The sequence below is a fragment of the Microcoleus sp. ARI1-B5 genome, assembly GCF_036705795.1.
Taxonomy (GTDB): domain Bacteria; phylum Cyanobacteriota; class Cyanobacteriia; order Cyanobacteriales; family Microcoleaceae; genus Microcoleus.
The window spans coordinates 1-115343 of sequence record NZ_JAUBVK010000011.1 but is presented as its reverse complement, the minus strand read 5'-3'; the positions used below and the strand labels follow the sequence as shown (position 1 = coordinate 115343).

General features: G+C 44.6%; 95 protein-coding genes and 9 pseudogenes (1 of these 104 running past the window's edge). 51 read left to right on the top strand and 53 right to left on the bottom strand.

Translation table 11 applies throughout. From position 1 onward, the window contains the following. Positions 1 to 1521, top strand: the final stretch of a protein-coding gene (locus tag QUB63_RS17965) for an Eco57I restriction-modification methylase domain-containing protein (protein WP_332946627.1). Its footprint begins 2649 nt before the window's first position; 1521 of the gene's 4170 nt are visible here — the last part of the coding sequence; the start codon falls outside the window, past its left edge; it ends in the stop codon at positions 1519 to 1521. Positions 1522 to 1664: 143 nt separating this feature from the next. On the opposite strand, the gene QUB63_RS17960 is transcribed toward QUB63_RS17965, so the two are convergent. Both QUB63_RS17960 and QUB63_RS17955 read right to left on the bottom strand, forming a co-directional pair. Then, entirely contained in the window at positions 1665 to 2498 is an 834-nt protein-coding gene (locus tag QUB63_RS17960; RefSeq protein ID WP_332946626.1) for a DUF3037 domain-containing protein, read from the bottom strand. Between the two features lie 29 nt (positions 2499 to 2527). Beyond that, the gene (locus QUB63_RS17955; RefSeq protein WP_332946625.1) at positions 2528 to 3217 is read right to left on the bottom strand and encodes a HipA family kinase; all 690 of its coding nucleotides are present in this window, start codon (positions 3215 to 3217) and stop codon (positions 2528 to 2530) included. Between the two features lie 339 nt (positions 3218 to 3556). On the opposite strand from QUB63_RS17955, the gene QUB63_RS17950 reads away from it, so the two are divergent. The 3 genes from QUB63_RS17950 to QUB63_RS17940 all read left to right on the top strand — a co-directional run bounded on the left by QUB63_RS17950 (position 3557) and on the right by QUB63_RS17940 (position 9855). Further along, positions 3557 to 4261: a hypothetical protein gene (locus QUB63_RS17950; protein WP_332946624.1), complete on the top strand. Its 705-nt coding sequence runs from the start codon at positions 3557 to 3559 to the stop codon at positions 4259 to 4261. Between the two features lie 76 nt (positions 4262 to 4337). Further along, on the top strand, positions 4338 to 7769 hold the full coding sequence (gene drmA, locus QUB63_RS17945; RefSeq protein WP_332946622.1) for a DISARM system helicase DrmA: 3432 nt from the start codon (positions 4338 to 4340) through the stop codon (positions 7767 to 7769). 247 nt (positions 7770 to 8016) lie between these two features. Then, positions 8017 to 9855: a DUF1998 domain-containing protein gene (locus QUB63_RS17940; protein ID WP_332946621.1), complete on the top strand. Its 1839-nt coding sequence runs from the start codon at positions 8017 to 8019 to the stop codon at positions 9853 to 9855. Between the two features lie 336 nt (positions 9856 to 10191). Here QUB63_RS17940 and QUB63_RS17935 read toward each other — a convergent pair whose 3' ends face one another. Further along, positions 10192 to 10557, bottom strand: coding sequence for a hypothetical protein (locus QUB63_RS17935; protein ID WP_332946620.1), 366 nt, complete (start codon positions 10555 to 10557; stop codon positions 10192 to 10194). Positions 10558 to 10848: 291 nt separating this feature from the next. Between QUB63_RS17935 and QUB63_RS17930 the strand changes: the two genes are divergently transcribed. Together QUB63_RS17930 and QUB63_RS17925 are read left to right on the top strand one after the other, a co-directional pair. Further along, positions 10849 to 13836, top strand: a complete 2988-nt coding sequence (locus QUB63_RS17930; protein WP_332946619.1) for a DUF3987 domain-containing protein — start codon at positions 10849 to 10851, stop codon at positions 13834 to 13836. 312 nt (positions 13837 to 14148) lie between these two features. Then, positions 14149 to 14325 carry a hypothetical protein gene (locus QUB63_RS17925; protein ID WP_332946618.1) on the top strand — a complete coding sequence of 59 codons (177 nt, stop codon included), beginning with the start codon at positions 14149 to 14151 and terminating at the stop codon, positions 14323 to 14325. A gap of 683 nt (positions 14326 to 15008) precedes the next feature. Here QUB63_RS17925 and tnpA read toward each other — a convergent pair. After that, positions 15009 to 15400, bottom strand: a pseudogene (gene tnpA / locus QUB63_RS17920) (IS200/IS605 family transposase). 72 nt (positions 15401 to 15472) lie between these two features. Between tnpA and QUB63_RS17915 the strand changes: the two are divergent. From QUB63_RS17915 to QUB63_RS17895, 5 genes are all read left to right on the top strand, one after another. After that, positions 15473 to 16936, top strand: coding sequence for an RNA-guided endonuclease InsQ/TnpB family protein (locus tag QUB63_RS17915; protein WP_332946617.1), 1464 nt, complete (start codon positions 15473 to 15475; stop codon positions 16934 to 16936). Between the two features lie 649 nt (positions 16937 to 17585). Then, positions 17586 to 18560: a tyrosine-type recombinase/integrase gene (locus tag QUB63_RS17910; protein WP_332946616.1), complete on the top strand. Its 975-nt coding sequence runs from the start codon at positions 17586 to 17588 to the stop codon at positions 18558 to 18560. Between the two features lie 137 nt (positions 18561 to 18697). Next, positions 18698 to 19636 (top strand): hypothetical protein, encoded by a 939-nt coding sequence (locus tag QUB63_RS17905; protein WP_332946615.1) that lies wholly within the window; start codon positions 18698 to 18700, stop codon positions 19634 to 19636. Beyond that, positions 19605 to 20384: a hypothetical protein gene (locus QUB63_RS17900; RefSeq protein ID WP_332946614.1), complete on the top strand. Its 780-nt coding sequence runs from the start codon at positions 19605 to 19607 to the stop codon at positions 20382 to 20384. Before QUB63_RS17905 ends, QUB63_RS17900 begins: the two co-directional genes overlap by 32 nt. Positions 20385 to 20970: 586 nt before the next feature. Next, on the top strand, positions 20971 to 21417 hold the full coding sequence (locus tag QUB63_RS17895) for a papain fold toxin domain-containing protein (RefSeq protein ID WP_332946613.1): 447 nt from the start codon (positions 20971 to 20973) through the stop codon (positions 21415 to 21417). 218 nt (positions 21418 to 21635) lie between these two features. On the opposite strand, the pseudogene QUB63_RS17890 reads toward QUB63_RS17895, so the two are convergent. From QUB63_RS17890 to QUB63_RS17880, 3 genes and pseudogenes are all read right to left on the bottom strand, one after another. Continuing rightward, positions 21636 to 23071 (bottom strand): annotated as a pseudogene (locus tag QUB63_RS17890) (IS4 family transposase). 205 nt (positions 23072 to 23276) lie between these two features. Next, complete coding sequence (locus tag QUB63_RS17885) at positions 23277 to 24422, bottom strand: ParB/RepB/Spo0J family partition protein (protein WP_332946612.1); 1146 nt, start codon at positions 24420 to 24422, stop codon at positions 23277 to 23279. Between the two features lie 108 nt (positions 24423 to 24530). Then, complete coding sequence (locus QUB63_RS17880; protein ID WP_332946611.1) at positions 24531 to 25361, bottom strand: ParA family protein; 831 nt, start codon at positions 25359 to 25361, stop codon at positions 24531 to 24533. A 692-nt stretch (positions 25362 to 26053) separates the two neighbouring features. Here QUB63_RS17880 and QUB63_RS17875 point away from each other — a divergent pair. Further along, entirely contained in the window at positions 26054 to 27436 is a 1383-nt protein-coding gene (locus tag QUB63_RS17875; RefSeq protein WP_332946610.1) for an RNA-guided endonuclease InsQ/TnpB family protein, read from the top strand. Positions 27437 to 27648: 212 nt separating this feature from the next. Further along, positions 27649 to 28272: a hypothetical protein gene (locus QUB63_RS17870; protein ID WP_106331512.1), complete on the top strand. Its 624-nt coding sequence runs from the start codon at positions 27649 to 27651 to the stop codon at positions 28270 to 28272. 319 nt (positions 28273 to 28591) lie between these two features. On the opposite strand, the gene QUB63_RS17865 is transcribed toward QUB63_RS17870, so the two are convergent. The 10 genes from QUB63_RS17865 to QUB63_RS17820 form a co-directional block, all read right to left on the bottom strand. Beyond that, positions 28592 to 31006, bottom strand: a complete 2415-nt coding sequence (locus QUB63_RS17865; RefSeq protein ID WP_332946608.1) for an ATP-binding protein — start codon at positions 31004 to 31006, stop codon at positions 28592 to 28594. A gap of 635 nt (positions 31007 to 31641) precedes the next feature. Next, a complete protein-coding gene (locus QUB63_RS17860) occupies positions 31642 to 32391 on the bottom strand; it encodes a hypothetical protein (RefSeq protein WP_332946606.1) in 750 nt (249 codons plus the stop codon). A gap of 5 nt (positions 32392 to 32396) precedes the next feature. After that, positions 32397 to 34412, bottom strand: coding sequence for a hypothetical protein (locus tag QUB63_RS17855; RefSeq protein WP_332946605.1), 2016 nt, complete (start codon positions 34410 to 34412; stop codon positions 32397 to 32399). A 169-nt stretch (positions 34413 to 34581) separates the two neighbouring features. Beyond that, positions 34582 to 35286, bottom strand: coding sequence for a hypothetical protein (locus QUB63_RS17850; protein WP_332946604.1), 705 nt, complete (start codon positions 35284 to 35286; stop codon positions 34582 to 34584). Positions 35287 to 35419: 133 nt separating this feature from the next. Further along, a complete protein-coding gene (locus tag QUB63_RS17845) occupies positions 35420 to 36505 on the bottom strand; it encodes a hypothetical protein (RefSeq protein WP_332946603.1) in 1086 nt (361 codons plus the stop codon). A 23-nt stretch (positions 36506 to 36528) separates the two neighbouring features. After that, positions 36529 to 37524, bottom strand: coding sequence for a hypothetical protein (locus tag QUB63_RS17840; RefSeq protein ID WP_332946602.1), 996 nt, complete (start codon positions 37522 to 37524; stop codon positions 36529 to 36531). A 75-nt stretch (positions 37525 to 37599) separates the two neighbouring features. Next, on the bottom strand, positions 37600 to 40803 hold the full coding sequence (locus QUB63_RS17835; RefSeq protein WP_332946601.1) for a hypothetical protein: 3204 nt from the start codon (positions 40801 to 40803) through the stop codon (positions 37600 to 37602). Positions 40804 to 41129: 326 nt separating this feature from the next. After that, complete coding sequence (locus QUB63_RS17830; protein ID WP_332946600.1) at positions 41130 to 41558, bottom strand: hypothetical protein; 429 nt, start codon at positions 41556 to 41558, stop codon at positions 41130 to 41132. 322 nt (positions 41559 to 41880) lie between these two features. After that, complete coding sequence (locus QUB63_RS17825) at positions 41881 to 44280, bottom strand: hypothetical protein (RefSeq protein ID WP_332946599.1); 2400 nt, start codon at positions 44278 to 44280, stop codon at positions 41881 to 41883. Positions 44281 to 44540: 260 nt separating this feature from the next. Next, a complete protein-coding gene (locus tag QUB63_RS17820) occupies positions 44541 to 48149 on the bottom strand; it encodes a hypothetical protein (protein ID WP_332946598.1) in 3609 nt (1202 codons plus the stop codon). A 189-nt stretch (positions 48150 to 48338) separates the two neighbouring features. Between QUB63_RS17820 and QUB63_RS17815 the strand changes: the two genes are divergently transcribed. Beyond that, positions 48339 to 48563: a hypothetical protein gene (locus tag QUB63_RS17815; RefSeq protein WP_332946597.1), complete on the top strand. Its 225-nt coding sequence runs from the start codon at positions 48339 to 48341 to the stop codon at positions 48561 to 48563. Between the two features lie 148 nt (positions 48564 to 48711). On the opposite strand, the gene QUB63_RS17810 is transcribed toward QUB63_RS17815, so the two are convergent. After that, positions 48712 to 49335 carry a siphovirus Gp157 family protein gene (locus QUB63_RS17810; protein ID WP_332946596.1) on the bottom strand — a complete coding sequence of 208 codons (624 nt, stop codon included), beginning with the start codon at positions 49333 to 49335 and terminating at the stop codon, positions 48712 to 48714. 241 nt (positions 49336 to 49576) lie between these two features. Here QUB63_RS17810 and QUB63_RS17805 point away from each other — a divergent pair, with 241 nt between their 5' ends. Together QUB63_RS17805 and QUB63_RS17800 are read left to right on the top strand one after the other, a co-directional pair. Then, the gene (locus QUB63_RS17805) at positions 49577 to 50689 is read left to right on the top strand and encodes a hypothetical protein (protein WP_332946594.1); all 1113 of its coding nucleotides are present in this window, start codon (positions 49577 to 49579) and stop codon (positions 50687 to 50689) included. Positions 50690 to 50822: 133 nt separating this feature from the next. After that, positions 50823 to 51869 (top strand): Fic family protein, encoded by a 1047-nt coding sequence (locus QUB63_RS17800; RefSeq protein WP_332946593.1) that lies wholly within the window; start codon positions 50823 to 50825, stop codon positions 51867 to 51869. 149 nt (positions 51870 to 52018) lie between these two features. Here QUB63_RS17800 and QUB63_RS17795 read toward each other — a convergent pair whose 3' ends face one another. The 6 genes from QUB63_RS17795 to QUB63_RS17770 all read right to left on the bottom strand — a co-directional run bounded on the left by QUB63_RS17795 (position 52019) and on the right by QUB63_RS17770 (position 56307). After that, positions 52019 to 52351: a XisI protein gene (locus QUB63_RS17795; protein ID WP_332946592.1), complete on the bottom strand. Its 333-nt coding sequence runs from the start codon at positions 52349 to 52351 to the stop codon at positions 52019 to 52021. Then, entirely contained in the window at positions 52339 to 52755 is a 417-nt protein-coding gene (locus QUB63_RS17790; protein WP_332946591.1) for an element excision factor XisH family protein, read from the bottom strand. Before QUB63_RS17790 ends, QUB63_RS17795 begins: the two co-directional genes overlap by 13 nt. Positions 52756 to 53072: 317 nt before the next feature. Continuing rightward, positions 53073 to 53402: a hypothetical protein gene (locus QUB63_RS17785; RefSeq protein WP_332946590.1), complete on the bottom strand. Its 330-nt coding sequence runs from the start codon at positions 53400 to 53402 to the stop codon at positions 53073 to 53075. 381 nt (positions 53403 to 53783) lie between these two features. Continuing rightward, a complete protein-coding gene (locus QUB63_RS17780; protein ID WP_332946589.1) occupies positions 53784 to 55430 on the bottom strand; it encodes a relaxase/mobilization nuclease domain-containing protein in 1647 nt (548 codons plus the stop codon). Positions 55431 to 55494: 64 nt separating this feature from the next. Continuing rightward, entirely contained in the window at positions 55495 to 55896 is a 402-nt protein-coding gene (locus tag QUB63_RS17775) for a plasmid mobilization protein (RefSeq protein ID WP_332946588.1), read from the bottom strand. Between the two features lie 252 nt (positions 55897 to 56148). Beyond that, entirely contained in the window at positions 56149 to 56307 is a 159-nt protein-coding gene (locus QUB63_RS17770; protein WP_332946587.1) for a hypothetical protein, read from the bottom strand. Positions 56308 to 56341: 34 nt separating this feature from the next. Between QUB63_RS17770 and QUB63_RS17765 the strand changes: the two genes are divergently transcribed. Further along, entirely contained in the window at positions 56342 to 56614 is a 273-nt protein-coding gene (locus QUB63_RS17765) for a hypothetical protein (RefSeq protein ID WP_332946586.1), read from the top strand. A 294-nt stretch (positions 56615 to 56908) separates the two neighbouring features. Here QUB63_RS17765 and QUB63_RS17760 read toward each other — a convergent pair whose 3' ends face one another. The 4 genes from QUB63_RS17760 to QUB63_RS17745 form a co-directional block, all read right to left on the bottom strand. After that, complete coding sequence (locus tag QUB63_RS17760; protein ID WP_332946585.1) at positions 56909 to 57142, bottom strand: hypothetical protein; 234 nt, start codon at positions 57140 to 57142, stop codon at positions 56909 to 56911. Positions 57143 to 57700: 558 nt separating this feature from the next. Continuing rightward, positions 57701 to 58387, bottom strand: coding sequence for a hypothetical protein (locus QUB63_RS17755; protein WP_332946584.1), 687 nt, complete (start codon positions 58385 to 58387; stop codon positions 57701 to 57703). Then, a complete protein-coding gene (locus QUB63_RS17750) occupies positions 58384 to 58800 on the bottom strand; it encodes a hypothetical protein (protein ID WP_332946583.1) in 417 nt (138 codons plus the stop codon). Before QUB63_RS17750 ends, QUB63_RS17755 begins: the two co-directional genes overlap by 4 nt. A gap of 1569 nt (positions 58801 to 60369) precedes the next feature. Continuing rightward, positions 60370 to 60510 carry a hypothetical protein gene (locus tag QUB63_RS17745; protein ID WP_332946582.1) on the bottom strand — a complete coding sequence of 47 codons (141 nt, stop codon included), beginning with the start codon at positions 60508 to 60510 and terminating at the stop codon, positions 60370 to 60372. Between the two features lie 1542 nt (positions 60511 to 62052). Here QUB63_RS17745 and QUB63_RS17740 point away from each other — a divergent pair. The 4 genes and pseudogenes from QUB63_RS17740 to QUB63_RS17725 all read left to right on the top strand — a co-directional run. After that, positions 62053 to 62139 (top strand): annotated as a pseudogene (locus tag QUB63_RS17740) (transposase-like zinc-binding domain-containing protein); the annotation flags it as partial. A gap of 111 nt (positions 62140 to 62250) precedes the next feature. Next, positions 62251 to 62916, top strand: coding sequence for a transposase (locus QUB63_RS17735; RefSeq protein WP_332946581.1), 666 nt, complete (start codon positions 62251 to 62253; stop codon positions 62914 to 62916). Positions 62917 to 62995: 79 nt separating this feature from the next. After that, positions 62996 to 63394 (top strand): hypothetical protein, encoded by a 399-nt coding sequence (locus QUB63_RS17730; protein ID WP_332946580.1) that lies wholly within the window; start codon positions 62996 to 62998, stop codon positions 63392 to 63394. An 86-nt stretch (positions 63395 to 63480) separates the two neighbouring features. Then, complete coding sequence (locus QUB63_RS17725) at positions 63481 to 63666, top strand: hypothetical protein (protein WP_332946579.1); 186 nt, start codon at positions 63481 to 63483, stop codon at positions 63664 to 63666. Between the two features lie 524 nt (positions 63667 to 64190). Here QUB63_RS17725 and QUB63_RS17720 read toward each other — a convergent pair. The 4 genes and pseudogenes from QUB63_RS17720 to QUB63_RS17705 form a co-directional block, all read right to left on the bottom strand. After that, positions 64191 to 64506, bottom strand: a pseudogene (locus QUB63_RS17720) (IS1 family transposase); the annotation flags it as partial. A gap of 41 nt (positions 64507 to 64547) precedes the next feature. Beyond that, complete coding sequence (locus QUB63_RS17715; protein ID WP_332946698.1) at positions 64548 to 65168, bottom strand: transposase; 621 nt, start codon at positions 65166 to 65168, stop codon at positions 64548 to 64550. An 83-nt stretch (positions 65169 to 65251) separates the two neighbouring features. Continuing rightward, positions 65252 to 65752, bottom strand: coding sequence for a helix-turn-helix domain-containing protein (locus tag QUB63_RS17710; protein ID WP_332946578.1), 501 nt, complete (start codon positions 65750 to 65752; stop codon positions 65252 to 65254). Between the two features lie 41 nt (positions 65753 to 65793). Further along, positions 65794 to 66258, bottom strand: a complete 465-nt coding sequence (locus QUB63_RS17705) for an IS1 family transposase (RefSeq protein WP_332946577.1) — start codon at positions 66256 to 66258, stop codon at positions 65794 to 65796. A gap of 117 nt (positions 66259 to 66375) precedes the next feature. Here QUB63_RS17705 and QUB63_RS17700 point away from each other — a divergent pair, with 117 nt between their 5' ends. From QUB63_RS17700 to QUB63_RS17670, 7 genes and pseudogenes are all read left to right on the top strand, one after another. Next, positions 66376 to 66879: an ISAzo13-like element transposase-related protein gene (locus QUB63_RS17700; protein ID WP_332946576.1), complete on the top strand. Its 504-nt coding sequence runs from the start codon at positions 66376 to 66378 to the stop codon at positions 66877 to 66879. A 109-nt stretch (positions 66880 to 66988) separates the two neighbouring features. Then, positions 66989 to 67165 carry an ISAzo13-like element transposase-related protein gene (locus tag QUB63_RS17695; RefSeq protein ID WP_332946575.1) on the top strand — a complete coding sequence of 59 codons (177 nt, stop codon included), beginning with the start codon at positions 66989 to 66991 and terminating at the stop codon, positions 67163 to 67165. Positions 67166 to 67198: 33 nt separating this feature from the next. Then, the gene (locus QUB63_RS17690) at positions 67199 to 67438 is read left to right on the top strand and encodes an ISAzo13-like element transposase-related protein (protein ID WP_332946697.1); all 240 of its coding nucleotides are present in this window, start codon (positions 67199 to 67201) and stop codon (positions 67436 to 67438) included. Further along, positions 67348 to 67917, top strand: coding sequence for an ISAs1 family transposase (locus tag QUB63_RS17685; protein ID WP_332946574.1), 570 nt, complete (start codon positions 67348 to 67350; stop codon positions 67915 to 67917). The genes QUB63_RS17690 and QUB63_RS17685 overlap by 91 nt, the downstream gene beginning before the upstream one ends. A 233-nt stretch (positions 67918 to 68150) precedes the next feature. Beyond that, positions 68151 to 68450 (top strand): hypothetical protein, encoded by a 300-nt coding sequence (locus QUB63_RS17680; protein ID WP_332946573.1) that lies wholly within the window; start codon positions 68151 to 68153, stop codon positions 68448 to 68450. A 13-nt stretch (positions 68451 to 68463) separates the two neighbouring features. Continuing rightward, positions 68464 to 68724, top strand: a pseudogene (locus tag QUB63_RS17675) (ISAzo13-like element transposase-related protein); the annotation flags it as partial. Beyond that, positions 68694 to 69044 (top strand): annotated as a pseudogene (locus tag QUB63_RS17670) (tyrosine-type recombinase/integrase); the annotation flags it as partial. The pseudogenes QUB63_RS17675 and QUB63_RS17670, both read left to right, overlap by 31 nt. Before the next feature lie 45 nt (positions 69045 to 69089). On the opposite strand, the gene QUB63_RS17665 reads toward QUB63_RS17670, so the two are convergent. Beyond that, positions 69090 to 70967 (bottom strand): ABC transporter ATP-binding protein, encoded by a 1878-nt coding sequence (locus QUB63_RS17665; RefSeq protein ID WP_332946572.1) that lies wholly within the window; start codon positions 70965 to 70967, stop codon positions 69090 to 69092. A 715-nt stretch (positions 70968 to 71682) separates the two neighbouring features. Between QUB63_RS17665 and QUB63_RS17660 the strand changes: the two genes are divergently transcribed. The 5 genes from QUB63_RS17660 to QUB63_RS17640 all read left to right on the top strand — a co-directional run bounded on the left by QUB63_RS17660 (position 71683) and on the right by QUB63_RS17640 (position 76024). Beyond that, positions 71683 to 72021, top strand: a complete 339-nt coding sequence (locus QUB63_RS17660; protein ID WP_332946571.1) for a hypothetical protein — start codon at positions 71683 to 71685, stop codon at positions 72019 to 72021. Between the two features lie 421 nt (positions 72022 to 72442). Then, entirely contained in the window at positions 72443 to 72874 is a 432-nt protein-coding gene (locus QUB63_RS17655) for a pyridoxamine 5'-phosphate oxidase family protein (RefSeq protein WP_332946569.1), read from the top strand. A gap of 173 nt (positions 72875 to 73047) precedes the next feature. Further along, entirely contained in the window at positions 73048 to 74031 is a 984-nt protein-coding gene (locus QUB63_RS17650) for an aldo/keto reductase (RefSeq protein WP_332946568.1), read from the top strand. A 106-nt stretch (positions 74032 to 74137) separates the two neighbouring features. Continuing rightward, positions 74138 to 75142 (top strand): NADP-dependent oxidoreductase, encoded by a 1005-nt coding sequence (locus tag QUB63_RS17645; RefSeq protein ID WP_332946567.1) that lies wholly within the window; start codon positions 74138 to 74140, stop codon positions 75140 to 75142. Positions 75143 to 75229: 87 nt separating this feature from the next. Further along, on the top strand, positions 75230 to 76024 hold the full coding sequence (locus QUB63_RS17640) for an SDR family NAD(P)-dependent oxidoreductase (protein WP_332946566.1): 795 nt from the start codon (positions 75230 to 75232) through the stop codon (positions 76022 to 76024). 98 nt (positions 76025 to 76122) lie between these two features. Here QUB63_RS17640 and QUB63_RS35095 read toward each other — a convergent pair whose 3' ends face one another. After that, on the bottom strand, positions 76123 to 76347 hold the full coding sequence (locus tag QUB63_RS35095) for a transposase (RefSeq protein WP_442921786.1): 225 nt from the start codon (positions 76345 to 76347) through the stop codon (positions 76123 to 76125). 323 nt (positions 76348 to 76670) lie between these two features. Between QUB63_RS35095 and tnpC the strand changes: the two are divergent. Beyond that, positions 76671 to 78219: pseudogene (gene tnpC, locus QUB63_RS17635) on the top strand (IS66 family transposase). Positions 78220 to 78429: 210 nt separating this feature from the next. On the opposite strand, the gene QUB63_RS35090 reads toward tnpC, so the two are convergent. From QUB63_RS35090 to QUB63_RS17625, 3 genes are all read right to left on the bottom strand, one after another. Continuing rightward, entirely contained in the window at positions 78430 to 78672 is a 243-nt protein-coding gene (locus QUB63_RS35090) for a hypothetical protein (RefSeq protein ID WP_442921790.1), read from the bottom strand. A 12-nt stretch (positions 78673 to 78684) separates the two neighbouring features. Beyond that, complete coding sequence (locus QUB63_RS17630; protein WP_332946565.1) at positions 78685 to 78939, bottom strand: hypothetical protein; 255 nt, start codon at positions 78937 to 78939, stop codon at positions 78685 to 78687. Positions 78940 to 79040: 101 nt separating this feature from the next. Continuing rightward, a complete protein-coding gene (locus QUB63_RS17625) occupies positions 79041 to 79889 on the bottom strand; it encodes an arylamine N-acetyltransferase family protein (protein WP_332946564.1) in 849 nt (282 codons plus the stop codon). A gap of 839 nt (positions 79890 to 80728) precedes the next feature. On the opposite strand from QUB63_RS17625, the gene QUB63_RS17620 reads away from it, so the two are divergent. The 6 genes from QUB63_RS17620 to QUB63_RS17600 all read left to right on the top strand — a co-directional run bounded on the left by QUB63_RS17620 (position 80729) and on the right by QUB63_RS17600 (position 86195). Next, positions 80729 to 81997 carry an RNA-guided endonuclease InsQ/TnpB family protein gene (locus tag QUB63_RS17620; protein ID WP_332946563.1) on the top strand — a complete coding sequence of 423 codons (1269 nt, stop codon included), beginning with the start codon at positions 80729 to 80731 and terminating at the stop codon, positions 81995 to 81997. A 290-nt stretch (positions 81998 to 82287) separates the two neighbouring features. Further along, on the top strand, positions 82288 to 82467 hold the full coding sequence (locus QUB63_RS35085; protein WP_442921791.1) for a leucine-rich repeat domain-containing protein: 180 nt from the start codon (positions 82288 to 82290) through the stop codon (positions 82465 to 82467). 764 nt (positions 82468 to 83231) lie between these two features. After that, complete coding sequence (locus tag QUB63_RS17615; RefSeq protein WP_332946561.1) at positions 83232 to 83759, top strand: D-glycero-alpha-D-manno-heptose-1,7-bisphosphate 7-phosphatase; 528 nt, start codon at positions 83232 to 83234, stop codon at positions 83757 to 83759. Positions 83760 to 84400: 641 nt separating this feature from the next. Next, positions 84401 to 85156 (top strand): tyrosine-type recombinase/integrase, encoded by a 756-nt coding sequence (locus tag QUB63_RS17610; RefSeq protein WP_332946560.1) that lies wholly within the window; start codon positions 84401 to 84403, stop codon positions 85154 to 85156. A gap of 193 nt (positions 85157 to 85349) precedes the next feature. Beyond that, positions 85350 to 85574, top strand: a complete 225-nt coding sequence (locus tag QUB63_RS17605; protein ID WP_332946559.1) for an N-6 DNA methylase — start codon at positions 85350 to 85352, stop codon at positions 85572 to 85574. 135 nt (positions 85575 to 85709) lie between these two features. Continuing rightward, positions 85710 to 86195: a hypothetical protein gene (locus QUB63_RS17600; protein WP_332946558.1), complete on the top strand. Its 486-nt coding sequence runs from the start codon at positions 85710 to 85712 to the stop codon at positions 86193 to 86195. Between the two features lie 36 nt (positions 86196 to 86231). Here the strand turns inward: QUB63_RS17600 and QUB63_RS17595 are convergent, their stop codons facing one another. Next, the gene (locus QUB63_RS17595) at positions 86232 to 86630 is read right to left on the bottom strand and encodes a hypothetical protein (RefSeq protein ID WP_332946557.1); all 399 of its coding nucleotides are present in this window, start codon (positions 86628 to 86630) and stop codon (positions 86232 to 86234) included. A 77-nt stretch (positions 86631 to 86707) separates the two neighbouring features. Between QUB63_RS17595 and QUB63_RS17590 the strand changes: the two genes are divergently transcribed. From QUB63_RS17590 to QUB63_RS17575, 4 genes are all read left to right on the top strand, one after another. Next, positions 86708 to 87604 (top strand): GIY-YIG nuclease family protein, encoded by an 897-nt coding sequence (locus tag QUB63_RS17590; protein ID WP_332946556.1) that lies wholly within the window; start codon positions 86708 to 86710, stop codon positions 87602 to 87604. Between the two features lie 225 nt (positions 87605 to 87829). Further along, positions 87830 to 88246 (top strand): DUF3024 domain-containing protein, encoded by a 417-nt coding sequence (locus QUB63_RS17585; protein WP_332946555.1) that lies wholly within the window; start codon positions 87830 to 87832, stop codon positions 88244 to 88246. Between the two features lie 410 nt (positions 88247 to 88656). Further along, on the top strand, positions 88657 to 88905 hold the full coding sequence (locus tag QUB63_RS17580; protein ID WP_332946554.1) for a hypothetical protein: 249 nt from the start codon (positions 88657 to 88659) through the stop codon (positions 88903 to 88905). A gap of 83 nt (positions 88906 to 88988) precedes the next feature. Continuing rightward, on the top strand, positions 88989 to 89471 hold the full coding sequence (locus tag QUB63_RS17575) for an Hsp20/alpha crystallin family protein (protein ID WP_332946553.1): 483 nt from the start codon (positions 88989 to 88991) through the stop codon (positions 89469 to 89471). 590 nt (positions 89472 to 90061) lie between these two features. Here QUB63_RS17575 and QUB63_RS17570 read toward each other — a convergent pair. Beyond that, positions 90062 to 90706, bottom strand: a complete 645-nt coding sequence (locus tag QUB63_RS17570; protein ID WP_332946552.1) for a hypothetical protein — start codon at positions 90704 to 90706, stop codon at positions 90062 to 90064. Positions 90707 to 91131: 425 nt separating this feature from the next. Continuing rightward, positions 91132 to 93462 carry a penicillin-binding protein 1C gene (gene pbpC / locus QUB63_RS17565; RefSeq protein ID WP_332946551.1) on the bottom strand — a complete coding sequence of 777 codons (2331 nt, stop codon included), beginning with the start codon at positions 93460 to 93462 and terminating at the stop codon, positions 91132 to 91134. Positions 93463 to 94233: 771 nt separating this feature from the next. Between pbpC and QUB63_RS17560 the strand changes: the two genes are divergently transcribed. Further along, positions 94234 to 99969, top strand: coding sequence for an alpha-2-macroglobulin family protein (locus tag QUB63_RS17560; RefSeq protein WP_332946550.1), 5736 nt, complete (start codon positions 94234 to 94236; stop codon positions 99967 to 99969). A 407-nt stretch (positions 99970 to 100376) separates the two neighbouring features. Here the strand turns inward: QUB63_RS17560 and QUB63_RS17555 are convergent, their stop codons facing one another. From QUB63_RS17555 to QUB63_RS17540, 4 genes are all read right to left on the bottom strand, one after another. After that, a complete protein-coding gene (locus QUB63_RS17555; protein ID WP_332946548.1) occupies positions 100377 to 101228 on the bottom strand; it encodes a 3'-5' exonuclease in 852 nt (283 codons plus the stop codon). 516 nt (positions 101229 to 101744) lie between these two features. Beyond that, complete coding sequence (locus QUB63_RS17550; RefSeq protein ID WP_332946547.1) at positions 101745 to 101957, bottom strand: hypothetical protein; 213 nt, start codon at positions 101955 to 101957, stop codon at positions 101745 to 101747. 34 nt (positions 101958 to 101991) lie between these two features. Then, positions 101992 to 102234, bottom strand: a complete 243-nt coding sequence (locus QUB63_RS17545; protein ID WP_332946546.1) for a hypothetical protein — start codon at positions 102232 to 102234, stop codon at positions 101992 to 101994. Between the two features lie 588 nt (positions 102235 to 102822). After that, positions 102823 to 103416: a hypothetical protein gene (locus tag QUB63_RS17540; RefSeq protein ID WP_332946545.1), complete on the bottom strand. Its 594-nt coding sequence runs from the start codon at positions 103414 to 103416 to the stop codon at positions 102823 to 102825. A gap of 219 nt (positions 103417 to 103635) precedes the next feature. Between QUB63_RS17540 and QUB63_RS17535 the strand changes: the two genes are divergently transcribed. After that, the gene (locus QUB63_RS17535; protein WP_332946544.1) at positions 103636 to 103860 is read left to right on the top strand and encodes a hypothetical protein; all 225 of its coding nucleotides are present in this window, start codon (positions 103636 to 103638) and stop codon (positions 103858 to 103860) included. Between the two features lie 222 nt (positions 103861 to 104082). Here the strand turns inward: QUB63_RS17535 and QUB63_RS17530 are convergent, their stop codons facing one another. The 8 genes and pseudogenes from QUB63_RS17530 to QUB63_RS17495 form a co-directional block, all read right to left on the bottom strand. Then, positions 104083 to 104934 carry an RNA-guided endonuclease InsQ/TnpB family protein gene (locus tag QUB63_RS17530; protein WP_332946543.1) on the bottom strand — a complete coding sequence of 284 codons (852 nt, stop codon included), beginning with the start codon at positions 104932 to 104934 and terminating at the stop codon, positions 104083 to 104085. Further along, positions 104921 to 105637, bottom strand: a pseudogene (locus QUB63_RS17525) (IS630 family transposase); the annotation flags it as partial. The pseudogene QUB63_RS17525 and the gene QUB63_RS17530, both read right to left, overlap by 14 nt. 15 nt (positions 105638 to 105652) lie before the next feature. After that, positions 105653 to 105979 carry a helix-turn-helix domain-containing protein gene (locus QUB63_RS17520; protein ID WP_332946542.1) on the bottom strand — a complete coding sequence of 109 codons (327 nt, stop codon included), beginning with the start codon at positions 105977 to 105979 and terminating at the stop codon, positions 105653 to 105655. Positions 105980 to 106008: 29 nt separating this feature from the next. Next, a complete protein-coding gene (locus QUB63_RS17515) occupies positions 106009 to 106536 on the bottom strand; it encodes a helix-turn-helix domain-containing protein (protein ID WP_332946541.1) in 528 nt (175 codons plus the stop codon). 274 nt (positions 106537 to 106810) lie between these two features. Further along, positions 106811 to 107443, bottom strand: a complete 633-nt coding sequence (locus QUB63_RS17510) for a hypothetical protein (protein WP_332946540.1) — start codon at positions 107441 to 107443, stop codon at positions 106811 to 106813. A gap of 107 nt (positions 107444 to 107550) precedes the next feature. After that, entirely contained in the window at positions 107551 to 107871 is a 321-nt protein-coding gene (locus QUB63_RS17505) for a hypothetical protein (protein ID WP_015179762.1), read from the bottom strand. A 904-nt stretch (positions 107872 to 108775) separates the two neighbouring features. Further along, a complete protein-coding gene (locus QUB63_RS17500) occupies positions 108776 to 109240 on the bottom strand; it encodes a siphovirus Gp157 family protein (protein WP_332946539.1) in 465 nt (154 codons plus the stop codon). Positions 109241 to 109294: 54 nt separating this feature from the next. Continuing rightward, positions 109295 to 109480 (bottom strand): hypothetical protein, encoded by a 186-nt coding sequence (locus QUB63_RS17495; protein WP_332946538.1) that lies wholly within the window; start codon positions 109478 to 109480, stop codon positions 109295 to 109297. A gap of 476 nt (positions 109481 to 109956) precedes the next feature. Here QUB63_RS17495 and QUB63_RS17490 point away from each other — a divergent pair, with 476 nt between their 5' ends. The 5 genes from QUB63_RS17490 (at position 109957) to QUB63_RS17470 (ending at position 114534) form a co-directional block, all read left to right on the top strand. Then, positions 109957 to 111486, top strand: coding sequence for a hypothetical protein (locus QUB63_RS17490; protein WP_332946537.1), 1530 nt, complete (start codon positions 109957 to 109959; stop codon positions 111484 to 111486). Then, positions 111479 to 111991 (top strand): hypothetical protein, encoded by a 513-nt coding sequence (locus QUB63_RS17485; RefSeq protein ID WP_332946536.1) that lies wholly within the window; start codon positions 111479 to 111481, stop codon positions 111989 to 111991. Before QUB63_RS17490 ends, QUB63_RS17485 begins: the two co-directional genes overlap by 8 nt. A 43-nt stretch (positions 111992 to 112034) precedes the next feature. Next, entirely contained in the window at positions 112035 to 112829 is a 795-nt protein-coding gene (locus QUB63_RS17480; RefSeq protein WP_332946535.1) for a mobilization protein MobD-like protein, read from the top strand. A 108-nt stretch (positions 112830 to 112937) separates the two neighbouring features. Beyond that, positions 112938 to 114059 (top strand): DUF6753 family protein, encoded by a 1122-nt coding sequence (locus QUB63_RS17475; RefSeq protein ID WP_332946534.1) that lies wholly within the window; start codon positions 112938 to 112940, stop codon positions 114057 to 114059. A gap of 58 nt (positions 114060 to 114117) precedes the next feature. Beyond that, a complete protein-coding gene (locus QUB63_RS17470; protein WP_332946533.1) occupies positions 114118 to 114534 on the top strand; it encodes a hypothetical protein in 417 nt (138 codons plus the stop codon). Here QUB63_RS17470 and QUB63_RS17465 read toward each other — a convergent pair. Then, positions 114482 to 115343 (bottom strand): annotated as a pseudogene (locus tag QUB63_RS17465) (hypothetical protein); the annotation flags it as partial. The gene QUB63_RS17470 and the pseudogene QUB63_RS17465 sit on opposite strands and share 53 nt — an antisense overlap.

The following is a 115343-nucleotide window of genomic DNA, read 5'->3' as shown; positions in this document are numbered from 1 at the left end:
AATTCTGATTTAGTGGCGCACTTTTTTAGACGGGCTTTTACGATTCTTAGAAATGGCGGTGGTTTTGGTTTAATTGCTACGAATACGATTGCTCAAGGTGATACGCGGAGTACGGGGTTAAGATATATTTGTCAGAATGGCGGTATTATTTATAATGCGACGAAGCGGTGTAAATGGCCGGGTTGGGCGGCGGTGGTGGTGAGTGTGATTCACATTCAAAAAGTCGGGTGCGTCGCTACTAAAAATCTCGATTTATCCTCAATATCTCTCGCGGCGACGCACCCGACACAAGGCGATTTATCATCAATATCTCTGGCGGGGACGCTGCCGATTCTCGATGGGCGACAAGTCAATAAAATTTCTGCTTTTCTGTTTCATGCGGGGGGTAATGAAAATCCTCCAACTTTATTAGCAAATGCTAATAAAAGTTTTCAAGGTAGCACCGTATTAGGCATGGGGTTTACATTTGATGATACTAACCGGGAAGCAACAGCGATTGCAGAAATGCACCGCCTGATTGAACAAAATCCTAAAAATGCTGAGCGAATTTTTCCTTATATTGGCGGTGAGGAGGTTAATTCTAGTCCGACTCATGCTCATAATCGTTATGTGATTAATTTTGGTGAGATGAGTGAGGTCCAGGCGCGGGAATATCCAGATTTGATGCAAATTGTAGAAGAAAAAGTTAAGCCGGAGAGATTAGCGCAAAAAGATAAAGGCGCCAAAGAAAAATGGTGGCAGTTTACTCGACCTCGTACTGATCTACATAAAGCGATCGCCAAGTGCGATCGTGTGTTAGTTGTTGCCCGTCATCAACCACACTGGTCAACAGCATTCATGTCTGCAAATAATGTTTTTTCTGAAGCATTAGTAATATTTGCATACGAAAAAGATTCTTTTTTTTGTGTTATGCAATCCCGCATCCATGAAATTTGGGCAAGGTTTTTCGGTTCATCCATGAAAGATGACCTTCGCTACACACCCACAGACTGCTTTGAAACCTTCCCCTTCCCCTCAAACTGGGAAACCAACCCGCAATTAGAAGAAATAGGCAAAACCTACTATGAATATCGCGCTGATTTAATGGTACGCAATAACCAGGGACTCACCGACACCTACCACCGCTTCCACGATCCCGACGAACGCCACCCGGATATAATAAAACTGCGACAATTACATCAAGAATGCGATCAAGCCGTATTAAACGCCTACGGGTGGACAGACATCGCCATCGCCACCGACTGCGAATTCATCCTTGACTACGAAGAAGAAGAGGAAGAAAGCGAAGGAATTAGTAAACGCCAGAATAAAAAACCTTGGCGGTATAAATGGTCTGAAGAAATCCACGATGAAGTATTAGCGAGATTGCTTGAATTGAATCTGAAACGCTCTCAAGAGGAAATTCTGGGAGGGAAAGCGGCCGAGGCGAAGGCGAAAGGAGGTAAAAAGACAGCTTCTAAATCTCGCAAAAAAGTTTCAGATAATCCGCCTAGTATTCCTGGTTTTCCTGATAGTCTGTAATCTGTAGGGTGCGTCAGGGGAAGATTTATCGCAATTAGCAGAGAATTGATGACTGACGCACCCTACCAAGCTGTAATCTGTAGGGTGCGTCAGGCCTGCGAGCGATCGCAATTAGCAGAGAATTTACGACTGACGCACCCTACTCACACCATTGCAACTAACTTATCAATAGTCTGAGATGCCCAAGGTTGTACTTCATTTTCTTGCAAAACTTCCGCCCCCAAACTCCTGTAAGTTGAGATAGTTGTTTGATACACTTTGTTTAGTTTTTCATAATCCTGCCACTCTTGTTTTGGGGGAAGTGCAACAATTCCTATAGGCAATTTAGTGTCAGATTCTTTAACATCTAAAATCATCCAAGAAATAGAATCTTGCAAAGTTTCAGGCGGGTGAACTTCAAAGGATATCCCATGCGCGACTAAGTAAGGTTGACCGTTAGCAACAACCGCATCAAACCTGTGTTCTTTATGACTTCCTTTTACAGGAAAATTATCTTTTAGCATTTCTTTTAAAGCAGGTTTATCATCATAAGATGTAAGAGTTTTTCTAATTAGAGAAGTTGTAATTCTCGCAGCATCTTGGCGAGTTCGCTTAGTTGTTGCAGAAACTACATTAACCAGGTAAGTCTGCGCGATATCTTCTAATAAACTCTCGACATTTTCCAAAGATCCGCGAGGTTCTGTGAATTGAATACTGTTAATCCAACCCTGTGCAATTTTTTTTAATCGCTCATGTTTAGGAGTGCCATCTGGCTCATCTCCGGGGAAAAGCAAACCCTCACTGGCGGCGAAGTTCATTCGTTTCGCAAAGTCTCTGAGAAAATGAATATCTTCGCGACCAAAAGCCTGCACTCGACTCCAATTATTCAAAAATTGTACGCGCACATCATTGTCATCAAAAGCAACAACGCCAATATTAATCCGTTCGTCAGCGATGGGATTGGGGACGTATTGAACGATACTATATCTGCTTGCCATTGCTTTTGCCTCCCTCTATAAGAAAGTGCTTACAAAAAAGTTAATAATTGTTGTTGCTGTCTAGTTAAGTATTCTACTAGAGTAACACGCTCGTCAAGAGTTAGCCCCCACTCGTTAAGCGGAGCCGCCACTGCTTGAATGATTGTTTCTTCACTGACGCTTGAAAGCGCCCGGAGTGCCGAGCTAATCTCATCTGGGGTAAAGTTGCAATTTTCACACAAATAGGAGTTTAGTTCAGCTTTGGGTGCTTGTATCAGATCACGCTCTGTCCAATTGGGGCCACCGGGAAAGAAATGACCATGATCCACCGAGTAAACTAATCGCGGTGGATTCTTCTGGAAAATAAACTGGATGTCGTTAGCATAGACCCATCCGTACAACACAGCAAGCAAAACAAACCTGGATCTATTTTTAGGTTCGCTAGTTGCAATCAACTCCCAACTATCAAAGCAATCTGGTATAAAGAAAGTAGCGTGTGCTGTGCCTGAAGGAATATGAGAGAGACGAGGTTCAATCGCAATAAGTTCAGCCGACACTTCAACAATCTTAGGTTCGCCAACGGGTGCGCCTATTGCAAAGCCAAGCCTTGCAGTAATCTGGTCATTTACAATTTGTCTGCCTGCTTGCTGACCTTTCACCATATACTCTCTACCATCATTACACTTAAGCAAAACTGGTTCTGCTTTCGTCTTCCATCCTTTGCGATAAGTTGTTGCCATGATGGGTATCTCAGGTTGTGAAAGCGCATTGTTTAGCTTTTGCTTCCAGTGTTCCCTCGCGTTTTCTGTATTTTCGCTTTTGCCCACAAAAAAAAGTATAAAATTTAGGTATATCCTCCCAAATTATCCTATTGCTACCTGCTTTGTCAATTTATTTAACGAAAAAACTTGACGTAATACCCAGAGTTTAAGATAATAAAGAGTAACCTGCGTTATACAAACGATTGGCAAGGAAAGTGAAACTTTATAAATCCCCAGATTTTCGAGATGCTATCTGGGGGGCTGAGAACATTTTGCCAATCTCGGTAAATTAATTAAACTTCGATGAGGTATTACATAATGTTTGATGCTTTAAAATCGTGGCTATCATCTTTAACGCCGACTCAGCTCCAAACATACCAACCATTATTTTATATTCTTTTTGGATTAATTACTATATTTTTTGGAGTGGTTAATGTAAGTAAAATTATTTATGACTGGAATAAAGATAAAATAAAAATAACCATTAAACTTAAGCGAGATAGTGTTAGTTTACCAGCGATACAACAGCCATTAAGAAATTATTTATTAATTGAAGTTGTAAACAAAGGTTATAAGGATGTAATAATTAATGAAATAGGAATTGCAGTGCCAGGTAAGAACGATATTAATGTTGTAGATATGCCTTGGACATTTCCTATATTAAAAGGATATGAAAAGGAAATAATGGGAAGTCTGGAATGGGTAGCCCTTCCCGGTACAGTGAATCCACAATCTATAGGGATAGCTCAAATTTTATTTTCTAATTTAGAAGAAGCTTATAAAAATATAAAAAAAGAAAAAGAACTGTCGCTTGAAGAGCCAGGATACCTGCGAACACGTAATCTGATCAATGCGTATGAAGAATTGATGAAGTCGTATAACACCACCACTCAAGTGCTGACGGTCAAACCTTATACAGTGACTACTACAGGTCAGCGTTTTAATGGAAAAAAAACAAAGATTCAATTAGGAAACCTTCATACAGCCGTGCAAGCTACAACTCAAAAAAAAAGATTCCTTTGATACAAGTAAGGAATCATTTAGGGATTAAAGTTTGGACTAATTATTAAACAATCTAATTAAAGGTAAAGACATATTAATGAATATCAATGCAACCCCGACAACCCCCGCCCAAGTCCGCCAACACCTAATCGACGCTTTACAACTCGACCTGATCGGCCCCATTCCCGACGACGAAGCCCACGCCGCAGAAATCATCAACCAACCCCCTTCCCGCTGGTATCTCAGCGGTTTTCTCGTACCCTACGGGGCCGGCCTCGAACAACGTAGCGACGACACCAGCACCGACGAACTCGACGAACTCAGTCGCCCCAGTCCCGGCGACGACGAAAACCCCCCAGAAAAATCCTCCGCCCGCAGAGCATTTTTTCCCTCTTCAATGGGGCTGAGTTTCCTGGTTCCCAAAGAAGCAACTCACTTCCGGGCGATCGCATCTTGGGGCGACTACTCGCCCATTCCCACAGAAGAGGAAAAAGCAGAAACCAAACTGCAAAGTCTCGTCTCCGGTGATTGGCTGCGGAAACCTCAACAGGTAGAACTAGATGTTCCCATCAAAAGCAGCACCGCGCCCTACACCTTGGACATTCCCGACAGCGGCGGCTTAAAACTCGTCATTTCCGTTCGCCCCGTCTTGTCCCAGATTAAGTTACCCCCCGGTACCCGTTCCGTCTCCGCTTTCCTTGTCAACTACCGCACCCCCACCACCGACGACTCCTTGCGAGATACCACTTACATCTTCCAAGCAACTTTAACTATTCACACCCCCTACCCCCTCGTCGCCCGCCCGAATTTGCGGGGACAAACCGATGATGATTGGGATGAAAAGGTGGCAGACTTGCAGTATCGGGAAGACTGCGAATTTGCTGTTGGCCACAACATTTCGGCGATCGCCCTCGTCCACTCCGACTCGATTTGCAATGAAATTCGCACCGCCTGGATACCCACCGCTGACGTAGAAAAAGTCATCGCGGCCGTTGTACCCGGAACTGAACTGGAAATGGAAGCGATCGCCGCAGCACCCACTCCGGCAGCTTTGCGGTCAATGCTAGAGCCAATGGTAACAGCTTATGGCGATTGGATTGCAGGCCAGCGGGACAAATTCCCCCTCGAACCCAACCGAGCTCAAATTGCCCAAAATTTGCTCAACCGCGCCCAAGTCGCGCGTGATCGCATCGCTGCGGGCCTCGACGCTATGAATGACCCCGAAGTGTTCGAGGCCTTTAGAATTGCCAATTTCGCGATCGCCAGATCCATCCGTCAACGGGCCACCCATGACAGTGAGAAAACCCCCGCAGAAATCCACGCCCCCAAATGGCGGCCGTTTCAGCTAGCCTTCCTGCTGATGAACTTAACTGGAATTGCCGATCCAGAAATGGGCGATCGGGAAATCGTAGATTTGCTATTTTTTCCCACCGGCGGCGGCAAAACCGAAGCATATTTAGGGTTAGCCGCATTTACTTTAGTTCTGCGACGGTTACGAAATCCAGGGCTTAGCGGGGCCGGGGTTAGTGTCTTAATGCGCTACACTTTACGCCTGTTAACCTTAGACCAACTGAGTCGCGCCGCCACTCTGATCTGCGCTTTAGAGTTAGAACGGCAAAACGATGTTCAAAAACTCGGCACTTGGCCTTTTGAAATCGGGTTGTGGGTCGGACAAGCAGCCACACCAAACCGGATGGGACGCAAAGAGGACACCAACCCAGACAGTGCCCGTAAACGCACTATTGCCTATCAAAACGACGATCGTAATAAGCCCTCACCCATTCCCTTAGAAAACTGCCCTTGGTGCGGTGAAAAATTCACCCGCAACTCCTTTACCTTATTCCCCAATGCAGACAATCCCACGGATTTAAGAATTCTCTGCACCAACCGTAAACGCCTTGCCAATGGCCAACCGCAATGTACTTTTAAAGGAAATAATCCCTTGCCCATTGTTGCGGTTGATGACCCCATCTATCGCCGCGTCCCCTGTTTTATCATCGCCACAGTCGATAAATTTGCCAACCTACCTTGGGTCGGAGAAAGTGGGGCTTTATTCGGAAAAGTCGATCGCTATGATGACAACGGATTTTACGGCCCGGCTACTATTGGCATCGGTCGGACACTAGAAAAACCTCTCCTACCACCCGATTTAATTATACAAGATGAATTGCACCTAATTTCCGGGCCGTTAGGCACGATGGTCGGACTTTATGAAACGGCTATTGACGCCTTATCAGCTATTGACAAAGATGGCAAAAAAATCTATCCTAAAATAGTTGCTTCAACTGCAACCGTGCGGCGAGCAACAAAACAAATTCGCGCCTTATTTGGTCGCACAGAAGTCGATGTTTTTCCGCCTCCTGGTCCAGACCGCCGCGATTCATTCTTCGCCAAAACTGTCCCCGCCACGGAACAAAACCCCCGCACTTATATCGGCATTGCCGCTCAAGGTCGCAGCTTAAAAGTCATCTTGCTGCGGACTTATTTAGCTGTATTAGGGGCGGCTCAAAAACATTGGGATGCCAACGGCGGCGCGAAGAATAAAAATAATCCTGCTGACTCTTACATGACCTTATTGGGTTATTTTAATTCTCTGCGAGAACTGGGAGGAAGTCGGCGCATTGTTGAAGATGAAGTCAAATCTAGATTGTTAGGATATAGCCAGAGAAAACGGGAAAATGAGCAGTCAGGATGTTTTGCTAACCGCCGAATTAACGATGAACCTTTAGAATTAACTTCTCGCGTTAGCACTAGCCAAGTTTCGGAAGCAAAGCGCTGTTTAGCCTTAGCTTTTTCAGACGCACACCGGGTGGACGCTGCACTAGCAACTAATATGATTTCTGTGGGTTTAGATATTACTCGCCTCGGATTAATGGTCGTATTAGGACAGCCAAAAACAGCCGCCGAGTACATTCAAGCAACCTCGCGAGTAGGGCGAGACGAACAGCGACCGGGATTAGTGGTAACATTATTAAATGTACACAGACCGCGCGATCGCTCTCACTACGAACGTTTCGGCGTGTGGCACAACACTTTTTACCGGGCAGTCGAAGCAACCAGCGTTACGCCTTTTTCCCCCCGTGCCATTGACCGGGGGATTGCTGCTATTACCGTTGCTTTAGCGCGTCTAGGTAATCCAGAAATGACTGCACCTTTAAATGCAATTAAAATTACAGAACAGCGCTCAAACTTAGATTTTGTTGCTGATATCATTGCCCAGCGTTCTGAAATCCACGACCAAGACCGAGACGTTGAAGAAACCGAAGAATTGCGCCTAAAACTAAAAGAGCGAGTCAATAATTTGCTCGATACTTGGCAATATATAGCTTCGGAAAAAGGCAGTTTGCAATATCAGCAAGAAGTGGGAGTTGCACCGCCTTTATTATTTGACCCCCTTGACCCAGACTTGCAGAGGCAACCGCAACCCGCTAAAAAATTTAAAGCACAGCGTAGTTTGAGAGATGTGGAACCCGTTGTCAATTTGTGGGTGAAAAATCCAGATGGCTTAGAGATTGATGAGGAGGATTAATTCGCCCACGTCGCGTCAGATTGAGCATCAAGATTAACTCGCTTAGGGTGCGTCAGAAAAAAAGATTATTTAATTGCGAGCAAATTTCTCTCTGACGCAGCCTACAAATAAACTCAGTAGGGTGCATCAGAAAAAAAGATTATTTGCCGAGCGGAAGATTTCTTCCTGACGCACCCTACTAAGTAACTAATTGCGAACAAATTTCCGGCTGACTTACCCTACCAACTACAAACTAAATAAAATCAATATGAAAATCCCATCAGGACAAATTCGCCAAAGTCAAATTTTAACCACCTTCGGGCCAGGGGCAATGGTCGATTTGCCCAACTATTCGATTATTATCGGCGGGTTGAACCACTGGCGGGGCGATCGCTCGCGCATCCACGAAGAGCGCCTGGAAGAGCGAGTTGCCGAAATTCTCGGCCTGGGCCGCGTTTCCCTGTACGCTCCCCCTGTAGATGAACAAAACCCCAGCGGCCCTCGCACAGGGATCACCGCTTTCACATTTCCCGCTTGGTTTGTAGCGCAAGATGATAGCACTTGGAAAACTCCCAACGGCAAAGAATACCGCACCAGACCTTTAATTCGTTGGGGGAGTTTAGTTAAGGGAAAATATCTTAATGGTGAGAAGAAAAAAAAGCCTGTTGTTCCGGTACGCTTCGTGCAAGCTTGCGCCAACGGACATATCAGCGATATCAATTGGAATGCTTTCGCCCACAACAATTTGGACGCTCCATGCCGAGGGCAATTGTGGCTCGATGAAAGCGGTTCTGGCAATGATTTCGCTGAAATCTTCGTCCGGTGCGAAGCTTGCAAAGCCCGTCGCCCCCTTTCTGATGCCACTGTCCCGTATTCTAAAGTGCTCGGCAGGTGCTTGGGAGAGCGCCCTTGGCTCGGCCCTGTTGCAAAAGAACCCTGCCTTTCTAGAGAGGGCGATCGCCCGTTGTATAATCGACTGTTAGTGCGATCGGCGAGTAATGCTTATTTTGCTCAAGTGCTTAGCGTGATTTCTCTGCCGGACACAGACGCGAAACTCAGGGAAGCTGTCAATCAAGTTTATGAAGATTTCCTGCAATATGCTGAAGAGTTAAATGATATCAAAAAAGAGCGAAAAAAACAAAAAGTTCTTAATGCTTTAGAAGGTTTAAGCAACGAAGCGGTTTGGGCAGAAATACAGCGAAGGAAGGCAGGATTTTCTAATATAAAAAAGAGCATTAAGCAAGTAGAGATTGAAACTTTACTTGCTAGTCCTGATGAAGTTGGGGAAGATGTGTCCGAAGGAGATTTTTACGCTCGCGCTCGCAAGTTAGAGGGGTTAAATCCTCTCGCAACAGCTCGCATTGAACGCATTATTCTAGTGCATCGGCTCCGAGAAGTCGTGGCGCAAGTCGGATTTACTCGTTTTGAAGCAGCTATGCCGGATATTGAGGGTGAATTAGATATTAACGTGCGACGGGCAGCTCTTGACATCGATCCGACGTGGGTACCGGCGATTGAAAATAGGGGTGAAGGAGTATTTATAGCCTTTAAAAAACAGGCAATTGACCAATGGATCAAGCAAAAAGCTGTTCGAGAAAGAGGGGAAGAGTTGGATAGGGGTTTCCAGAAATGGTGTAACACTAGAGGGATTCCGCAGGACAAAGCCAAGTTTCCGGGATTGCCTTACATTATGTTGCACTCCCTCTCTCACTTATTAATTACTGCTGTTTCTCTGGAATGTGGCTACGCGGCTAGTGCCATCCGGGAACGCATTTATGCTGGGGATTCAGGCTACGGTATTTTGCTCTATACCGGCACCTCTGGTAATGATGGAACTTTGGGGGGACTGGTGCAAATTGGCAAGCGCATTGAATTACTGTTAATCAGCGCATTGGAGTTGGGAAGGCTTTGCTCTAACGACCCAGTGTGTGCTCAACACGAACCGGAAAATCATGCCGAAGACCGTTTCTTACATGGGGCTGCTTGTCATGGGTGTTTGCTGATTGCTGAGACTTCTTGCGAACGGCGCAACGATTTTCTCGATCGGGCTTTGGTCGTAAACACAGTTAGTGGTAACGGTGTTGCTTTTTTCCCCGATGAATGGTGATCTCTAAGGAATACAGCCAACGAAAATTTCCCCCGTGGGAAATTCCGTTTAATATTACCGGAGTTTATATATCTTCCGAAACCGACAGCATTATAACTCAGATTTTCGCACGCAAATAATTAGACCTACTACCAGAGACCTCAATAACAAATAAGCATCAACTAGGAACAAATCTAGTGAAGAAATGGTAGTTGTCATTGATAAATTACTACTTTTTGTTGCTATATTTGGGTTAAATAAGTAGTGAAATTAATTCCAGATCGCATTAAATGTGAATTTTGCAGGCATAAAATTATTAAAATTTCGGCACTACATTTATTTTAGATTGCTACCATTCTAGCGAGGGAGCTGCGTCAACGCACTTGTTACATAAATCGATGGATGGTCAACTGATTTCCAGCAACGCGCGATCGCCATCAACAATTCAGGAATCTCCTCAGCAGAAATCTCCTTAAGCACATTCTCCAAGCCCGCTGTCTCTATTGGCTCCCCAGCTACAAGCGAACAAAAATACCTGCGCGACCCAGGCGCAATCTTCTGTATCGCCAAGAGCAGGTTGTCGAGCATCTCGTCCGTTATGCCCTTTTTGCCCCATCGAAACTGCGACACGAGACTCTCGCTGACTCCAGCAACTTGAGCTAAAGCTTTGCCACTGATGTTATAGCGTTTCAAGGTATTGTTGAAGGCTTCGTAGATCAGCATTAAGATTTGTTACTTTAATTTACTCTAGGTGAATCTAGATTTACTCTGGGTGAATAGTTGAGGTAAAAAAAGAGGTTTGTTAATGAGAGATAACCTGCGCCAGCAGCAAAATAAAACTTTTTGGCTGGGGAGGTAAGAGTAAGTGCTACTTAACTCTAGCAAAATTAGGACGTTTGCCAACACAAATTGCCGAATTTTTAGCAAAGACTTCTCGGTAACCCGGAGCCGGCACTTGGAAGATGTCAAAACAGGCATCGCCCAATTCCTCTCATATCGCTTGGGGGTGCGCCGATGAGCGACATTAATCAGGCTCCCCAGACGATCGCCCAGACAATCGACTGGCTCCACAATTGCTTGGGCAGACCTGCGCTGCCGGAATGTCCCAAGGAATGCGAAAGGGACTGCGACGTTCCCGGAGGCAAAGCGCCTGCTTGGATAAACCAGAAAGGAAAAGCAGTCAAAGTCAGTTGGAAACCCTATCAAAACCAATTGCCAACTCAGGCAAACTTAGGGAAGTGGTTCGCCCGCACCACTGGCATCGGCACTCTCGGCGGCGGACCTAATGCACATGGTCACTACATCGCCTTTGTCGATCTAGATCGCAAAGAAAAAGTTTTCTCCTCGCCACAAGCTTTTGAGGTGCGCCTTGAACAGTGGTTCAACGACTACCCCCTCCTGAATGTCGCCCCTCGATTTCGTACCCCTTCGGGCGGATATCGAGTCATCCTGGCCTTCACAGAAGAACCAGATTGGACAGCCTTCAGCCTAGATCGAGACAGCTCCCGAATGGGCGAACTGCTTGCCCGAAACGGCGGTCACACCCTGCTGCCCCCTACTGTCGGCGCGAATGGCATCCCGTACCGCTGGGAATATTTTGTTGCATATCCACCTAGGGTTGGCAAACCGGAAGATGTTGGTATTTACCCGACACGGCAACAGCACCTGCCTGTTCCTGCCAACACCTCGCCCCGTTCTTTTGGAAGTTACGTTCCCGGCGCAATTCGTCTGGAAGACATCCTCTCCCCCCGCGCCAAAGACATTCTGACAGGCGGTGCCAAAACAGGCGATCGCTCCGATGCCCTGACCGCTCTCGCTTCCGAATGCTACGGCTGGGAAGAGTTCTGCCACCGCTACAGTATCTCCTACTCCGGCACCACTGAAATCTTAGCCGAGTACGCCTGGGGGCAAATGGAAGACAGCAGCCGAGATCCCTACAAATGGCAGCGCATCCTCAAAACCATTAGCCCTTCCGCTTGCCAAACCGCCGCCGAATATCGCAGCGGAGACTCTGAAAATTGCTGGAAAAAGATTTATCGGCTGGATCGAGAAACCTTCCAGGCTTCATGCCCCCCTCACATTAAAGACAGGATTTTAGGAGAATGGGGTATCGACAAGCGCCCCAGGGCATCACTGACAGCGAGCCAGCAGCAGCTCAACTCTCAAAAGTTACAAGCAGATCATGTAGCGTCAGAGAGCATCCCGCCAAACAACGGTCAGGTTACAGATAATTTTTACCGGCCGGATTCTGACAGTAAACAGAAAGAAAACCTGCTCCTCAAATATATCGATCGGCTCCTCGAACGGGGCAACATTCCCCTGTCAGAACGAAGATCCGAGTGCGCCCAAATCGCTCAAGCTTTGGAACTCGACCCCAAATACGTCGAACAAATCGTTTTAACCCGACTGCAAGAATGGCAGTTCGCAGAAGTCGAAAGCGAAAAAACCCTTATTGAAGATTTAGTTAGCAAGCGCAAGCAGAGTCTCGACTTGCACCAAATTTTACCGCCTGAAATTGCCTGCATCCTGGCACAAATCGCTGCTGCAATGCCCACCAGCGCCGAACACCTGATGACAGTAGGTTGGTCAACCTTCGGCTGCGCGATCGGCACGGCCGCTGAAATTGTTGCTTGGCCTGGATTCAGACAAAAGTCCTGCGTGCTGTGGACGATCAGCACCGCCCGGTCGGGGAAGCTCAAAAGTCAAACTCAAGAAGTTATGGTCAACCCCATCCGGCTCTTGCAGCAGGACGCCAACAGCGAATACTGCATTGCCCTCAAAAGCTACAAAGAAGCACAAAAAGCCTCCCAGCAAAATCGAGACCCTGACAGCCCGCCAGAAGAACTCCCGCCCCCACCCGTTCCCCGCGAGTATTGGGTCGAACACATCACCGTAGAAGCCCTGATCCGCACCATCAACGAAAATCCGCGCGGCTTCCTCGTCCATCGTGATGAAATCGACGGCTTCTTCAAAGCCCTCAACAAATATCGGGCTGGCAAGGGGGATGACGAAGCCTTTTACCTCACCCTCAACAACGGCGGCGGTCCCAAAGTCATCCTCATTGACCGCGATCGCCGAGTCGAGGTGGAGAGGTCGTGCGTCCCCATCACCGGCACCATCCAGCGCAAGACGCTTGACGAAGAAATGACACCTCGCAAAATTTCCAGCGGCTGGATGGCCCGGTGGGTAATCTGCTTGGCCCAGATGCCCAAACGGCGGCGGACGCGACTGCCCTACCCCGACATTGACGCCTTTCTCAAAGACATCTACCACAAACTTTCCGTCCTCAAAATGCACTATCGTCCCGTTCAAAATGAGGAGACAGGCGAAGTGCTCAAAGATGAAACGAACCGCACTGTTTACCAGGGTTTTCCGATTACTTACCACCTCAGCGACTCGGCAGCCGACTACTACGAACAGCACTTCTTCAACCCGATGGTCGAGCGCGAAGAAGCTGAACTGAATGAAGGCTTCCAGCTAGCCATGTCCAAGTGGAGCGGGTACTGCCTGCGGATTGCCCTCATCCTGCACTGCTTGCACGAAATCTGCAAGTTAAAAAACCCGGACGGCACTCTCAAAACTTACTTGCAGTTGAAAGAAGAGTGGAAGCTCTCAGGCGGGGAACGTTCCGACAAGCCTTTTGAGATTGAAATTCCTACCTCGATTGGGGCCGACATCATTCAAAAGGCGATCGCCACCAGCTACTTCTACATCAACCAGGCTGAAGTGCTTTACAAAGGGCAGCAGCAAGATGAGGACGATACAGTCCCGGTCATCCAGAAACTGATTCAGAAATCAGAAGAGTTGCGGGACACGGTTGCTGAAGGTTGGATCAGCACCCGTGAAGCATACCGCAACTGTCGCGAACTCGTTGCAGGAGCTAAACTGCGCCAGATGTCGAACACGGACTTTACGGCTGCGGTCTTCAACCAAATGGTTTCGATGAACCTCGGTGAAACGAAAAAGGTCGGCAAGTCTTTCAAGTGGCGGATTCTAAGATAATTGTTGCTCGGCCACGTTTTGGCGGTTATATCATTTCCGAAAAACCCTGCTACAAACACGAGCGTTGGGTTGAACGGAGTCAAAGCCAACAAAAAAGTTGCTACTATTGCAGAATTTTGTCGTGGTCAAAAATTTTGTAAAAAATCACCAATGATTCTTAAAAGCTGAAACCTTTGTGGCGATCGCAATTGTCACCGGATACCTAATTACGGCTAGCTTAAAAACTGCGTTGACGATTTGACGATAGTTTGAAACTCCCGCAGAACAAGCTGTTCCCTCGTCAATAGCAGTTTCGACGATTGAAAATCGTCATTGACGATTCCTCAGCACATCCCAAGAGATTTACGATCGCCCGCAGGTGAGCGTACTGGTAACAGCGGCAACCTACAAACTGCTAGTTTGCCAAGCTGGACTCGTCAAGCAATCGTCAGAATCGTAGAAAACTCCGAGTACACCAAATTTTTTGTTGACGATTTGACGATTCCCTAGAACTCTTACCCCATAAGCACTTCAGTCGTCAATAACAGCTTTGACGATTCAGAATCGTCATTGACGATTCACTGCTGACGTTACTCACGGTAATTACATCAAGCGCCATATAGCGCCATATATGGTGTGGTGTCCTATTTTTTTGTTGACGATTTGACGATTCCCTAAAACTCTTACCCCGTAAGCACTTTAATTGTCAGTAATAGCTTTGACGATTCAGAATCGTCATTGACGATTCATTGTTGACATTACTCGCGGGACTTACAAAAAACAGTATATATAGTGTTTTAGTACATTAATATCTACATTAAATACTATATATAGAGTAACTGCGTAAGTCCTGCTCATTCGCTTACATCGAGTTCATGTAATAGCAGTGGCAGTTCGCTTGTCCACCAGAGGTTGTCAAGCAATCGTCAGAATCGTCAAAAACTCGCAGTACATTCCCACAGCCCTTGCAGAGAAAGCGTTTATCGAGAATCGTCAAAAATAATGTCAATAATCGTCAATAAAAGCTAGAAGCTGAAAGCTTTATAAATAGGAGATTTTAGGAGAATCGTCAAATCGTCAAAGAAAATTTCTTTATTAGTCGCGCTCTGGTTCACGGCTTGACAGAGATTGACCGCGCTCGCCCGTGCCCACCCCTTCAGGGGTCGGGATAGGCGCTGCGGATGCAGCCGCCTTCAAGTATTTTGGTTTTCAATATATTTTTTAACAGTTTCCTCAGAAGCATTGCCGACCGTACCGCAAAAATAACTTCTAGTTCAAAGAGAAGGAATTTTTTTGAGATGCGGATATTCCTTCCTAAGCTGAAACGAAGTAAACCCTTTGAGCCTAAACATAATCTGGTCTGGAGCAAAATTAGGTGGGGCATCAACAAGTAAGTGTACATGATCTGGCATGATTTCCATTGCCACAATAGAACAACGAGCTAATTACACTTATCTGTCAGTAGCTGCTTTAATCGTTCGGGCACTCCACCAACCAACACCTTTTTGCGCCTAGCCGGAATCCAAACAAAATGATATCGAATAAGCGTTACTGATGTAATCTTGCGTCTGTATTTGTCTGGCAGATGCTTGTTGTTAAGTCACCAATATCTACAATAATACGATAAGATAACTTCAGGAGGTGATCGACATTGATTTTGAGTTACAAGTACAAGTTGCGCCCCAATAATCAACAGTTTAAAAAATTATCGGCATGGCTCGATATGTTACGAGCCAATTACAACTGGTGTTTGCGCGACCGTGTTGATGGCTGGCATCAGCAATTTATTTGCGGTAGCTATTCGGATTTGATAACACAAGTTGAAATCACACCTTTGACTTGCAGCTTAGTTAAGGGAACGCAATTAGCTAACCCCTGGAAAGACGGTGGTGGTAAAGCTAAGAAAGAAGGAGAGAAGGCTCGATCTCCTAAACGCACGGTAGTTTTAATGCAAGATGCAAATCTGCAAGAATTCAAAGATGCTAGACCCTGGTATCAAGAGATTGACATTGGGGTTTTACAGTTAATTACAGTTCGAGTTAACGAATCTTTTAATAAGTTTTTTAATGGCGCTGGGTTTCCCAAATTTAAACGCCGTCACGATTTTAAATCCTTTAGTTACAAACCAGGAAGAATCAAAATCAAGGGTAATAAAATCTATTTGCCCAAAATTGGATGGATGCGTTTTTATAACTCGCGTTCTATTCCCGATGGATTTGAAATCAAAACGGTTACAGTTAGACAGAAAGCTGATGGTTGGTATGTTTCAGTTAGGATTGAAAACAAGACAGTACCAGATTTGCCAGTAATCCCAGACAGTGAGATTAAAACCATTACTGGCTGTGATATGGGATTAGGAAAGTTGGTTTACTTGTCTGATGGAAGTAGTGTTGACAACCCGCGTTTTGCTACTAATAAAAAAACTAAGCGTTTAATGGGAATTAGACAAAGGCGGGTTAGTCGCAAGCAAAAGGGAAGCAAGAATCGCAGTAAAGCTCAACTTAGGGTGAGTAAATTACATAACAGGATTCAACAGCGACGAGAATCTTATCAATGGGATGTGGCTAATCGAATTGTCAAAAAAGCTGATGCTGTTACCGTTGAAGATTTACCAGTTAAAAACATGATGAAACGGTGCAAACCCGTCAAGTCTGATACTGGTAGATTTTTATCTAATGGTCAATCAGCTAAACGGGGGTTGAATCGTTCTATTGCTGATGCAAGTTGGTATAGCTTAACTCAAAAGCTTGAATATGTGGCTGCGAAGTCAGGCAAGAAACTTTATAGAGTTAATCCCAAATACACCAGTCAAACTTGTAGTAAATGTAGGCAGATTGATAAAAAGAGTCGCAATGGTGAAAAGTTTATTTGCACCAATTGCGGACATATTGATGAAGCTAATTTACAAGCTGCCCGGAATGTGAAAACTAAAGCAATAGAAACCTACGGATTAAATGTTGTTAAGAAAAAGGTACGGCGGGACTCGCCGAAACCAGTACAAACTACACTTTTTAATGTCGGAATGTACGAACGCTCGTCAGATAATACGCTGCCCCAAAAAGGCAAACGGCGTGTGGGCGAGAACCCAGAGTACAAGCAATTGTCTCTCTGGGATATTTAGGGCGAAATTCCTAAAGAATCCCATCCCCTTCAGGGGTGGGAGTGTCAAACTGAATCCCGACCTTTGTAGAAGCTGTGTTAGGAGAAGAGTGAAAAATTGTCTTGTGCAAGCTGGTTGTGGACGATCGCGGCGGACTATCCGGCATCTAATTACCGCTAATTTAAAAATTGCATTGACGATTTGACGATAGTTTGAAACTCTTACACAGCAAGCAGTTCCCCCGTCAATAGCAGCTTTGACGATTTTCAATCGTCATTGACGATTCCCCAGCCACATCCCAATAAATTCACGATCGCCCGCAGACGCGCGGAGCGGCGGTGACAACAAGGACAATCCGCTTCCCTACCAGCTTGATAGGGTGACGGGCGTCAAGCAATCGTCAAAATCGTCAAAAATTTGCAGTATATCCCCAAAATCCATGCTGAAAAAGCGTTTGGGGAGAATCGTCAAAAAGAATGTCAATAATCGTCAATGAAAGTTATAAGCTGAAAGCCTTATAACTACGAGAGTTTAGGAGAATCGTCAAATCGTCAAAGAAAATTTGTAATTGACGACTCTCCTCTTCTTTGACAGAGCAAGCAATTCCACCGTCAATTTGCACCTCTCGATCGGGTAATCTGGTCTGGAAAGCCAAATTATCAGACCGGCTATGGACTTAGAACACGCTGCTAATTCCTTTGGAGAAATAGCTTCGACGCGCGACCTAGTGGCAGAGCTGTTAGCTGCCAAGCGCTCTGTCAACACTAGGCGTGCTTATGAGAAAGACTTGTACGATTTTTTTACGACAATGACGGGACAGGAACCGCACCCGGCATTGGTGCGCGAGTTCCTACTGTTGAACCGCTTCGCCGCTGTCGCGGTGGTTCTCAAATATAAAGCCAAACTAATCGACAAGGGACTCAAGGAAGCGACGATTAATCGGCGGCTGGCGGCTATCAAAAGTTTGGTGAATTTTGCTCGGAAGGTGGGCGAGTGCGAGTGGAGTTTGGTAGATGTTGAAGGAGAGAAGGTGGTTCCTTACCGGGATACTACAGGGTTTGGCCGAGTTGCTTCTGAGAATGTGGTGGCGATGCAGTCGGTGTTGTCCATTCCTGACCGGAGTACGCCCCAGGGAAAGCGCGACTATGCAGTTCTCCGACTGCTGTGGGACAATGCGCTGCGCCGGGGGGAGATCGGCGGAGCCAATATAGGCGACTTTGACCCGCTGGCCCGAACTCTGAATATTTACGGCAAAGGTAGGGGAACTCAAGCGCAGCTAATTGACTTGCACAACGCGACGGCAGATGCGATTTCTGATTGGCTGAGCGTGCGGGGAGCTGCAATGCCCCAAGAGCCTTTATTTATCGCTTTGACAAAGCGGGAATACGGGTTGAGGTTGAGCGGGTATGCTATTTACAAGCTTGTTTTCTCAACTTGCTCCGCTGCGGGAATTCCTAAAAGAATCAGCCCGCACAGAATACGCCACGCTGCAATTACGACGCTGTTAGATGCAAGCAACGGCAATACGCGAATGGCGCAGAAGTTGAGCCGCCATACCAGCTCGAACGTCCTTAATTGCTACGATGATAATCGGCAGAGCTTGCAGCGGGAAGCGTCGGGGCTGCTGGCTGGTTTGGTACGCTAAGTTTAGATTTAATTGAGGAACCGGATGGCGGTGAAGGGATTACGCACAGTAAACAATTTAGGTATCCGCTCAATAAATCGGGGTAACAGCAAAAAAGAAGGTTCACAATCTAGGCACAGCATGATAAAATACAAAGCATGACGGAAAAAACATCTGCTGACAAATTAGTAGAGACCTTACTGCAAAGCATTGAGCCATCTGAGGTTGCAGACGAATCATTGCGTCGTACTGTCTCCATATTGCTGAACCTCATAGAAAAATTACAAGCAGAAACCAAAGAATTACGGTCAGAAAATCAAAGATTGAAAGACGAAAACAATCGTTTAAAAGGAGAACAAGGCAAACCAGAGGTTAAAGCTAATGGGCAGAAAAAGTCAAAAGAAAACTACTCATCCGAGAAAGAGCGAAAAATACCAAAAAAACATATTAAAAGTAGTAAAAATGCTCTCGTCAAAGTTGACCGAGAAAAAATCATCGAGTATCCCCAGGCAGAACTACCATTCGATGCAGAATTTAAAGGTTATGAAGAGGTAATAGTTCAAGACATTTTACTGAAAACAGATAACGTGTTATTCCGGAAACAGAAGTATTACTCACCTTCAGAAAAGAAAACATACATTTCACCGTTACCATCCGGCTATGATGGGGAGTTTGGTCCGGGAGTAAAAGCGTTAGTTATGAGCCTTTACTACGGAGGTAACATGACTCAAGGAAAGCTGTTAGATTTTTTAAGAAATATTGGGATTTCCATGTCAGCCGGTTATTTATCAAATCTACTGGTGAAAAAAGCATCAAATTTTGAATCAGAATTTAACGAAGTGTATGTATCCGGATTAGAAAGTAGCCCTTGGCAACACTTAGACCAAACAAGTGCGCGTGTTGGGGGAGTAAATCACACTACAAATATAATTTGCAATCCATTATATACAGTTTATTCTACAACTTTAAGAAAAGACCGATTAAGCGTACTTGGAGTATTACAGAACAACCAAGAACTTGAGTTTATTGTCTCTCCACTTACCTACGAACTCTTAGATAAGTTCAATGTCCCCCGCTCGGTGGAGCCATCAAATTAAAGGATTACCTCAAGAAATTCCGTTGAAGGGTGATGAGTTTAACTCCTTGCTGAATCAGCATCTAAGCTGTTTAGGCTCTCAACATCGTACCAGAATTTTTGAGGCAGCAGCGATTGCCTTTTATCATCAGCAATCCCAGATTCCGGTAATAAAAACTCTGGTGACTGATGATGCACCCCAGTTTAAATTACTCACAGATGATTTATCTTTATGTTGGGTGCATGAAGCAAGACATTATAAAAAGTTAAGTCCATTTGTTACTTGTCATCAAAAAAAGTTAGACAAGTTTCTTGATGATTTTTGGGATTACTACCGAGAATTATTAGCTTACAGAAAATCTCCATCTGAGCTAGAGAAGCTCAGGCTTAAATCCAAATTTGGGGAAATTTTCGGCAGTCAAACTGGTTATGAACAATTAGATGAACGAAAAAAATTAACTTCTTGTAAAATATCTGAGTTGCTTTTAGTTTTGGAGCATCCGGAATTACCATTACATAATAACCCGGCAGAATTAGCTGCCAGAACAATCGTGCAGCGACGAAATATTAGCTATGCGACTCAAACTTGTGAAGGAACGTCAGCGATGGACATTTTCATGTCTTTGGTGGCGACTACCCGCAAATTAGGAATTAGCTTTTTTGAATATATGCACGACCGTATTTCTTACCTGGGAAATATTCCATCTCTGGGGATGATTATTCGTGAACAATCTTCTCTTTGTTCTTTCGGTATGTCCTGGGATTATTGAAGAAATTTAAACAAATCTAACTGCTCTGAATTATCGGCGCTTGATTCCTTTATTAAGTGTCGTATAAACTCAGGGTTAATTGTGACTGTCTAAAAAAGGCTGTGGCATCCTTGATTTCCTGATTGATAATACATTATTTGAATCAAGATTTAGCCGCCAGCAAATTCGAGATTTTTGTGTCTGAATTAAGATATTTGTAGAATTAAATTAAAATTCTACAAATCCTAAAAATTCAGGCTTACCGCAACTTATTGAGCGGATACCAATTTAGTTATATTCAATATTGAAAGATGAAGTGCTGAATCTGCTGACCAAATTTTCGCCTCAGTTCAAAGTGCTTAAGTCGGTGGTGCATCAAAAGCAGGCGATCGCTTGAGCAATGTTAGCAGAAATAGCAGAGCAGCAGAACCTTAAACATAGGTTGCTAAAGTCCTGACATGAGCGGTTGCTGCTGACATTGCTCAAGCAGTTTATAGCCACCTCCATGAGAAGAGAGGACTGGGCATCCATATCTTTTGGCAAAATCCAAAGCAATTTCAGTTAATTTACAGACCATATTAAAACGGTAAGCACGTTCTACGAGACCTTGTTTCATACAGAATCAATCACTCTTAACGGGCAGCATTATGGCGTCGAAGTTCAAGGCTTAGTTTTCGATAATTTATCAGTTACAGGAATAACCCGCGAAGATTGGCTAAACGACTTTCAATCCATTAGTAGACCCGCCCTTTATCTCGGCAAGCGTTCTATCTTTAGTCTGCAAGCTTTTTTAGATGGTTACACTTTTGCCTGCCGCCAACTCGCAATTCCTGTTACTGAACAGGAACAAGAATTTACAGAATTTCAAGACTGGATAGAAAAGCAATTTAACCAGCACTCTACCCGGTCTTGGGCACGAATTATCCTTTTTTATTCAGAAGATGAATCCCAAGCGCTTGATACATTTTTTCAGCTCTTTGAAAATTTTTTACAGCGCGAATCCTCGCTTGATGCCGACACAATCTCTCGCCACCAGCAGCCCCGAAAATGGTAATAAAAAGCAGCTAAATTCAATGCTTGAAAACTTATCCGAAGAAGCGCTTGCCCAACTTCGTGAAGAAGCCGAATCTTTGCACCAACAAGAAAAAAGCCCAGTATAGAACCCATTTGAGATATCTTAGCGATCGCTGCTTGCGAGCGATCGGCTCACAGCAGTTGATCGCCCCCAAAAGCTCTTATACCAAATCCGGGTTAGCTACCCCCTTTATGATGCTATGCTTTACTCACATCTTTCTTAACAAAATTAGGATTGACATCCGGGGGGGAATGGGTAGAAACTAATTTCCATGTAGCAGCAATGTCATGCAAACGTTGCCAGCCTCGCCAGAGGGTCTTGACAACCGGTTCACCATCACATGAACGCCCCAAAAATCCACGCCCGTTTCGCAATCCAACTCAGACAATTACTTAAAGTTGGGGGTGATTCAGTAGGGATAGGAGTCTAGTGAATCGTGCAGTAAAGTGCTTGCCACTCATGGGTTTCCAGAATGGTGTCCCCTCCAATCTCAGGATGATGACGAGATTCGTACATCATCCACAATAAACGCGCTTGCCACAATTGTGTAGGTAGATATTGCTCGTTCGATGCGATCTGCAGTTTCCAATTGTAGCTGTTCTAAACCGCATCCACTTTTTTGAACGTAATGATAGCGTTCGATTAACCAACGGTAACTGTACCAACGTAAGCATTGGACAATATCATCAAAACCAGTAATCGGCAAGGTAGTTAATAACAACCCCACGAACAGGCTTCTCTGTGGCTGGCGGGTTTTCTTCATTAGCCAGAATTACTTGCTTGCAGCAGTGGCTGTAAATTCTGGTGTCCAGGGTGGCTTTGAGGAGGTAAAATTTCGACCGTTGTAGCCCGCAGGTTCAGAATCGCTTGACGAGCTGACCGCTGTGGATTAGCCTGCAATTCCAGGCTGAGCAAGTCCCGCCACGGCTATTTTGGCGATCGCACTTTGTATTCGCTCGACTTCTTTTGTACCATCAGAGTTCTTGACCTGACGGTTGTGATAGGCGCGAATTAACAACTGAGAATTCTCTGGCCGCCCAGTCGCTAAAAAGTCATAAATGTCGGCAACGCGCGCGGCTACCGTCAGTACAGTAATCGACTGTGGCATTACCTTCTTTCTTCGCATCAAGAGCTGTTAACCAACGCTGGCTTTCTTTGTCTTTGGTTTCTATTTGATTCCGAGAACGTTTCTTGCCTATAGTGGTAGGGTCTCGCGCCCATACTTGTTGGTGCAACACTCCTAATGGTACTCCAACAGCCGAGCTACAAAATACTGAGTGAACTTTCAGGCCCCGACTGGTGGCACTATCGAGCGTGTCCCATTCCTTTCTTGCTTTTATGGTGTGTGAAATTCAGTTCTGTGGTGTCCTGAATTGCTAGAACTATTGGGTGTGCTTTGACTCTAACCAAGGTACTTCTTTGGTGGGCACGGGCGATCGCCTCACTCTTTGACTCGTGGAGATGACCAAAAGTCATAAGCCCCTTGGGTGGCTGCCCAATCCCCTGATGCTTGTGGCACAGTAGCATGGGGTTGTGAGGCTAAGTCTGACACAATACGCACCAGTCTTTTCTGGCGACGGCGATCGCTATCAGAAGCAAATTGTAGTTCCGCTACTGCCCATTGTGCCGTCATAGTTCTTCACTCGCCTCTGTTACCGTAATTCTGGGATTACTTGATTCGGTTCATGTTGTCTATCCTACTCCCGGTGAGCGATCGCCCGCCGGGAGCTCCGGCTTCAGCCGGAGCGCCTTTGTTAAGAAAGATGTGAGTAAGGCATAGCTTTATGATGGGGAGAAAGAAACTCACGCTCGCGATCACCCCACGTGATAGTTTCCGATCATCCGTGAGCATTTTGTTTCAATACCGCCTCAATGAACGCTAGCTTTTGGCGCAAAACGTCCTGCAATTCCACCAGTTGGTCAACTTCAGCTTGCTCCAACATTTCTGGCGACAGCTTTTTCAAGTTCCCAGTTGCTAGCTTGACCTGCTTGAATTGGCGGACTGCCCCTGGGGAATTAGCGAGAGTAGAACTGATAATGGACTGTACCAATCTACGAGTTTGAACTGCCGACAATTTCTCGGCGATAACTTGGGTAGTCGCGTTAACTCTAATGGACTGCGCCTCTTCCTCAGACAATCCCAAATTTTTAGCAGAGAGTTTAGAAAGAGCCGTTGCATGAACCCCTTTAAGTCCTAATTTCCTAATAGCAGTCTTAAGGTCAGTAGCTAAAGACAGCATCGGGAAAATGTTGGCATCAATGGAAGCCGGATTGAGCTGCAAATCCAACAATCTCCCCAATACCGCCAGCTCTTTTTCATCTAAACCTAAAGCTGTTAAACCCTGCTGCTGCTGGTCAGGCATCGCCGTCACCAACTCGGAAACTGAGTTCATGCGCTTTTGCGCGTTCAACCGCCGCACGGCTGTAGAGAGAGTGCGAGGGATAGTTACAGCTTCCAAACCCGTATTACTGGACAACTCCCGCACAATAGCCTCCGCTTTGTCGAGAGGATTGAGGTCTTCACGGTGCAGGGAAGTCAACAGCGCTTTGCGGTGCAAAGACGCAGGCTCTGGAATGATGACAGCTTGCAAAGTTTGCCAGCCCATAGTTTTAGCGCTGCGCCAGCGCCGCTCTCCGTCGAATATCACGAGTTCTCCCCGTTGAATCAAGATAATGGGTTGCAGTTGTCCGTCACTAGCGAGGGAGCGGGACATGGACTCGATACTTTCCGGCAAAAATGTCTGTCTGGGTTGTTCAGGATTAGGCTGAATTTGGTCTAGTGAAATGGAGAGGATACCGCTGGCGGATTCTAGTTGTTCTCGCAGTGCAGTCAGTTGAGATTCCAATTCCGTTGAACCCGATTTTCGCAGTTCTTCAATTTCTGCTTTGAGTTCTTGAATCTCGGATTCAGCTTCAGAGAGGTGCATTGACTGCTTGGCGGATGAAAAATAATTTCCCAAGTCGGGAGCTTTACGGGTGGCCATAGCGATTTTAGATTTTAAATTGGGGATTGGAAGAAGTCAGTTCATGGCTATAAGCCAAAAACGAAGGATTCGTTTTCGCCGGCGCAAGTTGTGACTGTGAATCAAACACTATTTCTTTTTTTTTCCTTTTTTGGCAATAGCCGGAGCAACTCCATTTCCCATTAAAGTAGCCAGGTGCTTAACAATTTCTTTGAAGTCGCCTAAAGCTGGGTGAAGCGGGCGATAAAGGTGTAATGGCAACCCTTGACCGCTGGCATTGACAAATTCTGCACTGTCCCGAATAGGTGGAAAAACGCGGATATTCATCTGCTCTAGCTGGGCTGGCAAGGACTCTAAAAGTTGTCGGTGGACGGCTCGTTTCGTATCGTATTGGTTGGGTACAAACCCTAAGATTTCTGGTTGCGGCTTGAGGCGTAATTGTTTGCAATGGTGGTAGTACCACTCCAGCAGGTGAGCTGCTCCTTGAATTGATTTTGGTTCGAGCTGTACGGGCACTATTATATGAGTGCAAGCAGTTAGTGCCATCAAGGGCAAGGGGCCGAGGGTAGCGGGGCAGTCGAAGATAATTAGGTCGTGATCCATTGGATAGTCACTCAGGCAATCGCCCAGAAGATAAGCGCCACGCTTGTGCAGAACTAACTCGTCTGCTGTTTGCGTCAGCGTCATTCCGCCTTGACAAACGGTTATATTATTGGTGTGGGAACTCCAGCCTTGAGTAAGAGGCCAAGAGCCCTTGAAGCTTTCTCGCATTATGGCGGACAGTGTGTGTTCTGGCTCTGGCGGATTTAGACCGCAAAAAAGGGTCAGGGAGCCTTGGGGGTCGAGATCCATAATGGCTACTTTCAAACCCCTTAACCCCAGTTCGTAGGCGAGGTGAACTGAAAGTGTGGTTTTGCCAGTGCCGCCAGCATTGCTGATGACTGCTAGTCGAATTTGCATGGTTTTGAATTAAGTAGATGATTTAAGTATCATATATCGAGAGTCGGCATCAGATATCGATATATGAGAGCATCGCGGTAAACCACCGTTGGGCCCCACGTTGAAACAGCAAGTTAATATTTAGTCGGTCGAGCAGAATCTCGTCAAGTTTAGTACAAGAGAAGACAGTTGAAAAGGATGTTCGATCGCTCGATTGAAACCGAACTTCATATATCAATATCTGAGCTACGTTATAACCGCCGAGTTAACTTTGAAAACCATCTTGGGATGATGCTCGTACAATCTACCGAAATGCAATCAAACTTCATATATCAATATTTGAGCTAAGCGAGCGCGATCCAACTTTTTGGGAAGAGCTACGAAGAAACAAGAAGTAATCGCCAAAACTTCTAATGTCCAGTTAAGTCTAGAATTAGGTAGTCATGGGTAAGTATTACAGAACGGAACAAAGGTTATTATTGTTGTATCTGTTAGGATCATCCCAATTTAGCTAAACAGACGGGAATCCCCACACTATACCGATCGAAGGTTAGTGTGGGATGAAAGGCGCGTGAGGCGAGGATTCCACCCGTATACAATCTGATAATCGTAGATGTTAGATTGTATACGGGTGGATGACGACATCAAAGTACAATAAGTCTCCTTATTCAACGATAGAATAACACTAACTAAAGCGTAAAGGTCGTAACGCAATGAAGACAACGTATCAGTATCGATTCTATCCAGATACTAATCAAAAACTAGAACTAAACCACTGGTTGAGGATTTGCCGTTATTGGTATAATCGGCAGATAGGAGATAGATTTGATTGGTGGGAAATGAACCGCACTACTGCAAATGCTTGTCCATTGATTGCCAGTATTTCTGCGCCTAGGGAAAGACCAAACTACTACTCGCAAAAACAACAATTGCCCGTCATTAAAAAAGACTTAGTAAAAGTTTTTCATAGTGGCGAACTATTGGACTTTAAGCAAGTAGATTCAACTGTTTTGCAAGATGTTTCCAAACGAGCAGACAAAGCCTTTGAGCGATTTATTGTTGGTGATAGCAAGGGCGGGAAATCAGGCAAGCCCCGATTTAAGACCGAAGCGGATTATCGCACAATGACTTTTGCAACCGCTAGTAACGATTGGATTAAATTGGTTCGCAAGAATTGGATTTATATTCGATTGCCAAAACTAGGAGTTGTCAAAGTTCGGCTGCACCGCCCCATCCCAGATGGATTTACTGTCAAGCAAGCTAGTGTGACTAAAAAAGCTGATGGTTGGTTCATTCAATTGATGCTTGAAGATCCTTCTGTGCCTGAATTTACCCCTGACGAAATTACTCCGACTTGGGGTAACTCAATTGGATTGGATGCGGTACTTCATGAAGATGTCTATTTGGCAACATCTGAAGGTGATAAACTGCCTTCACTTAAGCCACTACGCAAAAATCAATCTAAACTGGATCGTATCTCAATCAAGCGAAATAAACGGAAGCGAGGAAGTAGGGCTAGGCGAAAACTAGCAAAAAGAGAGGCCAAGCAGCATCAACGTATTGCTCGTTCTCGCCAAGATATTCAATATAAAACTGCTCATAAACTTGTAAAAACAGGTGCTAAATTCTTCTTTTGTGAAGAGTTAAACCTTAAAGGTTTAACTAAGCGCAATAAGGTTAAGCAAGGTGATGATGGGACTTATCTTCCCAATGGTCAATCATCAAAATCGGGACTAAATAAGTCTTGGCTCGATGCTGCCTTTGGTCAATTTTTTAAGACGCTGGACTACATAGCCGCAAAAGCTGGAGCAGTTGTCATTTCAAAAAAACCTGCTTATACCTCAATGGTGCTAAGTTATCGGAATGAAATCATTTTCACCGATTGTAGTATTCGAGACTATTGGGATGAGCAGAACTCTCTGATGGTTGACCGCGATATTAATGCCGCGATTAATTTAAAGAGACTTGGGTTGGACATTTTCCCAAGTATAAAACGCCGTAGTGGGAATCTTTCTGTAGTTGGTTCTATAGATGATAGTACCATAAAGGAAATTTTGTATACCCTTGATCGGGCTGCAAAGATGCCCACGTCATAGCGTACTCGCTTGACGTGTGGAGTATGTCACTAAAAACAGGAGTGCGAGCCGGAGTTCTCTTTCGCGAGATAGAAATGCCAGCGAGCAGGATGCGTGTACTCCTAAAAAACGCTCTTAGGTTAAAGCATTGACTGAGAAAATTCAGGTAAATGTCAATGTGTTTATCTAAATCTAAGTAGAAAGTTAGAACGACGGAGTGAAAGGGTGCAACTATGTCTTATAGCGAATTTTCCCTAGATGATATTAAAAATAAACTCGGGTTGACAATTCGAGAAGTCTCTGAAGTTATTACGGCTGTAGAACCGATCGAACCCAGTCAGCTTTTAAAGGAAACCTTAGCAGAAAATATTCCCTTAGCCTTGGGAATCGACACGGAAAAAGCGCGCTCAGAGATGATTGTCGCTCCGGTATTGATTGAACTCCGCAGGCGCTGCGATCGTCAAATCAGCCTCTTTTCCGGTACGGAATTCAATATCGATCGAGTCAAAGGACTCAACGGTGTCTGTGACTTTATGATTAGCCATTCACCAGAACAATTATCTTTAAACGCCCCTGTGTTTACACTTGTCGAAGCCAAGAATGACAATATCAAATCTGGAATTGCCCAGTGCATTGCTGAAATGTTGGCAGCCCAGATGTTTAATCTTCAAAAAAACAACAGTATTTCTTGTGTTTATGGTGCCGTTACAACCGGCAGTATTTGGAAGTTTATGAAACTCGAAAAAAGTACGGTTTATATTGAAACAACAGAGCATTTTATTGAAAATATTCAACTAATTCTAGGTATTTTAATGCAAATTGTTCAGTTGACTCGCCCAACCCTTCCGTGTTTATGAACTCCTGAAATTTTACAGTCTATGACTTCCTGATTTTGATAAAATAAAAGTCTGGGAAACCACACTAAATTCCAGTGGTTCGTGCAGCCGGAATGTTCCGAGTGTTGGGATTTTGATTGTATTCCCAGCATCCAGTAAAACTTTTCCGTTTATCGCACAAGCGACGCTCTGTTGAACGGTTGACTGGCTTCAGTTTTCTTCATGCTCTCTGGCCGAAATGGACGGCCGAAATTCATATATCGATATCTGAGGTACTGGTTCTAAACAGGGAGGTGGATTAAATAAAAAATTCTCTGGACAATACCGGATAATACCTCAGTTAACTTTGAGAACTGTCTTGGGATTTGGCGCTCGTACAATCTGCCGAAATGCACTTCTGAGTTAAATCGCTGATAATATCTAAGCTCATATTATCAACTAATTTAGTCAGAGCCACAGCAAGAGGCTTCTGCGACAGGGGAATTCGCTCAATCAACAGCCTTACCGCTTGCTCATCTCCACAAGCGGCTGCTTTATAAAGCTTCTCAATCGACTCCCTCGGCAACACAGACAGCGACTCAGAAGTCAGTTGCACAAAAGGCTCATCCTGTTCGGACTTCCTAGACGACTCCTCTTCATAGATATAGCGAACTCCCAAATGAAGCGCCATCTTCTCAAAAATTACTGTTTCTCGGAACGGTTTGGCAACAAAGTCATCGAAGCCATTCGACAAAGCGAGTTTCTTAGTTTCAACAAACGCATTAGCGCTCAAAGCAATAATTTGTGTATTGGAGCCGTCAGGCAGAGAACGAATTTTTCGAGCAGCTTGAAAGCCGTCTAAAAGCGGCATTTTCAAATCCATCCAAATTAAATCCGGCTTGTACTTTTGCCACAATTTAACAGCCTCAGTTCCGTTATCCGCAAACCACAAAAGAAAGCCGACTGACTTCAATATCTGAGTTAGTAGCAACCGATTTGCAGACTCATCGTCCGCTACCAGAATGCGATAATTTTGTTGGTTGGGTGCCAGTCCATTCACTTGTTTTTGAGGCTGGATGTCACGGACTTCGCTCTGTGTTGCACGACTCACTTTAATGTAAAAACTGAAAACCGTTCCTTTCCCCACAGAACTTTTGACCTTGATATCGCCACCCATCAGCTTGACGAAAGAGCGGCTGATGGGCAATCCCAAGCCCGTTCCCGTTTGTGATTTTCTGCCAGTTGTTGTTTGCACGAACGGCTTGAACAAACTGCTAAGCTCGTCAGGCGCAATGCCGGGGCCTGTATCCTTCACAGAAAACTGGATAAAGAATTTGGATAGCGGTTTTTTAGCCAATAAATGGAGGCATTTTACTGTCAGCTTTATCCTACCAACTTTCGTAAATTTAACAGCATTCCCCAATAAATTAATCAAAACTTGACGCAGCTTGCTTTCATCAGTTCGGATGTATTGCGGCACATCAGAACTGCGTTCAAAAACAAGTTGCAAGCCCGACGACTGAGTTTTGAGCTGAAATAAAAGTTTTAAGTCATCGAGCAAACTGTACAAGTCAACAGCAGTTTCTTCGAGGGTGATTTGACCTGCTTCAATTTTGGACAGCGACAAAATATCGTTGATTAGTTTCAACAAATGCTCGCCGTTGCGATTGATAATATTTAAACTCGGCTGCTGTTCCGGGGCAGTTTGTTTGGAGCGGACAAGAAGGTGGGCAAAGCCGATAATAGCATTGAGAGGCGTTCTCAATTCGTGGCTCATGTTCGCCAGAAAGGTACTTTTAGCGCGATTGGCACTTTCGGCTGCAATTTTAGCTTGTTTTAGTTCCTTTGTTTTCTGTGCAACTTGCCACTTTAAATCGCCAGAATATTCTTCTAACCGCTTGCGAGATGCTTTTAACTGGCCATTCATGCGCTCGAAAGCACAGGCTAGGGCTTCGAGTTCGGCAACACCGCTACCTGAAACTGTTGAGTCGAAGTCGCCACCAGCTATCGCCTCTGTTGCCGAAATTAACCGCTGCAGCCGCTGTTCTATTCTTAGGGAAATGGACAGCAAAAGGCAGATAGAAAGAACCAAAGCCAGCAGCACGAGCAAAATAGTGTTGCGGGTGTTGGCCTGAACTTTGCTCGTGAAGTCGGTTTCGGGTACAACTGCCACAATTAGCCAGTTTAAGCCTTTCGAGTTTTCAAAAGGTCTGACTTGCAGCCAGTATAGTGAGTTGCTGGCAGTAAAGTTAAGATTTTGGCTGCTGTTAATAGCAGCGAGGCTGCCATAATGTTTAAGCAAATACTCTGTTGAAAGCTGGATTACTTTTTGTTGCAGAGCTTGGGTGCGAACTCGCTGCTGGGAGTCAACAGAAATAGACGGTTTTGGTTCAGTTACCTCGTTCCGAGCAACTAAATGTCCCGAACGGTCTAAGATAAAGGCTTGACAGTTAGGGCTGATGTGGAAATCGTGCAAGTTGAATGTTGAGGTTGGGGTGGGAAAAGCAGGATTTGTTTTTTGTTGACGGAATATTGTTTTTGGAGAGTCTGACCCATTTCTTTTCCCATTTGGTTTGATTGTGACTTTGGCTGTTTGACTTGGAGAAAGTTGATTTACCGAACCAGTTGGAATTTGACTGTAATTCTTTTCTCCTTTCCCAACCCCAACCCCTTCTTTTAAGTAGTTGTCAAGAACCCCTTCTTTTAAGTAGTTGTCAAGGCGGTCCCAGATGCGACTCGTTGCTTCTCCCAATAGCTGTGCAACCAAGTCGTTCATCGTCTGCCGCCCTATGTGAAAAGAAAGCCATCCCGTTAGAGCTAGTAAGATTGAAATCAAAAGAGCGTTGGGGACTGTAAGCACAACGCGCAGCGGGAGGGCAGACTTTTTTTGAACTGAGCTTTTTGGGCTGAACATTGGTTGAAAAAAGGAGTGGGGAATGAGGAAAAAAACGTTCTTCCGAGAAAGTATTACTGCCGAATTGTTCCACAAACAAATATTTGAAAGGTCAATTCACAACTCATAATCAAAGCTTCGCGTTGAGCAGGAAGTAGAAAAATTCTGCTATTTTCCCTTACCATCCCCGCTCGCTTTTGTTATGCTTTTTGACTAATCGCTATTTATAGCGCAGCTTCAAACCAACCTGAATCAGTCAAAAGCTATAAGTTCTCAGAGCGAGCGGTTAGCGACACAGGCTCCCGCCTGACTCAGCGCGGGCAGTATGGAGGAGATGATTTGCATCTCAACTAACCCAAGTTGCGTGCTTAAAACCGCTCTTGACTGGTAATGGGTAATGGGTAATTGGAACAATTTGAGACTTGAGATTTGAGATTTTAAATTGATGGATTGCCGTTGATCCCGCTCTGTGCTTGACCCCGGAACGAATGCACTTGCCTAACTCTGTCTAACATTGGTTAGATATGAATAGGTTTGTGTGAGCGGTAGTTTGATTCAAAAGCTATTTTGGCTAGCTCGACAATCACAGACAAGTCTACTCCGGCTCGTGCAGCAGCATCGGCCGCCGATAGATTCGGATTTCTTACCAGAGCTAAAAATTGTCGCACGCTGTAGACTACTGGGTCGTTGGCTGCTGTGTAGCCTTTTTGAATGGCAATTAGCAATCCTTTTTCAACATCTGATGCTGCGGGGGCGCGACTTCTATCAACGTTCACAGTCGGCTCCCTTCTTGGGTTTAGGGGAGCGATGCGAATTCCTAAGTGTTCTGGTTCTTTGTTGGTAGGAACGATGTTGAAGTTGTAAAGTCGCTGTTTCCCTTTTGAATCTACAGTTTTGATTGAAAGGTTAGTGATGGTAGCTGTGGTAGCTCCCGGAAAATTGAGCGCTTGAATGGGACGCAAGAAAACAGTTTTGGCAAGGCCGCTTGCCAACTGTGCATCGGTGCTGAAAACTATTTTTGAGGGGTCGGCAATTAAAACGTAGGCGAGAGCTTCGTCGGTTGAACTGAAGTCAATCGTACTCGCGCGACCGGGATAGACTAAAATATCGATCGCACTATTGACGGCAATATCTCGACCCACAGTTTGATAGCCTGTTACTCTTGATTGAGCAAAAGCACAGGAGGGGTAGCTCGCAGCAGCAAGCACTGCTGTGAATAAAAGCCCTCCGAGGGAAAGCATTCTTGGAGATTGGATGCGATTCGTCATGGCAGTTATCGGTAAATGTTGAGAAAGCTGTTAACAGTAATAGAAACGGGGGTTCCCTTGTTAACCACAGCTACATTAGGGCGGTTTAAAAGTTCTTGAGTTGCTCTATCTGAGCGGCTTTCCATCCGTTTTGCTAGGGGGCTGAAGAAGCCATCGAGGACGGCTGACCAAATTTGCGGGTCTCGACTTTCAACGGTGGTTGTACTGCGGACATACCTACCGCTAATACTGCTAGAGCTTCTGACTTTAGGCTCTGCGAACACTTGACCGACTCGTCCAACTCCCGACAGCACTGCGGTGAGGATATCCTGTCCGGCAATATCGGAACCTGGGTCGAAGTAGCCTGAAGCAATCAGTGGCTGTCCGCCCTCTCCTGCAATCAAAATTGCGCCTTCTGGAATGGGCTGCTGTTTAATCTGACCGTTTCTATCAGAGTAGACGAGCGCCACAGCAGTAGCTTGTACCATGCGATTGGTTTTGCTGACGGTGCTGGCTTTGGCAATGACAACCGTGCCTGCTGGAAAAGCAATAGAGCCGTCAGTTGCCGTGAAGTCGGCTGTGAGAGTGACAGCAAATTTGTCGTAAAGCTGTTTGCCTGAGCCCTCATCCCACAGCAGGGGAACCGAAACTACGCCGTTGACTGTGGTTCCAAGGGGAACCTGAGCTGTTTGGGGCGTGCGGTTGAGAATGCCTTTTGCCCCTGGGGAGTTTACTTGTTCCAGGGTTGGAGAATTTGTTAAGGCAGAAGCCTCTGGAGCAGTTTCTGGGGAAAGGGTTTGAAATTCTGTATCGGCGGGCAAGGACGTTGGACGAGCGCTCAGTCGAGCCTCTGTCTCGATTGGGTTATCGGTAGAATCGGAACTTGTTTGGGGGGAAAGGGGAGCCGGAGTTAATTGGTTAGTGGGGTTTTGGGAGTTGTCGGTGGTTTCGAGGCTGTCCTCTCCATAAGGAAACTCCGGGTGTAGCCTTTCCCCGCTGGCGTTATTTGGGTGGCTATATAGTTTTTCTGGGATTTGCTCGAAAGAAACGTATGAGGGTTGCGACTTTTGGTTGCCGATATTGACTGTTAGGAATTCAGTTGTTGGAGCTGGCTTTGTCAGAGCGGCGGCGGTAGCGCTTGTTGCCGCTGGAGTGCTTGGTGTTGCACTCACGGCATTCGCTATTCGGTTAGGGTCAAAATTTCCCCTAATTTGTCCGAGTTGGGCGAGTTGGTTCCACCGCTCAAACGGGTCGATTTTTTCTTCGGTTGGAGTTGGAATTAAAGCTGGTGGTACTAACGGTTTGGGTATGGGGGCTGGTGGGGGCGCGGATGTTCTTGAGGGTACTCTTTGAGGTATGGGTGCGGGTAGTGTTACCGTCCGCACTACTGTTCGGGGTGCGGGTAGGGGTTCGCGTAGAGGAGTAGGTGGCGGTGCAGCGCTCCGGATAGCGACTAGACGCGGAGTTCGCGGAGTTCGTGGGGTTCTTGACGGTTTGGGCGACGGTTCTGTTTTGGGTTTTGCGGTTTTTTGCGGTTTTTCGGCTAACAGTTTTTGTTGGTCTTGGTAAGCTAATTTAGCCAGCAACTCCGGTTTTTCATCTTTAATGGTGCCAGAAGAGCTTTCTTTTGGTGTTGATTGTGCGATCGACTCGCGAGGTGATTTAGGCTTGATAAATTGCCAAATCAGCAGTCCTAGCAATAGTATTCCACCAGTCAATAGCAGTATTGTCACTGCTCTAGGAACGCCTCTTTCGGAAACAGGCGGGGGCAGTGGTCTTTCCTCATCTTGAGCAAGTTGATATTGAGTTTCAAGTGTTAGGGGTGCATTGGGGTCGAAATTAGCAATGAAGTTTTCATCAATATCATCGTCAGAAGGGGAAGGGTTTGGAGAAGGGGAAATAGGGGAATTGATGTTATCGTCATCATTATTAGGGGTATATTCACTTGATGCAGTTGTATGATTCATATTGGCTGTAGTGGTACTATTATCAGGAGTGGTATTAATTGGATTTTCGGTTAATCCATTTCTTTTGTTAGTCATGGCTTTAGAGTTGAATGTGTTGTGTTTAACTGTACATAAAAAAGCAAAGAGAGAAGACTTAAAGCAAAGGGATGAAACATACTAAATGTTTAAATTCTTTAGTTGTTACGGTAGGTTTTTAAATTTACCCACTTGCCGGTTCGTCCCCTTTCCATGTCTCTTTCCTCTTCTATGGTTTGAATTCGACAATTCGGGAAATTTCTAATCCGGCTGCTCTCAAAGAGTGAATAGTCTTCTCTAATTCATTAGCGTTTTCTTTGAGAGGGGATTTGGGAATTTCTACGGCTTTGACGGTGAAGGTTCGATTAAACTGTTCTCGGCTTTCTCCAATGCCTTGCTCTAGCACTACGCGAGTAGCAATTACATCTATTTCCCAAACTCCTCTTTTTATTTCTCTGGGTTCTGAGATGTGAGAGATATAGACTCCAGAGCGGGTTTTTCCTGAATAGATGGTGTTGGGAACGAGTTTGGCAAGTTCAACAAGAGAAGCTTTACCAAACTCTGATTCCATCATCAAGGAACCCATCCAAGCAGTTGTAGGAACTTGGGAACCTTTAACTTTAATGCCGGGGTCTGGGTCATTTGTGCCGGGAATTTTGCCTGACCAAGCCCAGGTTAAATTTACCCAACTGGATACAAAATTTTGGATAATTTTCGGCTCTCTGTACAGTTCATCTTGTTCTGCAATTCGTGCTGCGGTTCCGTCTTTTAACTGGACAAAAGTAACTTTTCTTTGAGATAAGGCTCTCAAGCTAACTGTGTTAACTAAAACAGCAATTGTCAGGAGGCAAACAAAGCTTGTTAGCAGGACAAAGCACAAGGCTAAGGTGTTTTTAGATTCAGGGAGTAAGGGTTGAGACTGTGGAAATTTCATAGTTTTATTGAAGGGGATGAGAAATGGAGAGGTGAGGAGATAGGGAGGGAATGGATTGGGAAACTGGGTTTGAGTAGTGAGTAACAACCCGGTGCGGTGCAGAAAAAGCTATCGGAATTTCTTTCCCCTTCCCCTAGATCAGTTTTCCAGCAATAACGCCGATCGCGTTACTGGCAATATCTGTAAGCTGTTTGGTGCTATTGGCGATCGCACTGTACAAAGCAGTTCCTCCACCCTTGGCTATTAACACGGCTAGAACGGGAGAAAACACAGCTAAAAAGAATAAAAAGGCGATATCTGTAACTAACTCTGCATCGGATTTGACAATCACTACAGCCACTAATCCAACAACAATGTTGTAGCCCAATTGCACTCCAAATAAGGACATAAATCCTATAAGCCAAGCCCAGATTGGTTTTCCTTGCAACGGCAGCAGCGACAAGCCCATTGCCAGAGGCCCGAACAGAGCTGTTAGTAATAACGCTGCTTCTAAAATGTTGACAAATGCCCACTGTACCGATCTAAGAATTAAGCGAATGATCGGCAAAACAGTAGACCTAAAAACTTGCCCTGCAAAATCGCCATTTCCTATGTCTTGAAGATTGGTTGCATTGCCTAAGTTTTCGACAAATCGCTGCAAGCTTTTGAGAGTGCCTCCATTTTGCTGTTCGGCTGCCTGAAGGATTTGTTGAGCTGGCTGTTTTTTGCTGTTCCAACATTCTACTAAAGCTTCTCCAACTTTGCCCTGACATTCGCTGTAGAGTTTTTCAATTTCTTCTTTGCCAGCACTGGTGAGGTTAACGTCGCTCAGGGCAGTTCTGAAGGTCATTTCTCCTACTTGAATTTTCATGATTTCTTGAACTTGAGTGCTGCCTACAAATTTGATGAATTTGACGCTTTCAGCTAAGACTTTACCGTTGTTGCTGAGAAATACTACAATTACGAGCGGCCAGATAAACATGGCTACTAGCTCTGACCAAGACTGTTTTTCGATGATTTCTTTGCCACTGGTGACAGCGAGGTAAGTAACAGATATTCCCGCCAGAATTAGTCCTAGTTTGACTAAGGCAATCCAGAGAGAGGATTCTTGAGTGTTAAAGGTGTTAAACCAAACTAAATTCCACGATTCGACGGTTTTTTGAGAGACTTCTATGGCGTCAGATAGAGTGTCCAGGGCTTGTCCTGCTGTGCTAGTTTGGGCGATTAGTTGTGTCAGCATCGCGGTGTCTCCTTGTTGTGATTTCAGTCTTCGCTTGCCCCCAGAGTGATGCCTCCCGGCATTTGAAACAGTCCGGCTTGAGTAGAAGAAGCTGTAGCAGCCGCAGCATCCTGCCGTCTCTGGGCTGTGTTAATTTCGTTGAGTTCTTCAGCTTGTTGAGCGTTGAGAATGTTGGCAAAACTGCGATCGATTTGAGCTTGCTGGCCCTGCATGACTAAAGCACTTTGATTTTCTGCTGATAAGGCTGCTTGTTTAGCTGCGATCGCACTTTGTTGAGATATATTTCTCATAATGTTCTGAGTGACATCTTGACCTTCTGAATCAGCACCCAATTCCATTGAATTTTGGCTCTCGCGATTAGTTTGCTCTACGTTTTGTTGGACAACTTCTTTCATCTGAGCTTGCTTTTGTTGAGCTTCTTTACTGAGAGTGGCTTTATTGGCAACACTTACAGCACTTTCTCTTTCTGCGAGTTCTGCGGTATTCTCTTTGAGGCTGTAAGAATCTTGCGGTCTCTTCTCTAAAGCAGCGGATAGTTTTGTCCCTTCACTTTCGGAGGTGTTGCCGTCCATTATGCTTTTAACTGCTTCTTGTAGGTCTGGAACTTTCAGTTCTCCCAGGAATGAAGAGAGGGTTGACTCTATTTCACTGCTGAATTTTTCGACTTTATTTAACAAATTGTCCCAGATGCATGAAATGCTGTCAGAGATGGTGGAGATGGTATCGGAAATTTCGCCTGTTATGCCGCTAATTGTGTTTTCTCTACCTCCTATTTCTTTCTGGTTGCTCAAGAAGTTATTAGCTGATTGTTGGATTTGGCTTTCTATTTGTTGATTGGGAACTGTGAAGCTGGAGCGGTTGAAAGTGCTGCTGTTAGAATTGTTTAAGGTGGGAAGCTGTGTTGCAGTCGGATTGTTGTCAGAGGTTTGAGCTTTTGCTTCAACAGAATTTAGTATTAAACTCAGCCCAATTGCAGGAATACTGAGGGCAATTTTTACAAGCAATTTCGATGATTTCATGTGTTTCTCCCTTATGTGTGCAGTAATTCGAGGAGTGGTAATTAGTAATTGGCTTTTCTCAGTCTCTCAAGTGTTCTAGCTAGCCATCAGGTCTTGATGGGATTTGTGTTCCTTGATTTCGGTGACTGAATTCTTGCCAATATTGGCTAATGAACGGCCTTCTTTAATGGCTTGTACATATTCAGATGCAAATTGTTTGAGTGCTAGCAATTGCCCTTTTAATGTATTGGGATATTGAGCCATCACTCGCGCACGAGCCATTAATTCAGCTTGATTGTTAGCCACACTTGCTAAAATCATTTCACCTGGGTAGTATCGGCTTTGCCAGAAACGACCTCCTTTTTCAATTAGCCAATTGGAATAAAGCTCAGCCGCTCTAGGGAGGAAAGCTTCTGTAGCATTTTGACTGATAATTTCAGCCGGATATCCCAAACGTTTAACCCAAGAATTAGCTCCATTTGATGTCAATCTTCCGGTAATTCGATACACCATGTTTTGCATAATCATGCTTCCCGCACTACAGTCGCAAATACTGTCGATATCTTGAGATAGCAAGAGCACTGAAATGCCATTCTTTCTACCCACTGCACAGAGTTCGCCTACTACTTCAGCAAATCCGTCTTTCTTAAACAAAATCGAAAGTTCGTCTCCGATAAACAAGCTTTTAGGGTGAGAAAGTGCGTTGCGGATGCAAGCAGCGTGGGCGTTAATTGCCATTAAATACTGGTCTTGTTCGTTGCCCAGGTTGCTGAGGGCAAAAAACTTAACAGCGGGTTCGGGTGAAAATGTACTGGGCCTGCCAATTGCTTTCCCTAAAGGTGAGGCTAGTAATGCGTTACATTGAGTGATAATTTGGTTGATGGCAATGCGGTCGAAGTCGGTAAAATTTTGCAGGTTTAGTTGCTCTTTTGTGCAGAATTTTAGGAGGTTTTTGAGGGTTGGCATTTCTTGCCAAGCGGTCGATTTCCAGCCTTTTTCAAAGGCAGTATTGTAGCGCTCGATAATTTCCGGCTCTTCCAGAAATTTTTTCAGAGTTAGCAGCAAAATGGCATCGACTCGCTGCGCTAGTTTGGGGTCGCGGACTTTGCCCATGCTGATAATAGTCAGCGCTTTTCTGATAAACTCTTTCCATTGGTCTAGTCTGCGCGATCGCTCTTCTCTGTCAAAACGCCTCAAATCGGGTATTTCGAGTAGATTCGAGCTGCCAGAGGTGATGTCGTAGTACGCACCGTCGTCGCCTAACAGTTTCACTGCTGTCTCAAAGGTACTGCCGCTTCCTGCTGAGATGTCCATACCGACTACTGGAATATTAGCGGCTAAAGCATCGACCGCAAATCGCCATCCTACAACGCTTTTACCGCAACCGGATTCACCTGTTATAACGGCGCGGCTAGTTTGGTTGTGCATGAGGTCAACGTACACGGGTTTGCCGCCTTTGGTGATGAATTCAACTCCTTTTGAGTCGATGTCCCTTACAGCAGTTAAGGGCAAAATACCGGGGACAGTTTCGGTGTCTAAGGTGAGGCGGCGTTCGTTAATTAGCGAACTGCTGTGCAACAGCCAGCTTACAGTAATGGGCAAAGTTTCTAGCCACAGTTGCCAAGCAATGTTGCGCTCTCTTAATACCTTGGCAGAGCCGAAGCTGTGGGAGAGCATTTGGCAAGCGTGTGTTAGTTGCTCCGGCGTTGGTCGGTAGACTAAGAAGGTGACAGCAGCGTGAATTGCTCTTGCACCTTTGTACATTTTTTTCTGGGCTTCAAAGGATTCTTCCTGTTTGACTTCTGCTCCTACATCGCGACCTTGACCTTTTTCTAAAGCGCGTTTTTTGGCACTTTTAGATTGTTTAGCTTGCCTGGCTAAGTTGTCTTGAATAATAAAGTTGGGAGCGGCGCTAATTTCGACAACGGCTTCAGTATCGCGGACGTAGCTGTTGCTCATAATTTTCCAGAGCCATTGCAATTGCTCTCTAGTATTGAGCCAGCCACCGGGGCCCTCTTCCATTGTTAGCACGCCGCATTCTGCGTTTCTGCCGGGGAGCAAAATGCGTGAGCTAGCTTTTCTGTGTTCTGGGCAGCTCGAACGGCCGCTCATACCTTCAATTAAAATGGTGCAGGCGTGTTTGTGACTGTTGATGGTTTCGGTTAGTTTGTAGTCGGACGCGGTTTCTTTTAAGGTGAGAAGTTGGGGGATAAGGGGTACGGGTGCGCTGTTGAATTTTTGCCACAGCCATCCCCACAATGCTTGGGCATTCATGGGTTGAATTTCCAGTCCGATTTTGGTGTTTAGCAAGAGTTCCCACCGGATGTAGCCTTGCTCGAAAGCATCGAGCAGCAGTTGTTTGTAAAAGCGTTCAGAGTAGATGCGCTGGTTGCCTGTAAATTGTGCAGCAATGCTGTTGGCTGTATTGACAATTCCATTGATGAATTTACTCAGAGGGTCGTTGGATTTGGAGCCAGATTGAGCGTTGAATGTCCAAGTGCAGAAAATAGTTTGGTTCCACAGTTGTCTGGTACCCGCTAAGTTGAGTTCTTGAATGCGTTTCTGTTCGTTACGAACGAGTACAGAAATGGGTTTGAGGTGACAGTTGTCAGCCAATTCAGTTAACTGTTGCTGACGAACGCAATCGCTGCTGTAGCAGCCGGTGTGAAAGGTCATTTTTTCGCCTGGGGGAATGTCTTTTAGCCCTTCTTCTAAGGCGGTGGCTGCATTGTTTACTTCATGGCGGTAGAGAATGTTGTGAAAGCCAGCCGTCTCGAATCCGAATACAATTTGGTATTGACTGCCTTCATTCAGTAAGTAACCAGAAACTTCTCGACCATCCTTTTTGATAGTGACTAAACACAGGAGGTTTTGGTAGTTTTGGAAGGGCATAAGTCGGCTGTTACCTCCTTGTTGAGTGGGAGCAACTTTGGGTTTAAGTTTGACTCGGACTTGTGAATCGCTGATTCGGTGGCGAATCGGGTTTGGTCGGTGTTGGGGAACGGGAGAAAGGTATAAAAGATTACCGTTGTACCACTCATTCCCCGGCGGAGGTCTAAACCTGTCTACAAAAAGGTGAGGTTTGTTACCTGTCAGGAGCCACCAGCTTACAATTAGCCAGAAAGTAGTGGTGAAAAACCAAGGCATTCCTAAGCTGAATAAGCCGTTGGTGAGGATGTATGAAATTACGGTGATTAGCATCCAGGGAATTAGCTGTTCCGCTGGAATAATGCCGATGCTGGCTTGTTTGCCAAGAATTTTATTGACTGAAATAAAGTCTTTATCTGGGTCTTTGAGCATGGTAGTAAGGGGAAGGGGAAGGGAAAAAGGAGGGGGAAGGGGAAGGGAAAACCTGGTTTTTAATAGCTTTTGTTGCTACTATCTTGTGCGATTTTCGGAGTTAAAGCAGGGAAACGGAAAGAAAAACAGAGTGCGATATTATTACCTGTTAATCCCCACTATTCAGTATGTTGGTTTTGTTCCATAAATAAAAGTAGGGGGGGAAACAGTTGCTTAAAATAACCTCATTATCAAATCGGTCTTTGATTTTTACAATTTGACAAATCCGAGAATAAGGTTCAACTCAAAACTCGAAAAATTATCCTTCCTTCCCCTTCCCCTCTTCCCTAAGCTCCACCTCCGCCACCGCCATTGCCAACGAATAAAAAAGTTATTACGTCAACGGCAATTACAATGGCAAAGGCTAAAGCAACTTGGGTAACAATTGGTCTCCAGTCGTTACCTTGTTGTGCTTGGTTGTAGGCGAAAAGAGAAGCGGCTGCTACTAACAAAAGAAATGCTCCGCGAATTAAGTTGAAAATCAGTTCGATGACTTCGGCATCAATAGCTTCGCCTCCCGCTGAAGAGGCTCCTTCTGCTAGCTCTTTCATAAATTCTTCTAAGCCGGAGAGGAAGATGGCGTTAGCTGGGGAATCGAGTACGGAGCAGAGTGCAGTAGAGGTGATGATGGCAGTGGCAATGTGCCAAAATCGAATTTTGCAGCCGATATATCGCTCTACAATTGGGATTGCTTTAGCGGTGTGCCACAAACTCAAAAAGACTATGCTGGAGCAGCCTAAAGTTGTTATTAGGAGAGGGTCATGAAGGCTGAAGTAAATGAGTGAGGCTAGGCAAATGCCGAGGAATGGAAGGTCGCCCAGTGTGATTTTCTGTTGTTTTAACCAGCGTGATAATGAGTTGCGGTTTCGTTCATTTCTTGTTTGGTCTAAGTAAGTAGCCATGTCACTATCTCGATAAAATTAGTGCTTTAATGCTAATTTAAGTTGCATCTAATCCCTGCAAAATCGCCAAAAAAGGTGATTCTATACAGTGAGAGTGACCCCCTCCAAATGGAGGGTGCAAGTGAAAAAAGTTATTTCAAATTTCCATTTCGGTCTCAGTTTTTCTCGCTTCCTGCTTGTTGGAGTTCTGGTTTTGAACAAGTTGCTGTTGGGATAGGAGATTTTCTACTACTTCTGGTGGAATATCGCACAAAAGTACCTCAAGATTACCTTTTTGGAGGCTAGCCTCAAAAACTATCTCGCTGTGAGAGTTAAAGCCTTTGACAGTACCCTTCGACTTGGATTTATCGCTGAATTCGACTTCAAAGTCGAGGCGCGAGCCCTGGGAATCGGTAAAGCTCACTTCATCCTGACCGCTTCTCTTTACCATTTCAGCTAGACGTTCTTGGTTGAGAGCTTGTTGAAAAATCTTTAAACGGTCGAGTTCTTCTTTTTCTTCAGGTTTCAGGAAGTCGTTTGTAACTTCCCATTCTCCAGTTTTATCCTGTACTGCTGAAAACAGTTCCTCGCCTTCCTTAGTTTTTAAGCTGACAGCGGTAGAGGAGTCAAAATTTGTTACATAAAGTTTGGCTTCTCCCAAATCAACCCCATCTTCTAATCCAATGCCTTCCGCACTTGCTTCTTCTTCAGCTAGGCTGTAAATTTTTGCCAGTGTTGCTGCAAGTTGGGCGTCCTGAGTAATATTTTGGGCGGTCACAGTGATTTTTTTAGCAGTAGCGTTAGCGCTGCTAGCTGGGATTGTTGATTCTAATGAAATTGTTTCACCTATTTCTGTTGCGTTTTGTACGAATTGGTCGCTGAGGGATGGAGTTGAGCTGTCGGGCGGTTCTACTTTTGCATCCGCAGCTTGAACGCCTGTCTCGCTTTGAAGAGAAAGTTTGTTCTCTAAAGCTTCTATTCGTTGTTCTAGGGTATCGAGTCGCTTTTCAAGTCGGTTGAGTGCTTCATTTATTTGTACGAGTTGTTCTTCAAAACTCGCCTCTGTGTCAATCTTAATAGCAACTATTTTTTCAGAATTGTTGTCTCTGACACTGCCGGAAATTTTATCAACTTTTCCGTGGACTTTGCTAACAGCTTTAGCTAAGAGCATACCGGGTGTTGACACAAATTCGGCATCCGGTTCAGGTAAGATGTTTTGTTCCGGTTCTGGCTCCGGTTCAGCTACTGGTAAAGCTTCGGATTCAACGGTTGCATTTACAATTGAATCCGCTTCAGCCAAGTTGGTAACCCGCTGCGAGAGCGAGTCAGCCCGCTGGCTTTGAGCTTTGAGCCTTTTGACAATATCGGCAACTTGGCGCTCTTTTCCAGCCCCAAGAGCAGCTTCTATAATTTGAGAAGCTGCTTTTTTCCCCATCAGAGTAGCGAGAACCGCAACTTGACCGCTCAGGCCGCTGACAGTTGTACCTTCTACCTCATTTCCAGAAATGGCTGTTCTACCACTAACTTGTACAGCAGCATCGAGGATACTATCGATGTTCTGGTCGTTGGAATTTTTGCCTTGAGGTCGCTGTGGGCTAGTTCTGCTTTTTGAAGGTGTGGCTGCTAAAGATTCCGCAGCTTCTACCGCTTCATCTGTCTGAAGTTTTCTTTTGGTTTGGGATTTGGATGATATTTCTGTCTCTTCTAAATCTTCTCGATCCGAGTTTTGAATGTGGCTTTTTGTTGGTGATTTAGCTTGAGGTTGAGGTGCTTCGATTTCAAATTCATCTAGCTCACTTAGTTCATTGCTTAGAGAGCGGTTTAAGGCTTTAGATTTAAGCGGTCTTTCTTCCGGTTCCAACTTCTGTAAGTCATCGATCCGAGGTCGGTTTTTGGTTTGAGACTTAGGTGATGGTTCGTCATCATCCTCAAATTCTATTTCATCTTTTTTAGATTTAGTATGGGATTTAGATTTCGCACGTCGTGAGGGTTGCTCATCCTCTAACTCATCTAACAAATCGTCTTTTTTTGACTGGTTTGCAGCTTTATGTTTAGACTTAGAGGAGGGTTCATCATCCTCTAACTCATCTAGTAAATCGTCTTTTTTTGACTTGCTGGCAGCTTGAGCTTTGGGCTTTGGGGAGGGTTCATCATCCAATTCATCTAGTAAATCGTCTTTTTTAGACCTGTTTTTAGTTCTAGTGGAGTCGAGTAATGCCTCAATTCCTGTTTTAGTAAATCGGTTGTCGTCCGGTTCCCCCAAGTGTTCCATCATGTACTTTCCTGTGGTAGAGCCGTACTCGGGTCGATCGCTCAAACTGAGGACGAGTCCGTTGTGCTTGACCTCCACGCTAATGCCAGGTTTGCCGTCGGCTTCCGTTAGTTCTTCAATTGCATCGGCAAAATCTTCTACGCTGGTGAGTCCATTTTCCTGGCAGTAATCTAAAGCTTTCTCGCAGCGATTTCTTAGGTAGTTGAGGATTTTCTTGCCCTCGGCTGTGTTAGGGGTGATGTAGTTTCCCTGGCTTCGGCTTCGGGATGCTGTTTTTGTAGCCATAATTTTTGTGACAGAGTGAGTGGATATTTCCCATGAAATTCGAGTAGTGTGTCTAGTGACTTCACTCGGAAGAGCGGTTTTAGGGACTGAAAACTACCCCCTCCAATCGGAGGGGGTAGGTATTTCTGATATCTGGAGCAAAAGAAGTGTCATATTATGTCCGTCAAAATACTCATAAAAGCGTAGGCTTCAATGTGTGTTGTACGAATCTCCTCAAGGAAGGTCAAAATACCGGACATAATATCACTTCAGAATTCATGTTAAAGTTGTGCGTCGGCAACTCTATTTTTCGAGGAGGTTGAAGCTAACTCAGCATCGATTGTTAAGAGGTATTTGAGAAACTGAGCGCTGCTGTTTTCGGAAAGTTTCTTACTAATTTGACCTGTTTTCAAGTCAGCAGCTAATACCGGATTATCAGCTTCATCTCGGACTAAACATCTAAGATTATTGCGATTATTGCTAATAAAAGCTGTCCAGTTTCCCACAGGGATTTTAGTTGCTCCAGTTTGGTTATATGCTTCAGAAATTGCATCCTTCAGCAGTTGTGAGAGGTGGACGGGGCTTGCAGCAATGTCTCCAGGTTGAGACGGCGGTTTGTTTTGAGCAGGGGTTGGGGATACGGATTGCGATCGCCCTTGACGAGGGGTTGGGGATACAGATTGCGATCGCCCTTGACAAGGAGTTGGGGATACGGATTGCGATCGCTCTTGACAAGGAGTTGGGGATACGGATGGCGATCGCTCTTGACAAGGAGTTGGCGCGACTTCTGAAAGTTCCTCAACTGATTCAATTAGTCGCACAGAGCTAGGGTTGATGTTTAAGATCAGAGCACTACCTTTAGGCGAGGGTTCAATAGTGGCCTCAAAGGTAGTGCAGATCGGCAATTTAGGTGAATTAGCAGAGAACATGGCTAATTCTTGTCCGTCAAGGAGGACAATAGGGCTACCGTCGCGCCTCGAACCGCTACCGCTAACAGAGCCAACCTCAAAAGTCAATGTTTTCTGCCTCCATTTTGGACTGCTAAAGTCAACATCTTTCAAGTCATTGTACTTTTGCCCAATCAGTTCAGCTCTATCAAACTGAAAGGTTTGCAATTGCTGGCAAATTTCATCCGTAAACAAATTGAGAACCAATGCTGCTTTAGGTGTTTGGTTTTGGGAATCAAGCCAAGTATAATCAGCAGGAGCTACAATGCGGGAACTGACATCTTTGGTGCGGCCAAGACCATCGCGGTAGGTTAAGTCTAAACCGTCGATGTCGTTGACATTTTCGCAAAACTTCTTCTCAAGAATTCCCACCAGTTTGTCGCTGGGTTCAATTAAAGCAAAATTGACCATTGGCAGGCTCGGATGCAAAGTTGCTTCATATTTAATGCCTTTGCTGTCTAACAATTCTTTCCAATGTCCAGCTAAGTCTTTGCCAACTGGGTGTCGCTTCTTATCCCTGACAGTCTTATTGCTACCGTCCCGTTCAAATTCCTCGAAAGGGACGCTCAGAATGTAAGTGTCTTTTGGCATTGCTTCGTGCAGTCGCTCGTACTCAGGTTCAAGGTTGAATTCAATCAGCAGTTGGCGAGAAAGTTCCTTACAAGCTTTGCGAGGAACTTCTAAGTTGGGATTTGCGGTTTCGACGTGCCACATAGCACTAGCAGCTAAAAACCGTTCTTCAGGGTCAGTCCAAGCTTCGGTCACATCGGCTCTTAAGCTCTCGTATAACTTGCTGACTGCTTCTTTAATTGCCTTAGAATCGTCGCCGCACTCCAAGTGAATTTCACCCATCCTTTCTCGATAGCGTTCCTTAATATCTTGCGCCCACCTGACATAATGTTTCTCCCATTTTTCTCGTTCATCCAAGTCGGAAGGAGACTCAAAAAGATAGCGAAATTCGTCGCGGTGGCGGCTTTTTAGACGAGTTGGTTCCCATTCTGGGTTAACAGCCTCTCTAGCAATGCAATTGATAGCGGTGCCGTCTCCTATAGGTAATGGCACGGTTTTGTAAAGCCTGGGGTCGTCTTTGTAGTCAAATAGGTAGCTTGGGTGCTGTTCTGACCACTGCTTAGCCTTGGACAACAAGGTGGGGTGGTGGTCTTCGGTGCGAGTAGCACTTTTGGGACTGTCCACTTCAATTTGCAGGGCATCAAATAGCTTTCCAAGAAGCTGCCGCTTCTGTTGATTGAATAAACTTTCTGGCTGTCCCGGTTCTGCTGCTGACGATTGCACTCTCCCGATTAAGGTAGCCACCCAGCCGATTTTATTTTGGGCGATCGCTACGGCAATTTGCCGCAATTTGGTATACTTGCGATCGCCATCACTATCGGTAGCTTTAGTGTAGTCAACTTTCTCTCGCTTCTCAACAGCATCGTACTCATTCTCTTGATTAGCGTGCCTGGTTTCAGAGGCGATATTCGGCATTCGGGAAGCAGGCGTAACTACCAGTTGGTCGCCGTCAAAATCACATTGATGGTGCTGCATAGCTTGGTCTGGGCGAATGAAAACGCACCCTTTGTACTGCGTTAATTCAGGATGGCTTTTGTTGTCTACTGTGTAGCGACGGATGTTATCTTTACTGACAATTGGGTATCGGGTAACGATAACTTGTGTGCCGTGTCGCAAGTGGGGGGCAACAATTGTACCGGGTTTGAGGTTTTCACAAGGTTGAGCCATTGCTGAACCGTGATGAATTGCTCCCTTAATTGCTAAATCTTTCCACTTTTTAGCCAGTTGTTCTTGCATGAAATCGACTACTTTGGGAAAGTCGAGGAGTTGACCGAGTTTGTCGTTCCTCAAAATTGAAATTAGCCGGGATTCGTGGCGCTGGGCTTTTTCATCTGCTTCATCTTCTAATCCGCTGCTGTCTTCGTGAAGGCTAGATTGAAAAGCAGCTTTTTTGTCATGCTGTTCCACTAAGTATTTGGCAAGTTGCAGTCGATTGTTTTGCAAGTCAGCTAGCTTTTGGGCTTCAATTTTGGTCGGTGTGGCGATGTCAGCCTGAATAGCTGCTTCGGAATACCAAATCGAAAATTGCCAGGAATTTTCGTATTCAGTTACTTTGGCGTTGCCTCGATTTCCTAATATAGCTTTCGGAAATTCGTAGTCGCCACAGGGGATAAGTTCAGCTAATTCCTCTTTAGCCACTCCTTTGATAGAGGAGCGATCCATGATGATATCATAACCTAAGTCTGAGGTTAAATTAGAATCAGGCAACAGCGTTCCTTTGGCAAGAAAGCTAATTTCTGGAGTGTGGCAGTCTTCTTGTCCCCATTCCTGCATCCAGGCAAATCTGAATTGAAAAGGTCGGTTGTCATTACCTCCCAATTGTTGGGCTAGTGCCGGTGAAATTTTACCGTGACAGTCTCCGGTTTGCCACTTATGAGCTTTCGCTTTTTCACTCGGGTCATCGCTTTGAGAATCAACAATTTTGAGTCGCAAGGTTTCGCCTTCTTGGGAGCTATCTAACAATTTGGCTCCTTGGTTGCAACTGCTAACTAGCAGTGAGCCGTAGCGACAGGCGTGGTCGGGTTGAGTTTTGAATACGCTCAATAGTTTGGTTGAGAGTTCAATGTCTGCAAAGTACACATTTTTGCCGGAGCTGAAAGCAACTCTTCTGGTAATACCATCTCCGAAGTCGATGTTTTTGAGAGGGTCGAAGCTGCTATCATTTGGGTCTGGTTTAACGATGCTTAGGGATGCTAATTCTTCAGGTTCAAAAAGCAGTTCAAGCAGGGAGTTACGCAGCACTTCTGATTCAGCTTGGTACCGCCCTTTTGCTCTACCGTCAGCCAAGGACATATCAAAGACTGGGATTTTTAGTCCTTCCCCAGCTACCCATTCTGTGGAGCGATGTTCTGGGGTAAGTTTTCTTCTGCTCATTGATTAGCTCCTGAATCCTAGTTTTTACATTTTTAGGACTTACGCACAGTAATAGTCCAGATTTTGACAAGGTTGTTCCTTCACAAATTCCTGCTACTGAGTGATATTCACCCCCTCCAATTGGAGGGGTTTAGAAGAAAGAAGTAGCGTGTTACAATCAGAATGACAATCCCAATGTGGAGAAAAAAAATGAAAGTAGTTCGCACAACTACGGCTATGGAAAGCCAACGGGATTATTTCTCTGATAGCGATAGCGATGCACTTGCTCGCGTTGCTTTGGGAGAAGGTGAAAACAGTCAGCAATTGGGAGGTTTGAACCTCGCTGCTAACGGGGTTATTAAAGGTAGAGCATCAAAGTTGTTCAACGTCACCGAAGAACAAGTTGAAAACCCTCAATACTGGATTGATTTGTAAGATATCCCGACCCAAATTAAGTTGTCGCTCTTACAAAACAAGCGTTTTCTACTCTAATTCGGAAATTTTTAATTCGGAGGTGTCTAATTCGGAGATATTTAACAATTCAGGTGTCAGACCAAGGTATTCGTGACACCTGAAAAGATGGCTAACGCCGTTTTTTGGGCTGCGTTTTATCCGAAGAACGACTTTCAAGCGTCTGGTTGGCTTGAAGAGAGTGCAAATTGTTACCTGGAAGCAAGCTGTAGACCACTTTGCGCTTGCGGAAAACCCTAGTACCATCTACAGGCATTCCTTGTTTCCAAGCGTCTGCAATCGCCTTTTTGTCGGCAGAAATTACGGTTTTGGTTTCGACTCGACGATAGGGTTCTGATAGTTGAGATGGGTCAATCAAAACTTCACAAGTAGGCGGATTTTCCTTGACAGCAATGCGGCGGTGTTTGCCAATAATTTCGGAAGTTAACACGCCGCACTCGTTGAAGTAGAGAACGGTTTTGTCTAAGCGCTCTCTCCACCCCTGGAGTTTGTTGATAGCTTTTGAATGCAGTTCTATCAAATACTGCATCCTGGCTGTAATTCCTGCAATTTCGGCATCAATTTGGTCGGCTAAGTCGGCATGGGCATCAACAGCGAGTTCCTGGGTTTCTTGGGTTTGCCAAAGGGATTGCAGCAGTTGATCGATTTCTTCTGAGCTTTCTGCAGATTCTAGTTGATGCCAAACTTGAGCCGCAGTTATTGAACTTTGAGCAAGCGTCGCTGTGGCTAAATTCATGCTTAGTATCCTCCGTTGATGCAGGTGTGATAATAATCGTGGCGTTCTTCGAGTTGAGTAAGCGCCGCCCTTGTTTCCGGGTCGGATTTAAGAGAGATTTGTTTGTCCTTTTGAATCTTGCTAACTGGTTGAGAATGAATTATTTTGTGTAACCTTGACTGGGGAATTTTTTGCATACAATTCAAAAAACTTTCTTAAAAATAGCGCGACCGCGCTCTTAAAAAAAGGAGTATTTAAAGATATGAATTATCCTATAGTTTTTTACCCAAAAGTGGTAATGCAGTTCTGCCATCAATATCCTTTGCCAGAGGCAACTTCTAGTTGTGCCACCTCATCCCAACTTCAAGAAACTCAACAATTCGAGCAACCTGTTGTTTTGCTGACTCCGCCTCAACCACCTGTGGTGTTACCTGTCAAGTTGCTGTGGTTAATTTGGGTGTTTTGGCTCTATGGTGCGATCGCACTTGGGCTGTTAGCTATTTCTTGGGGTTGGCTGTGGTGGGAAATGCTGTTGATAGTAGCTGCTTATTCATGTTTAATCGCGGCTGCTTATAGTTATGTGTTTGGTTGCCGTCAAAAACTGCTATCCAGATATAAGCAGCAAGTTTTTGAGTACAAAGAACAAGAAATGTTATCCCAACAAGAGATATTATCCCAACAAAAAAGATTATCCCAACAAGAGACGTTATCCAACAAACAGCAGAAATTTTCTAGTTGTAAGCTAGGAAAAGAAGGGTTGGAGACAGTTTTTAAAAGTGTAAGAATTGACTTACATCACAGAAATCTCTCGCTCAAGGATTTGATGTCACTTCGGGTTAGTTCCACCGGCATATCTCACGCTCAGCAAGGAGTGAGCGAAGAGCGCTTTCTGCAATACTTGCAGCGGTATTTCGAGGGAGTTGTACAAGCAGCAGAGTTTAAAATTCCGTCATCTCGGAGGAGCTATTCAGCAGATTTTATTGTAATTCACACTTTATCTGGGCTCGGAATTGATGTCGAGATTGATGAACCTTATGCTGGCAAATCTAAGAAGCCAACTCATTGCTGCGATGCTGACAGCGATATGCGCCGCAATCAATTATTCTTAGAGTGGAATTGGATTGTGGTTAGGTTTACTGAAAAGCAGGTGGTTCAGGCTCCTTTAAGCTGCTGCAAATTTGTGGCTCAGGTAATTGCTGAAGTGACGGGCGATCGCTCTTATTTAAGGCAACTGGAAACTCAACCCGATTTGCTGAGTGTCAAACCTTGGACAACAAGAGAGGCAAGGGCTATGGCTAAAAGCAACTATCGCCTTACTTATTTATCTGGATTTGGCGTCGGTTCTGCTTGCGATCGGCTTTCATCACAACCGTAACCGTTAATCATTATGGTAATAACTGTAATTTTTGATTTTCCAGCTAAAATCCAGAGTGAATGACAGATTTTTTCGGTTGTACCAAGGCAATTTTAGATGTTAACGGATTCATTAAAAGGGATAAAAAATAGATATGCTGTCATTTGAAGAGGGGTTCATTGAAAGTCAACAACTCAACCAAAGACTTTTGCAAACGATTCGCTTAGTTGGAGAATACAAGGGAAAGCAGGAGTTATTCAAGCAACAAGCCCCACAAGTTTTAGGCACTTTGCGTCAAGCTGCGGTTATTCAGAGTACCGAATCTTCTAACCGCATTGAAGGCATTACTGTGCCGCTAGAACGGATTAAGAAATTAGTAACAGAAAAAACAACGCCGCGCGATCGTTCAGAACAAGAAATTGCGGGTTATCGGGACGTGCTAACTACAATTCACACCAGTTATAACCACATTCCTTTTAGTACAGGTGTCATTTTACAACTGCACCGCGACCTTTACCAATTTGCTGTTAATACAGGCGGGCGCTGGAAAACAGTGGATAATGAAATTAGCGCTACTTATCCTGATGGAACTAAAGTGGTGAGGTTTCAACCTACTCCCGCTTATGCTACTCCCGCGGCAAGGGAACGCCTGCAAGAACGGTTTAATCGCCTCTGGGAATCGGGCGAGATAGAACCTTTATTGCTGATTCCCACTTATATTTTAGATTTCTTGTGCATTCATCCCTTTTTAGATGGAAACGGGCGGATGGCAAGGTTGCTCACTTTGCTGCTGCTATACAAAGCCGGTTATGAGGTGGGGCGATTTATTAGTTTGGAACGGATTGTGGAGAGAACTAAGGAAAGCTATTATGATACGCTTTACCAATCTTCCCAAGGATGGCATGAAGGGCAGCACAACCTGTTACCTTGGTGGGAGTATTTCTTGGGAGTCATGCTGCTATCAGCTTATCGGGAGTTTGAACAGCGGGTGGGATATGTTACATCCGCAAAAGGAACTAAAACGGCGATCGTATTGGATGCAATTAACAATTTGCCTCAAGAATTCTCCATTAGGGAATTGCAGGAACGGTGTCCGACAGTCGGAATTGATTTGATTCGCCGTCTATTGCGCCGGGAAAGAGATGCTGGGCATTTGCAATGTCGGGGACGAGGGGTGGAGGCGCATTGGCGAAAGCAATAGATGCAGGAATTACGCACAAGCAACCGGATGTTAAGTTCAAGTACGAAATCTAACACCAAGTTGCGAAAATTATGCAAGCTGATGAAAGCGGTTAAGTATTAAAAAAGTAGCCTTCAAAAAAGCTAAGTTTTTTAACCATTAAGCGTAATTTATCCAATAGCAAAGTCACTTAATTGTCGCATATTAGGAGGGTCAAAACCAAGTATAATGTCTTGTTTAGGAACTCCTAATTCTACGAGTTCGTTAGCAATACCCACCTCAGTTCCATCCTGCTGAATCCAAATTTTATTGTCAACAATATCCAGGTGCAAAACAGGGCCATAAATTCGCTGCTGATTGCGCCAGCCCACATATACTAATTGATAATGATCGCGCTCGGTATCAAAGATAGTTTGAGCCTGAATTCGCTCATCCCACACAAGACTAGCGTGTTGGGAGAGCAGATTTTGGATGTGCTGCCTATAAAGGTCTACATTTGCCATTGTGCGATCGCCTCCTGCTCTATATCGTAAACAATTAAATGAATTTGGTTTTGTTGAATTAAAGACTGAATAAACCCCATTGTAAAAAAACTATCGTAGACATTGCTGGGTACTGCCAGGTATAAAATGCGGTCAGTTTCTTGTTGTTGTAAAGCTGCCCGATAACTAATAAATTGTCCTAAAGCTGTGTAAAATTGGGAAATTTTGGACGGGCCAATAAAGCTTTTGATTTCAACGGCAATTTTCTCTCCGTCTTTTTCTGCCGCAACCACCCTTTCGGCACCCAAGTCGATGTAAAGTTCTAGAGTTCCTGCTTGTAAAGTATAGGGATCGTGAGTAATCTGCCATCCATCTTTCTGGAGAGCGATTTTAACGACTTCGTGAAAGACATCTTTAGCAGACATAGCTGTACTGACTCGTTGTGTTTAATATCTTCGAGAGTTTTATTTCAAGTATATACGCTATTCATCTGAAAGCGATGTTATCGGGCAGCGCCACAAAACTTGGCCCCTCGGCCTTTTTTAGATCAGAACAAGCCTTTCGTCCAAATATGATTGTGCAGCGGACGTAGTGTTGCGGCCGACGAGTCGAGCATATCGGCTTGCTCTTAGTGCAGAAGATACACCTATGGTGCTATGAGAGGAAGCCATTTTTGGATGTGGCGAAAAATGTTTGCTATTGGCTGCCGGAGAAACAAACTTGTCTCTCCGGCATAATTGAATTACCAGTCGATTTTTAGCTCGCAGTTTTGCTTGCTGCTACCATTGCTGCTACCATTGTTGGTGTCGTTGTTGCTACGGTTGCTGCTTTCGAGAGGGAATTGGAAGTTTAAGGCCAGCAGCTCTTGCTCGATAATTGACTTTCTGTCTAGGACTTTTTTGTCTCTCAAAAGTCGCAGAGCGTGGATTATTTGGTCGATTGTTTGATAGCTTGTTTGTTGAAAATTCAGTACAAGAGTTGTTTGCCTACCCATGATGTAGAGTTGGTTTTCTGTTTGGTGGACGCAGGTTAAATTATTGAAGTAATAGATGTTGGTCTGTGATAGTTCCATTTTTTTTTCGATGCTTTATTTGGGGGCGCGATAGCGCTCATAAATTGGTTTTTTTGGAAATATTAGTGAGTAATAGAAAATGTATAAATATTTTTTTACCCAGGTTGACTTATAAATTGTTTAAGCAAGCACCGTCTCAATTTACTTAAAAGTTCCGCTAAAATAGTTGATAAATACGTTAAAAAAACTGTAAAATTTAGGAGCAGGAATATCAGTAAGTGGTAGTCCTGCCTGGTAAGGATAATTGGGGGGATAAAACGGTTGACCCACCGTTATCCAAACCCTGATATGGCCGAACTACCCAGTAATTTATGTCGCAACCATGAAATTTGTTAGCTAGCGCTTTTATTTAATAAAAGTCAATTTTTTAAGTGGCAATAACTAATCCAGTTCGATGTCTTGGATGCGCTGTTTATAAGGTTGGTTATTTGGTTGAATATTTTGCTCTTCTTGCTCAATTAATTGTATCCAGATATCATTCCAACTTGACTGTGGATTGACAAGTTCTGCATCCGGTAGTAGCGCGAGCGCATTTCGAGCGAGCATAGAATCTTCTGCAATCGCTATAATAACGCTATCGAGTTCTTGTAAGAATTGTATAGGCAGTTGTGAAGCTCGTTCAATTCCTAGGTAAATTGTCGCAGGTGCAGTTGCAGAGTTTTCCTGTTCAATAAGCAAAATTGAAAGGGCTTCTATTGGGTTACAAGCAATCACAGCTAGCTCGATTTCTCCAGTAGTGGCTACCCAGAAAGCAGCTTCAGATGATAGGGGATGGGTTGTAATAAAGTTGCCCAATTCATCTAGAACAAAAGCGAACCTGGCTTCCCCCTCAAGCGTCCGTCCTGTAAAGACAGCCTTTTCTGAGTTGGCATACAGCCAAGAATGAGAGTGCAATTTTTCAAGCAATTCTAAAGGTAAACTGTACTCGACTGCTAGATGCGATCGCACTCTGGCCCACTGATTTTCATCAGGTTCCGGCAGGATTGATAATTGTAATTCTAACTCATTTGCTGTTGCAGGAGTTGCAGGTGCAGTTGCTGCTAGCTCAAATTGTGACAGCTCTAACTCATTTGCTGTTCCAGGAGTTCCAGGTGCAGTTGTTTCTAGCTCAGATTGTGACAACTCTAATTTATTTGCTGTTGCAGATAGAGTTGCTACTAACTCGGATTGTGACGACTCTAGCTCATTTTCCTCTGCCTCGCTGGGGGCGAGAGCTAAGTGTTGTGGCTGCATTAAAGCCTCAATTAGCGCATTATCTCGCCCTTTGTCATAGCTAACGCCTCGATGCTTCTGCAATCCAAAAAAAGTGTAGGCTTTACCCAACTGAGTGCCACTTAAAGCGACTCCATCTAAATTGTAAGAAATGCCTTTACTCAAGCCGATTCCAGTTAGTGTGACTTGCACCTCTACGGCTTGTTGCTGCAACCGCTCAACGAATTCTGGCATACTTGGGTTGTCTTGGGTAACTTCATCAATTAGGTCTTGCAATTGCACCCTGACGCTCTTGTTTCCCTTGCTTTTTAATTGCCTGTGTTCTCCTGTAGTCTGAGCTCGCTTGTCTGTTTCCCAACTGGGTGCAACAGTTTCCAGGCTGTAGTTCCGTTCGAGCTGGCGAATAGTTTCTTGGCTTTTGTAATAGTCCCAGCTATCGTCAACAACGCCTCCATCTAGGCAAATGCGACTGGCGACGATGTGGATGTGGTCGTGTTCTGTATCGCTGTGCTTGACAACTGCGTACTGGTTGTTGTCAAATTCCATCGCTTTCATGTAGTTGGCTGCGATAGCCAGCCAGCGTTGGTCATTTTCTTCAGAATCTTCTAGTCTCTCCGTGCTTGCGACAGATAAAGTGGCGTGAAAAACTGCTACTTTCAGGTTAGGTCTTAGTTGTCGGGCGATGGCAAATTCAGCAGCGAGTTCTTCAGGAGTTTGTCCGCACATAGTACCGCCAATTAGAGTGGCGTCTTTTTTGCCCAGCACGTAGTTTAGACAGCCCCGAAAGCCTGTACCTTTGATTTGTTTGCCAATCATAACCGAAAAGCCGTCAGTTTACTGCATTGATTGCTCAGGCGGTAAAGCCCAGGCTGGTTAATAGTTAGCGTACTGTAGATTTGGCGAGGTTTGCAACTATTGCTTTAATTGTACCTCCGTTTTCTCGAATGAGTTGCTGTACGCTTTCTAAGAGCCCTGTATTGACAACCACGGGTTCTCCCAATGCCACAGCACTATTGCAAGCTTTAGTAAGTTGATTGAGGTTGTTTCCGGCAATTCTAAAGTGGGCATCAATCTTGCATAACACTTGATAGGCTTTCAAGTCAAATGCAGCTAGAGGGCGTGGCATTGCTCTCTTCAATGCGGCACGGCGCATGAAGTCGCTCATGCTCAAATTGACTTGCTCTGCTCTTGCTTTAATTTGATTGTAGTCTGAGTCAGTGAGGCGAATGTGAATATGGTTGGATAGCAGCTCTCTAGGTTTGACGGAGGGTAAAGTTTTCATAGTTTTTAATCAGTAAAAACCTCTTGCCAAGATACAAGTTAACAACTGTAATTAAAAACCGCTAATCAGGTGATTTTATCCCCTCCAATTGGAGAGGGCTATTAGAGGGTTTATCAAAGTAGAGACTGACCCCTACGCAACTCTCAGTTTATTTAATTTGTTTGTATAAATTATAGCGAGTGAGGCGAGCGCACTGGAAGGACGATTAAACGTCTGACAGCGATGGCTGGTTAACAAGAGAGCGAGGGCTGGTTAACAAGAGAGCGAACAATGCGATCGATCGCTACCCAAGTGCGATGGGAAAGTTGTGGCAATTGATGCCTGTGCTGCCACAAAAGCCGCCACAACAGCAGGAGCAATGTGAGCAATCGGCACAGTCGAATATCGGGTAAAAATCAAGCGCCTTGACACCTAGGATTCCCCATTCATAAGGGAGCATTATTTTTTGCCAGCACTAATTAGTCACGGTTTGCGATCGCAAAAACATTGCTTGCTACCGATTGAGAACAGCCATAACCAGCCTCAACAAGCAAAGGCACGAACAGCACAAAAAAGCAGTAATTTGACCGAAAAAGTCAGGCGGAAAGCAGGATATTTTCCGGTAAATACAGGTAAAGTGCAGCCCCTGCAAATACCTGCTTTCCGCCTGACTTTATACTGCAAACCCCTGACTTTATACTGCAAACCCCTGACTTTAGCTGACGCAACAATTAGCTAATTTTTTAGCGTTTTTAACAAAGACTGGATTGAATTAATAGTCAAGTTGCTGCATCTGAATTGAATTAATAGTCAAGTTGCTGCATCTAAATTGAATTAATAGTCAAGTTGCTGCATCTGGATTGAATTAATAGTCAAGTTGTTGCATCTGGATTGAATTACAGCAAGCGTATCTTTTCGCTTGGTCACTCAACTCAAAACCTTGACGCACCTTTGCTTTCAATCTGCTTGTCACCCCGTCAACACCCCCCTGGTGGATTCCACCTGATTATTGATTCGGTACTGAGACTCAGAATCACGCCTTCAACGAATTCTTTGACTTGCTCGCTCGCAGCAGCCGCTTCTCGCGTTTAGAGGGTGTAATTTCAGGAAGTTGATAGGCGGCCACCAGTCGCTGATTTAGGCGGCCAATTCCTCCCGCAACTCCCGTTTGCAAGCGAAGCAGCCGGCTGATGTCGATGATCGCGAGGAAATCGTTCGTCCGATAGCCAGCAAGAGCGCGATCGCCATGACACCTAGGATTCCCCATTCATAAGGGTGCATTGTTTTTATTTAAAAGTAATAAATAAAGCTTTGTACGGACAAAACCATTGCTTGCTACCGAGAGAGAACAGCCATAACCAGCCTCAACAGGGAAATGTACGCTCGACACAAAAAAGCAGCAATTTGACCGAAAAAGTCAGACGGAAAGCAGGATATTTTCAGGTAAATACAGGTAAAGTGCAGTTCCTGCAAATACCTGTAATCTCCCTGATTTTATACTGCACTTGCCTGACTTTATACTGCAAATGCCTGACTTTAGCTGACGCAACAATTAGCTAATTTTTTACCGTTTTTAACAACAAGTGGATTGATTTAATAGTCAAGTTACGATACCTAAGTTGAATTAAAAATCAAGTTGAGCAAGTGCGAGAAAATTGGCAGGCAGTTAAAATTTATGAAGCGATTTTGTAGCATAGCAGCCGTTATGCCAGCAATAAAGTTGAGGCTGGACTATCTGGTTTTTGCGTTCCGAGCCGGGCTGTTTGCGAGTGTAAGGCTTACCTCGATCGAGTGTCCGCTGCCGTCTATTGCTAACAGTCAACTACTAAACTACCATCGCGAGCCTTTCAATTCTTTCCAATAGCAAGCGAGTGCGACCTGAATTTTTAGCAGCGGACGAGAGGAAAGCAGGCGCGATGGAGCACAGATTTTCCAGCTCGGCTCGAAACCATTCTGATAAAAATGCTTTCACTTCTTCGTCAGCTTGCTGCACTTCCTCGAACAAACTAGAACGCCCGTCCAGCAATGCCACAATGTCTTCAATATCAGAACTAAAATAAAAGTTACCCCCACCTCTACCAATGAAAGCTTCTATTTTGGAAGCGAGGAGATAAGGCGTTGAAAAAATTAGGATTTGCCTACCACTTGGAAGTTGGTAGCGAATAGAGTTAGCAATGCCCGGCCTGTACCAGCGATTGGAAAACCCTAATACAGAGGAGTCGCACGGCATGACATCAATTGAAATGCCCTCATACTGCCAGCGACACAGCGGTGCGCCTGATTCTGTACTCTCTTGAAGCCCAAGGGTTCGCAACAAGTTCGAGAAATTGTAATATTCAGCTCTGGACGTGATTTCGACAACACAATCAACATCATCGGTAGGTCGAATATCAGGAGCCGCCACTTCGTCTAGATACAGGAATATCGTTGCTCCTCCTGTGAAGACGATGGTAGTGCGTACTTGAGAGAGTACCCGGGCGACTGTTTCCAGCATGAATATCTGCTGATTCATAGAGCGACGATCCTTTTTTCAAGTTCGCTAGCGGCTAAACGTTGCTCCCGCACCCGACCAACTCGAATAGCGTCAATCAAGCTGAGCAAGGCGTAGAGTTTTGGATCGTTACTGGCAGCTTGGGGGACTGAACGGTACAGAGGCGCGATTGCCTGCCCTCTCACGGCACCTTGAGGGTCAGGCCAGACGTAAACCTCAGATGGTGAGGCAACCAGCTTGCTTTTCAATGGCTCAGCAGAATGTGCAGTTGGCAATCCCCGCGAGAGGGGGCCTGGTTGGGCGTAGAATACATAGCGCAACCCGTGAACCAAGAATTCCAACACCGCTTGCTTCAAAATTTTCCGCTCGGAGCCATAATACAGACCGGCAGCTTCAGAACGCTCGAGGGCAGCATGAACCTCTGATGCGCTCATGCCCAAGCTTTGAGCGAGAGAACTGTACGTCCAGTTCGTTGAATCCCAACTGTGGACTTTGAGTATTGCAAGGATATCTTGGGGTTTTAGCATAGCGGATGAGCGAGCGCATTGTTTCCTTTATTCTAGATTCGCGAATAGCGAATAATTAAGGTGTGGCGACTTTAATTTACCGCAAGGCTTAAGTTGAAGGGTGTGAGCCATGTAGCGAATACAGCGATCGCCCCGGTTGCTTGAAACCGTTGTAGGTAGGAGCGTGAGCACTATAAGTTTCAGAAAACTTAGCCACAACTTTTCTTTACCGATATAAATATATCGCCCAACATTGCTATTGCTACCATCTTTCCCTGCTTTTTTCCAGTTCTTCCCAGCTTGCATAAATTTGCATAAATTTGAGTTTTTTGTTGCTAATACCGCCCAAAATTGGGTTAACAATTCAAGCTGAGCTTACACAATTTTACTCATAAAAACTCAAAAACCACAGCAATAACTCAGAAAAACTCATCGTCGAGCGGTCCCAAAAAGTTAATTTTGAGGTGTTTTCCTGTCCCGGTACGCTTAAGATTTATTTAACAACTAAACAGCTTGCCTCTGCATTCCCCAATAGTCGCAATTGTAGAAAAAGCAAGCGACTAACTGGTAGCAATTATGCTGTACTTTCTTGATCAAGCAAGCCGAACTAATCGAATAGACTGTTAAAGTTGCCTAAAAGATTGCCGCCTTGTGATAGCCATTTAGCTATTGCATATCAACCTATCGGACGAAGGTGGTAGCATTTTTTTAGCAAGAGTTGCAGTACAGGGAGCCGAGTTTGATTGAATGCAGTGCTAACGCACTTTTGTACAAAAAAAGCGAGATGTCTCAGTAATTTTTTGGGGTACCAGAATATTCAAAGGAGCGATCGCTATCTTAATCCGCTCTGTTGCCTCGCTGGTTCAGGTACTAACCCCACTGATATTACGACAAAGGTCAGGTTCTTCTAAGAAATAGCACCTGCTAACAAAAAGCATGAGTTGCATCCTCCACACAGAAGGTGCAACTTTTTGTGAGAAAGAACAGCTCACGATTGTTACTGAAAGCCACAAAAAGCTTTATATTTTAACCCTTCTGTTTCCTAATATTTCCTAATATTCCCTAATATCTCCTACCTCTCCCTAAAAATTCCTAATATTTCCTCTAAATTTCATAAATCTTAATTAACTTAAATTAAGTTTCGCTGCTTTTTAATTGAGTTTTTGTACTCCAACACCTCTTAAATCCTCCTAGTTAGTGTGCTAGTCGCATAGCAAGCCATGTCAAATAGACGTACAAAAGTCGAATTTGAGCACTTTTTACCAATTTAGGGTTTTTGCAAGACTGCAATGAGAACAGTTAGAAATTGAAGTTAGCTCACGCACACTCTGTGAAGCCTTGAAGAGAAAGTTTGACTCGCTCGCTGTTTGGATTTTGACGCCCGCTGTACACTCGCTCTTGGCTTCAATATCGACTCAAAGAGCGAGTGTACAGGTTTGCCTTGGATACGATAAAGCGTCGCCAGGTACGACGCAAGCCAGTTGGTGCAGTTCGGCATTAGCGGCGGATGCCCGACGCGATCGCGCCTTGCCCTCCTGTTTGCAAGCGAAGCAACCGGCTGATGTCGATGATGGCGAGGGAATCGTTCGTCCGATAGCCAGCAAGAGCGCGATCGCCTTGACACCTAGGATTCCCCATTCATAAGGGTGCATCGTTTTTGTTTCTGCACGTAAAAGTCAGGTTTGTGATCACAAAAACATTGCTTGCTACCGAGAGAGAACAGCCATAACCGACCTCAATAGCCAAATGCACGCTCGACACAAAAAAGCAGCAATTTGACCGAAAAATTCAGGCATTTGCAGGATATTTTCGGGTAAATACAGGTAAAGTGCAGCCCCTGCAAATGCCTGTAATCTCACTGATTTTATACTGCTTTCCGTTTGACTTTATACTGCAAATCCCTGATTTTAACGCCCCACAAAATTTAGCTATTTTTTAGCCTTTTTAACAACAAGTGAATTGACTTAATAGTCAAGTTAGAGTATGGTAAGTTGAATAAAAAATCAAATTTAAGAGTATGAGAAAATTGGCAACACAGTAGCCGTTATCTAAATTGAATAAAAAATCAAATTTAAGGAGTATGAGAAAATTGGTAACACAGTAGCCGTTATACCAGCCTTGGCACTCGCGTAAATTGCTGTTGTCGGACTCGCGCTTTGCAATGGGCTAAACTGTTGTTGTCTGATAAAGCTTGACAGTCGGCTAAAGATTTATTCCCTGACTTGGTTTACAGCAGTCGCTCGACTCCTAGCTATTAATGGCGGTTATAATTCTCCACCCTATTAGTCCAGGTAGTAATCTCTAAGTAAATAGGCGGGATTAAACCGAATAATGTAACCGTATGTAAATAGGCTTAAGTCAGCCAGTAGAGAGCATTTGGAGACTTTACATCGTTTACATAGTTGCGTTTTAAAGCGCCGACTTACTTAGGCGTAAAGAGCGAGCGCTAATATATTGCAACAAAAAAATAGTTCGCAGTGCCTGTCCCATACCTTACCGCTCTTATTGATGTATTTGGGCTTCAGTAGCGATCATCGCCGTCGTTCCTTATTCTATATCAATAAGGTTTGAACTGCGGGTAAGCAGTATGCTCAATATTCATGGGGAGTGGATATTTTTCGTCTGCACGCATTAGTCACGGTTTGCGATCACAAAACCATTGCTTGCTACCGAGACAGAACAGCCATAACCAGCCTCAACAGACAAGTACACTCTCGGCACAAAAAAGCAGTAAAGGGACATGAAATTGCAGGCGTTTCCCGGATATTTTCGGATAAAAACAGGTAGAGGGCAGTCCCTGCAAATGTCTGTATTCTCACTGATTGTGTACAGAACACACCTGATTTTGTACAGCAAATGACTGACTTTAGCGCTCCCCAAAAATTAGCGGGACTTAAACAACTTTCAAGCCCAAACAAAACCAAAACTGGCTTTATATGCAGCTTGAGCGTCCATATTTTGTTGTAGCCAGCGCACAAATTTATAAGATATAGCGGTTCTCAAAGCTTCTAAGGCTTCAGTAAGTGGACTAAATTTTTATTCCATTAGGGCTTCAGGCTTGTTGTCACCCCTAGCGCATTGTCCCTTCCATCAGGTTCAATTTATGGCGTTGCTGAACTGAGGTATGGTTGAACTATCGAGTGAAAGAGCCAGAGAATAATGAAGATTTAATCAGAATCAATGGAATGTCCTGAATGTAAGTCAAGTCATGTCAATAAAAATGGGCATAAAAGAGGTAAACAGAATTATATAAGTGTTGACTCTGGCCTGGGGGGGTGACAACCCGCCTGAAACCCATAGTTAGTAAGGATTGAGCCAACTTGTGGTAAAAAAAGATAGGCAGCAGAATTGTTACACGCTTGCCTATCAAAAAAAATAATGATACCAACATTCTACCTCATTCATTTAAAAAAACAACTAAGTTCAGCTCAATTGAAACTGATTGAAATCTTGCTACCCTTGATACAATCAGAAAAACAAGTGAGATTAGAACGGCTCTCCCGGGTATTTCCCTATCCAATTACAACAGAAAGTCGGCGGAGAAAACTACAAAGGTTTCTCGATTTGCCTCACTTAACTATCTCACTAATTTGGTTCCCATTAATTACTTATTGGTTGATGACTTATTGCCGTGTGGGTAGTCGTTTATCAATCGCAATCGACCGCAGTCAATGGGGGTGCATTAATCTCTTTATGGTGACGCTGATCTGGGAGCGAAGAGCAATTCCATTATACTGGTCACTGTTGCCCAATTTGGGCAACAGTAGCTTCGAGTCACAGACTACCAATTTACAGCAAGTTTTACCATTATTTTCAGAATATAAAGTCATCGTTTTAGGAGACCGTGAATTTTGTTCTGTTGATTTGGGAAACTGGCTAAGGGAAAAGGGTGTATCTTTTTGTTTAAGACTGAAAAAGAATCATTGTATCGAAACGGAACATTTAGTTTGGCAACGGTTAGATGAATTAGGAATAAGACCAGGAACCTCTTTGTATTTTCAAGGTAAAAGAGTGAGGAAAACACGGGCCTCTAACCGGATTTGATATTGCTTGTAAGTGGAAAAGGAACTACGGGGGATGGAAGGTTGATGAAGCGTGGTTTATACTCACAGATTTAGGGTCATTGCCGGCAGCTATAGATGCTTACAAGCAACGGATGGGTATTGAAGAAATGTTCCGAGACTGTAAAACGGGAGGCTACGATCTTGAAGGAACTAGCTTAAAAGGAGACCGACTTATTAAGATGATTTTGCTCATGACGCTCGCCTACAGTTCGGGAATATTTCAAGGCAATGAAATAAGGAAAAAGCAGGTGCAAAAATATGTATCTCGCCGCAAAGAACCTAAAAAAAGATATCGAAGACGGAGTACATTTGGTGTAGGTTTAGATGGAGAAAAGTGGGTGAATTATCTCGAACAATATTCTGACGAGGTAGAACAGTTAATGAAGTTAACTCCTTCTAAACGCCGCTTTTACCAACAAGGTATGCGGGCTGCAACCCTTATACAGTCTATCTCGTAGACCTCTTTGTCACCCCCCCAGGACTCTGGCAGGCAATTTATAGACTGCTATCAATCGCGTGATTATGCACAATAAATTAAACGTAAATGTCTCTGAATGTATGTAAATGGCCTGGTTTTTTAGCCATTGAGAGGATTAAAGGAGTACATCACGTCAGCATTATAAATTGGGTCAAGAAAGTAGGAGAATTGCTCCCTGATGCTTACGAAGCAGACACAACTCCCCCAGTGGGAGAACTTGATGAACTACAAACTTTGTTGGTAAAAAAATAAGATGGGGCGAGCGACGACGGTAAATTACTTTCAGCCAGGGAGTTTAGGATGGGTATTGGGAGTTCGTACGTGCTACAACTTTTCGACCACTATGGGAGTTAGTGGGCAATTAGAAAGGGAGCATCCCGCTTTTTAACTAAGCATACCTACCCATTTTAATCTCATTATTTAAATATGCACATCTGAGTCTTAAAATTTGAGGCACATTTTTTTCGTTCCACTGGAATGAAAATTTAATAACATTAGCGATGTATAATAAATAACTGAGTGAATATGAATAGGTTTATGTTTCGGTAGAGATGTCAAATATTATACCTACTTGGTTCTTCTTATGTCGCCCATGATTTTTTGATTTAAATCATTTCTTACTAACTTAATTTATGTGTTACTCAGACGAAATTACTGATTTAATGCGAAAACATCATCAGTCTTTATCTGAAAAAGATCAAAGAAAATATGGGTAGTGCCCTGAAGGAAAGGATCAAGATGATAAAACAAAACCGAATTCAAAAAAAAGTAGGTATCTAGAGTTGTAAAGTCGCATTATAATGATGTACAAAACTCCAAATTGCAGCAATATGATTTTCCAATTTTTTAGAGAAGGATAAGCTCTTTCTCACCAACCCTTGATACTCGTTGTCGAATGGTGCAGTTAAATCGCTCGATATAGCTGGTACAACCACTATCTTTGTCTACACTATAATGACGTTTACTGGGCAATACAGAATCATAAGCACTCCAATGGTCAGTATAAATTACAGCACATTGACGGTAAACAGGTGGCATGGAATTCCATAAGGCAAGAGCTGATACTGCGCTACGATCTCCAATATGTACACCAACAATTTCCCTAGTACAGCTCGGCGTAAATACACAGACTATTAAACAGCCAAGACTTTACCCTTATATGTCCACTTAAAAGGTTTGGCCATTGTTTGATTAAAGTAGTTAATAAAATTGAGGATGCGATTTTTCAGATCGTACTGACTGGTGAAACTTGCTCTTTTTAGTAATTTACGCACCAAAATACTGAACCAAATCTCTATTTGATTAAGCCACGAAGAATGTTTGGGTGTGTAATGGAAAACAATTTGATGTGTTGGGTCACTTAAAAAAACAGCACGGGATTTCATGGATTGAAGTATGCCACTTTTTCCCTTAATACCGAGGTCGATATCTAAGCCTTCTTTTTCGGCGACCAAACGCACCAATGATTCAGATTGGTGAGTATTCAGACAATCCATAATTAGATGCCTTTTTTTGGCAGTAGGGTCAGTTTCAATAAGGTGACGAATATTCAGTAAAAAATCCGATTCTGTTCTCGAATCTCCGCAAGTTGGCTCGATTATCTTACCCGTAGCAATATTGAAATTCGCTATCAAGGTCTGCGTACCATGACGAATATATTCAAACTCTCGAATTGCAACTTTCCCGGGTCGCATTGGCAAGTCTTTTTCGAGACGTTCAATAGCTTGAATCCCTGTCATCTCATCAACCGATATAGTATGTTCTCCATTTTGACTGCGTTCAATCGCCGTCAGATATAAGCCTGTAATATCTTTAACTTTTGCATCAAATTCTTCATCTACAGGGGGGGGGTTAACCAGTAGCGCGAGGCGTGTGGTTTAAGTTCTGCTTCTTCTAATAATCTGCCAACATGGCGGACTGATATACTTTCAATAATGCCTTGTTTCATGATTTCCTCCGCTAGCTCTCTAGCCGTCCACTGACTTATTGGTCGTCCATAATCGGACGGTGAGGAACAGGCAAGTGCAAATAACTCAGTTACTTGTTCCATGGTAAATTTTACTGGTGCGCCAACACGCTCTCGATCTTGCAATCTTTGCAAAATCGATAAGTCTTTTCCCTCGCTCTCCAACCATCGCTTTCGCCATAAGCGAGCCATCTGTCGATTAATCTCTAAACTTCGGGCTATTTCACGATGGTTTTGACCATCCGATGCCATCAGAATGATTTTGGCTCGTAGCACGATCTGTTGTGGCGTGTTGTGTCTCTTGAGCAACTGGTTAAGTTGATGACGCGATCCATCGCTTAACTTTAATATTTTAGGCATTAATAAGGCCATATCTGACTCCTCGAGCGCCTACCGAAACTGGTGTAAACTAACTATGTTATTCTACCACAAGTATAGTCTGTGTATTTAAGCCGAGCTGTACTAGTCTGGGCATCCAATGCAAGCCAGACCCACTGCTGATTGCCTTTATTGTCAACAAACGACCATAACTCATCCATCTGAACATTCAGGCGCTTTTTTGGCTTGGAACTCACCTCCACTTGCTTCTTAACAACAAAAGCTCGGGCATTTACATACCGCTGCACTGTATCTTCTGACACTTGTAATACCCGAGCAATTCCGGCTTGAGAAATACGTTCCAGTAGCATCCGCTCCATTAACTCCTGTTGTTCTTTCGTAATAGCTTTCCACGCGGGATTTAGAACAAATTGACGACCACATTCTCGACATTTGTAGTTTTGTTTACCATGCCGAGTCTGACCGTTACGACTAACTTCTTCGGAGCCACAATTGGGGCAAGAATTAATTTCTACTGTCCTATCACCAATGGCAAACACTTCTCTCTAATAGTAGCTTAAGTTTACTCCATCCTTTCCTTCAGGGCACTACCAAAATATGCAGCGATAGAAGCCGTAAAACAGGGTCGTGGTGGAATTATTTACATAGCCCGAGTTTTGGGAGTAGACAGGAATACAATAGCCAAGGGAATTAAGGAGTTAAAAAGTGAATCAGACACTACTTGTAATCAACAGAGGATTCGCCGACGTGGAGGAGGAAGAAAAACTAGGGAGTCTGAGATACCTGATTTAAATGAGCGTTTTTTAGAAGTCTTAAAAAACCACACAGCCGGAGAGCCAATGTCGGAAAAAATTAAATGGACAAATCTTACCCAGCAACAAATAGTTGCAGGTCTGAAGGCTCAGGAAACAATAGTCAGTACAACAGTTGTTAAAAAACTGTTAAAAAAACATGGATATGTGAAACGTCAAGCTCAAAAAAAACAAACAACCGGAGTAACCAAGAATCGTAATGAACAATTTGAAAATTTGGTCCGAATTACGGCAGAGTATGAGTTACAGGGAAATCCGATTGTTAGTATGGACACAAAAAAGAAGGAATTTATTGGAAATCTATATCGAGCAGGAAGTCTATATATAGCAAAACCATTTGATTTGTAAACAATCGATTCAAGGATCGCAAGCGTTTCAGGTGGTTCTACATTCATGACTCAAATAGACTTGCTATACTACGGAAGCTATTACTCTATTTTTCCATGATTTTTGGAGTTTGGCTGACGGAAAAGTAGTACCTCATGGAATTTATGATCTGCAACATAACCGAGGATATTTAAACCTGGGAATCAGTAAAGACACGAGTGAATTTGCTTGTAAATCGATAAAATTCTGGTGGCTCAATTACGGAAAATTTATCTACCCTCAAGCCAATTCAAATTTAATAAAATGATCTGGCGGTGGCAGTAATAATTCCAATCATCATATCTTTAAATCGGATTTACAAAAATTAGTGGACGAGCTAGGAATAGAAATTAGGATCGCACACTATCCTCCCTATACATCCAGGGCTATTTCATTCTATTTGACGTGCTGGTATGGTAGTAGGACACTTACTGATACCCGCCCAAGTCTATGTCTCAAATTGCCATTGTTGAAGCGTTCGCAGACTTGCCAGATCCTCGTCGCACGGCCGGACAACGTCATCATCAAGCCCTCTGTTTAGCCTTGTTCACCCTGGCGGTGACGGCTGTTAATCGAGGATTTCTGGCGATTGGCGATTGGTTGAAAGCCCATCAAAAGGAACTCGTGGAGTTATTTCATACGCCCTTAGGGCGTATCCCTTCCTACAGCACCCTGCGTCGGATCTTACTCCAATTGGACTATCAGACCTACAGCGCCTGCTTGGCGAAATTCTTCGGGATTGAGCCCCAAAGCGGCGAAACGATTGCCATGGATGGCAAAGTCCTTCGTGGCTCCTATGAGTGCCCCAGCGATGACCCGAACGTCGAGTCTCATCCCGCCATTATGCTGGTGACAGCCTACATTGTGGAGCGGGGGTTGATTCTTGAGCCGTATGAGGTTTCCTCCAAAACCAATGAAATTACGGCACTCCCGGCCTTGATCAAACAGATGGCACTCACAGGAGTCGTCTTTGCCTTTGATGCGATTAGCACCCAAAAAAACAGTCGAGACGATTATTGAGAGCCCAAATGACTACTTAGGGGCGCTCAAAGGGAATCAATCGGGATTATTGACGGAGGTCCAAGCCAACTTTCAAGCCCAAGAGACGATATTTCAACTGCAAAAAGGACATGGTCGGATTGAAAAACCGACGCTCGGCATCAGCCGTGATTTGACCGGAATTCCGGATTTCCCCGGATTAAAAACGTTGATTCGAGTCGAATCCGAGCGTCAAGTGCATCGCTCCACCATCATTGAAATCTCGACCGAAACTCGCGCTTTACGTCACCTCCTTGCTGGAATCCGTCCAACCACTAGCAGACCGAGTTCGCGGCTATTGGGGCGTAGAAAACAAAGTCCATCATGTTCGCGATGTCACCCAAGGCGAGGATGCCGGACGCATTCGCACCACGCCACTCGTGCAGATTTGGGCGGTTGCCCGTAACTTTGCCTTGAACACGTATCGCGAGCATGGATTTCAAAATATGGCTCAGGCGCAACGTCTCGCTGGCTTCACGCTTAACACACTCAAAAAACTATTTAGAATGAAATAGCCCTGCCTATACATCGAAGTATAATCCGATTGAACATCGTTTGTTTCCTCACGTAACCAGAGCCTGTCAAGGAGTAATTTTTACTTCTCTTGAGTTAGTGAAAAAACTCATGGCAAAAACTCATACTAAAACCGGGCTTTCTGTAGTAGTAAATGTGAGCGATAAAATTTATGAAACTGGTCGAAAAGTAGCTAAGGGATTTAAAGAAACAATGAAAATTATTTTTGATGAATATCTACCAAAATGGAATTATCGTGCAGTTCCGACTATTTAGCAGACGCTAAAGTTATTAAATTTTCATTCCTTACGCAAGAGGAAATCGAACTTTTGTTCAACGAAGGTTTACAGACTCCTCGCCATCGCGCCATCTTCGGAATTTGCCTTTACTCCGCCTGTCGAGTAGCGGAAGCGTGCAGCTTGAAAGTCATCGATGTTTTCACCCCGGCGGGTGTCATCCGCTCAGAAATGATCATCCGCAAGGGCTACACCAGCGGCAAGCTCGGCACCCGCACCATCCCAATAATTCAAGATTTGAAACTGCTGCTAGAGACTTACGCTCATCCCGATCATCCATACTTGTTTCCTAGTCGCCACCTGAATCACCGCTGGAAGCACATGAACCCAGAAGCTAGTCCCTATTCACCTGACTGGCTTGTAGCCCAACATTCGGTAGTAGAGTCCCTGTTTGGTAAGAAGTTCGGCGTGAGTACCAGACTCCTTAATCTCGCCCGACTGCATCACAAAAATCAGATCGCAGTCTACGGCAGTTTCGAGGCGGTGCGTCACCAAGATGATAGTTCTGTTGCGGCGTAGACGTTGCAGAGTCTCTAGTACCCACTGCTCGTGCTTCAAGTCCAGCGCATTCGTGGGTTCGTCGAGGATGAGTATGGGAGCCTTAGTGACGATCGCTCGCGCAATAGCAAGGCGCTGTCGCTGTCCGCCCGATAGGTTTTGACCGCCCTCAGTGATTAAAGTATCGTACTGCTGGGGCAAGGTTTCGATGAACTCGGCTGCCCCAGATTCAGCCGCCGCTTCCCGAATATCACAGAGTAGAGCATCCGGGCGACCGTAGGCGATATTCTCGGAGATCGTTCCGGGGAAAAGTGGGCTGCCTTGCGAGACGAGCGCCATGTGGTTGCGAACATCGGCAATCTTAAGGGTGCGGAGGTCGAAGCCGTCGAGAAGGACGCTGCCTACGGTCGGGTCATAGAAGCGCGGCAAAAGATTGAGTAGCGTACTCTTTCCCGTTCCGCTAGGACCCAGAAACGCCACCATCTGACCGGGCTCGATACTAGCATTGATGTTCCGCAAGACGGGTTGCCCCAAGTTGTACTCGAAACTTACGTTGGCAAATGCTAGTGTGCGGGGATAGAGGGGAAGCGATCGCGCGTCAGGCTCATCTTTTATGGCGGGCGGCTCGTCAATGACTGTAAACACGCGATCGCATGAAGCTACAAACGTCTGGATCTTGGTCGTGAAACCCAACACCCAACCTATCGGGTCCCAGAACTGATTGAGGTACGCCATGAATACGAGCAAATCGCCGATGGTCACGCCGCCGGGTACCGGACGCAAGAACTGGTCGCGATAAACTAGGTATCCGCCGTAGCCTAAGATTACCCCGCTTCCCAAAGCAAAGACTACCTGAACCGCCAGCGGATAGAGGTTTTCTTGCCAATTGAGCCGCATGGAGGCCTTGACGCTGCGTTCGACCGCCTGCTTGAAGCGCCGCGACTCCGTTGCTTCTCGACCGAAGGACTGGATTAGCCTGATCGACTCTATAGCTTGCTGCATGGTTGAGGTCATCACCGCATCGGTCTGCTTCGACTCAAGGGCTCGACTCCTAATCCTTCCCTCGAAGTACCAATTCGCCAGTATTAAAAGCGGAGTGAACGAAAGGGCAAACACGGTGAGAAGGACATGGCGCGACAGCATGATCCAGATCATCGCCGTCAGCGTCACCGATGCGGCAGTGGAGCCGATGAGCGTATCGATTACCCCCCAGGGGCCGAGACTGTCGTAGCTCAACCGATAGATTGCATCACCCTGGGAGCGCTCGCCGTGCCAACCGAGACTCAGGGCCTGCATTTTGTCGTAGAGTTCGGTGCGAACGCGCAAAGTTCCGTTGTACTGGATACGGTAGTTCAACATCCTGCGAAGCATGAAGACGGTATCGCTAAGGATCCTGATAATCATCGCCACGAACGCCATTCCGAAAATTCGGTTCAGCGTGCTTTCACCGAACGGAGCAAGAAACAGCGTATGAATCCAGTTGGATGGAGGAGTTGGTGATAAAACCGTATCGACTAGAATTGCTATGGGCCAGGCGTTGAGAAGGTTGAAAAGCACCGATACCCCGATTAAAAGCAAGAGCGTGACGATGAGCCATAAGTCTTGGCGGAAGTAGGAAATGGAGCGCAGGACGATCCGCACCAACCAATGTTGGTTAATTAACGGCATCACCATTTTTGGTGAGTTCTGTTGGCTCTTTAAACGTGCTTTGAATGGAAAAGTCATGATGTGCTGGATGCCTCTAAATAAGACAATGCACCAATTAGGAAGTTTCGCCCCAGTCAGAGAAGCCAGAAATTAACTTTGGGTTATAACTTTTGTTGTCCAGTAGGGCAGATGCCATGTAGTAGTAGTATTCTACGCGTGCAAAATGTAAGTATAGTTTCGTGGTTCAAGGGTAGCTTTGGGGAAAGCGAGAGCGCTGTGCTTCCGAGTGTGATGCACATGGCGAAACTTTTTGCCAAGCGGTCGCTTTTGTTGAGATAGCCTCAACTTTTTTATCGGAACTTCCCCCTGTGGTTTTAAGCATCCAACCAAAACCCCTATCTGTCCAACAGTAGGACTAACACCCCCACCCAATAGATGACTACAATATTAGGGAAACATAAGAGTAAATCCAAAGCTCTCTACGTTGCAAAGGAGCTGGCATTGTCAGCTTATCGAAACTAACTGAAACCAGACGCACTTTAGGCTAGACTTGATTTTTAGCGATTGTCGATAAATTTGTTATTAACGTCCGAAAACTTAAAACTGGAAAACCCTCAGAAGTACATTTTGTTGAAGCTTTCCCTTTTGCGGGAGTGGATGATTTAACCGGAACAACCACCCACCCCGAATCAGAAGCATTCAACCGCTCCTCATCCTCGACCAACGACGAAGCACGGTAATCGTTGACACATACTCCCTTCTAAGTAATAAGCTAACACACATAAAAACAGTTGTGCAAGCACCACCCCACGTTGTATCTTTAGAAACAACACTCACAGCATCACTAAGAGCGATAATACCACCCACACCACCACTACCAGAAGGTGCATTGCCCACCGCAACACCACCGAAGTCGGAAGCATTAGCACCACACCCCGTACCCATTCAATCAAAGGAGCCTAGTTTAATGAGCAAACTGCAAGCACCCGATAAAGAAGCCACTGTCAGGTTTACCGTTGATATGTCTGAAACTCTGCACCGTAAACTGTCGATGTTAGCAGCAAAGACAGGGCGCAAGAAAGTGGATATTGTGCGGATGTTACTGGAAGATGGGTTGAAAGAAGAGGTGTAAGGGTAAGGGTTCTCTTCATATTGATGGCGATCGCTGTACTCGGAAAGTGGCGATTGCTTTTTTATCGAGCGGGACTTAAACAACAAGTTTTAGGCAAAACGAAGCTTTCCTTAATCTTTGACAGGTAGGGGTTTCAGGTGATTTCGCCCCTTGAAGATATTTTCTTTCTCTAGCAAGGGTTTTAAATCGCCCTAGTCATGGCCTGTTTGGTTGTTGCTAGCGGAGCTGTGGGTAAAAAAGCATCAATTAAGCGGACAGAAGATTTGTGAGGCGCTCGTTTTCTCAACAGGCTATTGACTCGGATCATTGACTTTCACATATCGACTCCATCTAACGACAGATGTAAAGCCGGGATTATTTCTGTTCAATACTACCAATTAACTGAATTTTTAAGAGAATAGTAATGTTAGATATTGATGAAATGAGTTCACAAGAAATACAGGAGCTGCTACACCAAGTAGGATACGGTCATCTGGGCTGCATACACGAAGGCAAACCCTACGTGATGCCAATGAATTATTATCTCGAAGATTCGGACATTTACCTGTTTACAACCGAAGGCATGAAGACTCATGACCTAGACGCAAATCCCGAAATCTGTCTACAGGTTGAAGAAATAAATGATGCGCTTCATTGGCGCAGCGCGATCGTGAATGGTCGAGCCTCCCGCCTCACAGTTCAGGAAGACATTGATCGGGCAATGCACTCGCTCAAAGAGCGCAATCCAACGCTCTTACCGGCTATCAATCGAACCTGGATTGATGCTCAGGGACGTTCAGAAGCGATCGCAATCTACCGCATCGACGCGAGTGAAATGAGCGGACGCACGACTGATGGAGTCAGCAGCCGATAAGAACCAAGATACCTCACACCTTCTAGCATGAATGAACTTTATGCGAGATCCATTGATGCAGATGCCATTGACCGTGCGCTCGCCTATGTCATTTAGCAGCCCGGTGATTTTGATGTGAATGAAATCCTCATTCGTGCGACAGGTCAAGAACTTTAGACTAATAGGAAAAAAGCATGAAACAGCGAAAACTCGGCAATCAAGGATTAGTAGTTTCAGAGTTAGGACTGGGCTGTATGGGGATGTCCGAGTTCTACGGGACAACCGATAAGTCAGAATCGATCGCCACCATTTATCGCGCCTTAGAGCTAGGCGTGACGTTGCTCGACACGGCTGATATGTATGGTGTCGGTCACAATGAAGAGTTGGTCGGCAAAGCAATTAAAGACTGTCGAGATCGAGTCATCATCGCCACGAAGTTTGGGAATGTACGCGGTAGTGACGGCAGCTTTAAGGGCGTGAACGGCACACCCGAATATGTCCGCTCTGCCTGTGATGCCAGTCTCAAGCGTCTGGGTGTAGATGCGATCGACCTTTACTATCAGCACCGAGTCGATCCAAACACTCCCATCGAAGAAACCGTAGGCGCAATGGCGCAGCTTGTCCAAGCCGGGAAAGTTCGCTACCTTGGCCTTTCCGAAGCGGCGAGCGCCACGATCCGCCGTGCAATGGCAGTGCATCCTATTTCCGCACTCCAAACTGAATATTCGCTCTGGAGTCGGGAGCCAGAATCTGAGATTTTGCCCACCTGCCGAGAGCTAGGGATTGGATTTGTGCCTTATAGCCCTCTGGGGCGCGGGTTTCTCACAGGCAAAATCAAGAGCCTCGACACGTTATCTGAGGGAGACTATCGGGCCGAGCGATATCCTCGCTTTCAAGGCGATAATCTCCAGCAAAATCTGGAATTAGTCGAGCAGATAGAGCAGATAGCCGCTGCTAAGGGCATCAAAGCTGGACAGTTGGCGCTGGCATGGGTATTAGCCCAAGGCGAAGACATTGTGCCAATTCCAGGCACCAAACGTCGCACTTATTTAGAAGAAAACATTGCGGCAGCCGCCGTGACACTGACTCCAGCAGAACTAGACCAAATCGCCAAAGCCCTGCCATTAGGAATTGCGGTGGGCGATCGCTACCCCGATATGAGTACGGTCAATCGTTAGGATTTGGCGCGAGTGATGTTTGGCATCCATGCCTTTAGTAAATAAAAACAACCGCTAAAACTTAAGTCGATCGAGTTCTGAAAATCTACCCAATAAGGAGAAAATTATGACAGAGATCGTGAGCCGCGAGATTCGGCTAGTCTCTCGCCCCAAGGGGATTCCTACCGCAGATAACTTTGCGATCGCCGAGACCAAACTAGAGCCACTTCAAGATGGGCAAGTGCTCGTTCGCAATCTCTACATTTCGGTAGATCCATATATGCGCGGTCGCATGAACGAGGGGAAATCTTATGTTCCATCCTTCGCGTTAGGAAAAGCACTCGAAGGCGGCGCAGTCGGCCTTGTAATCAAGTCTCGTGCCCAGGAATTCAAGCCGGGTGATGTTGTGACTTCCAACTATGGCTGGCGGGAATACTTCATAGCTGCACCAAAAGATTTGCACCAGGTTAGCCGCGATATTCAACCGCCCTCAGTTTACCTCGGTGCCCTCGGCATGACAGGTATGACTGCTTGGGTTGGGTTAAATTTGGTAGAGGTCAAAGCCGGCGATGTTATTTTTGTTTCCGCAGCCGCAGGTGCGGTGGGAAATGTCGCCGGACAACTAGCTTCATTGCGCGGATGCCATGTCATCGGGTCTGCTGGGTCAATGGAAAAAATCAAGTTTCTGCTGGAAGAATGCGGATTTGATAGCGCCTTCGATTACAAGGTCGGCCCTGTCCTCGAACAACTCAACCGGGCTGCACCGGACGGAATAGATGTCTATTTCGATAATGTAGGAGGCGAAACCCTCGAAGCGGCGCTCTCGGCGTTGCGCGTGCATGGCCGAATTATCGCTTGTGGCAGCATCTCCGGTTACAACGAGGAAAAGCCCCAGCCCGGCCCTTCCAATCTATTTAATATGATTGGCAAACGGTTGACCATGAAAGGGCTAATCGTTAGGGATTGGCTGGATCGCCAGAGTGAATTTGAACAGGAAGTGGGCGGCTATTTCCAAGCTGGCAAACTGAGGAACAAGGAAACAGTGGTGGTAGGAATCGAGCGAGCGGTGGGTGCATTTATCGGTCTTTTTGAAGGCAACAATGTGGGTAAAATGGTGGTAAAGTTGGATTAGGTGGCGACTAATTAAGTCGGCACTTGTTTCATGATTTGAGCAAGTTGAAACCCTAAAGCGCTTAGACATTATTTGGTTTAAAAAAGTATGGATCTCCAACTCTCCGATAAAGTTGCACTCGTCAGCGGTTCAACCGCCGGAATTGGACTAGCGATCGCTACGACACTTGCCGAAGAAGGAGCAACTGTCATTGTCAGTGGCAGAACGCAAGAGCGCGTAAACCAGGCTCTTGAGATCCTTCAGCAAAATGTCCCGAATGCCAAACTTCAGGGAATTGCTGCGGATTTGGGAACGCAAGCAGGAGTTGAATTGTTGCTTCAACAAGTGCCCGAAGTCAACATTTTGGTCAACAACTTGGGAATTTATGGCTCTCAACCATTTGAAGATATCTCCGATGAAGAATGGATGAACATCCTGGAAGTAAACGTTATGAGCGGTGTTCGGCTCTCGCGTCATTACTTACCGCTGATGCTAAAAAAAGATTGGGGACGAATTATTTTCATCTCTAGTGAATCTGGCTTGAATATTCCCGCCGAAATGATTCACTATGGCGTTACCAAGACAGCACAAGTGGCGTTGAGTCGTGGTTTAGCTGAAACAACAGCAGGCAGTCATGTCACGGTTAATACAGTATTACCAGGGCCAACCCGTTCTGAAGGAGTGGAAACTTTTATCGAGGGACTTGCTAAGGGGCAAAATATTTCACCCGAACAAGTTGAGAAAGAATTTTTTACGAAGACTCGTCCATCTTCACTGATTCAGCGATTTGCTACAACGTCTGAAGTTGCTGCATTAGTTGCATTTGTTGCTAGTCCTGTAGCTTCTGCAATTAATGGGGCCGCCTTGCGAGTCGAGGGTGGAGTGGTGCGCTCGATTGTTTAATAACAGGACTTATGTAACTGGCACATACAGCGGATTCCAGGTTTATGAAGTACAGTAACAGCAGCTTGTAAACGAACCAGTTTTTAAAGTGCTGTGGATTAACCCGCGTCAAACGCCGTAGCTAGTAAAATGTCAACCATCTTGGTAGTAGTGGGCGAAAACTTACGTAAAAAAGCTTTGAGTTGTGACCACCATAATTCGATCGGATTAAAGTCACGAGAATAGGGTGATAAATTCAAGATACTGGCACCAGCCGCTTGAATCAGTGGTTCAATCACCGCCAACTTATGGGCTGGTAGATTATCAATTGACTTCGACTGCACCCTCCCATAAGTTTGGCACTAAGCAGTGTTCAACAAAAACTGCAAATGCCTGACTATCCATCGACCCGTTGAGCGTCATTAATCCTACTACTTTTTTTAAGCTAATTGCTCCAATAACTGTTACTTTTGCACCTCAATAAAAGGGTTTTAAACCCTAGACTCTACTACCATATCTCGAACGTGCGTGGGTTCGTGTCAACCCCAATAAAACGCCCATTTCATCCAAAAACACCAGGTTTTCAGGGTCGATGTTTTGTAACCGTTCAGGGGGGGTAGAAGAGAAATAGCCCAACAACGGGAGAAAATCTGATAAATTAAGTGACATGGAAGAAAAGCGCGTCAACCACTTAGAGCAGATACCCCCTGAAGATTGGGGAAAGACTCCAACCAGTGTCAAAAAGCTGGTGGAGGCAATGGCGCTGCAAATAGAACAACACGAAAAGAAACTAACCGAAGTCCTGGCAGTTCAAGAACAGCTCCACCAAAAAAATTAATCGCACATCAGAAAACTCATCATCACCACCATCTTGCGACCCACCGGGATTTGGAAAAAAGCCGCAAAAGACAAAAAGCGGTAAAAAGCGAGGGGGGCAGCCTGGTCATCAAGGAAATAGCCGGGACTTATACCCAATAGAAGAATGTAGCTCAGTAATCGAGCATCATCCAGAAGAATGCAGTAATTGTGGAGCCACCGTGACTGGAGTTGATACAAACCCCTATCGTCACCAGATAGTAGAAATTCCACCCATCAGTCCCATAGTCATCGAGCATCGTTTGCATCAATTGACCTGTAGCGGATGTGGCACGTCTTGCCGTGCCAGATTACCAGAAGACGTGCATCCAAGTGGTTACGGAGTCAGAGTAGTAGCTAAGCGTAGCACTACTGAGTGGAGTGTACCGCAACAGTCACAGAATGGTACAAAGTGCCATGCAAGAAGTATTTGGGATTTCAATATCATTGGGAACCGCCAACAGACTGCGACTCGAAGCAAGTAACGCCGTGGCAATCTGTGTAGATGAAGCCAAAGATTATCTTCAAAACGCCAACGTCGTCGGAGCCGATGAAACCAGCTTTAATCAAGGAAATATTGATGGTAGTAATCCTGAACAAAGAAAAGCACAGGTTATGGGTTGCAGTCACCCCCCGGCGTCACATTTTTTGAAATCGCCCTCACCCATTGTACTCAAGAGGCAAAGAATTTATTGGGTGAAAACTTCCGGGGAATTTTGAACTCTGACCGTCACGGTGCTTACAACTGGGTAGACCTGGAACGTCGTCAATTGTGTTGGGCGCATCTGCGACGGGAATTTATCAAAATATCGGAACGTCATGGAGTTTCGGCAGAATTGGGAACTGCACTGGTCAAACAACAAGAAAAGTTGTTTGAACTTTGGCATCTCCGTCAGAGATGGTACTTTATCTAGTGGTGATTTTGGTGAGTTGGTTCAGGAGATTCGCTCATCCATTACAGCCACTTTACGTCAAGCTGACACATACCAAATCACATCGCGGGAAAAAACTCCCGAGTGCAAAAACAGTTCGTACTTGTCGTCAACTGCTCTTTCGTTGAGCTGGCAATGTGGTTGTTTGTTACCACTGCTGGTGTCGAACCCACTAATAATGCCGCCGAACGCGCCCCAAGTCCTGCCGTGCTCTGGCGACGTACCAGTTTTGGTTCTCAAACTCAATCTGGTAGTGTTTTTGTAGCTCGGATGCTGACTGTGGTGACAACCCTGAAGTCTCAAAAGCGGAATGTTTTGGAGTTTATGACTCAGGCTGTTGTTGCGAATCGTGGTGGTACAGCCACTCCTTCTTTGCTTCCTGACGCTAATAATTGTTCTGATGATTCTGACTTGTTGACTGCTGCCTAATTTTATTCTTTGATGTTGGGGGTATTTTTTCGTCTTCTTTCTACCCCCTGAACGCTTACGATGTTTTTCACTTTTTCCCAATACTCACACTTCAAAATTTGCACTCGGTCGGTGGCAGATTGACTACTCCGTATTGTCTTTTTTTTCGCGTCATATTTTGTTTGATTAATTCGCGACACATCATACGCTTAGCTGACAGATTGCTTGTAGCTATAAGCGCCAATATTCACAATATTCTGAGCAGGTGCTATCGGGATATTTTTCCACCATCTCGATCAATTTAGTTGTGGACGAGTGTAACACACTTTTAAGGCTTCCACCCTGTTTTTTGGGTTGAACGTGACCAGTCGTTTGTTTTTGTTTTAAGATTTTTTGAACAAACGCTTTACTCACATCAAAACGTTGGGCTACTTTCCTGACTGATGTATCACCTTGTTCATAGGCTTTAACTATTTTTTTACGAAACTAGATCGAATAAGCTTTCATTTTTTCTGCTGATGTACTGAATTTACTGTACCACATATACATGGAATCTGCTGTATGTACAGGACTTACGCAACTGACGCATAGCCCCAAGTTTGACTCCACAAGCGGATGGGCGCTCCCCGATTCAGTGCGTTTAGCAGCTTCCTTAACCAAGTGCGTTACAGAAATCCTGTGCAAGCACCCGCCGTTAGTTGCTTTCCGACTTCTGAAAATCGGCGAGCGAATTTCCCGCATCCCCTCTGCTGTTCAAAATTGTTAGATACAGAGACGAAGGAAGTAGAACCACGCGAGTCTTGTCGCCCTTGCCATAAATCGAGAGTTGCCCACTTTCACCGTTAGGTCATCGCACAAGATCGCTCAATTAATTGTTGTAACATCCGATCGAGATCGGCGCTCGCTCCCAGGTTGAGACAAAAAACATTCTCAAGGGTAGCGCGTAACTCTGCAACCGTTGAAAGGACGCGGTGTTCTGTTCGACCATCCAAATAATGCACCGTAAACTGATTGTTCCACAAGGCATAACGACAGTTGGAATCTGGTTTCGCCACCATCAAATTAGTAACAAAAATCGAGTTGGGATGAGTTGAAACGTACCAATTGCTCACCTCATAATCGGGTAATTCTTGCTCCTCTTGATCGAATCTGTAAAGGGATTTCCACTCCTGCTTGATATATGCTTGCATAATGTAGCTGCGCTCCGTTGCAATCAATCGAAATGGTTCATGGGATGTAGGTTGTTCAATATTCGGTGTCAAAGCAAGCGGCGTGGTAAGCGTTAATCCTCCGAATCCCGCATCTGCAATGTATGGCTCTCCATCAATATTGACCCCCAGCACCATATGGCTGCGGGGTGCAATCGTCCCGGACGGCAAATTCCACAGCACGCGAGCTGCTAGATTCGTTACCTGAAAGCCGAGAGCAAGCAACACAGCCCGCAACAGTGAATTTTGCTCAAAACAATAGCCGCCCCGTCCCTCGTGGATTAGTTTTTGTTGCAAGGATGCTAAATCCAGCAAAACCGGTTGTTTCAGGAGCGAATTGAGGTTTTCAAAGGCGATCGTGTGGGAATGTCGCTGATGAATTGCCTGTAACGTTGTCAGCCTGGGCGAGCAGTCACCGCTATAGCCAATTCGTTGAAAATAGGCATTCCTGTCGATTTCAGTCAGTCGTTGTTGCAATTGCATATTTTATTATCAAAGTCAATGCTGAGTTTCTTCATGGGGAGTAATTAATTATTACGCATCCAACGTTCCTTCATGTTTAGCATCGGAGAGATCTATGATTTCGCTCGCTCCTTCACGTCGAATCATCCACTTCCCCTGCAGATCGCTCCTTTCATCCCATCCAGTAAATCGGTAATGTCTCTTTGGTCGCGGCCGCGATTATCGCATACACCATCAAGGTATTTAAATTTTTGTGTTTGCTGAGTTTCTGCACTTTTCTTACATTCCCCTCTGTTGCGTCCAGTGCCGCCGTGATAACACTGTGTCTGATGCGGTGAGGGAACATCTGCTACTGGCGTTGCTCGATCGGGGTATGAAAAAAATAACTTGAAAATCCCGAAGCTTTGTGGATACTGGTTTCTCTGACTTGCATATTGAGCCAGTCATACCCTGGCATCAGCAACGCCCTTTACCTTTGGCTTCAAATCAATTCTACAGTTTCACGCTTGCATCGCCCACTGTCTCGGGCTATACCTGTGCTGACATAACGCATCTCAAGAGCTAATCTCAAAGTTAGTTCTTTACCGCAATTGCTCATGGGTAGCCAATCTACAGCCAAAACTATCTTTCTGGTCGCCTCTATGGCGGGCTGGCTTATCGTTGGTGCATCTTTGATGTATCTTGTTCCGGTCGTCGCAGATTGGTTAATATCCTCCGATCGCACCCATCTATGGATGCGACAAGGGGACTCCTGTTATATACGAAGTATTAACGGGAGGGGAATTGTCGCCAAACGAATAAAAGCGTAGCAACGTTTCAAGTGATTAATGTTATAATGATAGCAGGTTTATCGATGAAAAATGCGCCTAAGTTACCAGTACCGAATTCAGCCAACGCCAAAGCAGCAAGCAGTTATGTTTGACTGGCTGGAATTGCTGCGTCGGCATCGAAACTGGGTACTAGGTAATCGCTTTGACTGGCTACATCGTACACGTTGTAAGATTGATAGATGCTCTATAGTATCAGAACCTATTGGAGAGATACCAGAGTTAAAACCAACCTTTGAGAACGAATCAGCACAATTAAAGGAAACTAAAAAGTTATTTCCTGAGTACAAAGAATTTTACCACGAGGTACAACAGGAGAATCTTAAACGGGTTGATAAAGCTTGGTCACGCTGGCTAATACCTGACAAGAATGGGAACCGAGGTGGACGCCCTAAATTCAAGAAAAAAGGGGAATTGCGATCGTTTACATTCTCCAGGGTTAACAATCCTAAAAGCGTGTGTTTTCTCGAAGGCACTAACCTGAGAATTCCCAAGCTGGGACTAATACCAGTAATCGTGCATCGCCCTATACCACAAAGGTTTGAAATAAAGACGGCAACAATTGTTTATAAAGCAGATGGCTGGTACGTAAGCTTGAGTTTGCTTGATGATTCAGTACCAGAACCATTAGCTATAGATGCGGTTAAAAGTGTTGTTGGTGTAGATGTTGGCTTGAAGGAATTTCTCACTACATCAGACGGTGAGACTGTACCAATTCAGCAACATTACCGCCGAACTCAAAAACACCTGGCAGGTCAACAAAGACAGTTATCACGGAAAAAACCAGGCTCGAATCGGCACAAGAAACAACAGAACAAAGTAGCCCGGATTCACCAAAGGATAGCTAGGAATCGTAAAGATTTCCACTACAAAACGGCTTATCAGTTAACGAGGAAGTATGACTTAATCGCTGTAGAAGATTTAAAAGTGCGGAACCTTGCTCGGAATTCAAGACTGGCAAAGTCGATTCTTGATGCAGGTTGGAGCGCATTCATTAACATACTGGAATCAGTGGCAGTAAAATGCGGTTCTCTAGTTGTTAAGGTTGCGCCACATAACACATCACAGAATTGCTCAGGGTGCCAGGTGTTGGTTCCCAAAACGTTATCAGTTAGGACTCATGAGTGTCCTAACTGTGGGTTAATCCTAGACCGTGATGAAAATGCGGCGGTCAACATCCTAAATAAAGCATTACAGGCGGTGGGTCACATCGTTTCTGCGCGTGGAGGTCAAGGGGATACCCAACCCGTGAAGCGCGAAACTTCGACAGGCTGGGATGAAGTACAACTCTCATTATTCTAGTCTTAGAAGCTCCCGTTATACACGCAGTGTTAACGGGAGAGAACGTCACCTATGGATGCAGACCCTCAGCCGTAGCGGTTACAATCCTATGCTGGCTTGGGTAGGAGGAGGCATCGCTCTGGTTATTACCGTGTCGGGGTATATCCTCTGGCATCAGAGGTTTGAAGGCAAGATTTAGAGCGATGGTCACAGATCGATTTTGGAGCGATCGAGTTCTGAGTTCAAAGAAGTGTGGGAGGCCTTTGCGGTGAGGCGTAAAAAAAGCCTGCCAAGACGACAGTCACAATCAAATAACCAAAGTCCCGGATGCAATCGGGCAACTGTCGGATCTGACACGCCTCTACCTCGCTAACAATCAAATAACCGAAATACCAGAGGTACTCAAGCAAATGTCGAATCAAATCAAGGTTGATTTAGATAACAATCCAATTACCCCAATCCCAAAGGCGATTGAGCTGCTATCCGATTAGACACAGTACCCCGATAGCATTGACTTTATTCAAAAAATCCGCATATCCTGACCCAGGGTTTAAAACTGCTACAGATTCATCAGAATATAAGCGTTTCCCCGCCTAACCTCCCCCTGCCAACTCAAGTACCTCCCCCTGAACCCTGGAGCGATCGCCTTTTTTGGTAGGGATTAGAACAACACCAACTAGGATCGCCGGACAATTAGAACAGAACCTAAAAGCACTCAAAACCTTTTTCAGACGGGAAATAGTGGTACACCCGCCCTGTCACGGCAGAAATTGTAGAATTAGGTGCTCAGTGTTGGCACCGGTTTTGACAATCTTAGGGCTTGCAGGCTTAACAAACCCTCAATCTGCATCTGAAAATTCTCACGGGTTGGGTCGAACGCAGCGATCCTTCCCATAGGGAAATTTCTTGCTCAAATTTCCTTCGATCGAAATACTGACACCAAAATTCTGCAACTTCTAACAACGCGGGCACGGATTCAGCAACGCCAGAATAACTGCTCCCCCTACTTATTGAGCCGATACCTGAAGTTCAAGGGGTGACAATCAGTTCAAAAGCTTGACAAAGCTTGCTTTGTAGATATTTTGTGGTAAAAAAGTGGTTGCTCTAATGGGAATAAGACCGTATATTACTGCGTATCGCAAATTCGTTATAATACGCTCCATTGCCTAATTTTGAAGCGCTTGTATCAAATAAATCAGTATCATGGCATTAAAAAAAGCAGTCTTTTTAGACAAAGACGGAACCTTAGTGGTCGATGTCCCCTGTAACGTTGACCCGAAGAAAATTGTCCCAGTCAGTAATGCAGTTGCTGCATTACGACTCTTGTTGGGACTTTCGCTACAAGTTGTTAGTCATCTCCAATCAATCGGGTATAGCGCGAGGTTATTTCTCGGAACAAGATCTAATTTTGTACCTACACGAACTTGATACCCTCTTTAGGGAGAGTAACATTATCCTAGATGGGTTTTACTACTGCCCTCATGATAAATCAGCAGGTTGTGATTGTCGCAAGCCGAAGCCAGGAATGATTCAGACAGCAGCTCACGAGCATGGTATTGATTTAGCCGCATCTTGGTTCGTTGGCAACACCCTGAACGATGTTGAAGCGGGTTATCGGGCAGGATGTCGAACAATTTTGATTGACGACGGCAATGAAACATTAGGGGAGTTTAATTGCGATAGCTCTTTGCTGCTTTTGAGCGCAGACCGCATCCCTCACTACATTGTTCCCGACCTCGAAAGCGCCTCACACATTATCCATACTAAAAGTAATTCATTGTGACTCGGGGTACGAGTGGGTAATTAATTAAATTTTTCTCCTAAATCCAGAGAAATCCCGAAAACTGCATTTTCGATGTTCTCCTGTGAAGGCGTCCGTATTTCAAATCCATGCTTCTTGTAGCATTTGACGAGGTTGGAATTGTTGTTGATGTCTTTTTGAGTTAGAGAACCGCTGATTCGCTTAATTCCCCGAGACACGAGCTTTCTTTATCGCAAACTGCAACAGGTGAGTTCCCAGTCCCCTGCGACGGTAATCGATTGGCTTGGGTTCAACTAGCCATCTCAAAAGAGCTGCCCCTAAGTGATCTGGAGCGTGAATTACATCGTCGCGAATCAAGATATCGCCTATCTCCAATTTATCGGGCGGATAAAAAACGCCTTCGAGCCTACCAACTTCGCTGTTGCGGTACAAGAGTTTGGCAATAAAATATGAGTCTTCGTCCCCGTTTACTTGCAGATGATTATTCTCGTCTGCAGGCGATCGCGAATAATCATCTGCTCATTGTTTTCCGATGAACTTTCCAACATCATTTATTTTTAGAATACCCGATAGCGATCGTCGCTCACCGAATCTACGATGATCCTTATTTCCCTTGGCATCTCTCCTACCACGTTAAGAAATCCCCGTCTACCGATGCAGTAATGCAGTATTTGCGGCAAACTTTCTGGTATCGGGTCGAGTATACACCAAGCATGAAAATAGAACGGCACGGCCAAGCAAAAATCCTTACGCAACAGGAAATTGAGCTGCTGTTCAACGAAGGTTTGCAGACCTCACGCGATCGCACCTTGTTTGGAGTTTGTCTCTACACCGCCTGCCGGATTGCCGAAGCTTGTTCCCTGGAAGTCATCGATATTTACACTGCCAGAGGTACAGTCCGACCTACAATCAACTTCCGCAAGGGCAACACCAAAGGCCAACTCCAAACCCGAACGATTCCTGTCATTGAAGATTTGCGGAGTCTCCTGACATCTTGGAAACCCAACGCGGGTCAGACTTATTTATTCCCTGGCCGCCACCCCTCCCATCATTGGAAGCATCTGCACCCCGACTCAGCGGACAAGGTTCTGAGACAAGCGTTCGAGCGGGCCGACATCGAGGGAGCCTCCACCCACAGTTTTAGGAGAACCGCTCTCACCCAGATGAGCAACGCCGGAATTCCACTGCGGATTATTCAAGAAATCAGCGGTCACAGCAACCTCGAACAGTTGCAGCACTACCTAGAAGTGGAGCCGGAGCAAGTTAAAGGAGCGATCGCCTCTTTATCGATGCTTTCCTACACCGGGAAAGCTACATTTCCCGGTCTAGAGCATGAATTGCCTGCCGTGCCGTTACCGAGAGAGCAACTGTCACAAGACCTATCAGACGACGCAGCCCAAGAAATTCCCGACTGGTGACGATCGCTTGAACCTGCGCCTGAATCTCTCAATCCAGAGCTGGTTGCAATTGTTCGTCATGACGATCTCGCGTAAAATAAGAGTTTGTACGAGGCGGTGCTGTTTGTTGTTGCCGAGACGAGAGAATCAATCAAGGACGTGGGAAAATAACACTAACAATGCAAGCCTTCTACACCGAACTCGAAAAACGCCTTTGGGAAGCAGCCGGCTTTCCGAGCGGGCTAACTCTAAACTCAAGCCTTCGGAATATTCCGTTAACAAGGTTTATCGGGATGTGGCCCGGCTGTGTAAAATAGCAACATTGGATGAGATTGAGGCGCAGGAATGGAGTCTCAATCCTGGGCGTTATGTGGGGGTGGCCCAACGCAAGGAGGCGGAGGATTTTGATGAGAGCCGCGCGGTTGGAAGAGTTGAATGAGGAATTGGAGATTTTGAATGTTGAGGCTTGGGCTTGTTGGAAGAAACAATTGCTGAGAATGTAGCAATGCTTTTAGAACGAAACTTTTAGAGATAAGGCATTGCAGGAAATAAGGAGAATGAAATCAGAAACTATATGACTACAGACAATTTTTCACTATCTATAGGTGACATTTCTGGAATTATCCAGGCGGTTGGAGTTGTTGTATCTCTCATCTATGTGGCTGTACAGGTTCGAGCTAGTACGAAAGCTATAAAAGGGGCTACTTATCAATCAATTATTAGTGTGTATGCAGAAATTGAAGCCCGGATCAGCCAAGACTCAGAAGCAGCACGCATCTATCGGCTAGGCTGTGACGAGCCTGAAGCGCTAGAAAAAGATGAAGCGCTAAGGTTTAGGGAACTTGTTTGTAGCATTTTTAATTTCTATGAAAATCTCCACTATCAATATAAAAACAATTTATTAGATGAAGTTTTATGGGAAGGTTGGTCTAATTACCTGAAAATTAAACTAGAGTATCCAGGAGTAGCGAAATATTGGAATACGAACGGAAAGCTTTATAGTAAGGATTTTCGGGAATATGTGACAAGGAAATGTCTCAGAAGAGAAAACCAAGTTTAATCTAGTGGTGTCGCTGGAGGGAAAAAATGAGTGAACCTAGAACGTTACCAATCCCAATCCCCAAGGAAGAAATAGTGCAATTTTGTCAGCGTCACTAGCTCCGCAAACTGTGCGAATCTGTAAAAACAAATAATGATAGTTGGAATGGCGTTCATAAGTTACGTCCTCAACCCCCAAAAGCGGTCGAGACAAACTCCACCACAACTCCAAACGCATCAAATCCTTCAGCATCTTCTGGAGGTAGTGGGTCTGGTAATACGGGTAAGCCAGATGGCAGCAGCTCAGCAACATAAAAACTTCGTTGTATCGAACAAACAACAGCCCTTTGCATTGTAGAAAGTTCACCGCTCGCCCCGATAACTGCTGGAGCCAAAATGCGGAATCAGCTTGGGAGTGACCTGCGATCGCTTTCTTTCCCAAGGCAGAAGCCCTCACCCCTAGATTTGTTACAATTCTCGATCGTGTGGAGCAGGTGCATCTACAAAACCGGCTCAAAGGAGAATTGATAGACAATGTGGCTAAAATTTGGTGTTGCTCTCAGCGGTGAACTGACGGGCATTGATGAAGTTGCGCGCGGAAAAACGAATCTCGCTTGCCTCTACTGCGGTGGCGGATTGACAGCAAAAAAGGGGAACGTGAAAGAACATCACTTCGCGCACACCGGGGAAACTTGCAAACCCGTGTCACAGCGGATTAAAACCAAAGCTTTCCCATCGCTGCCTCTCTACGATAATTTCACCATCCAGCTTAAGGGTGAGGAATTGGAGCAATTGAAAGTGCTGTGGAAAGAGTACGGCGCACAAAATTACGCCATTCCCAAAGACTTGGTAAACTTTCGGTGGGAACTCAAAGGATTGGTGGAGTCGTCGGGCGATCGCTTTTATCAATTCACTGACCTCGGTAAAATCCCGATGGGCGCTCTTCCCCTGGCGCTGTTCAACTCAGTCCAAGAACCGCTGCTGCTGTCAGAGTTAATGAAGTTGGAAGGCTCTGTAGAAATTGCTTTATCTGCGGGGTTATCTTGTTTAGAAGAACGGCGGGCTGATTTGCTGATTTATCGAGCGCAGCTTCGTCGGATTTTGGTGAACTCGCTCTACTTTCTTGAGGTAAAAGCGGACGGGAACACGTTCTACAAGATTGGCATTACTACTCGATCGATCGAGGAGAGAATCGCCGAAGTGCAGCGGGATGTGAGGGCGCATTACTCGGATATGGTTGTTAATTTGCTGGGATTGTGGGAACACCGGGGGAATGTCGAGCTGTATTTCAAACACCGGTACAAAGCGTTTAATTACCGCATTGGCAAGCTGACGGAGTATTTTGTGTTTCCGAACGTCAAGGCGGTGCTGAATGATTTGTACGGGATGGAAGCAAAAGTTTTGAGTAAGGCAGTTTTCTGGGAAAATTAAGTATTATCAATACGAGAGCGTGCTTGCTACAAATCATCCGCACCGCACCCAATCAAGGCATAGATTGCGCCGTTTGACCTGAGCGGCTCGCATTACTTGGAGGCTCGCGCCGCCTTGATAAGTAGCCCAACAAAGGTTGTTGCAAGCAGCCACTACATTCACAGTAGGTCGAACGATCGATTTTGTCGTTTCAATTCTACCTAGATAATCAGGAAAACAAATTCAATGGCAAAAAAAGCAAAAAAGCTCTGGCTTTCTTCTTCTCCCAAACAGTCTAAACCTACAGTGCCTGATACTGAGAAACAATTAATCGAACAAAAATGTAATGAGTTAATTCAAACAGAATTTAAGCCCAAATATATCGACTCTCCACCCACAGACCCGGATTTCAACTATCGAACGGATATCTTTGGCAAGTGGTATCGCAACTATTTTTACTTCTGCTCAACTTATAATTGTCCGAGTCCGAGGGCGATTTCCCCGTCTTTTGAGTCTCGCTCCGCCCGCCTAGAATATGTTGGGCCAGATTGTTTTAATGTGGCCTACATGAAACATACGGGGCAATGGTGGGAAATTCTGCATGGTTTGTCTTTAGAAGAATGTTTATCGGAAATTAGAAACAATCCCCTGTTACATCCTTAATCGTTGCTCTAATTGGTGATCGTTCTTTTAATTATCGAATTGGCTCTCCTGACGGAGTATTTTGTGTTTCCCAATGTCAAGCCAATTATAAATGATTTGTACAGGATGGAACCCAAATTGCTGTCGGCTGTTGAGTTGGATGCAAAAGACTCTTGGGATAGAAAATGATGTGAGCCAAAACCCAGATGTCAACGGATTAGATAAGTGCCCAGGAGGCGCCGCCACCGCTCCCAAGTACAACCATTGACTCTTACACATTTTAGAAAAGCGCTTTGAGCTCTTACTACTTGTTGAACTAACGACACATAGGCTCTTGGGCGATCGCGTTTTAAGGACTGAGATTATGCGAGATCCCTCATGAGCGCGAGCGATGGCTATGGGAAAGCAGCGATTGCCCGCAAAGTCCTTACGTGTCGGCTACACACCACCCGCACCGCCTTTTTGGTACGGTTGGCAATCCCGGCGATACTTCCCTCGACGCTCGCGCCGTGCAGAGTTCGCTCGGCAAGCTCATCACGTGGTTGCCAGATCCTTTTCGGTTTCTAGGAATAGCTTTGTACGGTTTTCTTCACTGCCAATTAATTCTGGTTCTTTCGCGTTTATTGTGGCAAATACGACTAACTGGGTTGGGTTCTCCTGACTGTTCCTCTCACTTATAAAGCGGCATCATAATAACTGTAAGCAACGAGCTTCTACCCAAACTTTCCTTATAGAGCTTTACCAATCTTTGAGGTGACAGATTATGTTGATGCGCTACTGGCAACCATTCACGGAAATTGAAACCATCCGCCAGCAACTCGATAAAGTTTTTGACCAACGGGCAGCAACGAGAGATAACTCTGAAGCCGCTTGGATGCCCGCTCTAGAATTGGCTGATGCTGGGGACAACTTCGTATTAAAAGCGCAACTGCCTGGAATTGACCCCAAAGACATTGACGTTCAAGTCACCCGTGAAGCAATTTCTATCTCTGGCGAACGCCGCTACGAAAACACAGAAGAAAAACCCCGCTACGTCCGCTCTGAATTCCGCTACGGCAAATTCCACCGGACGCTTCCCTTGCCCGCACACATTCAAAACGACTCTGTGCAAGCTGAATACAAAGATGGCATTCTAACGCTAACCCTGCCCAAAGTAACTGAAGCCCGCAATAAAGTCGTCAAGATTAATTTAGCCGAAATTGCTGGAGCTTCAACGAATCCCGCTTGGGAACAGGCTAACCAATAACGATGGGGTAAGCGTGTTTAGTGGTGAACTCAGTACGCAGAAAGGCTGTGCTTAATTGAGTGAGGCAAATTTCTCCAAATTGAGCTTGATTGGATTTACTTAACAACAACGGAACTGGAAAAGCTGATACCGGGAGCTACAGTTGCTCTCGGTATTCTTTATTTGGGGAAGCTTTAGAAAAGCCGGCCTTATAGGTGTCCTGAACCCGCAGCGAATTCAGTAACGCTTATAAGGCCGGCTTTTAGTAAATGCAGTCGATGTGCACTTCGCGAGCAGAATACCCAATCGTGAGTCCAGGCATTGAAGTCCCTCAGTCCTCCGTTCCACCCAATTCTGTGGCGAATAAAGACGCTTGGAGTGATTAGACCACGGGGGGCGCTTTTACGGTCATCAGAAACTCTGGGGGGAACGCTGCTGCCAGGAACGCGAAGGTTTGATAGTCCTGAACTCACGTATCTAGCAACTCCTGTAAAATCTGTTCTACTGTTACCTTCAACGGAGGCAAATTATTCTGTACGAGCGAGATCCTTCGATTCGTACTCAATCGCCTCCATTCTCTGCATCCATGCAGTCTAAAAAAGCACAATTTCTTATGGGCTAGTATCGAGAGGCGTTTTAAGTTTCAGCTTAACATTAGTTCCTTTTTTAAGGAGAACTTCACCACCAGGACAAGACTTGACATAAGCCGCTGTTGCTGCACCCCCAGCTACAGCACCATGCTTGAATTTCGCTTTATTGCCGAGGAAATGACCGGCTGCTGCTCCAGCTAAAATAATGCCAGCATTCTGAACAAACTTGCCTTTGGTTTTTGTTTCTACCTGAGTATTAACTAAAGTAACATCCACGGGATAAGCTGAGCCATCTGCGAGTTGAATGTCATCAAAAACTAGATGCAAACTCGATTTTTTGCCTTTAGCTGCTTTGACGACATCTTCCAGATGTCCCTGAATCACGGCATCTTTAAGAGTTTTATTGCCTCCTTTGGCTTGCAGAGTAAAACGCTCGTTGTCGCGGTTTTTACCAGCAGACAAATCTTGTTGGAGAATGGTATCAAAACTGGTTCCAGCAGGGACAGCCGCTGGCTGATTTTTAAGCTGACTGGACGTAGGGCTGAAGAGGTTAGATACAGGATTTGGGCGATTATTAGCCGGAGCAGAAGTGTTGGCTATCTGCTCGCTTGACTTATGACAAGCAACAGTGTTACTGAGTAATACGGCACCCAGTAGTAAGGGCATTAACTTTTTCATCGTTGGTTTCTTCGATTCAATAGGCTATCAGAATCTGATTAGGCTAAAATTAGCCAATTGACAAGGGATTAACTGAGCACAAATGCGATCGCTCCTACAACTACTACGCTAGTTTAGCGAACGACTATGTAGGATTGTCTTCCGAACTACTGAAGTAAAAGTCTCCTTTTAATCATTGGTGACAAGTTAAGACTTAATTGCATTTGTCAATCAGTAATATTACTCAAAAAAACTGCTTTTTTAGGAGTGAAAAATTCACGATTTGAGAGGGAGTAGGTATAAATATCATGGGAGGCCTGATTCCTCGATCGCTCAAATCTCAGTTTTCTGCCCAAAATCCGAGTAAATGTTGAACATAATTGCTGATTGAGAAATACTTTCTTAGCTTAACTTGTTACCAATCTCTTTTAATTCTATTTGCCAGTCGGTAAAGAGGTTGAATTGCCAACAAACGAAAAGCCACTCCGCAGGGATTTATTGTTGGCAACCTGCACATAAAACCTCACGGTATCAACCATTTTACCTGATTTAGCTTGCAAATTCCACTCTCCAGGTTTCAGATGCCAGAATAGCGAATTAGACGACTGCGTGGCTAACTTCTTACCATTCAACCACCACTCAATAAGAGTAGTATTTACTCCCAAAATTTTAAACTCCAGCCGTGAAGTCTCATTCTGGTTCATCAGAAAATAATCATCATTTTGAGGAAAGACTATTTTAAAATTACTGTTACTCAAACTAGAGTTACTCTGCTTTGCTAACCAGCCGTTATACTCTTCAGATAACGTTAAACTCCCCGACTCAGTTTCGTACTTACTAATATCTTCAGTATCAAAATATTCTTGCACAACTGACGGACAATCAGGTTTAGGTCGCCACCCAGAAATAGCACAAATAGGACGCTGTACTAACCCTTTCAAGGTCGGAAAAGCCGCAGGTTCTTGATGTTCGTGTAAGTGTAGCATAATGTGATTCCAGAGGGGTGCAGCACCCATAACTCCAGAGACTTTTTTCATGCGATCGCCATTAAAATTTCCGACCCAAGTAGCAACAGTATAATCAGTAGTAAAACCCACCGTCCAAGTATCCCGAAAATCAGAAGAAGTTCCAGTTTTTACGGCCGTAGGAAATGGTAAAGCCAGCACAGAGTCAACCCCAAACTCTTGAGCGCGGGCGTGAGCATCGCTTAACATATTAGTAATTAAGGCAGATATTTTTCGCTGGATTACAGGTTGAGAATTAGAAGTTTTGGCCTCATTAAATGTACTAAAAAGTGGTGTGAATTCTCCTTGTCTCGCCAAAGTTACATAAGCCCTAGCTAACTCGAACAAACTGACTTCACCGCTACCTAGAACTAACCCCAAACCATAGTATTCTGGAGTTTGAGTCAAATGCTCAAATCCCAATTCATGCAAGCGATTGAGAAAATTAGATACTCCCACTTTTTCTAATACCCTTACTGCTGGAATATTGAGAGAATTTGCCAAAGCTATTCGCACTCGCACTGGTCCTAAAAATGTTCGATCGTTAGAATTAGTAGGGCTATAAAGTTTGGCACCAGGAATGGCATAATAAGTCGGCACATCTGCCAAAATCGTATTGGCTCTAATGGCACGTTTTTCTAAGGCTAATTCATACAAGAAAGGTTTAAGAGTAGAACCAGGCTGACGTAAGGCTTGCACTCCGTCATTCCGACCTATTTCTGTTTGATTAAAATAATCAGGAGAACCGACATAAGCTAAAATTTCCCCAGTATGATTATTGATAACTAAAGCTGCGGCATTATGGACATTATGGGGAGATAAAGAATTGACGACTTGCTGCACTTGTGCTTCAACAAACTGCTGTAAAGAACGATCGATCGTGGTGCGAATATGAGACGGATGCTGCTTAGGTAATTGATTGGAAAGCCAGAATAAAAAGTGAGGTGCGGCAATAATTCCCTGCTTGACTGGTGCGAGTAAAATTTCTTCAGTTAAGGCTCTTTCTGCCTGCGAGCGCGTGATATATTTGTCTTTGACCATGCGATCGAGTACGTAAGTTTGCCGTTTTTTTAAAGATTGCCAACGGTAGTAAGGATTGAGATTATTTGGATCGTTAGGAATGGCTGCTAAAAGGCTGGCTTGAGCAAGATTGATATCAGCGGCAGAAATGCCAAAATAGGTGCGAGAAGCGGCTTCTACGCCGTAAATATTGCCGCTCATTGGCAATCTGTTGATGTAAGATTCGAGAATTTCGTCTCTATTCATGCCGGCGAAAATCCGCCAAGATAGCCAAAGTTCCCGCACTTTGTTAGGTAATGTGCGAGGTGCGGGCTCTAGCATCCGTGCTAACTGCATGGTGATGGTGGAAGCACCGCTGACTAAATGTTTGGCTTGTGCAGCTTCGAGGAGCGATCGCGCGATAGCAATCGCATCTGTGGCACCATGTTGATAAAATCGGCTGTCCTCAGCGGCGATAATTGCTCGCACAAAGTGAGAAGAAACTTGATTTAAGGGTACTGTGGCGGTATGTTCTTGGTCGCGAGTGAGAATAGTGCCCAGGGGGAGTCCGTTGCGATCGCTAAATTCGATCGCCGACTGCTCCTGGGCGATGTCAGCAGTACGGATGGGTGCAAGATAAGGAAGCGATCGCACAATTAGGCAAATTAATACTAACACCAAAAATAGACGAAATTTCGGGTTTCTATATTTGGGCCAAACTTTTTGGATAATTTTAATCAGCCACAGCCTCAATATCATCATCAATTAATCCCTCAGCCAACAAAAGTTTAATCTATAGCCTTTCTCAGTAACATGATGTGCGATCGTTAATAAGTAATAAAGGCTATATTTCCGATCGAGAAACGCATCTACCGGATTCACAAAAGACTACAACCCCAAGATACTTGTTTCCAGAAACTACCGGGTTGCCACCTCATTAAGAAACAATACAAAATCCTTACCCTCATAAAATTGTTAACTTTAATGATTAATATAAGTAGGTAGGCGGGATTAAACCGAATAATGTAACAGTATGTAAATAGGCTTAAGTCAGCCAGTAGAGAGCATTTGGACACTTTACATCGTTTACATAGTTGCGTTTTAAAGCGCCGACTTACTTAGCCTTTCTCAGGTACATGAGGTCTGTACAGGGCTTACGCAACTGGCATACGAAAGTTAAACTGTAGGGTGTGTGGCTGTGCATTTTTTGAACGATGATTCAGAGTTTCGGGAACTGACGCACCTTACCAATTGTGACAATTGCGTCCAGGACTAATGTAATAAGGCTTGAAAGTCCCGATATTCAGAGAATCTCGTCTACCTCATCTTTGTGAGAAAGGCTATATCCTCCTGGCTGTGGTTGAGTTAAAAAATTAATAAATTTATCTGGAAATTCGAGCGCGTCAACTGTAGATCAAGTATCCGTAAAAGAGATATCACTTGTCAGTAACTCAGTCCTCTCATAGACTGAGCTTGTAAGAGTAATCTTGCAAGCTGTGCTGACCATGCCCCTCGCTTTAGTGAGACGTTATTATGAAATTAAAAAAATGGATTGGTGCGGTACTTGTCTTCACGCTCGTACTGGCAATAACTACCTGTGGAGTCGCTAATAAATCCTCAAAAATTGAGGCACTTCCCTCAGTTGCTTCCCTAACTTATCCGCAACTGGTAGACTGGATTGAAGAAATTAGTCCTACTGGAAAAGCTGAACCTCTCAACCAAATTCGGATTCGGTTTAAAGAAGCATTAATTCCAGTTGCAAGCCTTGATAGTTCCGAACAGCAAAGTCAACTAAAACTATTTGAAATTCAACCTACTATCCCCGGTAAATTTCGTTTTTTAACCCCGCGCATGGTGGGATTTCAACCCGAACAAGCATTACCCAAAGCTACTCGCATTCAAATCGCCATCAAAGCAGGTTTAACCGATTTAAAAAATCACCGCCTCGACAAAGACTTAGCTTGGACATTTAACACAGAACCCATCCAACTGTCAAATTTACCAACTTCTAAGCCAGAGAATTCAGAATTCCAACCCATTGAGTTAAAGCCCACCCTGAAATTCACATCAAATGTAGAATTAGATTTAGCTTCAGTGCAAGAGCATTTGAAACTAATGCCAGAGGGACAGACAAAAACTGTGCCACTTAAAGTAGAGTTAGAAAAAGCAGAGGCAAAATCAGAAAATCGGCAAACTCCAGAAGAAAACTTCGCTCCATCTGTTCGCGCTTTTAATTATACCATACTTCCCCAACAAACACTAGAAAAAGCCACTCAGTACCGCCTACAATTTGACTCTGGCTTGCTACCACTTCACGGCAATCTCCCCAGCGAAACACCATTCGTCAGTCAGGTAGAAACTTATTCGCCCTTGGCATTTAAAGCTATTAACTTTTTTGGACAACCCGATGCTGGCGGTGCTTATGGGCGGTTCGTGAAAGGCAGCGGTCAGTTACAATTTAATAACGGTATTATCGCCGATTCAGCGCAGGAAAATATCACCGTTAATCCCCAACCTAAAAAATCTCCTACACTTGTTCAAGCTTATGACAATGAATCGTTGGTTAGTCTCAACCCTTGGAGTTTAGAACCAGCCAAACAATATACTATTACTATTGGTGCTAACCTCAAAGATAAATTCGGTCAAACTTTGGGTAAACCCGTCACATTGCTGTATGAAACAGGCGATGTTTCTGGCGAAATTTCGACACCGACAGGGTTAAATATTTTTCCAGCAGGTAAAGACTTACAACTGAATATTTCCACAGTAAATTTGCCAGAATCCCAGTACAAAGCAGCTTATAAAGTCGTTCAACCCACTGATTTAGTTTATAATGCTGACGCATATCCCAGAGGGGGGGAAAATGATTTACTTTCCAATCCTTCTGAGTGGCCAACTTTTCGAGTTTCAGGCAAGAAAAATCAGACAAATGATATAACAGTTCCCTTGCGAGAAAAACTGGGTTCGGCAACAGGAATGCTGGCCTATGGAGTTCAAGCACGCACGAATCTTTACTCAGATGAAAAGGGTAAACAGCAATGGCGGGAACCTGCCAATTACGGCTTAGTCCAGTTAACTAATTTGGGAGTATTTGCCCAGTGGTTCCCAGAGTCAGGTTTGATTCGAGTACATCATCTTGATGACGGTTCCCCAGTAGCAGCATCAGTCGAGATTTATGAATCCCAATTAGAGGCAAAATCTCGCCCTAAACCTACTCCTTGTGCAACTGGTAAAACTGACAATAACGGTGCATTAATGCTAAGCCGTGAGAATTTAGAGAAGTGTATTCAATCTCAAGCAGGCGGCTTTGAAAAAGCACCAAAATTATTAGTGATTGCCCGCGAAAATAAAGACTGGGCATTTGCCAGAACAGAAGAATATAGCGGTGCTTATGGCTACGGCATTGAGGGAGATACTTGGAACAGTAATAAGCCACAATCACGCGGTACAATCTTCTCAGACAGACAACTTTATCAACCAGGGGAAAAAGCTTGGTTTACGGGAAATGCCTACTATCTCCAAAATGGAGTTATCAAGCAGGATAAAAATGCTAGCTATACAGTTAAGCTGCAAACTCCAAGCGGCACTACAACTGATTTAGGAACTCAGACCACTAATAAATTCGGCACATTTTCCCTAGAATTGCCCATCGAAAGCAATCAACCTTTAGGCTATTATTCCATTCTAGCTAAAGGGACAAGCGGAGCGGAAATTTCGGGTCAATTTCGGATTGCTGAATTCAAACCACCCAATTTCAAGGTAGATTTAAACCTTGATAAAGCATTTGCACTGATTGACGATAAAATTGAGGCAAATGCCCAAAGTAATTATCTGTTTGGTTCGCCAGTGGAAGGTGGAAAAGCCAAATACTATGTCACTCGCCGCCAAGCAGAATTTACCCCCAAAGGTTGGGAAGAATTTGCCTTTGGGCGGCAGTGGTTTTGGCCAGAAGAAAGCCCGAATGTTCCCACCGATGTGCTGCACCAAAATGCCGTCTTAGATGCTAGTGGTAAAGGCAATCAAACATTTACAGTCGGCAAAGATTTGCCCTATCCGATGAATTATCGGGTAGATATTGAAGTTTCCGATGTTTCAAATCTGTCTGTATCCGATTCTAAAACATTTACTGCCCTACCCAGCCAGCGATTAATTGGTTTACAGACTAATTTTGTTGGCGATGCAGGTAAACCTTTACCCATTCAAATCATTGTTACCGATCCTACAGGAAAACTACTAGAAGGTCAAAAAGTCCGCGTTGAACTGCAAAAAATAAATTACAGCAGCGTCACGCAAGTAGTCGAAGGTAGTCGCAATCCTCGCAATCAAATCGAATACAAAACAGTAGCAAAAACAGAGGTACAATCTGGCAGCAATCCTCAAACAGTATCCCTCAATCCTCCTGAATCTGGTTCTTACCGCATTCGGGCTAATTTTGCTGATGGCAGTAATGAAGTAACTGCCACTGATTTGCAGATTTGGGCAACAGGCGAAAACCTCGTAAGCTGGGGTAACAGATACGATAATAATCGCCTGGAAGTCAAACTCGATAAGAAAAACTATCAACCAGGTGAAACGGCAACAGCTTTAATTCAATCGCCTTATCCAGAAGCAGAGTTATACTTTGCAGTTGTCCGCGATAAAACTCTCTACCAAACTGTCACTAAAGTTAAGGGTGGTGCTCCTCAAATCCAGTTTCAAGTAACGCCAGAAATGTTGCCCAATGCAGCGGTAGAAGCTGTGCTAGTCCGTCAAGGCAAGAGTTTAAAAGAGTTGGAACCTGGAAGTTTAGAACAACTGGTAAAAATTGGCTTTGCTCCTTTTCAAACCAGTTTAGATGCTAAATATTTGAAAGTCCAAGTCATTCCCCAGCAAACAGAACTACAACCCGGTGCAGAGGAAACGGTACAACTGCAATTGCAAGACAATCAGGGGAAGCCAATCAAGGGACAATTTACAGTTATGGTTGTCAATGAAGCCGTGCTGCAACTAACTGGATATCGCCCGCCAGATTTGGTGAAAACTGTCTATGCGGAGCAATCTATTTCTACCCGTTTCAGTGATAATCGACCGAATGTAGTATTAGAAAATATGACCTCTCCACTGGCAAAAGGTTGGGGTTATGGCGGTGGCTTTTCAACAGGTGCAGCAAATACTCGCGTCCGCAAAGATTTTCAAGCTTTGGCTTATTACAATGGTTCTGTTATTACAGATGCTCATGGGAAAGCGAGTGTGAAATTCAAACTCCCTGATGATTTGACAACTTGGCGAGTGATGGCTGTTGCTACTGACGGCAATTTAGATTTCGGCAAGGGAGAGGCGACATTTATTACCACTAAATCGCTGATTTCTCATCCGATTTTACCGCAGTTTGCGCGTCCAGGCGATCGCATTAAAGCTGGCTTATCTGTGACTAACAATACTCAGCAAAAAGGCAATCTGACAATTAACGGTCAAGTAGCCGGTGCCGTAAAATTTGAAGGCAATAATCCAGCAACGGCGAATCTAAAAACTCAGGCTGAGTCGGGTACTCGTGCTTACCGTTTTCCCATTTTGGCGGGTAGTGCTGGTGATGCTAAAGTTCAATTTGCTACACAATTAAATGGCAACGTGGATGCGTTTGAAGTGCCTTTAGAGGTAAAACCTTTAGAAGTTACAGAAAACGTTGTAGAAACGGGAACAACTGCAAATCAGGTAAAAATTCCGCTGAAGATTGATAAAAATGTTGTGTCTGATGTCGGCGGTTTGGAGATTTCTCTAGCTAGTACATTGATACCGGAAATTGTGGCACCGGCCAAACAGGTTTTGCAGGATGAACAATTACCATTTTTGGAACCTGCGGCTAGTCAGTTATTAATTGCAGCCAATTTGCCAACTCTTGCTCAACAATACGCTCAGAGTTTGAAAGGTTTTAATCCTAGTAAAGAAGCTGCGAGGGCACTTGAACGACTGCAAAAACTTCAGCGTCCCGATGGCGGTTTTGCTTCCTATCCCGGACAAGAACAATCTGACCCGTTTGTGGCTCCCTATGCAGCGAATGCGATCGCATCTGCATCTAAGGCTTTTCCTAATACAGTCAATGCTGGGATGCTGTCTCGCCTGACAGACTACTTGAAGAAAACTCTTGCTGACCCCGGACAATATGAGTTTTGTCAAAAGCAAATTTGCAAGAATCAGGTAAGGTTATCATCTCTGATTGCCTTAGCAGAATTAGGCGAAAAACGCAAGGATTTTCTCGCAGATATCTATCAGCAGCGGAGTGAATATAATCTAGTCACTCAAATTGAGCTAGCGCGTTATCTATCGCAGTTCAAAGACTGGCAAGATGAGTCTAAGTCTCTGGCAAATGAGTTGCAAAAAACTATCTATATCACTGGTCGTACAGCTAGGGTTAATCTGCCTCAAAATGTAAGCTGGATAGCATCTCCTACCGCTATTCAATCTCAAGCCTTGCGACTATTTATCGCTCAAAAAAGCAAGGCAGAAGATATCGATCGCTTATTGCAAAGTCTCCTAAATCTGCGGCGACATGGCACTTGGCAAAGCACTTATGACAACGCAGAAGCACTCGCAGCTTTAGCTGACTACAGCAAGACTCAGCCGACACCGCCTAAGTTTAGTGCTACTGTAAAACTGGCTGGTAAACAGTTAGATTCGATTCAGTTTGACGGCTACCGCAATCCCAGTCAGTTTATCACTATAGCAACAGATCAGTTGCCGCGAAATGGTGATTTAATTATTCAAAAATCTGGTCAAGGTACGCTGCACTATCTCGTCAATTATGGTTATCGTTTGCAGGGTAATCAACCGGGACGTTTAAATGGGTTGCGAGTATTGCGAGAAATCCGACCTGCTGGGGAAGACAAAGTGTTAGGAAAACAGCAACTTTCTATTCCTCAACCGCTGACTTTGGGAGTTGGACAAGTGTTTGATATCGGTTTGAAAATTATCGCAGATCATCCTGTAGATCATGTGGTAATTACTGACCAGCTACCTGCTGGTTTAGAGGCAATTGATAACAGTTTCCAAACTTCTACAAAGGCGGTAGAAGCTCAAGGTGATAGCTGGCAAATTGGGTATAAAACGATGTATCGCGATCGCGTTGTCACCTATAGCGATCGCCTCGAACCCGGAGCCTACAGCCTCCACTACCTCGTCCGTTCTGTCACCCCCGGAACCTATCTCTGGCCGGGTGCGGAAGCTCATTTACAATACGCTCCCGAAGAATTTGGGCGATCGGCTTCCTCTACCTTGATTGTGTCGGACAAGTAAATCAGCCGTTGCGCGATCGCTTTTATGCCCGGATGAGGCGGTATTCTAAGTAATGGCAACAAAATATCTCGCCCTATTGATGGAGATTTAAGGTGTGGCAAAACCCAAAAGATATCCCGATAATTGGTCTGAGATTGCGCTATCAGTCAAGGAAAACGCTCTTTGGCGCTGCGCTAAGTGCCATCAACAATGCCTTAGACCCGGTAAACCAAGCGGCTTAACTAAATCCGAGCGTTGTGCTTTAACTTTGACGGTACACCATCGCAATCGGATACCAGAGGACAACCGTCTCGAAAACTTAATCGCTTTGTGTACCGCGTGTCATCTTTCGTACCACAATAGGGGTCAGTCAAACGTATCGCCGGGGCAGTTATCCTTGTTCCCCGATGATGGTATTGATTGGGAGCTCATCGCTTCTTCTGGGGAATCGGCACGGGACAATTGATTCGATCCGAATCTGCTGCCATCCGCTTTATTAATTTGAGAGCAGCCGTGCAATCTCCCAATGCTCGGTGGTTTCCATTGAGGGGAACATACCGATAATATGAGTGATAATAACTCCAATCTCCCTTCCATTGTGCTGCCCATTCCATCAAACAGTCGGAGCGCTTTCTCAACCTTAGACTTGGCAAATTGTGCAACTGACAGCAGTGATTTAAAATCTTGATATCGAAAGCAGAATTGTAGATTAACACTCGCTTATCTTTCAGGGCTGCATCCGTGGAATAGACTTCGGGGAAAGTAGGAGCATCGGCTACCATTACATCTGTTATCCCGTGAATGTCTGTTACTTCTGCGCGGATGGGAATTGAAGGTTTGATGAGGGTATCGAGCAAGGTTTCTTCAGTGCGATCGATAATTGCTATCTCTACAATTTCAGCATCGTACAATCCTGTTGTTTCGGTATCCAGAATCACCCAATCGTTGTGGGTTAATTGTTCTCTTGCCCACTTCACTGCTCTTACCCTATCTCTTTCGATAAAACCAACTTCTCGATACCACTCTTGATAATCCCGCTTGATTTGAGCTTTAAGGCGGTTGGCAGCTAGGGTTTCCAATTGTTTGGGAGACGGCTTTCTTTTAGGACGGCAGGATTCGGGATTGTGGATATCGTAGAGGAACACGTCGTATTTTCGGGTTGGGATAACGCCTGAAGGTTTCAGAGGCGAGAGTCCCAATTCACCCAACTGGTTTTTAGTTTTGAGATGTTCTGGTGGCTCGTTGGATTCACCCCACCAACTGTATTTGGCTAGTTCCATATTTGATAGCCCAATATCAAAACAGCACATTACAAATATAACTCGATTTGTAGCCTTTAAAAACCCACCGAACCAGCTCACAAAGCAAGTGAAATCGCAAGAAAAAACCCCCAGATTGGGGGATGTGTCGCCCGCTGCAAAACTAAACGACAATCTAATTATTTTATCAAATAAGCGTCACGGCCTGCGACTTGAAACAACTAATCCCGCTTCACCGTTACTCTTCGTTCGGCTCTATTTTTTTATAACTGCTTCTAATACCATGCCGTACAAAGGTTTGGCGTTCTTACCTGTCACCTTCAAAATCGCTTCTTTTTAGTTAACTTTTGAGCTGCCATATTTTCAGTTGGTTGCAAGAAATTAATAATAAGTTAAAAGTATTAACACACTGTAGGTTTTGGTTTAAAAGTTTTGATAACTTTCATGTTCCCGCCCTAAAAAAGATGAAGAGGCGTGTCTATTGACCGCCTCATAACATCTTTGAAGAATCACCTCGGCTTCAATTAGGGAAGTACATCAATCGAGGTGTTGGTCAATTAGGGCAATCAGTTGAGCGATCGCCTTCTGTTCTTCTAAGAGCAATTCCTTAAGCTGGCGCATCTGTTCCTGATTCGGGGGACGGTGTACCAAATCATCAACGAAGTCTAGCAGGGGAGACTTTCTAAAAGGTCTATCCAAGGCAGCTTCATCTCGCAAGCGCTGGGTTCGCTCCAGCTTTTTCCGTTGCAATCGGTTTTTAGCCTGACGGCCTGCGATAAGTCCGTCAAGTCTTTGACATACGTTCCCAGTCCTCTTCATCTCCATAGATCTCTTTTATTTCTTGTTTTAACTCGGTTAGCTGCTCGGTAAGATTTGCCACCTGATCTTCAATAACGTCTGTTTTATCTTCCTGGATTTCCAGAGAAATTTCCACAGATTCGACGTATTCCGTTAACTTTTGTATTGGATCGGGTTGGGGCGTGTCACCGTTAGGCGTGTCACCGTTAGGCCCGTTGCCGTTGGTCATAGTCATTCCTCACTGGTGTCATGGAAGAAACTGACGATCGCTTTTGATACAGATGAAACTATCGCCAGCGCCGCCGAAGAAGTTGTTACCAAGTTGTTACCAAGTTCTATGTCAATTAGTTAGTTGGACTCAGTGGGATTCGCTTAGTAACAATGCTCATAAATTCACCCTCACTTGGAGCCGGCATAAGGAAACTCCACTCGCTGATATGAGCGAACTGTAGCTTGTAAAGCCAGCGAATCGTGTAAGTAGCCCCGTAGCTCGATCTAAAAACCATTACCCTTACCCGCTCACAGCCATCAGATTGAGCTGGCAAACTGTTGGCACCAGGAATAATCGACGGTAAAGTATCGTCTGGACTAGGCACAAAATCCAGATTTTGCGAATAAACGAATTGTGGTCTGAAACTTGGTGTCCTTGCCAGCCCAATATCAAAGTTTGTTGTCATCATTTGAGCCTCCTACTCGTTCTAGGGGATTAGTCGCGTGGAAGATGTTCCAAATATTCTGCGTGGCGTGATTAGTTCTAGGTTGGACAAGTGGCGCATCAAAAAAAACTCAACCCACTAACGTGACTAAAAGAGAATTTTTAGATGCCATCTTCTATCAACTCAAGAATTAATCGTTCCTCCCGTCGCCCGGTGTAGGTGCTGTCGGTGCGTTGGAGTCGCTTGCTATTCGCTTTTCCCAGTGCGCTTGCTAGTTGGTTTTGTTCGACACGATCAAGAACTCGCACTGTGGGAAACCAAAGCTGCAAGTGGGATAAGTCGCTGTTGACAGTGCCGGAGTACGCTTGGAACGGGTCGCTCTCCAAACAAACCAAGGTTCGTAAAGCGTAGAGTTCATCCAAGTTGAGCCCGTCCAATCGGTTGATTAAGGATTCGATTGAATATTTTCGGAGTGCTGTGTACGGAGTCAGCGCTTGTTCCCTCAGTTCCCACCAACTCATTACGTTGGCTCGTTCGGTAGGACACAAAATCTCATGTTTCCGAACGCAGATGTAAACAGGCTGTCCGTCTTCCTGTAGCAAATTATCTTGGTCATCCAGTAGGCGACCGGTGACGGTTTCAGGGCGAACGTCGGTCACTTCCATGCGCCCGATTGTGGTGGTGACGCGGGGATTGGGTATTTCTACAAAGCTTGGTCGGGCGGGTTGCGATGGCTGCCCGTAATCTGCGAACATAGAGGAAATCTCCATTGTGAGTGCCGAACCCCGCCCCAGAAGATTGCGAGTCAGAGGGGGCGGGGTTTGGTTTTGGATGAATTTCCACATTGTACCCCTTCTGAGTCCCTGTGTATTCCCTCAGAGTGGAATATTGGGCAGGAGGGAGAATCCTTAAGGACTTAGGAACCCCTAAATCCTTGTAGGATAAGCAGTATAGGAATTGTGGAAATATTGAAAATGCCCGACAGTGATGCTCCTAAAATGGTACGCATAGATTTTTCCGTGCCTGCTCCGCTTTTAGAGCAAATGCAAGAATTAGCTAAGGATGAGGGTTGGAAACCTGCGGAATTGCACCGGATGCTTTGGGTACTCGGGTTTGCAGCGTATACCGAACAGAGCAACAAACGCTTGGTAAACGATCGGCTTAGGGCAAACAAGGCTAAGGATAAACTCGACACCTGAGCTGTTGAGGCAGTCAAAACGCCTCGAACGAGGTGACACCCAGAATTAAAGGTCTTCGTTACTGTTAAAAAGCTGCCAAGCATCGAGAAAATTACTGATTGACACTCCGGGCGCCTGAAGGCGCGAGGATTCTTGAGGAATTTCTACCTCAATTTCCCTATTTCTAGAGTTCCCAGACTCCTCACGTTTACTCAATTGAGCGTGAGGATATCTTCTGGGCGTTTAGGCGCGAACGCCCGGTTTCGCGGAGTCCCCGCGTACCAATTTCAAAGCCCGATCACGAATAGTTTTTGCTGCACCGATATCGGCGTGCTCGTGATATCCGCATTCAGCGCAAATGAACTTTTCGCCATCTCGATTAGACTTGTCGATATGACCGCAGTTCCGACATTCTTGGCTGGAGTGTTTGGGATTAATTTTGATTACGACCTTTCCTTGCTTTGCAGCCAGATACTCGATCTTCAAAATTAAGTCGGCCCAACCTGCGTCAGAGATAGAACGGTTTAAACCTTTCTTTCTTGATTGCCCATTTTTCAGGAATCTACCTGTTTTTTCGTCAACCTTCACTCGACATCGACGCATCATTCCCGAAATATTCAAGTCCTCCAGAGCAATCGCGTCAACGTTACGGAAAACTATTTTATTGGCAACCTTCCAGTGGTAAGCTTGACGCTTATCGCTAATCTTCTGGTGGAAAAGTCCTAGTTTCTTAGCTGCTTTCTTGGGGTTTTTGCTACTCTTGGCTTTTCGGCTAACTCGTCTCTGCCTAATTTTTAGAGTGCGCTTAGCTTTTTTTGTGGTTGAAAACTTGGGATTTTCAATTTGAGTTCCATCTGACAGATGAACTAATTTTGTAAGTCCCATATCGCAGCCAATTACTTTGACAACATCCTTAAGAGGTTTTGTCGTGTAATCGGGGACAGACTTGTCCTCAATGCGAACGGAGACATACCAGCCATTTTGTCGCTTCCTTACCGTACACGCTTTAACGGTAAATCCGTTGGGAATTGGGCGCGAGTTGTAAAAACGCATCCAACCTAACTTTGGTAATACCAATTCACTATGAAGCTGCACTTAATATAGCTTCAAGGATATAGTCCCAACCACAGAGAGATAAAACTTCTTCATTCGTGAGAGATTTGATAATTATATCTACCTGGTCTTTGAGTTTATCTAAACTCGAATAATTTTCCCACTTGAGGTCTTTTTTTGTATGTGACCACAATCTTTCAATCGGATTCAATTCCGGACTATAGGCAGGTAAATATATTGGCATTACATGGTCATGCCAGTCTAATAATAGAGCTTTATGAAAGCTACCATTATCCATTATAATTAGATTGAAATAGTCTGAGTATTTTTGGGCAAATCCATTTAAAAACTCTTGAAAGCAGTTGTAATTGAGCTGAGAAAATTCTTGATAATATTGTTCACCTGTTGATGGCTCTACAACTCCATAAACATAGAAGTTTCCTCGTCTCCATTGCTTTTGGCCAATGGGTTTTACCCCCTTTAATGTAATCATTCTGCCGGGCATAGTAATCAATCCAAATCTACTCTCGTCCTGACACCATATCCTTACAGGCTTGGATTTTCCGAAATATTTAATCATTACTTTGATGAGCTCACATAGTTTTTTTTTGAAGCTTGCCTGCACCTCTTCGTTCGCTTTGTTACTTTGGCGTCTTGGGACTTTCAGGTCAGCTTTCAATTTATAATGAACTAGGTCATGTACCACTTTATAGCTCACTTTAATTCCGCATTCTTTTTCGAGCCAGAGCTGTAATTTGCCCTAACTTGTTTCTCCCTGTGGTTCTTGCAGTTTTTTGATTAATTTTTCTCTGACGGACGGTGGTATATGTGGAGTCTTCCCGGGAGCTTTTTTAACTGTGAGCAATGAGGTAATTCCACCTTGTTTGTAAGCTCTTAACCAACGATATATTGTTGAAGAGTCTCGCTTCAGCATCGTGGCTAATTCTTCTCTTGTTTTGATTTTTTTGGTGGCAATCCAGTATAATAGCAGTAATTTTTCTTTACTTACTGCGGTTATAGCCCGTTCGAGTCGATGCTCTAGTTCCTCAACCGTTTCCTGGATTTCTACCTTAAATTTGTTGGCCATATTGGATATCCTCTACTTTTAGCATAAATTTAGTGTACCTTCATAGTGAATTGGTATAAGTAGATTTTACTGCCTTGTATTTTTACTCCCATCACGAATGTGAAGGAAGTAAAGTTGCTGCGGTTTTTGAATTTAGGAAAGCCACGCCCGTCGAAAAAATTCTTATAGGCAGTGTCCAGTCGTTTGACGTTTTGCTGTAAAACTGTCGAGTCTATCCCGGCAAACCAGGGCCTAGCTGCTTTTAATTCTGGCAATGCGGTAATTTGAATGTCGCCTGGGTTGCGTCGAGGGTTTTTAACTTTCCCCTCTTTGTCTGTTTTACCTATTTTCCAAGGTTCTCCAGTGGCACCGTTTTTACTGACACAACTGGTCAAGGGACAGGCTTCACCTTGCGTTCTAATGTCGCAATAGTTACCTTGAATGAATTGTTGACTATATTGAGTGATTCTGTCATTAAGACACCAGTTGAAGTGGCTTCGCAGCATATCTACCCAATTGGACATTTTTAATTTTTGTGTTTGATTTGGTCGCAACTTGTAGACATAGTTTGTTAACAAGTTCAACTCCTCCTTTTTTTGGGCTACTGTTAGTATACAGTGAAGTCCTTGCGTGTTTGTATCTTTTACATTTCTTCAACAAAGAGGGCTTAAGGCTTATACTTTTACTTGCAAAGCCGTCCTATAAGGACGGGGTTTTAAACCCATTTTTTTGATAAATTGCTTTATCCCTCCAAGTCAATCGCTTCATTGGCTAACTCCGCGTTTGCTACACTATGGGTGTTTTGTACCCATGCCGGGGCTGTAATATCGAGACTTCTCCGGCATAGATAATTTAGTTGCTCTCTAATTGCTGGTGGTATTTCCTAGTTTCCGAGATTCTACGCTTGAGGGTGTCTAATGCCCTCACCGCTGTCCAATTACCCCGATTAGCTAATTGGATATATTGCTGTATCAATTCTTCGGTGATTTGTTGGTCTAGCCACTGCACCAATTCTGCGGTTGCGAGGCGCGCTTGGGGATTGGTGTTGCCGAATATCTCGAACATTCCCAAACGCTGCATTTGCTCTAAGGTCATACTTTCCACCGCTTTCACGGCTTCTTCAAACTCTTGGGCGGTCAACTGGGACGGCTCATGGGGATGCTGCTGTAACAGGAAATAATCAATTTCTTTGTACGCGCCGACATACATTTTATGGCGAACAGTGTCGCATAAAATTGCGTGTTCGGGCAATTCATCATCAGAGCCTAAGTTGTAAGATTCTAAGTGGATTGCGAGAGTTATGTGTTCTATCAGTGGCGCATACACGGCGTAGTAGCTAAATGTAGCCATTGCTCTGCCATTACTCCATGTGGCTTTGCTTCCTTGGTAATAAAAAGCAAAGTATTGAGTGTTGTTGACTCCCACCATCCCCGGTAACATGGGTGGCATCGCTACGGGTAATTCGATGAAGTGTGTTCCTAACATGATTCCTCCTTGTTCAAGGAAAAGGGTATGGAAACGCTGGTTTTTTGCCCTTTCGTGTATTCAATATCTACCGTTGTTTCAGTCAATGCTCAACAACGAATTGCTCTTTATTTTGTTGTTATTTCATTTGAGTTCCCTCCCAGATATCGGGGTGTTTTAAATGTTTGAATCCATTGGGCATCAACACGAACCATCATTTCTGATGAATCATTTTTGATGGCATTCAGCCAAGGATTTTTCGCATCTCTCAGAATAAACTCTACTTTAATAGACTGCACGAACACTTCAGGCGGAACCCGATTAGCTTCAATCCATACCCCATCATCAAACGGGTTGATAGGATAAATCATTTTTTTGAAGTTATACACATTGTCGTGATAGCAGTAGGGATACTCATAGCGCGATACCATCCGATTGGAATGAGACATGGGATTGTACTTTCTCAATGAGAAAATCTGCATATTTTATGACTCCATTAATCCAAGAGTGTAGTAGTTATCTAACAATCGAGCGAAAGAAAACAGCCGTTAGATTGATAAGCCAAAGTTATCTTTAGTTCAAGCCCTTCTGTTCTCAAAACTTTTTCTGCCTCATCCAACAGCTCAAAAGAGTTGAACCAAACTTGAAGGATGCCCTCAAGTTTATGATGCTTTAAGGTGTATCCTCGTTCGTGATGGGAAGGGTGACGGCATCTCACGAAGCAAGCCGTTCTGAGGAATGTGTGAATGTTTCTGGTCATTTTTATGTGTTCTGTTATTCAAATAGGATGAGAGCGCTGCTTTCTTGGTTTTTCCCGTAGTCTGGGTCTACCTGCTTTCTCAACGCTTCAAACTCATCAAATAACTCACTCCGAACGTACTTGGTGTTGTTTCTAGAGCTTAGTTTGTAATAGGTGTGTTGCCATTCTGCAAAGGCATTCAATGATGCGCTGCTGTGCAGCAATCAATCGCAGTTGTTGAGGTGCTTGAACCCCCACTTTTCATCAGTCCATTCGGTGTTCGCATTATCCTTGCTATGCCAGCAAAGATACACCGCACCTGGGAATCCTTTGAGTAGCACTATTTCGTACAAATTCCAAGCTTCTGTGTAACGGTAGCAACTTTCTTCGTTGATGCACTCTCGGCCTTCATCTCAACCCATTTGAGTACAATCTAACCCTAAACAGCAGTGCATTGTGTACCTCTAACTTACTATTTTTTCTACACTAGCGACAGCTATCTCATTAAAATTAGTTTTGTTTTGAGGTTAACATTAAGCAGGAAATAGTCCTTTGTGAAAAGTGATTATTTCCTGCTTAATGGCAATCTATAGAACGCTCAAATGAGTGTCGCGTTATCCGAATTGTGCAACTTTCTGAGCTTCAATATCTCCCGCTTCCAAGGCTGGTCGGATGGCTGAATTATCGGGCGATACTTCAATGCGTTGAAACTGGGGAGGAAGTTGATTTACTTCACAAGTGAGTTTGAGGGGCAAAACTCCGCCATTGCTGCTAATAGTTAACTGAAAGCGGTGCAGACTTAGTTTTTTGACATTCTGAGATTCGAGACACTTTTTGAGCTGCGCTTTCATCCAATCCACTCGTTTTCTGTCGGTAGCTGCGAGTTTATTCAGGCGTTCTGCTTCAGATTTCCGCTGTTTGCTCAGGGCATGGCGGTTGGTAATGACAGCGCAGTAGTTATCAACTTTGGAAAGCCATTGCTCGTAGGTACTACCCCGTTGTTCTAAGAGTTGTTGCACCGCTACTTCTAATTCGGCTGTGATTTCTTCACCTTCGATGTTGTCGATTAGTTCATCCAAGTCCTCCAGTTCTACAGTGAGTAAATGCAATGACTTAGTGCGCCCTCGGTGAGCCTAACAGCGACTGGAAATTAGAGTACGTTGGTCTGGGTTCATGTGTTGCCATGCTTGCTGCACAATTGAGTCAGTTTCAGGAGTTTCGGGGGTGTCGTATTGTGCTTTTAGTTGAGCTTTGAGGGCGGTCAGTGCTTCTATTCCCTGCTCTGAGGTTGCTAGTAATTGAGCGCAAATAACATCCAATAAGGACGTATTGGGCGTATTAGCCGTAGATTCACTCGATGTGACTCTTGAGATGCGGGTAATTGTGTCTTCTTTCTGGGCATGTGTCGCAATTGTTCTAATTGTAATTTAGACCCATTGCGTTAGCCATTTTGTTTGAGTTATTTTAGTTATTAATTTTATCAATTATTAGCTATTAGTAAGACGTTATTTTTATAAAACTTTAAATAAGGAAGTGGCCCCGTCTGTACCCGCCATTTGGAGGGGGCTATTTTAACTATCTAAAACCACCGGATTTGGTGAGGTCAGACTTAAACTAAAGCCAATACTATTATTTTATAACGTAATAAAAGCCAGCGTTTATGAAGAAAAAATCCTCAATACCAGATGCGATTCTGGCTATAGATTTTGGCGGCTTATCTACTAGAGTTTTCTGCCAAAGCTCGCAAGCAGGCAGTAAAGCAAGCTCCTTTGTAATGGAATCGCAGGTGGGGCCAGTGAGCCAAGACATAGCCAATTGTTTCACACAACCCAACCTCGCATCAGCATCTCCCGAAAATATTGCTTGGGTGGCAATTGGTAATGAATGCCGAGCCGTTGGCTACCTGGCAGCAGCGCAATTCAATGCTCACATCGGTTTGGCGGGACTGAAGTACAGTAGCGCTTTGTACAAAGCTCTAGCAGCTTTGTGGGTAGTGTCGCGGAAGTTAGATTTAGGCAATCAATTTAGCGCTGCGATCTCCGTTTTCTTGCCCCCAGGCGAGTTTAATGACTCCAAGCAATTTTTTGAGCTATTAAGTCAATACTCTGCTTCATTTGAAACACCCACCGGCAAGCTATCCGTCACCCTGGACAAAACCCAAGCTTTGCAAGAAGGTGGCGGCATTGCTTTGATCCACAACAGTAATTTAGGTTCAGCCTTCAAGCAGCGGGTAACTGCCTTTGTTATGGTAGGATTTCGCAATGCTTCGGTAATAGTTTCGGCACGCGGTGCTGTCGGTAAGGGCAAAACTTCAGACTTAGGAATGGTAAGGTTGGTGGATCTAGTTCAAGAGCGAACCTCTAACTACGATGCTTCCCGTTTGGCTTTATCAATCGCTCAAGCGGGCGTAAGCTACAACCGCCCTTACTTTTACCGAATTGCTCGGAATCGAGAGGAAACAGCTAAAGATCGAGAAGTTGACCAATTGATTGAAGCAGTCAAGCTGTCTCGCTTCGACTACGCTCGAATGCTATCTCATTGGATTAATGAAGTGCTGCAGCCCGATTTAGATGAAATTGTATTTTGCGGGGGGACTTCTGAATATATGAAGCCAGAACTGCGAAATCAGTTTTCTCATTATTCGCTATCTTGGCACGCAGGTATAACAGTGCCAAAAACGCTCGACCCTGATGGTTTAGGTTGCCGCATCGCTGATGTTTACGGACTATTTTCTTACTTCAAATCTCAGTTTGAGGTACTGAGGCAAAGGTCTGTTGCGGCAACTTCTCAGAGGGCAGAAGATACAACTTCCAGTTCAGGAGATGCTCCAGTCCCTACGACTGATATACAGAGTGTAAAAGAATGTGCTGAACAATCTACAACGCCAAAATCTGAACAATCTACCAAGCCAAAATCTGAACAACCTACTCACCCCAAATCCGAGCCACCTACTAAATTAAAACTTGAGCAATTTACTCACGCTAAATCGGAGCGATCTACTGAACAAAAATTTGAGGAATCTACTGAACAAAAGACTGAAGATATTACTGAACAAAAAATTGAGGAACCCGCTGAACAAAAAATTGAGGAACCCACTGAACAAAAGACTGAAGATATTACTGAACAAAACACTGAAATTTTCGCTCAACAAAAGGCTGATTCAAGTATCAAACATAGCTGCTTAGATGATTCTAATAAATTGAGTGATGAGTCGTCGTCCAATACAGAACCTTCATTAGAGGAATCAGAAGCAAACTTAGATGCAGCTCTCTTATTGGGAGGACCCTACCGAAGTGCTGGAAAGAAGGTGAGGAATTATGCCTAGAAAACGTTACAAGGAATTTTGCTGGCGCTGTCAAGTTTTGCCAGATTCCGAAGACGCTATCTTGCTGTCTTACCTACAAAATCATCCTTTTTTTAGCTTCAAAGAAACGATTTTACCTCTGATCAAAGCGCGGTGGCTGTTAGCAGCTTTACGCAATAGCGGTAGTCATTCTAGCCCAGACTTAGAGTATTTGAGGCGAGAAAGCATTAATTTTTTGCTCAGGCAGATAGATGAAGTTTGCCGAGATGCGGGATTTAACTGTACCGAGTTAGGAGCAATTGCCCCTGGTATTTCTTCGGGTTTAATTCCTTTAGCTACTTTCCCTCACTTATCGAATTCAGGTGCATCTATTGCTACGGAATTAACGGCCCTTGAGAGTTCAAATCCCGCAAGTTTGCCCGAAGAAAAAGAACCAGAGGAATTTTCGGGAGAAGTTGAGTTTGAAAACAGCGCATTTAACTTAGCTGGTTTCGATCCAGCAATGGTCGGGCCTAGCTTTAGTTAAAAATTATTAAGTCTTAAATAGACATCCAGCAAGGAGGAATGAAATGACTAACATGATTCACTTGGTTGACGGCGAGAAAGGTGGCGTTGGCAAGTCGATGCTAACTCGGATTCTGGTTGAATTCAATCAGAAGTATGAACTGCTGTACACGTTAATTGATGGTGATTTTCAAAATCCTGACGTGCAGCAGCGCTATCCTGAACACAATGCAAAAATCGTAGCTTTAGTTGAAGATGAAGAGAAGTTTTTCGATATCGATATTATTTTTGAAACAGCAGTAGAAACTCCTGTGATTGTCAATTTACCCGCTCGGGTTTACAGCATTATCAACAAATGGATTGACGAAGCTAATTTAACCTCTCCTGATTTTAAAGAGCAGTCAGGAGTTGATGTATGCAAGTGGTTTATTTGCGGTGGCACGACGGACAGCATTGAAATGTTTATTGACTCTTTCAACTACTTTGAAGGTCAGCTAAATCACATTTTTGTCCGCAATTTTGGAGTTTGCAAAGATTGGTCGCACGTACAAAGCCATAAGGAAATGAACAAGCTCATTAATAATTACCGAATTCCTGTCGTAGATTTGCCGGCTCTGAGTGCAAGAGAGCGCAAGTTTATTGATACGAAGAGATTGTCCTTTTCTCAAGCAATGAAACACTCTGAATTCTTCTTGATTAGTCAACAGCGATTGCATACTTTTCTGGAAGACTGTTTCCGTCTGATAGAAGATGTAGGTTTGTTTAACAACGCGCCCAATCGCCATAAAAAAGAAGTTATCGCTCCCTATGAACGAAAAAAAGATGAGGAAATGCCACCAGAGAATAAACCACAAATTTAGGAACAGGTTGTCAACTTTATTGGACGGACAAAATATGTGAGTTCAGACTAGATACTGCGCGAGTCTGGACAGCATAAAGATTGGGATTTTGATTAAGTAGGAGGCTGAATGTCCGATCGACTTTTAGAAGAACTTTCCTCCGTTGACTCTCAAGAGTTTGGCGAGATATTGGAAACGCCAAGGGGACAGGGCAGACTTAATAATACCAAAAATAATTCCCTACAATTCGCTGAAAATTCGCAAAGTTTGGCTAATTATCCAGATACATTCCCAGAAGATGCAGTAGAAGAAAAGTTGAAATCAGATGGGAGTAAGCTAAATGAAGAGGAGTTTTGGGAACTCATAGACGATGATTCTAGGGAAAGAGAAGCTCTGAACCGAGATCCTTTATCTGCCCCTCCCATGTACGAGAGAGATACTGAGTCACTAATCAGCCAGGTACTCAAGAGCAAAGACTCCAAATTTCGCTCTCACGTCATTCAGACAGCCTACCGATACGGTCTCAATAAAAATGACCCGCTTTTTATCGTATTGCTGGCTACAGGTCAACTCGAACTACTGTTAGAAAAAAAACCGCAAGAAATTGACCAGTTTTTCAAGAATTGGCAATCTAAATGGCAAGGTGATTTGAAAGATTCTCAAGCTGTCATCTCTCAAGAATTGGAACAAGTTCGCCAGCTTACTGAAAATTGGGAAAAAGAAAGCAGAGAGTTTTTAGAACGGCAGGGAAAAGCGGCTGTTAAGGTGCAACATCGCCACATTTCCAACTCAGTTTACACTCTAGTGCGACAAGCAGCTTTAGAGAAAGTTGCTCACGATATTTGGTCGGTGATTTTTGGGAGCGGGGTAGTGTTAGGGGCAATGGCTATCGGCGCGTTTATCGGGTTAGCGGTGCCCCGGTTCATTCCACCGCCAGAACTCGACCCAAAAGGGCCGCGTCAGCTCACTTTAGAACAAGCCGTAGCGCTCGAATGGGGGCTGAGCAAAGAGGGTCAGTTTGCTCGCCTGAACGCGGATACAATTCAGTGGGCAACAAGCAATGAAGGGAAATATGCTCGCCAATTTATGAGCTGGAATCAAGCTTTGTTGAGCGAGAAAGGTGGCAAAAAATTGTGTGAAACTGAGATAAATCGATTGGGGGTGACGCTGACAGTAGAGGGTAAACCTGCACAAAAAGGTTTTTGTACTTTGTGGATTCGCTCTCCTCAAGAACGAAAGTTTGTTCCTTGATGACAAATACTAAAATCGAGAATGGGATGTAAATAAGTTAGCTTAACAGGAGAAATTTATGATTGCAAATTTGAACAATCAGCCGTTACCGGACAAAAATCAGAAGCAAGTGCAGTCGCCAATCTCGGGTGTTTTAGTTGCACTAGACGACCCATTCGATAAGATGGTTTGGGATTACTGTTTGAGTCAAACATACCCAATATCGGAACAGATTAAGATTGTGCTGAGTGCTTCCTGGGGGCCGTTTGCTGCTAAAAATGCTAGCAAGTCTCCCGAGCGAGTGCGAGCGATCGCTTGTTATTCATTGCGACAATTAGCAGCTCAACAAAAATTGATTGAATCTGTGTTTGAAGTATCAAGTGAATCAACTAAAATTTCCGAAGTTATTGCTGTTCTCAAAAGAGAGAATAGTTGTGAGGCACTCAATCAAGCTTGTGTCTGTTCTCAATTTGTTCTAAATACTGCAATTCGGTAGTAGTAAGAGCCGTTGTTCTTTCTAACAAGTTCAGAATTTCGACTTCAAACGGATCTAGATTTCCTAATTGGTGAAGTCGGTCAGTGCGATCGCAAATTTCTTGAAGTCCTGGTTGATTTTCGAGCGGTACAGCAGTAAGAGCCGAGTGTTTGAAGGTGTACAAGTGCATAGTAACGGTGGGGATGTGTCGCATCCACACAGTGGCGGTTTTCTCCCCGACTGAGGAAATGCGCCCTAACCTGCCGTTAACATCTTCGCGATCTGGCGCATACACTTCTACTAAGGAACCAATTTTGAGCGTTAGGTGGTGAGCCAGAGGCGGTTTATCTTCTGACTTGACGGCAAGCGATCGCCCCTGTAAAGTTTTGGCAACTTTAGTTGGGCGGCTCTTAACCTCAGCGGCTAAGGCAATAACTTCTTTTTTGGTCAGTCCAGCAGAGCGGTTAAGAATCTTCCACTTCACTTCGTCTCCTCCAATAGAACTGAGAGCATCCACAGCTCGAGTAAACTTGGCATCCCGGTAAATCGTTCGGGGGGAAGCTTTGAACCGTTCTCCCAACTCTCGTGCTGTTTTGTCTGTCAAGCTGCCATTTTGACAGCTTGCTCCTTCTGGCACTGTTTTGTCTGTCAAGTGGTCATTTTGACAGCTTGCTCCTTCTGGCACTGTTTTGTCTGTCAAGTGGTCATTTTGACAGCTTGCTCCTTCTGGCACTGTTTTGTCTGTCAAGTGGTCATTTTGACAGCTTGCTCCTTCTGGCACTGTTTTGTCTGTCAAGTGGTCATTTTGACAGCTTGCTCCTTCTGGCACT

Coding starts and splice junctions, on each gene's coding strand:
- QUB63_RS17960 (WP_332946626.1), bottom strand. CDS start 2,498: ATGGCAAGCAGATATAGTATCGTTCAATACGTCCCCAATCCCATCGCT.
- QUB63_RS17955 (WP_332946625.1), bottom strand. CDS start 3,217: ATGGCAACAACTTATCGCAAAGGATGGAAGACGAAAGCAGAACCAGTT.
- QUB63_RS17950 (WP_332946624.1), top strand. CDS start 3,557: ATGTTTGATGCTTTAAAATCGTGGCTATCATCTTTAACGCCGACTCAG.
- drmA (WP_332946622.1), top strand. CDS start 4,338: ATGAATATCAATGCAACCCCGACAACCCCCGCCCAAGTCCGCCAACAC.
- QUB63_RS17940 (WP_332946621.1), top strand. CDS start 8,017: ATGAAAATCCCATCAGGACAAATTCGCCAAAGTCAAATTTTAACCACC.
- QUB63_RS17935 (WP_332946620.1), bottom strand. CDS start 10,557: ATGCTGATCTACGAAGCCTTCAACAATACCTTGAAACGCTATAACATC.
- QUB63_RS17930 (WP_332946619.1), top strand. CDS start 10,849: ATGAGCGACATTAATCAGGCTCCCCAGACGATCGCCCAGACAATCGAC.
- QUB63_RS17910 (WP_332946616.1), top strand. CDS start 17,586: ATGGACTTAGAACACGCTGCTAATTCCTTTGGAGAAATAGCTTCGACG.
- QUB63_RS17905 (WP_332946615.1), top strand. CDS start 18,698: ATGACGGAAAAAACATCTGCTGACAAATTAGTAGAGACCTTACTGCAA.
- QUB63_RS17900 (WP_332946614.1), top strand. CDS start 19,605: ATGTCCCCCGCTCGGTGGAGCCATCAAATTAAAGGATTACCTCAAGAA.
- QUB63_RS17885 (WP_332946612.1), bottom strand. CDS start 24,422: ATGGCCACCCGTAAAGCTCCCGACTTGGGAAATTATTTTTCATCCGCC.
- QUB63_RS17880 (WP_332946611.1), bottom strand. CDS start 25,361: ATGCAAATTCGACTAGCAGTCATCAGCAATGCTGGCGGCACTGGCAAA.
- QUB63_RS17875 (WP_332946610.1), top strand. CDS start 26,054: ATGAAGACAACGTATCAGTATCGATTCTATCCAGATACTAATCAAAAA.
- QUB63_RS17870 (WP_106331512.1), top strand. CDS start 27,649: ATGTCTTATAGCGAATTTTCCCTAGATGATATTAAAAATAAACTCGGG.
- QUB63_RS17865 (WP_332946608.1), bottom strand. CDS start 31,006: ATGAACGACTTGGTTGCACAGCTATTGGGAGAAGCAACGAGTCGCATC.
- QUB63_RS17860 (WP_332946606.1), bottom strand. CDS start 32,391: ATGACGAATCGCATCCAATCTCCAAGAATGCTTTCCCTCGGAGGGCTT.
- QUB63_RS17855 (WP_332946605.1), bottom strand. CDS start 34,412: ATGACTAACAAAAGAAATGGATTAACCGAAAATCCAATTAATACCACT.
- QUB63_RS17850 (WP_332946604.1), bottom strand. CDS start 35,286: ATGAAATTTCCACAGTCTCAACCCTTACTCCCTGAATCTAAAAACACC.
- QUB63_RS17845 (WP_332946603.1), bottom strand. CDS start 36,505: ATGCTGACACAACTAATCGCCCAAACTAGCACAGCAGGACAAGCCCTG.
- QUB63_RS17840 (WP_332946602.1), bottom strand. CDS start 37,524: ATGAAATCATCGAAATTGCTTGTAAAAATTGCCCTCAGTATTCCTGCA.
- QUB63_RS17835 (WP_332946601.1), bottom strand. CDS start 40,803: ATGCTCAAAGACCCAGATAAAGACTTTATTTCAGTCAATAAAATTCTT.
- QUB63_RS17825 (WP_332946599.1), bottom strand. CDS start 44,280: ATGGCTACAAAAACAGCATCCCGAAGCCGAAGCCAGGGAAACTACATC.
- QUB63_RS17820 (WP_332946598.1), bottom strand. CDS start 48,149: ATGAGCAGAAGAAAACTTACCCCAGAACATCGCTCCACAGAATGGGTA.
- QUB63_RS17815 (WP_332946597.1), top strand. CDS start 48,339: ATGAAAGTAGTTCGCACAACTACGGCTATGGAAAGCCAACGGGATTAT.
- QUB63_RS17810 (WP_332946596.1), bottom strand. CDS start 49,335: ATGAATTTAGCCACAGCGACGCTTGCTCAAAGTTCAATAACTGCGGCT.
- QUB63_RS17805 (WP_332946594.1), top strand. CDS start 49,577: ATGAATTATCCTATAGTTTTTTACCCAAAAGTGGTAATGCAGTTCTGC.
- QUB63_RS17800 (WP_332946593.1), top strand. CDS start 50,823: ATGCTGTCATTTGAAGAGGGGTTCATTGAAAGTCAACAACTCAACCAA.
- QUB63_RS17795 (WP_332946592.1), bottom strand. CDS start 52,351: ATGGCAAATGTAGACCTTTATAGGCAGCACATCCAAAATCTGCTCTCC.
- QUB63_RS17790 (WP_332946591.1), bottom strand. CDS start 52,755: ATGTCTGCTAAAGATGTCTTTCACGAAGTCGTTAAAATCGCTCTCCAG.
- QUB63_RS17785 (WP_332946590.1), bottom strand. CDS start 53,402: ATGGAACTATCACAGACCAACATCTATTACTTCAATAATTTAACCTGC.
- QUB63_RS17780 (WP_332946589.1), bottom strand. CDS start 55,430: ATGATTGGCAAACAAATCAAAGGTACAGGCTTTCGGGGCTGTCTAAAC.
- QUB63_RS17775 (WP_332946588.1), bottom strand. CDS start 55,896: ATGAAAACTTTACCCTCCGTCAAACCTAGAGAGCTGCTATCCAACCAT.
- QUB63_RS17760 (WP_332946585.1), bottom strand. CDS start 57,142: ATGGGGAATCCTAGGTGTCATGGCGATCGCGCTCTTGCTGGCTATCGG.
- QUB63_RS17755 (WP_332946584.1), bottom strand. CDS start 58,387: ATGAATCAGCAGATATTCATGCTGGAAACAGTCGCCCGGGTACTCTCT.
- QUB63_RS17750 (WP_332946583.1), bottom strand. CDS start 58,800: ATGAGCGCATCAGAGGTTCATGCTGCCCTCGAGCGTTCTGAAGCTGCC.
- QUB63_RS17745 (WP_332946582.1), bottom strand. CDS start 60,510: ATGGGGAATCCTAGGTGTCAAGGCGATCGCGCTCTTGCTGGCTATCGG.
- QUB63_RS17735 (WP_332946581.1), top strand. CDS start 62,251: ATGATACCAACATTCTACCTCATTCATTTAAAAAAACAACTAAGTTCA.
- QUB63_RS17725 (WP_332946579.1), top strand. CDS start 63,481: ATGTCTCTGAATGTATGTAAATGGCCTGGTTTTTTAGCCATTGAGAGG.
- QUB63_RS17710 (WP_332946578.1), bottom strand. CDS start 65,752: ATGGCCTTATTAATGCCTAAAATATTAAAGTTAAGCGATGGATCGCGT.
- QUB63_RS17685 (WP_332946574.1), top strand. CDS start 67,348: ATGTCTCAAATTGCCATTGTTGAAGCGTTCGCAGACTTGCCAGATCCT.
- QUB63_RS17665 (WP_332946572.1), bottom strand. CDS start 70,967: ATGACTTTTCCATTCAAAGCACGTTTAAAGAGCCAACAGAACTCACCA.
- QUB63_RS17655 (WP_332946569.1), top strand. CDS start 72,443: ATGAGTTCACAAGAAATACAGGAGCTGCTACACCAAGTAGGATACGGT.
- QUB63_RS17650 (WP_332946568.1), top strand. CDS start 73,048: ATGAAACAGCGAAAACTCGGCAATCAAGGATTAGTAGTTTCAGAGTTA.
- QUB63_RS17645 (WP_332946567.1), top strand. CDS start 74,138: ATGACAGAGATCGTGAGCCGCGAGATTCGGCTAGTCTCTCGCCCCAAG.
- QUB63_RS17640 (WP_332946566.1), top strand. CDS start 75,230: ATGGATCTCCAACTCTCCGATAAAGTTGCACTCGTCAGCGGTTCAACC.
- QUB63_RS17630 (WP_332946565.1), bottom strand. CDS start 78,939: ATGCGGGAAATTCGCTCGCCGATTTTCAGAAGTCGGAAAGCAACTAAC.
- QUB63_RS17625 (WP_332946564.1), bottom strand. CDS start 79,889: ATGCAATTGCAACAACGACTGACTGAAATCGACAGGAATGCCTATTTT.
- QUB63_RS17620 (WP_332946563.1), top strand. CDS start 80,729: ATGCGCCTAAGTTACCAGTACCGAATTCAGCCAACGCCAAAGCAGCAA.
- QUB63_RS17615 (WP_332946561.1), top strand. CDS start 83,232: ATGTCCCCTGTAACGTTGACCCGAAGAAAATTGTCCCAGTCAGTAATG.
- QUB63_RS17610 (WP_332946560.1), top strand. CDS start 84,401: ATGCAGTATTTGCGGCAAACTTTCTGGTATCGGGTCGAGTATACACCA.
- QUB63_RS17600 (WP_332946558.1), top strand. CDS start 85,710: ATGACTACAGACAATTTTTCACTATCTATAGGTGACATTTCTGGAATT.
- QUB63_RS17590 (WP_332946556.1), top strand. CDS start 86,708: ATGTGGCTAAAATTTGGTGTTGCTCTCAGCGGTGAACTGACGGGCATT.
- QUB63_RS17585 (WP_332946555.1), top strand. CDS start 87,830: ATGGCAAAAAAAGCAAAAAAGCTCTGGCTTTCTTCTTCTCCCAAACAG.
- QUB63_RS17575 (WP_332946553.1), top strand. CDS start 88,989: ATGTTGATGCGCTACTGGCAACCATTCACGGAAATTGAAACCATCCGC.
- QUB63_RS17570 (WP_332946552.1), bottom strand. CDS start 90,706: ATGCCCTTACTACTGGGTGCCGTATTACTCAGTAACACTGTTGCTTGT.
- pbpC (WP_332946551.1), bottom strand. CDS start 93,462: ATGATGATATTGAGGCTGTGGCTGATTAAAATTATCCAAAAAGTTTGG.
- QUB63_RS17560 (WP_332946550.1), top strand. CDS start 94,234: ATGAAATTAAAAAAATGGATTGGTGCGGTACTTGTCTTCACGCTCGTA.
- QUB63_RS17555 (WP_332946548.1), bottom strand. CDS start 101,228: ATGGAACTAGCCAAATACAGTTGGTGGGGTGAATCCAACGAGCCACCA.
- QUB63_RS17545 (WP_332946546.1), bottom strand. CDS start 102,234: ATGACCAACGGCAACGGGCCTAACGGTGACACGCCTAACGGTGACACG.
- QUB63_RS17540 (WP_332946545.1), bottom strand. CDS start 103,416: ATGTTCGCAGATTACGGGCAGCCATCGCAACCCGCCCGACCAAGCTTT.
- QUB63_RS17535 (WP_332946544.1), top strand. CDS start 103,636: ATGCCCGACAGTGATGCTCCTAAAATGGTACGCATAGATTTTTCCGTG.
- QUB63_RS17520 (WP_332946542.1), bottom strand. CDS start 105,979: ATGGCCAACAAATTTAAGGTAGAAATCCAGGAAACGGTTGAGGAACTA.
- QUB63_RS17510 (WP_332946540.1), bottom strand. CDS start 107,443: ATGTTAGGAACACACTTCATCGAATTACCCGTAGCGATGCCACCCATG.
- QUB63_RS17505 (WP_015179762.1), bottom strand. CDS start 107,871: ATGTCTCATTCCAATCGGATGGTATCGCGCTATGAGTATCCCTACTGC.
- QUB63_RS17485 (WP_332946536.1), top strand. CDS start 111,479: ATGCCTAGAAAACGTTACAAGGAATTTTGCTGGCGCTGTCAAGTTTTG.
- QUB63_RS17480 (WP_332946535.1), top strand. CDS start 112,035: ATGACTAACATGATTCACTTGGTTGACGGCGAGAAAGGTGGCGTTGGC.
- QUB63_RS17475 (WP_332946534.1), top strand. CDS start 112,938: ATGTCCGATCGACTTTTAGAAGAACTTTCCTCCGTTGACTCTCAAGAG.
- QUB63_RS17470 (WP_332946533.1), top strand. CDS start 114,118: ATGATTGCAAATTTGAACAATCAGCCGTTACCGGACAAAAATCAGAAG.